The organism is Acinetobacter sp. ACNIH1, from assembly GCF_002934695.1.
GTDB lineage: Bacteria > Pseudomonadota > Gammaproteobacteria > Pseudomonadales > Moraxellaceae > Acinetobacter > Acinetobacter variabilis.
Genome location: NZ_CP026426.1, coordinates 115343 through 230095, shown reverse-complemented (window position 1 = coordinate 230095; position 114753 = coordinate 115343). Strand labels below are relative to the sequence as shown.

Genomic DNA, 114753 nt, shown 5'->3' with positions numbered 1-114753 from the left:
CGGTACAGGGTTGATGAAACTATTTGGTCGTCCCAAAACACCTTCTTTGACTTGATAAGACCAGAACTGTTTTGCAACTTCAAATTGTTCAGCCACTTTTACAGCTTTGGTAATGTCCATTTTCCCATCTTTTTCAGAGGTGTAGTTCATTTCCATAAAGCCAGAGTGACCTGTGCCAGCATTATTGAAGCCGTTAGAGCTTTCTTGTGCAACTTTGTCTAGGCGTTCATACATGCGAATTTGCCAGTTTGGCTCAAGTTCACTAAGATATGTGCCTAGGGTTGCACTCATGATGCCACCACCAACTAAGACTGCGTCAACGACAGGCTCATTGCTGGTGTTTTGAATTTTCTTAGACGCGATAGGTCTAAATAAAAAGATTAGTGCTGCAATAATAAGCAGAACGATGAATACCAATAGGTATTTTAAAAATTTGTTCATGCGATTATGACCATGGAGGGCAGGTTTGGATCGCTTTATAGCGAAGACAAGAATAACAATTATGGTGATAGGAACACTTGTAAAGAATTAGCTTAGAGAATTGAAGTAATACTCAAAATTACAAGTATGCAAAGATTAACGTTCGAAGCTATCACACATTTTTGATTGATGGATATTTTAGACTAAATATGTATTGACTTAGTAATTTTTATTGTAAATGAACATAATTAAAATATAAATACCAATGATGTTTATTCTTGTTTATTGGTTTTTATTTTAATTCAATATCTGGTTTAAAAAAAATCAGATGTTGAATATTTATACAAATACTCAGTAATTTATTAAAAAGAAGCTTATAACTTGTTTCAAGGTTACTTTCCAACGGCTTTATTGCACAAATATTTGAAAGGCAAAGCGCCCCTAATTGAGCCAAATTTAAGGCGTAACTTGGGTAAGTGGTCGACCTAATTCCGTAAATCTATTAAGGACTGCTACACGTGCATGAAGCTCATTGACTTGGCTATCAAAACTTCTTGTACTGAGTTTATCTCCTAATAATTTAATGCAGCGCATCTTAGTTTCAACTAAACTTCGCCGATGATAGCCTGACCATTTTTCCATAGTGTCTACCTGAGATACCGTCTTGGTAGTCAATCAGGTTTTGAGATTATTCGACCACTAAATAATCTCTTTGATAGGCAGTCTGATGTTTTAAAACGCCATAACACAGATGTATAAGCTTGCGCATTGCAGCACCTAAAGCACACATTTTATTTTTACCCTGGCTTAATAATCGTTGATATAAAGCTTCAATGTGTGGATTATATTTAATCGCTGTTAATGCCGACATATACAATACTGAGCGTATTTTACTGTCACCTGCTTTTGATAAGTGACTTTGCTTGTTGACTGAACTGCCAGACAACTGATGTACTGGAACCAAACCTACATATGCAGCAGCTCGACTTGCTTTTTCAAACTTGTGCGAATGAAATAACCCCAACAGTAATAAGTCTGATCGTTCACCGATTGACGGAATAGTTTGCAGTAATTTCAAATCCTGTTTCAATGTTGGATCTTGATCTATGTGATTATTTATTAACTTATCAATATTTTCAAGTTGCTGATTTAAATACTCAATATTCTCTTCAAGTAATTTGATCACAACAACGGAGGTATGAGTGGACTGCGCCTTTTCAAGTCGATTCTTTTCCTGCAATAGACTACCTAGATAGACATCTCGTCTGCCTAGTAAAGCTTTTAATAATCTGACATTTTCAGGTTCAGGCTGCCATATGATTAACTTTGCGGTGTAACCATAACGTGAAAGAGCTTCACTATCAGCTTTATCCGTTTTATTTAGCATGGACATGGCTTTGGCAAAGGCTCTTACTCGTGAAGGATTAGCCACACAAACCTTTACACCTGCATCATATAGATAATATCCCAAATTCTCATGATAAACCGAAGTCGCTTCCATGATTGCTGTCACTTGATCAGGTTCAATTTTAAGAGTGATGAGCCATTTGAGCAGACTGCCAAAGCCACTTTCTGTATTGGTAAATATTTTATTTTTTCTTTTTCCAGTCAAACCTTGAGGGAAAATGCAACAATCTATTTTGGTTTTACTGACATCAATACCTAGCATAATCATGGTGATATTCCTTGAGTTTAAGCTATGATTTTTATCCCATTAACCATCATCTTACCTTGTGAATACAGCATCAAAGTGCTTAGTTACCGTTCAGAGTTGTATGAGGGATAAGGGCAAATTGTAGGTTTTATCTCAGATTCAAATTTAAGATTTTAGCAGCACTCCAAACTCTACAATTTGCGTATAGTGGTAGCTAATCACTATATCAATCAAGATACAAGAAGCACTGCTTCGCTAGATTAACTGTTCGGAGTAATTCATTTCGCTCTAGCGAGCTACTCTTTGTATCTTTCCATGGTTTCGCATTTTTCTAGGTGGAATCACCGCATGCGCTTGCCGATCTGCAATGACCTGATGGCATTGCTTGGTGTCATAAGAGCCTTCAGTATAAACAGAGTCAATCCGCTCATCTTGTGGAATTTGATCAAGTAAATCACCAAGAACCTGTGAGTCACTGACATTATTTGTTGTAAGCTGAACTGCACGTATTTGCAGTGTTTCAGCATCTATACCTATGTGCAGTTTACGCCATTGTCGTCGATATTCAGGCTGATGCTTCTTACGTTTCCATTCACTTTTACCTAAAAAACTCAAGCCAGTAGAGTCAACGAGTAGATATAGTGCATCACAAGTTTTTTGATAGCTAATCGCAATATCAATATGCTTTTGTCTTCTGCATATGGTCGAATAATCTGGGCCGTCCCATTTAAGCCAGAGAGTTTAATCAGACTTTGCACAAAGCCTGTGACCATACGTAAAGACAGATTAAAAAGTGATTTGATTATTAAACAGCATTGGATGGCTGCGTCGGAGTAGATTTAATTTCGCCCGTGTTTACCGATACGGAGCATACCATTCGGTGGCTGAATCAAACCAAATGGCAATGTTTCCGCGATGAATGCGTGCTCGGTTATATGAAGACCAATTGGTTGTACGATAAATTTTAGGTGTAGGCTTATTCATTTGAAAATTATATTGTGGAATAAGCCTTAGAGATAGGTTTGTGCAACAAAGCCAGTAGCAACTATAAAGAGCTCATCGAATGATTTATGTAAAGTATCATTATTTTCAATAAAAAATTACTTTGATTACATTCATCATTAAAACTAAATAAATAAAACTCAAGCAAAAATGGCAACAGTTTGAGTTCCAGATAAAACCAACTCCCCTTTTTCATTCCACGCATGCATCATTTGATAAGAATATCCTTGATCAGAAATCAAGCTAAATGACTTCAAAAGATACCATTCGCTATGTTTAGCAGATTGTGCAAAATCGACAGCCCAATTCATTGAGCTAATAGGTGCTGGAGTCTTGAAACAAGCCATTGATGCTGGTGGGAGACAATCTCCGATAAGTAGTAATGCAATTTCAGGTGATATAGAAGTTGCGTCCTTTAGATGTACCCAAGCCAGTAATTCTGGCGTTTCGGAGTTAGATACCGGTGTAGATTGACTGACAAACCGTACACCAAAATTATCGAAAAAATCTGGAACAAACATTTCCTCAGGTGGAGGTAAATATGCTTCAGGACGGTCTACCTGTGGCATTTTAATATGATTGTGCTGAATTGTACTTTTTCTGGGCGCAGCAAAAATAAAACCTGTTCTGAGCACGAGTGCATCATGAACACGCGCATCAACAGCAATCTGTGTCGCGGACTTTCCTTGACGTAAAATTTCAGCATGAAATGTCACATTTTCAGTGACCGGGCCAATAAACGCAATTTGCGCACTTTTTAGTGGAGGAAGCCCCTCTGGAAATTCCTTTAATGCAATCTGCAAAGCCAATGCTGCTGAAAAACCACCATAGGCAGTTCTTCCCTGTAACCAATGTTTTGGCGGTGTATACGGTGTTTCAATGGTGAGACCGTCAAATATATCAGCTAATTTCGGCATGTACATGCGAGTATCCTTACTTATAAATCAAACTTATGTCGACGGATTTTTTTTAAGACAACATATATGGGTTTGAGTTGCATACACAATAGAAAATCACAGACTATTCTCTAAAAAATAATCTATGATTTTGTTATATAAAATCATTTTTTTAATGCTGCAAGCCGAATCGCTTCAATGACGTCCTCGTTTTTAAACCCAACTCGTTCTATAAATCCACGGAAAAGCCCAGGTGTACGAGCAACAAATCCATTTTTCTTCGGAACTACGACAAATTCACGGCGATTTTCTACAGCATCAACAATTGCATTGACCACTTCTTCAAGTGCAACCATTTTCCATAAGCCTGTTTGGTTACCGCCCCAAAGTTTCAGACCGGCCGGATCATCAAAAGTTTGATCCATCAACGGCGTATGAAAGAAAGTAGGATGGACACTGCCAACTCCGACATTAAGATGTTTAAGCTCCATACGAATACTGTTGCTTAAAGCCCAAACACCAGCTTTGCTTGCACAATAAGATGACTGTAACGGTGAATGGAAAAAGGCAGCCAATGAAGAGATTGCTAGTAAATAACCTTGCTGCTTTTGCACGTAAGGCAAACCTGCTTTAAATGTTCGCCATACACCATTTAAATTAATATCCATTACTCGATCAAACCGTTCTGGACTTGCACTTTCAATTGGTTCAAAACAGGTAATACCAGCATTGGCAATCACTACATCAATCCGGCCAAAATGTACTGCAGCGCTATTAATAGCATTCTGAAGACTTTCCATTGAACAAACATCGGCTTGCCATGCCTTGGCAATGGTATCTCCGCCAAGTGATGTAGCCTGTTTGTCTGCTGCTTCTAAATTAATATCCAATAAGGCCAATTTAGCTCCTTTCGCTGCAAAAGCAGTTGCCAAAGCTGAACCTAAACCACCTGTAGAGCCAGTAATTAAAATTACCAATCCATCTAAGTCATATTTTGCCATAATCAATTCCTTTTTTAATTTGCTGAAACAGTCCGGTTAAGAAAATCAATTTGATCGTGAATGACTTTTTCAAAGCCTTGATTCACATAGATATCAAAATGACCTTCTGAATAGATTTTGATTTCTTTTTGTGGTGTTTTTTGAGCATGTTTTAAGGTGGTTTTTGCTGGAGCAACGCTATCTGTTTCACACACACAAAATAGCACTGGGCATTGAATTTTTGAGGTGAATTTACCCGGAAAATATGTCAGTAGATCGAGCGCAAATCGAGCTGCTACATAATTTCGAAATTCTGAATTTTCAGGTACAAGCTGTAGATATCCATCCTCACAATCTTTGGCTGTCATTAATGCCGCACTGTGCGGTTTCCCAGCCGATGCAACCATAATAGGTTTTGCACCAAAAATAGCACCTATTCGATCTGTTAAAGCAAGTGCAGTAACTTTAATTGAGCTGATTGGACTGGTTGCTAAGCTAGAAGCTAAACCATCTGTAAATGGGCATTGAGATATTACTGCTACAATTGAATGATCATTTGCAGCAGTAGTAAGAACATGCCCACCACCAAATGATGTCCCCCAAATCACAATTTTAGATTGAACAACATCTTTCTGAGTACGAACAAAACTCAAGGCTGAACGCCAGTCCTCCAATTGCTTATTGATATCCAATAACTGGCGAGGTTCACCACCACTTGTACCAAAGTGACGATAATCAAAAAGCAAGCATCCATATCCTGCCTCAACAAATCTTTCAGCATAAGCAGGCAAGCGCATCACACGGACTGAGCCTAGGCCATGTCCCATCACAATGATCGGATATGGTCCATTTGTAGTGGGTTTATAAAGCGTTCCACTGCAATAAGAGTTTCCAGATTTAAATTGTATTTCATTGATTTCTGGCTTCTTAGTATTTTTTACTGCCATTTTGCACTCCATTGAAACAACAGATACCGTTCATTACTGCAACGAATGATGCAAAAGATATTGAATGAAAATGAAGCTTTTAGCTTGACTCTTAATGACAGCCTACTTGATACTTCACGCCATAAAGCTAGAAACTCAGGTTAATTAATGAGCAAACCAATCTATAGAAAAATGATTCCTGAAACATACGTGCATGTACTCTATGACTATCTTGAAGCAAAAAAAATAATCCCAGACGAAATCTTAAAATATCCTCGCCCACAACCTCTTACAAACGCTTTAAAAGGTATTTCTATTGAATTATGGGAACAATTACTTTCACGTGCTGCAATCGCCCTAGCTGATCCAATGTTAGGTTTACATCTTGGACAAAAGATTACTCCAAGGCATCTTGGCGTTTTGGGCTATGTATTATTAGCTTGCGACAATCTTGCTTCGGCTTTAGAAAAACTGGAAAAATATCAAAGGTTAATATTCGATGTGATTCCAATGATTACACGAGAAGGTCCAGATTGGGTGGAATTAGTTTGGGACACCACCTTATACAAACCAGATTTATTGGTTGATGAAACAGGTATTACTGTCATTATGCAGTTCTGTAGAAGTTCCGTTCAGAAAAATATTACACCTATATTTGTACAATTTATGCATGATTGTCCTGATGATTTGATGCAGTACGAGCAATATTTTGGTTGTCCAGTTTTATTTAATCAATCTGAAACTGTGATACGAATTAGTAAAGAAACTCTAGAGCTCCCAATAAAGACCTTAGACCCAAGTCTATTAACAATTATAGAACAGCATGCAAACCAGCTATTGGAGCAATTGCCCAAGGAAGAGCCAATAATTGAGGCAGTGCGTAAAGCTATCGCACATCAATTGCCACATGGTGAACCAACAATAGAACTTATTGCAGAAAAACTTTGTCGTTCACCTCGTACACTTCAACGAAAGCTTCAAAATGCCAATACAAATTTTCGCAATGAACTTAATATAGTCCGCCAAGAACTGGCAGACTCATATTTAAAAAATACAGATATACAAATTGCTGATATTGCATTAATGCTTGGATATTCTGAACATAGTGCTTTTACTCGGGCATATAAAGCCATGACAGGTGTTTCACCGCAACAAAGCAGAGATCAAGTTTATTAATAGGGAAAAATGAGAAGCATCTCCTACTTATTTTTATTTATGCAATTGAATAGTTACAGCTATATCAAACTGAACCGTACCGGGTTTGTCGGAGAGTCAATATTCTGAGTGAGAAGCACTGCTTCGCAAGGTTCGATGACAAAATTAAAATATACCCCTGAAATCAGAGAAAGAGCGGTTCAATTATTGATTGAATCCGAAAAAGATTATCCATCGAATTGGGCTGCAATCACAGCAATTGCGCCTAAGATTGGTTGTACTCCTGAAACACTTCGTGCCTGGCATCAAAAGCATTTAGATCAGCAAAATCCTATTAAAGTACAACAGATATCTGATCAAGAAAAAATGAAGCAAATGGAACGTGAAATTAAAGAATTAAAGCGTGCTAATGAAATTCTACGTAAAGCAGCCGCTTTTTTCGCCCAGGCGGAGCTCGACCGCCCACACAAATAATGGTGGATTTTATCCATAACAATAAAGATCGATATGGTGTTGATGCGATTTGTAGGATTTTACCGATCGCAGCTTCAACCTATTACCGAACTTTAGATCTCGCTGACAATCCAGAACATCGAGCGAAACGTGCTCTGCATGATTTACATCATGCTGAACAAATTAAACGAATTTGGAAAGAAAGTTCAGGTCGATATGGTGTGCGTAAGGCCTGGCAACAATTGAAACGTGAAGGTTATGTTATTGCACGTTGTACAGTTGCTCGATTGATGCAGAAGCTAGGTATACAAGGTGTTTGGCGTGGTAAGAATAAACAAACCACCCGTAGCCGAGATGACCAAAAACGAGCAGATGATTTAGTGAAACGTAATTTTAATGCTGATCATCCTGACCCTTGCGAAGCAGTGCTCAGGTCGATGACTTCACGTATATTCAAACTCATTCAGGTTGGGTCTATACCGCCTTTATTATTGATGTGTTCTCACGAGCAATTGTTGGATGGAAAGTATCAACACGTATGAATATAGATATGGTGCTCGATGCACTGGAGCAAGCATTGCACGATTGAGGTATGCCAAGGAATGTGGTTCATCATTCCGACAGAGGGGTTCAATACCTTTCCATTCGCTATACCAATCGTTTAGGAGCAGAAAATTTACGAGCATCAATCGGTACAACGGGGATTCATACAATAATGCTTTGGCTGAAACAGTGAATGGCTTATACAAAACAGAGATGATTGAATATTTAAAAGCAGATTGGCAAGGTTTAGCAGATGTACAACTTGCGACACTAAACTGGGTAGATTGGTTCAATAAAAAGCGTGTACACAGTGCACTGGGTTATGTATCACCTTTTGAGTTTGAAGCAATGTACTATGATAAGATTAACCCGTTAGATCAGGTGGCCTAACTTAAATAAAAAAATCTCTGATAAATCCGGTGAGGTTCAAAATGCGATTTATGGCTTTTTTATGTAAAAAAAAGTAATATCTGTTTTATTATTAAATTATAACAATTAGTATAAATATACCTATGATTTACAGATGAAAAAGGTATTTAAATGAAATATTTTTTAAGTTTAACTTTGTTAGTTTTAGCAATGACTGGGTGTACTTCGAGTTCAAAGACTGAAACTTTACAAGATAAGGCTACAAGAAATACTTCAGCTGATACGCAGGTCCTTAAATTTTCTGGTCCAAATGGTTTATTAATTTTTCTGAAATCATCGGATAACTTTGAAACTGCTTTAATGACTGATAACTCAGGCATGGTATATCGTTTAAAGCAAACAGTTGCTGGTAGTGGTATTCGTTTAGCTAATAATAATGGAGTTTCAATTCACTTTAAACGTGGTGAAGGGGTTGTTGAATTTGTAAAAGACCAGCCAATCAGCATTACTGAAGTAAAATAATAAGGTTTAAACTTTAAGAGAACCCTACACCATAATCTGCATACCGAAAGTTGGACACTATTCCTTGAAATGTGGTCAAACATAATCAAGGACTAATTCGCACTCTGTTAATGGGTGAATTCAAACATGAGGTGCGACAGTTGCAAAAGTCTTATGATAATCTGTGTGATTCATAGACATCACTTCAATATAATGGGTGTCTATGACCAGAGAAATTCAACAAAGACTCGTATGGGTTAAATTATTTGAAGAGACCAATAATGCTGGCCTGGTTTGTCGGAGATGTGGCATTTCTAGACCAACTTTACGCAAGTGGTGGAAACGATATTCTGAACAAGGTATTGATGGATTAAGTAGTCATAGTAGATGGATTAAGTAGTCATAGTAAATGTCCCTTAAAATCGCCAAATACTAAAATCAATGCTGAGCTAGAAGCTTTAATATTGGAAATGCGCTCAGCTAGAAATCTTGGTGCTCGACGTTTGCAAACCGAATTAATGAGCTGCACGGAGTCTCGTTGTCCTTGGCGACTATCCATAAAGTACTATCCACCCATTAAGTCAAACCGATTAAAAAATTCCGTCGTAAAGTAGATTACATTTGTTATGAACGTCCATTACCAGGCGATAGAATTCAAATGGATACCTGTAAACTGGGTGCTGGATATATCAGTACACATCTATCGATGACTGCACACGATATCGCGTTTTAAGGATATATAAACGCCGAACAGCTGCGAATACACTCGACTTTTTAACTGTGTAATTGAAGAAATGCCTTTTCCCATACAGCGAATACGGACCGATCGTGGACGAGAATTTTTTGCTGAAAAAGTACAGAAAAAATGATGCAGTATGGGATCAAATTTAGGCCGAATAAACCGGGTTCACCTTATCTGAATGGCAAGGTAGCGCTCACAAAAGACTGATGAATCTGAGTTCTACGCTACTGTAGATATCGATTCAGAGGAAATTCAGAGCAAACTGGCAGAATGGCAGCATTACTATAACTGGATGAGACCACATTCAGCTTTGAAAGATAAAACACCGATGGAAAGGTACTTTGAATTATGTGAAGAAACTCCTTTCTTAGGTGAAGTCCAGAAGCAATACGACCCCTCAAATGAACGGATTCAACATGCCAATGACAAAATGTATTTAGAAATTGCTAAATTGAAACGATCTCCATGAATTACGTATCTATATCATTTTTACTAATATAAAAACATATGAATAAAAATCACGCCCCGTTTAACTGGCAATAGTTTTTGAACCCTGGTATAAAAGCTTAAAAAAATCTAGCAAGTCTTTATTTAATGTCAATACTCATCCAGTATTGAGGTTTTTTATCTTTTCTTGCCTGTGATCTAGGTTGTAATACTCTAATTTCATACTCACCTGAAGCAGGTAAAATATAAATACCATTATCATCAAGCTCTGGAGAATATTCTCCAAGATTGATGGAGTCTTTTAATTGATTACCCCATAAGTAAGCTTCAACATTTCCTCCAGTCAACTTCACTTTTAACTTTTGCCCTTTTTTAGCATAAAATTTGTAGGAATCATACTTGTATCCATCTATCCTTCCATAATAATTTGCAGAGTAAGCTTTTTTAGCAAACTTAACTACAATAGTCTTTCGTATATCATTGTTATCATTTGCAAGTACGACAGGGCTAACTATAGTTAAAGTTAGGGCTATCAAAGCGCCAGCTAGTAATTTCGTATTCGCTATTTCCATAATAAGGTTACCCTAATTCTTGTATCGCTCCTGACATAATAACATTACTAATAAGTAACCAGGAATCATGGAGCAGAAATGTGAATAGTCATAACATGGGGTTGCACTTCAAATGCCAATTTAAGACTTGCAAAATTAATGGTTAATTAATTGGTTACTAGGGAATAACCAATCTAAATATAAATTTTATTTAACAATTACTTATAAAAATATGTGATGCGTATGATACGCATCATATGAATATCGCTTAAATTTGCTATAATTGAATTGAGCAGTGCCATTTGTGGTTAGGTTAAAAATTCATGAGTCTTACTGAAATTAAGGTACGTCAAGCTAAACCAAAGGAAAAAATCTATTTTCTGGCAGATGATGACGGCTTAAGTTTGAAGGTAGAACCAAATGGACGTAAATCTTGGAGTTACCGCTATTCACTTGCAGGGACAAATAAACGTCCTCGCATCAAGTTGGGTGAATATCCTGTAATATCCTTGAAAGAGGCTAGATCAGTCCGGGATGAATATAAATTTAATAATTATGAAAATAAACCACCGCATAAAAAATACATCAAAACTTTTCAGGATATTTGTGAAGAGTGGTTAGAATTTAAAATTAAAAATTCCTTTGAAGATGAACCACGATGCGGTGTAATTCAGCTCGCAAAAAAATGTTTAGATCAGGATGTTTATCCAAATATTGGACTAATGCCATTTATTGAAATTAAAAGATATGATCTAGTTAAGATTATTAAAAATATAGAATCTAGAAATGTAAAAGAACCTGTAAAGAAAGCCTATAGTTATTTAAATCAGATTTATGATTATGCTGTAGCAATGGGTTATTGTGAATATAATATTGCCCATGGTCTTCATAAAATATTAATCAATAATAAAATTAAAAAAAATTATCCGTATTTAAACTCAGATGAACTATCTAGCTTTTTAGCTAGATTAAAGCAGGTTAATACAGATCCTATTATTAAAAAAGCCCTATTATTTAAGTTATATACAGGCGTACGAGGTGGAGAATTACTGCTTTGTGAACCGCATCATTTCGATCTGGATAAAAAAATATGGAAAATACCAGCCTTACATATTAAACAATATAGAAGAAAAGTTATTTTAGGTCATGATATTCCTGAATTTTTAGTTCCACTATCTGATCAAGCACTTGAAGTTGTAAAATCAGCACTCGTTTGGTCTCATGGCGAAAAATATGTGTTTTCTAGCCCCCGAAACAATAATAAACCTATTCATTTTAATACCCTGAACTTAATTATTAGAAAGATGGGATATACTAAAAATGAACTATCATCTCATGGTTTGCGCTCAACATTTAGTACCATATTAAATGAATCCGGTTTATTTCAATCAAATTGGATTGAAGCACAGCTATCTCATACTGATAAAAATAAAACCCGTGCAAGTTATAATCATGCAGAATATTTTAATCAGCGTATGGAAATGATGCAATGGTGGGGCGATTTTATTGATAGTTGTACTGTAAATTAATGGTTATGAAATCCAAGTTTTAATTAGAATAGGCTTTGTTGCACAAACCTATTCACCGCCATAAATCATTATCTAAAATTGCATCTCGTGGTAAAAGCTCAATGGGCCGGTTCTATGGCTATAAATTACATGTTGTGATGAATCAACTTAGAGAAATAGTCTGTTCACAATGATGATTTCTCTTAACTCGTAAAGTTTATGAAGGTGTTGAACGTGTTCAATTGAATCTTAAGCAAGGTAAATGGATAGAAGAGAACTTCATTAAGTCGTATCAAAATATTCTTGAAAAATAGGCATTTCATTTCACATTAGAGCGAGAATCTAATGAGAAAGTTGCCTGATTGAATGTAGTGAATAGATTCATTGCATAATTATTGACTAAAATTTTCTATATCAGCCTATTTAAGATTAATCGGGCTGATTCTATTAGGTCGAATATAATTGCGACCTGCTTTAATCATTTTTATTTGAACTTTATTTTATGTCACAGCTTGCTTCCCATTTTAAGCACAATCAGTTTTGTATTTTGTTGGAATATTTAAGTTCTGCTAAGGGCATTGCCGTACCAATGTCTTTAGCAGAATTTCCATGTGCGATCACTTTGGCAGATCGAGTGCATGCCGATAGTGATTTGCCACCACTTGAATGTGCGAAGACATTTCCTTCATCAGTGGAAAAAATCATCCATTATTCAGGGAAAGGTCGGGATATTACTGATTTTGAGACCTTCTTAAAATTAACTCAAGCTTCGGGACAAAGAAATTTACTGCTTCTCACAGGTGATAAGTTAAAAGGGCATACAAATGGTCAAGATGGAACGAATCGCACCCGATATTTAGAGTCTGTAAATGCGGTCATGGCCGCAAAGTGTTATGGTGGATTTCATATTGGTGTAGCTTTTAATCCCTTTAAATATGCTGAAGCTGAACGTGATGCACAATATTTAAAACTTCACAAAAAGATTAAAGCAGGAGCAGACTTTATCGTTACCCAGTTGGGTTACGATATGGAGGCTTTAAAACAAGCCAAGGCTTTTTTAAATCGTCATCGATACCCACAAAATATACTTGCTTGTGTTATGCCACTTAGTTTGGCACGTGCCAATTTTATGGTGAAACATAAGATCGCAGGAATTGTGATTACACCACACATGTTACGAGTGTTGGCTCAGGAAGAACAGGATGGACGAACTGAGAATGCTTATAAACGTTGTGCTATACAAATATTGATGTGTAAGTATTTGGGTTTTGCAGGTGTGCATCTTTCAGCATGCCATAAGCCTGAAGAGCAAAAGCTTTTAGAAAAATATATTGAACAATATCGACATTATGGTTTACAGGAACTCGAAGCACTCTGGAATGCACTGTGGCAAGTGGAGACTAAAAAGGAACTCGTGCCACAATTAGCTTATTATTCCCGCCAACCATCCTCTAGCCAGCTTATTAAATATCAGCAATTGCATTTCATGCACAAGGCTCTATTTGAGTCCAAAATTGCCAAAGGTGTGGGGCATTTTATTTTTAAAGCCTCACTCTGGGAAAATACGCCTGCAGCAAAAGCATTGTTAAAAACTGAATTTATCTCTAAGCAAGGGGTCGTGGGTTGTGAAAGTTGTGGTCAATGTAGGTTAGGAGATACTTTATATATTTGCCCTGAAACTTGCCCCAAAGGATTGGCGAATGGTCCTTGTGGTGGTACGACATTGGATCGCTGTGAGTTTGGAGATCGTGAATGCATTCATTCTGTGAAAGCCCGACTTGCCAAAGCCGTGGGACAGACTGACGTTCTAAAAGAAAAACTGATTCCAACTGTACCCATTGAAGTCCGTGGAACCAGTTCCTGGAAAAATTGGTATCTGGCGACCGAAGCTTAGCTTTCATCATCCATGGCATTCGAATAAAATTTCACGCCCAATTTGATGCGATCACGACCTTGGCTCATACGCCAACGGTTGGTATCACGTAAGGAGTATACACAGCCACAATATTCTTGTTGGTAGAATTCTTCCTTTTTGCTGATTTCAAGCATACGAACAGCACCACCATTTTTACGCCAGTTGTAGTCCCAATAGGTGATACCTTCATAATGTGAAGCAGAACGATGCCCACAATCATTGATCTGCTTCATATCTTTCCAACGAGAAATACCCAATGAGCTACTAATTAGGCTGAAGCCATTTTCAGCTGCATAAAGGGCAGTCCGTTCAAAGCGCATATCAAAACACATGGTACAGCGAATACCTTTCTCTGGCTCATTTTCCATGCCTTTGGCACGTGCAAACCAATTGTCTGTATCGTAATCACAGTCAATAAAAGGAATATTATGTTTTTCTGCAAAGCGAATATTTTCTTCCTTACGGATTTCATATTCCTTGACAGGGTGAATATTGGGATTATAAAAAAAGATCGAAAAGTCGATGCCTGATTCAATTAGGGTTTCCATCACTTCACCCGAGCATGGTGCACAGCAGGAGTGAAGCAGAAGCTTGTCGTGACCTGCTGGGAGAGTCAATTTCTGACGTTCAAGTTTGTTTGACATAGTTATATGGGTTTAAATCTAAACCCTATATTTTAACGATTTAATTAGATAGTAAGGATTTGATATACTGATATTTTCTAAGGTTAAGATGAAAGAAATTCACTAATTGAAATTTAATAAGAACTAAAGTATATAAGAGAATAACTACAATAATGCTTTGGAATCAGAACATTGCAAGTTAATCAAGAGTCATTGAATGAAGCTTTAAAATTAAGTGAAGAAATTATTAGTAATATTGAGTTAAGTACCTCTTCTTTATCTAATTGCGCATTAAAGGCGAGTAGATTGGCAAGATTGCTAAATGAATTCGATTACCAAAGTACCATTATCAGCACAAAAATTTGCATCTGTTTATGAGAATTTAACGTCCGAAAATTCAGAGGATTGGTCAAATGCCGTTCATAGTTGTAGGCGAATATTACAAGATACTGCTGATGTGATTTATCCTGCTAGAGAGGATAAGACTATTAATTTAGATAATGGTAAAACTAAAATTATTAAATTAGGTGTGGATAATTATTTAAATCGAATTATTACATATGTTGATGAGCAGTCAGACTCTAAAAGATTTGAGGAAATCGTTGGTTCACAGATGAAATATTTGGGTGAACGGTTAGATGCTATTTTCAAAGCTGCTCAGAAAGGTTCTCATAATATTATTATTTCTAGGCAAAAAGCTGATCGTTATGTTATTTACACATACTTGATAGTTGGAGATTTATTATCTTTGGTAGAGTTGCAAAAAACATTACCAATTTCAGATAAAGATTTTAGATATAGCCAAATACTTAAAAATATAGAACAATAGAAACATGGGATATTCAAAAGATTTTAAAGACAAAGTCATAGAAATTATGACTAGAGATAAAATGTCTGTGCGAAAAGCAGCACAGCATTTTAACGTCTGTATACAGACGATTCAGAATTGGAAAAAGTCCACTGTAACTAAACCTATTCCTGGTCGCCCAGCTAAAATTAGCAAAGAGCAAATATTGAATGATGTTGAACAATATCCCGATGATTACATCAGTGAACGGGCAGAACGTTTTGGTGTCAGTACACATGCAGTATTTAATGCGCTACATGCTGCAGGAATATCGCGTAAAAAAAGACGTTAAAGCACCCTAAAGCAGATCAAAATCAACGTCGGCAATTTCAGAACTTGATTGAATGTTTAGAACAACAATTACCACTGGTTTATATCGATGAAAGTGGTTTTCAAAGCGAAAGTACGAGATCGCATAGTTATAGCTATAAAGGAGCGCGAGCTGAAGCTGAATTTAACTGGCAGTTAAAAAATTGTAGCAATGCGATTGGCGCATTAATCGAAAATAGATTGCTTACAGTTGGAGTATTTGATTGTTCAGTGAATACCGAGGTATTTGAATGCTGGATTGAACAGGATTTATTGCCAAAGCTGAAAAAAACCAGTGTATTGATTATGGATAATGCCACCTTTCACAAAGGAACAAGGCTTCAGGAGTTGATACGTTGTGCAGGCCATTACATTGTGTGGCTTCCTAAATATAGCCCGGACTTAAATCCTATAGAAAAAATGTGGTCACGAGTAAAAATGATTCGCAATAAATTTAGAGTTAAAGATATTGATAAATTGTTTAAAGATTACTGTAATGATTTATTTAGTATTTAGCTATAGCCGCTTAGCTTGCAAAATCAATAAGTATTTGGACACCCATTCTTCTTTAACTTGGACATTTTAATAAATCGTTAATTTTTGCAATGTTCCTCAGTTGGCAATATGAAGACCATGCCACTCACCAATGAGCTAATACGATTACTTTCAGCCTTGCGCTGCTTAGTATTCACCGACAGAGCATAGATGATCATTGTGTCCCGATACATTTTTTCAGGCTCAACTTCATAGTCAATTTTCGAAGCACAAATCATTTGCCTGCTGACTTTGTGTGATGCTCGACTATAGGCTTCACGATCATCACTAGCCAACGTCAGCTTTGTTCGTAATTCTTTTGCATACTGCATATATACGCTAACAAATTTGGGTTATTTCCATATTTGAGATTTATGTATCCCTCAATATCATCTCGAACACCATTACTGTTTGCATCAATCCCACCAATGGTTTTTGTTTTATCTTCATTTTTTAGGAAGTTCGATGTTCTCACTTCTTTTAGTGAATTGTGAATACTTGGATTAAGAAGCGAGGAACAGCCTGTCATAAATATACTTAAGCAACTCAGTGCAATAACTGCTTTTTTCATAGGACTTATTTTACTTTTTCATTTAAATTTCGTTTTAGATACAAAGAGTATCTGAAAATCAGAGTATCCAATTAAAAGAAGAATCTATGTCCAGTACGATATACTATTAAGTGTCCAATTGGACCAGAATATGCTCTTAGCTTACTGAATAACTAAAAATCCTCAGCATCTTTAATTTATTAAGATGAGTATTTCTCATCTTAAGCTGAATTTATATCGTTTTACTCACTTTCTTATTCACGTTTAAATACAGCCATTCAGAAATTTAGCTTTTTATAAAATTTTTAGGTGGTAATCTCCATGAGTACAGCATTTGAGTGTTCAATTAAACGTATCCGTTTTGATGAAAACTACACGCCAGCAGAAAGCACACGTTTAACCACAAATTTTGCCAATTTGGCACGTGGAGAAAGCCGTGAAGAAAACTTGCGTCGTACCCTTGCGATGATCAACAACCGTTTTAATAGCTTGGCGACCGTTGATAACCCGAAAGGTGATCGCTACTCACTTGAGATCGACATCATTTCTGCTGAAATTGATATCGAAGGCAATGGCCAAACCTTTCCATTTATTGAAACACTGAAAAGTGTAGTGATTGACCATAAAACAGGGGAGCGTATTGAAGGCATGATCGGCAATAGCTTCTCATCTTATGTGCGTGATTACGACTTCAGCGTAGTATTGCCTCAATTGGGTTGTGGTGTAGGTGAAAAACCTGAAGATTTTGGAGATCTACATGGTAAATTGTATCAACATTTGGTGAATTCAGATGTATTTAAGGCAGAATTTACCAAGCCACCTGTGATTTGTTTAAGTGTTTCAACCTCTAAAACCTATTACCGTACGGCAAACGTACATCCTATTTTAGGTGAGGAATATACCAATGATGAATATTCACGTACCGATGAATATTTCGCCAAAATGGGCTTACGTGTACGTTACTTCAAACCAGAAGGTGGTAATGCACCATTAGCATTCTATTTCGCTGGCGACTTAGTTCGTGATTATACTGATTTTGAATTGATCAGCGCGATTGCAACCATGGAAAGCTTCCAAAAAATTTATCGTCCTGAAATTTACAACACCAACTCTCCGGCAGGTGTGGAGTATCAACCAAGCTTGAGCTATGGCGATTACTCACTGACACGTATCGTTTATGACCGTGTTGAACGTGGTGAGTTAGCGGTTAAGCAAGGTAAATGGACAGAAGAAAACTTCATCAAACCATATCAAGATATTTTAAATGAATGGGCAGCAAACTTTAAGGTCGAAACAGCTGCTTAAGACATCGAATTGACACACAGACTGACGAATTTTAGAGAAAGAAGATTAGACATGGCGCTTACACAACCGAAACTTTTACTCCCAACTTCAACTGCGGGTAGCTTGCCAAAACCGTCTTGGTTAGCTGAACCTGAAAAATTATGGTCTGCATGGAAGCTTGAAGGCGAAGAATTATTAGAAGCTAAACGTGATGCTTTGAAATTATCATTACATGAGCAAGTCACTGCAGGTATCGATATCGTGAGTGATGGTGAGCAAACCCGTCAGCACTTTGTAACCACGTTTATTGAACATCTTGAAGGTGTAGATTTCGAAAAGCGTGAAACCATGCGTATTCGTAATCGTTATGATGCAAGTGTACCTTCAGTTGTGGGTGAAGTTTCTCGTAAAAAAGCAGTGTTTGTAGACGATGCGAAATTTTTACGCAGCCAAACCAGTCAGCCAATTAAATGGGCGTTGCCTGGTCCAATGACCATGATTGATACACTTTTTGACGGACACTACAAGAGCCGTGAAAAACTGGCTTGGGAATTTGCCAAAATTTTGAACCAAGAAGCTTTAGAACTTGAAGCAGCAGGCGTAGACATTATTCAATTTGATGAACCTGCGTTTAACGTATTCTTTGATGAAGTGAATGACTGGGGTGTACCAACCTTAGAACGTGCACTTGAAGGTCTAAAATGTGAAACTGCAGTTCATATTTGCTATGGTTACGGCATTAAAGCCAATACAGATTGGAAACAAACTTTAGGTAATGAATGGCGTCAATACGAAGAGTCATTCCCGAAACTACAACAATCTAAGCTCGATATTATTTCACTTGAATGCCAAAACTCACGTGTACCAATGGATTTAATCGAATTGATCCGTGGTAAGAAAGTGATGGTGGGTGCCATTGATGTGGCAACCACTCAAGTGGAAACTGCAGAGGAAGTAGCAAATACGCTACGCAAAGCATTGCAATTTGTTGATGCAGATAAACTGTATCCTTCAACTAACTGTGGTATGACACCGCTATCTCGCCAAGTGGCACGTGGCAAACTTGAAGCTTTAAGCGCAGGTGCTGCCATTGTTCGTAAAGAGCTAGAAGCTTAATCAAACGTAGTCTCGTGCGAAGCAGAACAAATCATCGCAAGGTCATTTGTCCAGCTTTATGCACGAGCACGTGATATGTACATTTGAGATGAAAGAGATGATTGAAGCAACAGACTTTAGAAATGCAATGTCTTTACTCACCACAGCAGTGAATGTTATTACGACTTTGGGTGAAACAGGTATGCATGGATTTACTGCATCTGCCGTATGTAGCGTGACGGATACACCGCCAATGTTATTAGTCTGTATGAATCAATCCTCCCGTTCACATGCCCATTTTGTTGAAAATAAAGTCTTGGCTGTAAACGTACTAAGTACTCAGCATGAACAGCTTTCAAATGCTTTTGCTTCAAGTAAATTCAGCTCAGAAGATCGTTTCAAACTCGGTGATTGGAGTACGATGGAAACTGGTTCACCTATTTTGAAAGATGCCTTGGTCAGTTTTGACTGTGAGATTCAAGATATTCAGCAAGTCGGTACACACAGTGTTTTCATGTGTCGTGTTCTTAAAGTTCAACAAAGCGATCAAGAAGAAAGTCTGGTGTATTTTAACCGTGCTTATCATCAAGTGGGTCAATTGGAACACGTTTAACCCAATGCCTTAATTCCTTCATCTTTTTAAAAGTTAGTCTATTGTGGAACTTATAACCTTTTTAATCATCGGTGCTTTTGCTGGTTTTGCGGCAGGGCTGTTTGGCGTCGGCGGTGGTACGATTATTGTACCACTGCTTTTTATTGTCTTTACCCAAATGGGCTATGACCCCGATGTGGTTATGCACCTCGCATTAGGCACATCTTTGGCAACCATTGTTGTAACCTCGATTAGCTCATTGATTGCGCATCATAAAACTGGTGCTGTGATTTGGCCTGTTTTTAAAAATCTAGCGCCACCTATGGCAATTGGTTGTTTTTTTGGGGCAGGTATTGCTGGTTTGATATCAGGATTACATCTACAAATCATTGTTGGCTTATTTCTGATTTGGGTCGCATATACGATGTTTACAGGTGCCAAAAAAGCAATTGACCCAACGAAAACGTTACCCTCATCAGGTCAACAAGTTGCTGCAGGTAGTATGATTGGGGTTGCATCAGCAATCTTTGGTATTGGTGGTGGAAGTCTGACAGTTCCATATCTGAATCGCTATGGTGTGGTCATGCAGAAGGCTGTTGGAACATCTGCGGCGTGTGGGTTACCGATTGCGGTTGCAGGTGCATTAGGATTTATGATTTTTGGCATGAATGCTGAAATCAATGTGCCGAATACTATTGGTTATGTTCATATTTATGCCTTCATTGGCATCAGTATCATGAGTTTCATCACTGCAAAATTTGGTGCGAAGGCTGCACATGCCTTATCGCCAGTAATGTTGAAGAAATGCTTTGCCGTTTTATTGGTCATTGTTGGATGCTTTTTCCTTGTGAAAGGATTCATTTGATATTACGCAATGATCATTCATCATGTTAAATAGCCTGCTTCATGTGGGCTTTTAATCTTTGCTTTTAATGTATCCTTACAAGGACAATGATTTGAGTTTCTCCCAAGATGATCGAATTAAAACACTTAAGAATGCTTTCAGCTTTAAGAGAACATGGTTCTTTAGTCGCAGCTGCGAGCGATCTTTGCATTACACCTTCAGCGGTATCTCATCAGCTACGTGAGCTTGATCAGTGGATGGGTGTTGAGGTCGTGAACCGCAAGACTCGACCTATTACTTTTTCTAATGTTGGTCAACGTCTACTAAAACTAGCAGATGAGATTTTGCCACAAGTACAAATCGCACAAGCTGATATCAGTAGAATTCTACATGGTCAAACAGGTCGAATCACATTTTCTTCTGAATGCCATAGTTGTTTCGATTGGCTTATGCCACTATTAAATCAGTATCGTATTCAATATCCAGATGTCGATTTAGACTTCGCATCAGGATTTGAAGCGAATCCACATGAGTTATTGCAAAATGGCGAATTTGACTTACTGATTACAGCAGATCCAATCGCTTTAAAAGGTGTTGAATACTTTCCGGTATTTGAATATGAATCGCGACTTGTTTTATCAACAACCCATCCATTGGTACGTGTAGAGCAAATTACCGCTAAAGAGTTAGCTGAAGAAACACTGATTACTTATCCAGTGGATAAACATCGTTTAGATATCATGTCGAAACTATTTATTCCTGCAAATATTCAACCTAAAAACATTCGAACCACTGACTTAACCCAAATGCTGATTCAGCTTGTGGCGAGCGGACGTGGTATTGCAGCGCTACCTGATTGGGTAGTGAATGAATATGAAGCGAAAGGCTGGGTCACGTCACGACGTCTAGAATGTGTTTCACCTGAAGGATTACGCCGAACCTTATATGCAGGTTTTAGAACGGATGAAAAACAGAGAGACTATTTTGAAGGGTTCTTAAAGCAGCTTGAACGATTTTCTAAGAAACGAAATAGCTATTATGCTTAAATCTAGGCTTTTTTCCTTTACTTCAGGGTCAAAGGAGTGCTAAAAAAGTGTACAGTAGATTTGTATGTTATTCACCAATTAAAATGTCCTGTTTTTTACCCCACAAGAGTCAAGCACAGGATTCAGATTTCTTTGTTCAATAACAGCTTTCTGAGATTTACGACTCGGCATACTTTTCTTGAAACGAGAACGTTTATTTTGTTTTTCTAATTCTTCATGTTGATGTTAAATATGCGCCAGGACTGAACCTAACCGTTTATTCTCAACAATCTCTCACTGATTCAGCTGACTTAATTTATCGAAGAGGCTGTAGTTGAGCTTTCGACCATCACACATGATGGCTACAGTACCTCCGGGTATTCCAGAAACTCAAGATATTTACTGATCAGCCTCTGATTTTCTTCTTTCTTCTCTAGGAGATATACGCATTTATCATAAGTAATGGTCAGGCTATTCGTGACTCTACGGGGTTCACGCCAAGTAAAAATATCATCCAGTTCAAGATCAGATTCGGTTAATGGCTGATGCAGGTTCTTTGAGTTTCGCGCACATTTGGCAAACTTCTCTGATTAAACTGCTCAATGAAGCAGGGTAGCCAGGCATTCGCTTTGGCAATCGAACTGATGCCTTCCCAGACGTATCTCCTTTATCAAACGGTTTTGAAGGGTTCTATTCGCGCGTTCTACGCGACCTTTAGCCTGTGGTGAGTTGCCAAAGATAATATCAATGTTTAACTCATTCAGAATCCGGTTAAATTGCGTGATCTGGCTGTCCTGCTTGGATTTCTGCTTAACTCTGAATACCAAATGTTTGTCGCTATAAAAGTCCAGAGGTTTGCCGTATTGTTCAATGTAGGCTCGGGTTGAAAGCATGTAATCAAAGGTCGTTTCAGCCTCACAAAAGCACAGATGCAACAGCTTTCCAGCGGCATCATCGATATAAACCAGCAAGCAGCATTTTACAGCTCGACCTTCAAACCAGTCATGGTATGAGCCATCAATCTAGATCAGCTCACCGAAGCAATCACGGTTATAGCGTGGCTGGTACGGACGTTTCATGCGCTGATCTCGATCCACAGGTCATTGGGCGTCATCCAGCGCCGAACGAACTGTTTCTACCGGGATATTCAGGTCAAATATGCTGCTGAGCTTCTCATGTGCCAATTTAGGTCCAAAGCCCAGCAGATGTTCAGAAATAATGGAAAGACATTTCGATTTTAACAGGACGTCATGGCGACGATGGCCAGGTTGACCACGACTGGCATGCGCCAGACCTGAAACCCCATCTTGATTAAGCTTCTGCAATAACCGGGCAATTTGACGGGTAGAAAGATTCAGGATTTCAGCAGCACGGACCTGGGTAATACGATGATCTCAAACGTCTTACAGAACTGCAAGACTTTGAATCTCTTTATCAGACATAGTAGACTTCTTGCGTTAGTCAAAATTTAAACAGCCCAAAGCTACATTTTATAAGGTTTTAGCCAATTCAAAAATTAGGTAAAACGATACTTTCGCAAGAGGTCTAATATGTCTGAGTTTTTGTAGTTCTCAGATTATTTTAAGTCATTTTTAAGATTCAAATTTTAGGCTAAAGCATATTAAAGTCTTCGAAATTAAAAAATGCTTAAACTGACTTCTTTTCCAAGCCTTCTTCAAATCAAACCAATTCCTTTAGCAAGATTTAATCTGATGCTCGCTATTTGGTTGGGATTAGTTTTGAATTTTTCTTTTTATCAAAAAATTCATCAACTGACGCCCCATAGCAATTTCAAAGCATGGGCACTATTAGCTACGACAGTCTTGGTTGTTATTGGCTTTTATTATCTGGTATTACAATGGCTTATCTGGAAGTGGAATGCCAAAATACTAGCCAGTATTCTGATCATTCTGGGTGGCTTTAGTGCTTATTTTGTTAATAGTCTAGGTGTAGTCATTACCCCAGACCAGATCCAGAATATGTTACAAACTGATGTTCGTGAAATTCGGGATCTTTGGTCAATACGATTAATTATCTGGACATTGGTATTTGTCATTTTCCCACTCTTTATCGTGTGGATACTTAAAATTCAGCCTGTATCATTGGGGCGTCAATTGTTGCATAAAAGTTTGAGCAGTGTACTTTCACTCGGATTAATACTCAGCTTATTATTCTGTTTTTATGTCGATTATGCTGCCATCTTTCGTGAGCATCGTGACCTGAAAGGGATGATCTCCCCACAAAACAGTATTGCATCTACATTATCCTATTATAAGAAAAAAGCCCCTAAAGCAAATTTGCCATTGGTGACCTTTGGTGAAGATGCACATCTACTTCAGCAGACTCAAATGCAAAGCAAACCTAAATTGATGGTGCTGGTAGTAGGGGAAACTGCACGTGCTGAGAGCTTTGCTCTAAATGGCTATGCACGTAATACAAATCCTGAACTGAGCAAACTGCAGGTGATAAATTTTAATCAAGTCAGTTCTTGCGGAACTGCCACAGCTGTTTCAGTACCTTGTATGTTTTCAGGGATGACACGTCAAAACTATGATGAACAGTTGGCTAGCCATCGTGAAGGATTACTAGATATTGCTCAGCGTGCTGGTTATCAAGTGACTTGGATTGATAATAATTCTGGCTGTAAAGGTGCCTGTAACCGGATTCAAAATTATCAAATTCCCACTCAACTAAAACAAAAGTGGTGTGATGCTGAAGGTGAATGTTTTGATGAAATATTGGTAGATAGTCTGAAAGATTATTTGTCACATCTCGATAAAAATAATCAAAAACCACAGTTGATCGTTCTGCACCAAATGGGCAGCCACGGTCCGGCTTATTTCAAACGCTCCAAATCACCATACCAACCTTTCCAACCAACCTGTAATACCAATGCCATTCAGGGCTGTAGCGCCGATGAGCTAAAAAATAGCTATGATAATTCTATTGTCTATACAGATTATGTCCTTGCTCAGATGATCAAAACATTGCAGGATCAAAAACAATATCAAACTGGTTTCTGGTATCTGTCTGATCATGGTGAATCTACCGGAGAACATGGTCTATATCTGCACGGTGCCCCTTATAGCATAGCACCAACGCAACAGACCCATGTTCCAATGTTGATGTGGTTTTCAGAGTATTGGCAACAGTACAATACCCAGCAGGTCAACTGTCTCAAAGCACAAACCGGTAAGATGCACAGTCAGGATAATCTGTTCCCGAGTTTATTGAGTTTGCTGGGTATAAAAACGCAAGTGATTGAAGCTAAAAATGATATGCTTGCACAATGCTCATCATCATTAAAGAACAGAGCTTGAGATGCATAAAATATTGATTATTGAAGATGACTTCATGATTGCCGAGTCAACTAAAACATTGCTCAAGCTCCATCAATTTGATGTGCACTGGGTCAACAATGGCATTGATGGCTTAAAACAGCTACAACAGCAAAATTATAATATTGTCCTGCTAGATCTGGGTTTGCCAATGATGGATGGTATGCTGGTACTTAAAAATATCCGTCAAAAGTTCCCAAGTTTACCTGTCCTGATTATTTCTGCTCAAGATCAGCTACAAAACCGGGTAGATGGACTGAATGATGGGGCAGATGATTACTTAATTAAACCTTATGAATTTGACGAGCTACTGGCACGTATTCACGCTTTAATGCGTCGAAGTGGAAGTATAAATATTGAGAAAGATACTAATAAGAAGTTATTACACAGTGGTTTGGAATTGGATATTGAGCAACACATCGCATTATTTAACGGACAGGCTATAGAATTATCTAATCGAGAATGGTCTATTCTCACCGCACTATTAACGTATCCAAACAAAATTTTTTCTAAAAATGATTTAGAAGACAAACTTTATGATTTCGATAGTGATGTAAGTAGTAATACTGTGGAAGTCTATATTCATCATCTGCGGGCCAAATTAGGGAAAGACTTTATCCGGACGATTCGTGGACTAGGATATCGCTTAGGGTAAAGCATGATAAAAAAACGCTATTCCTTGCAAAAACGTCTAATTATTTATATTTCATTGTTTAGCGTAGTATTAGGCTGTGTACTAATCTTTGCGGCATACCGGATTGCACTTGAAGAAATTAATGAAGTCTTGGACAAACAGATGCAAAGTCTCGCAGAGCGCATTGCAGAAAATCATCCTGAACCGCTACAAAGCGAGATTGATTTAGGAAAACAGTATAGTGAAGAAGATTTATTTGTAGATATTTGGTCTTATACAGATACTACATTACATCCACAGGATGTTTTGGTTGCATCGGTCAAGAAAGCAGGATTCTATACACATCAAACCCCATACGGGACCTGGCTAACTTATATCATTCCTGGAGACCAATTACAGATCCAAGTAAGCCAGCAAAAAAATGTCCGGCAAGATCTAGCATTGGAGCTCGCAGTGAATATGTTTCTCCCTTATGTACTATTTCTTCCTTTTGCTATATTCGGTTTAAGCTGGGTAATTCGGAGAAGTTTTCAGCCTCTTATTGATTTTAAAACAGAATTGGCCAGCCGTAAGGCTCAAGAATTAAAACCAATTGAAATGAAAGAATATCCTTTGGAGCTAGAACCGACCATTGAGGAAATGAATTACCTATTTGGCCGTATTTCCTTAGCCCAACAAGAGCAGCGTCAATTTGTAGCAGACTCTGCACATGAACTACGTACACCATTGACAGCTTTGAATTTACAGTTACAGATCTTATTACAGCAATTTCCACAAAGTGATGCCTTGCACAATTTGAGTCTGGGCATCTTAAGGATGCAACATCTGGTAAATCAACTGTTAAGTTTGGCTAAACAGGATGTCACAGAAGGTTTAACTGAGCCTGTACAATCCCTGTCTCTGAATCAAATGACAGTCGCCTGCATTGAGCAGTTGATCCAGCTGGCACTACAAAAAGAAATTGATTTAGGAGTAGAACAACAGCAAGAATTGTTGATTCAGGGCCAGGCTTCAGCCCTACACTCGATTATTTATAACCTGATTGATAATGCAATTAAATACAGCCCAGAGCATGGCGTGATCAATGTATCGATATTGCAGCAAGGTCAACAGGCGATTCTACAGATAGAAGATAGTGGAGTAGGGATTGATCCAGCGCAATTTAACCAAATTCGTCAGAGATTCTATCGGGTTCATAACCATGCTGAAATTGGTAGTGGCTTAGGTCTATCAATTGTGGATAAAGCAACTGAACGTTTGGGCGGTACTTTAGAATTTTCAAAAAGTAGCAGCTTAGGTGGTCTGTGTGTACAAGTGAAATTTGCCTTGGTCGAAGCCTAAATAGATAGACTTTTGTCTTTTAGGTATTAAGGCTGTTTGATGCTAGCGAGCAAGGAAGCGTTTTTTTCAACTGGCATTTTGTGGCTAAATAAAACATAACCAATGATATTAATGCACCAAATCACCCAGCCAGTCCACAGGTTGTGACTCAGGAAATGTGCCCCCCGCATCATTTGTGCCCAGCCCATAGCGAAGCCTAAGATCGCTGCAGCGATTAGAAAAAAATAAGCCCGCTGACGGTTTACAGTGCGATAAACAAAATAGCCTGTCATTAATGCAAAACCACTAGATGCATGTCCACCAGGAAAACAATGTCCAGCGGTAGCACTGAAATCCCATAAAAACCCATTAGATGTAGGTGTTACCATATCCCAAGGACAGGCATGAACTGACTGGGATTTGATAATTCCGATTATCCCAGTTGTAAGCACTACCATTATAAAGAAATAACCTAATTCCCAACGTCTCTTATGCCAAGATTGCCATTTTAGTGCGACCATCCAACCAATGAATAGCACTATATAAACTAGAATTAACAGATCTTTGATATAACGATGATTTAACTCTGCCAGTGCCCAATCTTGCCGGAGGGGAAATTGTCCCTGACCATCGATAAATGGATAGATTAGTTTTAAATCAATGACTCCACCCACATCAAAAAAATTCCAGAGAAGCAAAAAACTGAAACTCAGTAGCAATATTTGATTCAGTAAAAAACGAGATCGTTCGGACGACATTTTAAATATTCCATTCTTGTCGTTGTAGCAGAAATGAGATCAAAACGAATGACCGATTAAAATGATGCCCCAAGTTACGGTAATTAAAATGAGTGCGACAAACTGGGCGGCACTGCCCATATCCTTAGCATTTTTGGATAACTCATGCTGTTCTATGGAAATACGATCCACTACTGCCTCAATTGCTGAGTTAATCAGTTCAACAATCAGTGCTAGCAGGCACACAGCCACCATGAGTGCTTGCTCAGCTAGACTCTGTGATATCCAAAAACTAAGAGGAATCAAAATCAGGTTAATCAGCACGATCTGCCGAAAGGCTGCTTCAGTTCGGAAGGCTGTTTTAAGGCCGGTCGCGGAATAACGAGTAGCATTGAAAATACGTTGTGTTCCGGAAGTACCTTTGTAGAGTGAACGATCGGGGGACATAGAAGTGATTCAGTTAAGATGAGATTTGATTAATTTAAATTTTTAACCTTAAAACTCCCTTAAAAATGGATGTTTATTTGATTGTTTTGGCGCAAAAAATGGCTTAACCCACTTCAATAGTTTTTAATGTCTTGAAATGCTCTAAGGTATCCCACATTACACATCTTCTTAAAAATCATCAAAAGTAGTAACTAATATCATGATTAGACTTCTTGCGTTAGTCAAAATTTAAACAGCCCAAAGCTGCATTTTATAAGGTTTTAGCCAATTCAAAAATTAGGTAAAACGATACTTTCGCAAGAGGCCTATTGTTCAAGGAGTAGGTCAGCTATTTGGTTAAGGTACTCGAGTATTTTTGTCATTCAGAATCGACTCATTAATCCTTTGTTTTTTCCTGTCATTTTCTATCTTAATGGCTAAAGCTAATATAATTATTATTATGATAAGAATGCTTATTTTGCCCTTCATTTGTATACTTCTATTAGAAATAACTTAATAAATATTAGCATCTCAGCTCGAGATCTTAAAGTAGGATTCAAACCATATTTTAAAATAGAGTCACTTTGCACTTAATGTAATACGATTCTTGAAAAATTCTAATAATTAAAAATTTAATCAAACGAGTGATTTGAAAGTCAAAAGATTTAAAAATTCTAAAGCATAGACTTAAATAATGCGATGATCTCGAACGTCTTGCAGAACTGCAAGACATTGAATTTCTTTGTCAGACATAGTGATCAGCATCTATATTTCATATCCAGTTCATGATGTTTAAATCACCATAAACTAGACATTTTTATTGGTGAGAATATAGACACTTTAAATGGGTTCTAACAAACTCTCATTTCGTATAATATTGATTATGTTAAATTGAGTACATGATACTTTAAGTTCATAGACCTCTTGCGAAAGTATCGTTTTACCTAATTTTTGAATTGGCTAAAACCTTATAAAATGTAGCTTTGGGCTGTTTAAATTTTGACTAACGCAAGAAGTCTAATTAAGTTCATGAAAATTGATATAGGTTAAATTTAATTAATCCTCGTTGTCAAACTTTACTAATTTAAAATGACTTTTAAAACTGTATGTAATTGTTTAATTTATTATAATCGCATATGAATCGTATCGTAATTTTTTAGCCATTCACGTTTAATCACTTCGTACCCCTGTAACTGCCAAAACTGCTCCGCTGCTGGTAAGAATGGATGTGTATGTAAATACAGCGTTTCAATTTTCTGCTGTTTTGCGTGCTTAAACAACATCTTGCATAACTTGGTGGCAATGCCTTGACGACGATACTCAGGTAACACAAATAGCTTCACCACTTCCACTGCATTCTGTGGAATATCCAAATCAAAGCGATAGTCATAAGTACGATATGCCACAGTGCCAATAATTCGATTTCGATCCTTCACCACAATAAAACAACCCAAAGCACTCTCGATATAATATTTCTCAAAATGCTTAATATCTTGGGGAATTTTTGCCTGATATAGCCAAATACTTAAAAATATAGAACAATAGAAACATGGGATATTCAAAAGATTTTAAAGACAAAGTCATAGAAATTATGACTAGAGATAAAATGTCTGTGCGAAAAGCAGCACAGCATTTTAACGTCTGTATACAGACGATTCAGAATTGGAAAAAGTCCACTGTAACTAAACCTATTCCTGGTCGCCCAGCTAAAATTAGCAAAGAGCAAATATTGAATGATGTTGAACAATATCCCGATGATTACATCAGTGAACGGGCAGAACGTTTTGGTGTCAGTACACATGCAGTATTTAATGCGCTACATGCTGCAGGAATATCGCGTAAAAAAAGACGTTAAAGCACCCTAAAGCAGATCAAAATCAACGTCGGCAATTTCAGAACTTGATTGAATGTTTAGAACAACAATTACCACTGGTTTATATCGATGAAAGTGGTTTTCAAAGCGAAAGTACGAGATCGCATAGTTATAGCTATAAAGGAGCGCGAGCTGAAGCTGAATTTAACTGGCAGTTAAAAAATTGTAGCAATGCGATTGGCGCATTAATCGAAAATAGATTGCTTACAGTTGGAGTATTTGATTGTTCAGTGAATACCGAGGTATTTGAATGCTGGATTGAACAGGATTTATTGCCAAAGCTGAAAAAAACCAGTGTATTGATTATGGATAATGCCACCTTTCACAAAGGAACAAGGCTTCAGGAGTTGATACGTTGTGCAGGCCATTACATTGTGTGGCTTCCTAAATATAGCCCGGACTTAAATCCTATAGAAAAAATGTGGTCACGAGTAAAAATGATTCGCAATAAATTTAGAGTTAAAGATATTGATAAATTGTTTAAAGATTACTGTAATGATTTATTTAGTATTTAGCTATAGAGCTCTGGAAATAAGAGTTGACGGCTGTACAGCGCAAACTCAATCGCCTGTTGATGATCTTGTGGTTGCAACAATTGATAATCTAAATTCATGTTCATAGCCAAGAATGATCCGGAATAACAATGGTTTTGTCTTTGATCATGGCTTCATGGAATTCCACATCGTAGACACTTTTTAAAAATTTGGGATCAGTGATTCGTGCTTTGTTATCCGGTCGAATCACTTGATGCTCTCGCATAAAGAACAATTCATCGGCAAATAAAAATGCCAAATTCGGATCATGCATAATCGCAATCACAGTGAAATTCTGTCGTGACAATTGGCGTAATTTTTTCATCAAATAGCTTTGATAATAGACATCTAAATGATTGGTCGGTTCATCCAATAAAATCACTTGTGGTGCTTGCACCAAAATCCGCGCAATCATCACTAATTGCCGTTCACCACCTGACAGTTCGGTATATGGACGCTCTTTCAAGTGCTCAATATCCAAATCAATTAAGGCTTGATCAACGCGTGCCCAATCTTCAGCACTCGGTCGAAAACGACTAAAGGCTGCCCGACCCGTGATCACTACATCTTTCACCAAAAATGGAAATACGGTTTTATGAAATTGTGGTAAAAACCCGAGTAAGGCTGCACGTTCTTTACCTTTAAAGCTTGCAAGTGATCGACCGGCATAACAGACACACCCCTGCTCGATTGGCTCTAAACCTGCCATTAATTTAAACAGTGTCGATTTACCACAGCCATTGCGTCCTAAAATCACTGAAAACTGGTTTTTGGGAAATGCTAAGTCAATATTTTTTAACACCTGTTTATGCCCATAGGCATAGTTCAATTGTTCAATGCGAATCATGCCCAAGCCGTCCGTTGTGTTTTCATTAATAATAGGAAAAATGGTGCTCCCAATAGCATGGTGAAAATTCCAATTGGAATTTCAAAGGTCAACAGTACCCGTGAAAAGTTATCAATCAACAGTAAGAAACTACCGCCCAACAGCATATTGGCCGGAATGCTATAACGATGATCAGGGCCAACTAACATCCGCACGATATGCGGCATAAACAGGCCATACAGACTAATAATGCCTGCGGCCGCTACAGAAGTTGAGGTACATAAGGTCACAAACACAATCAAACACAGTTGTTCCCAACGTGGATTCACCCCCACTGCCTGTGCCTCTTCTGCACCCAAAGCCATTAGGTTTAAACGCCAGCGCATGGCGTATAAACCAGCTAAAGCGATACAAATCGGAATGATTGCATATTGCACTTTTTGCCACGAGGCTTGATGTAGATTACCCATGGTCCATTGCACAATGGCTTGTAGTTTAAATGGATCACTGAGGTACTGAATAATGGTTAAACCTGCCAAAAATAGACCCGATACGATCATCCCTGATAAAATCACCATCACCAGCGAAGTTTGGCTTTCATGTTTTTGTTGGGCAAATAAGTAGGTCAATGCCACAGCACAGACACCAAAAATAAATGCGGATAAATTCGGCGAAAGCCAACTTAAAGTCAGTGCTAAGGCGGCACCAAAAGCTGCACCTGAGGAAATCCCTAAAACATACGAATCGACTAATGGATTTCTAAATAAAGCTTGTAAACCATTCCCCGCAGTGGCTAAGGCTGCACCGACCATAAAGGTCAGTAAAATACGTGGCATACGGACATTGACTAGAATGTTTTGCATCAATAGAAATTGTTCCGCATCGTAATAAGGTGTACCAAATAAAAATTGCACACACCACAGCACATAATCCCATGCATTTAGACTTTGGCTCGGTCCAATTAAGAGCGATAAAAAAATCAGGAGCAATGGCACTGGATAAAACCAGGTATATTTTAAGGATTGCAGTGTCATTACATCAGCTCCTTTGCCAAACTTGCGCCATACAGCTTGCTTAATATTCTCAGTTTCAATGTATCTACAGGTAAGTCCGATTGTTCTGGATAAATACTGTGATTAAGATGAATAGCGGTCACAATAATTTTGATGGTATGTGGGTTATAAATAAATGCAGGCGTTAAATTAAAAACCTTTTGTTGTTTGACTGCGTTTAAACCTTTTAATTCTTCACGCTGATAAATCAGTTCTGGATTAGTATTCCACAGCACAATATTGTCCGGATTCCATTCAATCAGCGTTTCTGGATTCACATTCGGTTGATTGGTCTCAGTTTCAACAATGTTGTATGCCCCTGCCAATTCAATAAAATCATTGGTGATGGATTTACGCCCCGAAGTGGAATAAACCCGCCCCCCTGACCAAGCATAGTAAATCGATTGTCGCTCAGGCTGTCTTGAGGTTTTCTCAGCCACTTCTGCCACAATATTATCGGCAAACTGTAAAATCTCCTGCGACCGTTGTTCTGCACCGGTCAGTACGGCAATTTCAGCAAGTTCTTCTTTAACTTGTTTAAATGTTCCCGATTCCATTACATACACCGCAATGCTAAACTGCCTCAATAATTCAATGGTTTGGGTTTGCCCACTGACCAAGACTACCAAGTCAGGCTTCAGTGCCATTAAGCTTTCAATATTGGTGGCATTAGAGCCTTGTGAGGGTGTCGCAAGTTGTTTCTGGGCAATGCGGGCATCCATTTTGGAATAGGCATCAAACAACAAAGGTTGAAGATAAATTTCTGCAGGAATACCGACCACTTTCGGTCCTTGTCCCAACATATATAAACCATCTAAGCCCGACTCAAATAGCGAAACAATACGCTGTGCAGGTTGATCAACACAGACCTTTGTCGCTGAACTGTCTACAACGCAACGTTGATTGGCTGAGGCGGATACAACATTATCTTGTGGTGTTTTTGGAGACTGACAACCCATCAATACACTTGTCACCATCCCCAAAATAAAGATATGGCTGCGCATTAGAATGCCCATTGCACAGACATTGATGCCTTGATTGGCTCACCCGTCTGCACCCATAAATGGCTGTAACTCGAACGGTAATAGTGTTCATTAAATAGGTTGTGAATATTCAACTGATAACGCAGTTGTGGATTGGCTTGGTAATAAGCGCCAACATCCACCACCTGATAGGCTGGTAAACGGAAACCATTCATGACATTGCTTGGACTGTCGCCACTGCGTGAGCCGACATAACTGAGATTCGCCATCAGGCCTGCATTTTGCCAAGGGTCATACGCTACATTTAGATTGGCAGAATGTTCTGGTACATTAGTCAGAGGCGCACCACTCGAAATCAGCTCATCCTTACTTACCTCAGCATTGACCCATGCGTAATTAGCAGAAAGCTTAAGTTGATCATGCAATTGAACGCTCAGATCGAATTCAATCCCACGGCTTGAAATTTCACCTACCGCCGCCTCATAGTTAGGATCGATGGCATCGGTCATCAACACATTGTTTTTACGCATATCAAACCACGCCAAGCTCAAAGCATCGGTATCTGAGCATTGCCATTTGGCACCCACTTCATAGCTTTTGGCTGTTTCAGGTTCAAAGGTTTCTAAAGTTCGACTCATGCCATTGTTCATGGAAAAGGCTTCGCCATAATTGGCATAGAGAGACCATGTTGCACTTGGACGGTAGTTAATCCCGATGCGTGGGCTCAATTGCGCATGCGTGGTTTGATCCTCTAAGCCTTTCATGTGATTCTGAAAATCTTGCTCAACACGATCCCAACGTAATCCCATGAGTATAGCTAAATACTAAATAAATCATTACAGTAATCTTTAAACAATTTATCAATATCTTTAACTCTAAATTTATTGCGAATCATTTTTACTCGTGACCACATTTTTTCTATAGGATTTAAGTCCGGGCTATATTTAGGAAGCCACACAATGTAATGGCCTGCACAACGTATCAACTCCTGAAGCCTTGTTCCTTTGTGAAAGGTGGCATTATCCATAATCAATACACTGGTTTTTTTCAGCTTTGGCAATAAATCCTGTTCAATCCAGCATTCAAATACCTCGGTATTCACTGAACAATCAAATACTCCAACTGTAAGCAATCTATTTTCGATTAATGCGCCAATCGCATTGCTACAATTTTTTAACTGCCAGTTAAATTCAGCTTCAGCTCGCGCTCCTTTATAGCTATAACTATGCGATCTCGTACTTTCGCTTTGAAAACCACTTTCATCGATATAAACCAGTGGTAATTGTTGTTCTAAACATTCAATCAAGTTCTGAAATTGCCGACGTTGATTTTGATCTGCTTTAGGGTGCTTTAACGTCTTTTTTTACGCGATATTCCTGCAGCATGTAGCGCATTAAATACTGCATGTGTACTGACACCAAAACGTTCTGCCCGTTCACTGATGTAATCATCGGGATATTGTTCAACATCATTCAATATTTGCTCTTTGCTAATTTTAGCTGGGCGACCAGGAATAGGTTTAGTTACAGTGGACTTTTTCCAATTCTGAATCGTCTGTATACAGACGTTAAAATGCTGTGCTGCTTTTCGCACAGACATTTTATCTCTAGTCATAATTTCTATGACTTTGTCTTTAAAATCTTTTGAATATCCCATGTTTCTATTGTTCTATATTTTTAAGTATTTGGCTATAGATTCCATTGATCATTGAAGAACATTTGGTCTTGAACATTTACCGCAACATAACGCTGGTTCTCATCACTGTTGGTATGCAGTGGCATATCAGGACTAAACTGCCCATAGACTGGACGATAAATATCGATCCAATTCGGGTTGCTCGCAGAATGATTCAGACGGTACTGCTGTTGCATAAAGTGAAAACGACCCGCTTCAAGACCAAGGACCAACTCATGTACCAAAGCTTGCGTTTCGAACTGTCCTAAAGCCTCGACCTGCGCCATCACATCTTCGGTCTGATAGTCACGATAGCGACGTTGGCGTTCTAAAGTGCGTAAATCGGCTTGAATCTTACGTGGTTCAGTGGAAAAACCGACCATTTGTGCATCTTTATAACTGAGTGCACCATTCATTTTCCAAGTATCATTGAAGCGATGTGCTAAACGCAGTTGATATAAATTGTCTTTGACACGCATATCACCATCATGCGGTTCACCGGTAAAGGTGTGCTTGTCCATGGTGATTTGATTATTGACCGCAGTCAGCCCACGATCAAAGGTGCCAAGATGCTGACTAAATTCAGTATCCAGATCAAGTTGTGTGTCTGGTGAGATTTTCCAAGTGAGTTGTGGTGCAACAAATAACCGTTCTGAGCTAACATGATCACGGAAGGATTGATTATCCTCTACGGCAATTCCTAAGCGATACGCCACTTGTTCAGTAATCGGTGCAGTATGTTCAGCACTAATGCGATATTCTTCTTGACTTGAAGCACGTAGATTAAGTGCTGTCGCACTTTGCCAGCTTGGTTTTTTTGTGGTGACGTTTAATGCACCGCCAATTTCACCCCTTCCATACAGAGCCGCATTTGGCCCCTTTAAAAAATCCAAAGATGCAATATTGACCATATCACGTGGTGCAGATATGCCACGGTTCACACTTAGGCCATTGCGGATATATTCCACGCCTGTATTTGGATTACCTTCAAAACCACGGAATGAATAATTATCCCAAAAACCACCGCCATAGCTATTATTGTTCGATACCCCACTGACCAAATTCAATGCTTGATCAATCCGTTGAATATCCTGCTGTTTTAAAATGTCTTCAGCTAAATGTGTTTTATTAAATGGGACATCCAATAATTCATGCTGAAATTTAGTGATTGATTTGGATGAGGATTCTGATTCGGTTGTGCCCGTTGCAGTCACGGTGATGGTATCTAAACGATTCACCTCATCAGCCATCACTAACGTACTCACGCCAACACCACTCATCAATACAACTAAACGCAAACTCACTACAACCACCCTCGGCTTTATGCACAAAAAAAATGCATAAATAAAATTAGAATACTTTTGGTGCATTATTCATTTGATTTGTGCACCAAATATAAGCATATATATTCAAATAAGCATCAGCTTAGAGTTGAATACACTCTTGTATACAAGATGGTGGTATTACAGGCAAAAAAAATGCCAACTTCGGGAATTGGCATTCAAATTCATCTATTTATAAGTTTTAATTAAAGATTAGAAATCATATGCAAGGTAATATTTTTTACATCTTCGATACTATGCAGGACATGATGTTCAGCGAGATGAATTGCACCCTCAGCATCACGATTTAGAATACGTCGTAAAATTGCCCCGTGATCTTCATAGGCATGTTGAATATCAAATTCACGCATGGCACCCAAACTCAGTACAATTCGAATCTTCTCGCTGATCTCGTGATGGATCTTCGCAATTTGGTTGTTCCCTGCAGCCCGCACTAAAGCACAGTGAAAATCTTCACTTTGTAATACCAATTCTTTAATGTTCTGATTATAGGCTCTTGGTTCGACCAACCAGAGTTGTTTGAGCTTTTGTAGTTCTAACGACTGTTCATGATCCAGCATACATAAGCGTTTGACTGCCTCTTTTTCCAAGATCATGCGTAAATCAAACAACTCTTGATAGAAATTAAAGTCTAAGGGTTTAATTTCCCAACCACTGCGAAAATGCACATTCACATAACCTTCTTGCTCTAAACGATAGAGGACTTGACGAATAGGCGTGCGACTCACTTGATATTTTTCAGCAATATCCGTTTCAGTGAAGCGTTGTCCTGGTTTAAGTTGAAAACTAAAAATATCGTCTTTGATTTGTTGGTAAATGATATTGGCTAAGTTTGTGGAGCCTGATTTTGCGATCGTTGTCGCCATCCGTGATTCTCTTCGTATATCTTTTTAATACAGAAATTATAAGGGTATAAAGAGTATTTTAGTGAAGTTGCATAAATAAAATAGATTCTGTAGACATTTCCTATTCGTAAATAAACCGGCTTTGTTGCATAAAGACTTAAAATAGAATTTTCGTAAATTACTTAAATTTAAGTGACAACTTGGGTGTGAGGTCGGCCTAATTCTGTAAACTTATTTAAGACATGAGTAGTACTACTGCGCAAGGTGCATAAATCTATTGGGCTTGACTATAAAATTTCTAGCATTGAGTTTATCTACCAATAGGAATCGTTTAGCTATATGTATTCTAAAATGGTCAAAATTCACAAGTTCATGAATCAAGTTTTTTACATTCAAATAAATTATCTTGTAATTCATTGGTTATTAATGAAATATTAACTATTTAATTGATGAACTAGACTTTAGGTAAACATAAGTTAAGTAGACGAATTTCGGTATTAAATTCATTAATATTGATATAAATTAAATTATACATTATGTGTTGTCAATTTCTTCTTAAAAAATAGAGTTTTCCAATCACTATTATGAGAATGAGTTTGTAAATACAGACTCATTTCCTATCGCTATAAATATTAAAAATAGCTACATAGAGTTTATCTCTAGCTTATTCAAATTTGTCTTTGAAATTAGGCGTTACTACGGATGAACAATAATTTTTACAGCAGACTCATTATTATGAATCAATGTTTCAAAGCCTTTAGAAACAAGATCATCTAATGCAATACGTTGGGTAATAAAAGGTTCCAGATTAATCTTACCTTGCTCGACTAAACGGATGGTTTCCTGATGGTCATTGACATAAGCAATCGTGCCACGAATATCGAGCTCTTTCATGACCACACTATGCACATTAATTGTGGCAGGATGGCTCCAAATAGAAACAATGACGACTACCCCTGTTGGTTTTATCGCCGTCACCAGTGTATCCATGACTTTATTAACACTACTACATTCAAAAGCGACATCAACACCGTGGTCTTCCGTAATTTTCATTACTTCGGCAACTACATCAACTTGTGATGGGTCTAGTACATAACCTGCAACGCCCGCTTCTATCGCTTTTTCTTTACGTTTTGCACTCAGTTCAGTGATGATCACCGTGAGACCTTTAGCCTTTAAAATGGCTGATAAGAGTAAACCTATTGGGCCTGCTCCACCAACCAGTGCGATATCACCAGCTTTTGCACCACTTCGTACATAGGCATGATGACCAACGGACAAAGGTTCTATCAATGCTGCTTGGTCTAAGGGAATATCATTTGAGATAGGATGTACCCAACGGCGCTGAACCGCAATTTTTTCAGAAAGACCGCCGCCGCGTCCGCCTAAACCAATAAAGTTCATATTTTTTGATAAATGATATTTATCATTCGGCCCAGTCGGTACATCATCCGCAATAATGTAGGGTTCAACTACGACATGTTGCCCAATTTGAATATCATCTACTCCCTCACCAACTGCATAAACTACGCCTGAAAATTCATGTCCCATTGTTACAGGTGCAGATTCTCCTGAAATTGGATGTGGATGACCACAAGGTGGAATAAAAATAGGGCCTTCCATGAATTCATGTAAATCTGTACCGCAAATACCGCACCATGCAACTTGAATTCCAACTGTGCCTGGAACTACTTTCGGTTCAGGAATATCTTCAATCCGAATATCCCCTCGGTCATAAAAGCGAGCTGCTTTCATTATGTATTCCTTATGTTGATATTAACGGTACACCATTCCACCATCTGTCAAAATAGACTGCCCTGTAATGTAGTTTGCATCCTCGCTGGCTAAAAATGCAACTAATGCAGCCACGTCATCTGGTGTTTCAGCACGTCCTAAAGCAATGCCATCTACATATTTTTTATACGTTTGACCAACTGGTGCGCCTGTAATTTCAGAGAAACGCTGATCTATTTCGACCCACATATCTGTACCAACAACACCCGGACAATAACTATTTACAGTAATGTCAGCACTGGCATATTCTTTAGCTGCAGCTTGTGTCAATGCACGAACTGCAAATTTAGTTGCTGAATAAACACCGAGGAGAGCAAAACCCTCATGACCTGCGATTGAGCAGGCATTAATAATTTTTCCAGCCTGTTGGCGTTGTTTAAATTTATTTGCTGCGGCTTGAATCCCCCAAAGTACACCACCGACATTGATGTTCATGATTTTGTTAAATTCACTCGGCGTTACTTCTGCCAACGCTTTAACTTGTGCAATCCCTGCATTATTGATCATGATATCAAAGCCATTAAGTGTCGATTCTGCATGATCAATTGCATGACTGACTTGTATTGGATCTGAAATATCTGCAATAAATGTGGTGGCTTTTACGCCAAAGGCTTCGATCTCTTGTTGAACAGTATTTAACTTTTCTTGATGAAGATCGACCAATGCAATATGAACACCTTCTTGTGCCAAACGTAAGGCAATACCACGTCCAATTCCTTGTGCTGCACCCGTAATTAATGCAACTTTATTGTTTAAACCTCTAGGCATGTTGCGATTCCTTAAATATGAATTGCACGTTGCATTGCCGACAATACCGACTCATGCATCGCCTCAGATAAAGTAGGATGAGGGAAAATGACCTGTGCTAAGCTTTCATCCGTAGCTTCTAGGTATTTTGCTATAGCAAAACCTTGAATGTGTTCGGTGACTTCATGTCCAACCATGTGAGCACCCAACAATTCACCCGTTTCCTGACTAAAAATGGTTTTAACAAATCCTGCGCTATTGCCCAAAGCTAATGCTTTACCATTGGCTTGTAAGGGAAACTTACCCACATTGATATTCAAGCCCGCAGCTTTCGCTTTCTGTTCTGTCAAACCAATACTGGCCACTTGCGGATGGGTAAAGATACAGCCCGGAATTTGTGTACGATCTAAAGCATGTACATGACTTAGGCCTGCAATTTTCTCCACACAAAGAATGGCTTCATGACTGGCTTTGTGTGCCAAACACGGTGCGCCTGCGACATCACCAATTGCATAAATGCCCACGACATTGGTTTTACACCATGAGTCAACTTTGATAAAACCATTTTCAAATTCAACACCCAAATCGTCTAGGCCAAGATTTTCCGCATTCGGTTTCACGCCAATAGCTGAAAGCACCTTTTCAACAGTAATGATTTGTACACCTGTGGCAGTTTCAATATGACAATGTACTTGAGCCTGATCAGTTTCTATTTTTTTTACCGTTGCTTCAGTTAAAACCTGCATACCCTGCTGTTCAAATTGCTTTTGTACATACTTCGCAACTTCAATGTCTTCGCTAGGAAGAATCTGCTTTGCAATATCAACCAAGGTGACTTGGCAGCCTAAGTCTTGGTATAGGCTTGCAAACTCACTGCCTATAGCACCCGAACCAATGACCAGTAAAGATTTTGGTAGTTGTTCTGGAACTAAAGCCTCTTTATAACTCCAGACCTGATGGCCATCTACAGGAATATGAGGCAAATTGGCCGCACGTGCACCTGTTGCGACAATAATATGCGGTGCAGAAATCTGCTGTTTTTGACCATTCGCATCTGTAAGCTCTAATTGCTCTTTGGCAATAAACTGGGCTGCTGCGTTAAAAACAGTGATTTGATTTTTTTTCCTCTGTACACGACAAAAATAGATAACTCATTGAAATAATGTCATAATAATTGTTTTCTAACGACGAATACTATGACACATCTCAATGAGTTATATCTTATCTTAAACAAATATCTAAAATGGAACAAGTCACATTTAAAGTGCTTTGCGCTCATCATGCTTGTGATTATTTTAAAGCAAACATGTAATCTTTCTTCTGCATCTAAAGCCTTGCCCATCAAGTGCTTACCACAATCATTTTATCGACGTATGCAGCGCTTCTTTGCAGGTCAGTATTTTGATTATCGTCAAATTTCTCAGTTGATTTTCAATATGTTTTCATTCGACCAAGTGCAACTGACTTTAGATAGAACCAATTGGAAATGGGGAAAACGAAATATTAATATCCTGATGCTCGCAATCGTTTATCGTGGAATAGCGATACCTATCCTTTGGACATTGCTTAATAAACGTGGAAATTCAGATACGAAAGAGCGTATTGCTTTGATTCAACGCTTTATAGCCATTTTTGGTAAAGACCGTATTGTGAATGTGTTCGCAGACAGAGAGTTTATCGGTGAGCAGTGGTTTACATGGTTAATTGAACAAGACATCAACTTCTGCATTCGTGTTAAAAAAACTTCATTGTCACCAATCATTTAGGAAAGAATCATAAAATTAGTGATTTATTTCGCCATCTTAAAGTTGGTCAAATTGAATGTCGTAAACGACGGATTTTGGTTGGTCGGGTGAAACTATATATAAGTGCACTACAGTTAGAAAATGGAGAGCTTTTACTCGTCGTTTCTCCTCAGTTTAATGCCAATGCTATTCAGGATTATGCATTACGCTGGGAAATTGAAACCTTATTCAGTTGTCTCAAAGGACGCGGGTTTAATCTTGAAAATACGCGCTTGACAGACCCTAGACGAGTGAAAAAATTGATTGCGGTGTTAGCTATAAGCTTCTGTTGGTGTTACTTAACGGGTGAATGGCAACATGATCAAAAAAAAGCGATAAAAATAAAGAAGCATGGACGACTCTCAATGAGTTTATTTCGCTATGGTTTAGACTATGTTCAAATGGCGATTCAGCGTTTAATTGGTTTTGGGAAAAAAGAAGAGTTTAAGGAAATTTTGGCAATTTTAAGAAGGCAGAACCCTGATAGGATAAGGGTTCTGTGAAATTTGTCGTGTACAGAGTTTTTTTTCAATAATTGACCGATACCTTGCACCAGTTGCTCAGAAACCTTTCTGCTATGATGGACCAGTGTTTGAATATCAAAACCAATCGCGTTAAGCGTAAAGCCAAACTGCCCTGCATGTTTGAACTGCTGCGCAAGCACAGCCCCGCTCAATAATGCCTTGGTTGGAATACATCCCCAATTAAGACATACTCCACCTAAGTGTTGTTTTTCAACGATTGCCGTTTTTAATCCCAGTTGCGCTGCGCGAATCGCAGCGACATATCCTCCAGGACCAGCACCAATAACCACAAGATCAAATTGTGTATCTGACATGACTATTCCTCCTACACCAAAATTAATGCAGGATTTTCGACAAACTGCTTCAATACCGATAGGAATTGAGCACCCAACGCACCATCAATGACACGATGATCACAAGACAATGTTGCGGTCACCATTTCACGAACAACAATCTCATCATTTTCAACGACAGCACGTTTCTCTGCTATACCTAAGGCCAGAATTGCACCTTGAGGTGGGTTAATAATGGCATCAAATTGTTGAATACCCAGCATTCCCAAATTGGAAATACTGAAACTACCGCCTTGAAACTCATCAGGTGCTAATTTTCCAGTTTTGGCACGTGTTGCCAGATCACGCATATCATTGGAAATTTGCGCCAAAGATTTACGGTTCGCTGCTTTAATGATTGGTGTGATCAGTCCATTTTCGATGGCCACAGCAACCGAAATATCAGCTTGTTCAAACTGTAAAATCTGCTGATTCTCTTCATCAAACTGAACATTAACTTGTGGAACTTTAATCAGTGCAGCAGCAGCAGCTTTAATCAGCATATCGTTAATGGACAGTTTGACTTGCGGTACAGTACTGTTAATTTGCTGACGCAAAGCCTGAACCGACTCAACATTTAAGTCTATCGTTAAGCGAAAATGTGGTGCATTGCGTTTTGCCGCTTGTAGGCGTGCAGCGATTGCTTTACGCATACCATTCATAGCTACGGTGGTGAATTTTGCTGACTCTGTTGGATGCGCGTACTCAGTATGTTGAGCTTGTACAGGGTTTTCACGTTGATATACAGCTTCAACATCTTCCTTACAGACTCGTCCACGTGAACCCGATGCACGACAATCATGCAAATTAATACCCCATTGTTTTGCCAAACGGCGAGCAACAGGTGTTGCTAGAACATCACTATCATCTGCTTTAGATTTTGCGGCTTTCGTGCTGGCTTGATGACGTACATCTGGCCAAGAACCACCAGCAGCTTGAACTGCGGCCTGAATATCTTGAACACTGATACGGCCTTCACGTCCAGAACCTGTAATCTGAGCCAAGTTTACATTATGCTTTTCAGCCAATTTCAAGGCATGTGGCGTTGCAAAAATATCATCGCTTTGTTGGTAGCCTTGTAACTCATCAGGAATAGAATATCCGCCCTGAGTCACCGCTTTTGATCCATTACCAACACTGTTCTGTTTAGGAGCAGCTTGTACTTTGGTTTCAACTTGAGCCACATCGACTTTTTCAGGAACCGCTGCTACCGCTTTATTTTCAGTTACAGCAGGTGTTCCACCTAAAGACTGTGCAAATGCTTCAACTTCTGCATCAGAAACTTGAGCGTCTGCACAGATTGCAATGATTCCACCTACGACCAGTGTGTCACCATCGTTAGCAATAATTTTTCGTAGCAGGCCATCAAAAGGTGCTTCCAATACATTGACGATTTTTGTGGTTTCAATTTCACAAATTTCCTGTCCTTTACTAAATTGGGTACCTTCCTGAATCAGCCATTGGGCAATCGTACCCTCTTCCATGGACAAACCCCATTTTGGGATTTCTAAAGTTTTAATTTCGCTCATCCTAAGCCTCCAACGTCTTGCGTACAGCCTGTTCGATGCGTTCTACACTAGGTAACCATTCTTTTTCTAGTACTGGTGAAAATGGTACGGGTGAGTGTGGTGGAGTGACTAACTCGATTGGTGCTTTAAGATAATGAAAGCCCTTCTGTGCAATGAGGGCAGCCACATCATGTCCGAAACCACAACGCGCTGCTGATTCATCCACAATAACTACGCGACCTGTTGAAGCCACTGACTCTAAAATGCCATCTTCGTCTAATGGAGAAATGGTTCGAGGGTCAACCACTTCAACCGAAATGCCTTCTTTTGCGAGCTTGTCAGCAACTTCATTGGCACGATGCACCATCAGGCTTAAGGCAATAATGGTGATATCAGTACCTTCACGTGTGTAATTTGCGACACCAAAAGGAATAGTGTAGGCCTCATCTGGTACTTCGCCCTTAATGTCGTACAATAACTTGTGTTCACAAAAGACTACTGGGTCATCATCTCGAATGGCTTGAATCAATAACCCTTTCACATCATAGGCGCTCGAAGGCACCACCACTTTTAAGCCAGGTACTGAGGCAAACACGTTATATGGCGACTGAGAATGCTGTGCTGCGGCAGAAAAACCTGCACCGATCATGCCTCGTACAACGAGTGGCGCTTTGGCTTTGCCGCCAAACATGTAGCGAAATTTAGCTGCTTGGTTATACAGCATGTCATAACACACGCCGTAAAAATCCATAAACATTAAATCTGCCACAGGTCTTAAACCCGTTGCAGCAGCACCTGCCGCCATACCAATAATCGCTGATTCTGTAATTGGAGTATCAATGACTCGTTCAGAACCAAATTCAGTCCATAAGCCTTTGGTTACACCAAGTACACCGCCAAAACCTTCCAGTTTATTGTCATCGGTATTTTTGCCACCATGCCCACCACGAACATCTTCACCGACCACAATGACACTTGGGTCTCGGTGCATTTCTAATTCAATTGCTTCTTTAATTGCGTTTCGATAACTTTTATTTGGCATTGTTCTACTATTCCTTTAGTAAGAGACGTAAACATCAGTAAGTAACTGAGAGGCTTCTGGGTACTTAGCTGCGCGTGCTTTTGCAACAGCATCGTCTACATTGGCTTTAGACTGAGCGTCAATCGCATCGAGCTTGGCTTCGTCAATTTTGTCTTTGACTTTTTCGCGGAATATTTTCAATGGATCCTTATGTTCTTTGACATAATCCAGTTCTTCTTTAGAACGGATAAGCCCTGGATCACCTTCAAAATGTCCATAAAATCGGTTGGTTACCGTTTCAATCACACTCGGACCTTCACCACGGCGGGCACGTTCAATAGCCTTTTGTGCAACTTCATACACAGCAAAAAAATCTGTTCCATCTACTTTTTCAGCGGGTAAGCCAAAACCTGCTGCTCGGCCTGCAATATCTTTACTGCCTACGGCATAATCATGTGCAGTACCTTCACCAAAACCGTTATTTTCAAAAACAAAAATGACAGGAAGCTTTAAAACAACAGCCATATTAATGGCTTCAAAAGTTAAGCCCTGATTTGAACCGCCATCACCGGTAAAAGATAGACCAATCCCACCATTTTTGAGTGTTTTAGCACTTAAAGCTGCCCCAATAGCCAAAGGTGGACCACCACCCACAATACCGTTTGCACCGAGCATGCCTTTATCTAAGTCCGCAATGTGCATTGAGCCACCTTTACCACGACACAAACCATCATCTTTGCCAAAAATTTCTAGCATCATGGCGTGAATGTCACAGCCCTTTGCAATACAATGTCCGTGACCACGATGTGTTGAGGTAATGAAGTCCTTATCTGTTAAATTTTCACAGATCCCTACGGCAACAGCTTCCTCACCGCTATAAAGATGGATGAAACCTGGGATATCACCTGTATTGTTTTCATCGTGAAGTCGATCCTCAAATTCACGAATGTCGCGCATTCTTTTGTATGCTGCTAGCAATTGCTCTTCCGTTAATTGCATATATTTATTCCTTATTAACTACGCTTAAAAGAAAATCCCAAATTGAATAACTGGATTTTTAAATCGTATATTTATATAAGAATATTTTTATTTAATTTCATATTAGACTAAAAAAATATAATGCATAAAAAAGAGGTGGTCCCACTTGTTTGAACAACTAAAAGCGTATTTATAAGTGATATTCCGCTCTAGTTAAGCCACCTTGTTTTGTTGGGGTAGCTGATCATAGTAAAACTCATTTGGTGTCATTTTGTCTAGACTCGAATGAGGTCGTTTCAAATTATAAAACTCAAAATATGCACTTAATTGCTTTTTCGCATCTGTGACACTGCTATAAGCTTTGAGATACACCTCTTCATATTTAACGCTCCGCCATAATCGTTCAACCATCACATTATCTACCCATCGACCTTTACCATCCATACTGATTTGAATGCCATTTGATTTCAATACATCAATAAATGCATCACTGGTGAACTGACTGCCTTGGTCTGTATTCAATATTTCAGGTGATCCATATTTTTCAATCGCTTCATTTAAAACCGAAATACAAAAATCCACCTCCATACTAATCGATACCCTATGCGCAAGTACCTTGCGGCTATGCCAATCAATCACAGCACATAAATAAACAAAGCCTTTTGCCATAGGGATATACGTTATATCCGTAGACCACACTTGATTACTGCGCTGAATAGCCAACCCTTTGAGCAGATATGGATATTTACGGTGAGCTTGATTAGCCTGGCTTAAATTTGGTTTGCAATATAACGCCTGAATACCCATTTTCTTCATTAAAGTACGTGTATGACGTCGTCCTATATGATGCCCTTGACGATTCAACAAATCACGCATCATACGACTGCCTGCAAAAGGATATTGCATATGTAATTCATCAATACATCGCATCAGCTTCAGATCTGATGAGCTAACAGGTTTTGGGCGATAATAATAACAACCACGGGAGACTTTCAGCAGCTTAGCTTGCTTAGATACTGAAATCTGAAGTGAGTCGTCGATTAACTTTTGTGGTTGAAGCGGCCCAGTTTCTTCAACACACCTTCTAAAAAATCAATTTCTAATGCCTGCTCACCGATTTTTGCATGTAACTTTTTAAGATCAATGGGGGGTTCTGATGGAGCTTTTGATTGATCGAAAGCTTGCGAGGAAGCTGAGATCAATTGATTTTTCCAGTCAATAATTTGGTTTTGATGAACATCAAATTCAGCACTCAATTCAGCAAGTGTTTTTTCTGCTTTAATCGCAGCAAGTGCTACCTTAGCTTTAAAATCATTTGAATGATTTCTTCTTGGTCTACGTGCCATAAAATACTCCATATATTGATGTTTATAACATCATTTGAGGAGCAGAATATCACTTATAGGAGTTGTTCAAATTTACGGATCCATCTCTAAACATAAGATAAACATTAAAAACAGTGGTTTATAATATTAAAAAATTTGTAAATTTTTTAATATTATTCAGCTATATACAAAAACAAACCTTTAACCAACCTTTGTTTTATATGATAAGTTTTTTGCCCTGTTTTAATATTATTAACGCATTTAAATCAGCTTATTTAATATCAGGCTCAATATTAATTATTTTAAACGACGGAGTGTTTGAAATGGATTTAAATAACCCAGTATTAACTGGAAAGAAGCTACGTGGCGCTAAAAAAATGGCGCGTATTCCAATTAAAGTTGTTCCAACGGAAACGATACCGAAAAAGCCAGAATGGATCCGGACTAAAATTAGTCAACCTGAGGAAGTCCAAATCATTAAGGATTTATTAAGACAACAAAAACTACATACCGTTTGCGAAGAAGCGGCTTGTCCTAACTTGCCGCAATGTTTCGGTAGTGGAACAGCAACATTCATGATTATGGGTGATATCTGTACTCGACGCTGTCCATTCTGTGATGTCTCGCATGGCCGTCCTAATGCCTTAGATATCAACGAGCCACTGCATTTGGCTGAAACAGTGAAGAATCTAAACTTAAAGTATGTTGTGATTACTTCCGTTGACCGAGATGATTTAAAAGATGGCGGTGCACAGCATTTTGCAGATTGCATTCGAGAAATTCGTCAAACTAGTCCAGGCACTTTGATTGAAGTTTTGGTTCCTGATTTTCGTGGTCGCGCAGATATTGCACTTAAAATTTTGAGCAAAAATCCACCTGATGTCTTTAATCACAATATTGAAACCGTGCCACGCCTGTATAAAGCCATGCGACCAGGCGCTGACTATCAGCATTCATTGAATTTACTTAAGAAATTTAAACACTACTGCCCTGATATCCCAACGAAATGTGGTTTGATGGTGGGTTTAGGAGAGATTGAAGCTGAGGTTATTGCGTTATTAAATGATTTGAAAGATTATCAAATTGATTATGTCACAATCGGCCAATACCTACAGCCATCCAAATCACATGCGCCAATTCATCGTTTTGTTACATTGCAAGAGTTTAAACATTATCAAACTCATGGAGGGCACTTAGAGTTTAAGAATATTTGGAGTGCACCATTAGTGCGATCGAGTTATTTTGCTGACCGCCAGTATTATGGTGAGGCTGTACCTGTGCCCTACGTGCGTGAATGACATTTTCATGATTTAAAGGATCCTATTTATCAACATAATGGTTACTTTTATTAACACTTCAGATAAAAATAGTCATTTCCAGTCCATAACAACACTTTTAAAGTAGCTAAAAGGCTGGTAAAACCCAAAAAAGGTTATTTAACGAATCCAAGAAAAATGATTTGGTACACGTAAGAAAAGATTGAATGAGTATAGATCTGGAAATTGATTTCTGAAGTTTAAAGATATTACAGTCTAATCATAAAGGAATATGATATGAACCTGTTCAATACAGCACTAGCAAAAAAGCTGCAAACAACACATTTAATTAATCAGCATATTGTTCAGGCTGCACCCGTTTTGGCTTTGCCTCAAGAAGATCAGACTTCCCTATTCCGCCGCTCTATTCAGCATAATTATGCCGATTTATTAAGAATTGCTAATGATTCCGATATGGCAATTGGTCTTACAGATCACCATGGTACTCTGTTATGGACCTGGAGTAGTTCCGCGATGCTTTCTTCTGCTGAACAGGTACATTTTATTGAAGGTGGCCATTGGTCAACGCAGGCGGTTGGGACCAATGCGATTGGTATGACATTAAATAGTCAAACATCAAGTTGTGTATATTCTCATGAAAACCAAATGGACAGCGTTCGTGATTGGGTCTGTTATGCAGCACCTATCTGGGATCCGACTTCAGGTCAATTTCATGGCATTATCAATCTTTCCACAAAATATAAAAAACATACCCCTCTAGGCATTCTTGCTGTGGAACGCTGTGCAGACTTAATACAGCGAGCAATAAAATTTGAACAGAAAAATTTTTTATACATTAAAGCGCTAGGTTCGCCCTGGGTTCAATTTAATGGGCATACTTTGAACTTGACTCACCGTCAAATTGAAATACTTTGCATTTTAGCTTTGTATCCTTACGGCATTGGTTTAGAAGAGTTACACTATGCCCTTTATGGTGAGCGTAATGTCAGCCTAAAAACCTTAAAGGCTGAGCTTTCACAACTTCGTAGCCTATTACCTCATTCAATTGAGGCTCGCATTTATAGGCTTACCTGTGAAGTCCAATGTGATTTTTTACGTGCTGAACAATCATTAAATGCAAATCTTATTTCGAGTACATTCTCGCTATATAAAGGTAGCTTTTTATCTAAATCAGAAAGCCCTTTACTCAGTACTTGGAGACATTGTTTTGATGCCCGTTTAAGCCAGTTGATTTATCAAATAAAGGATACCGATCAATTATTACGGATTATTGGGCAAACACATGATCGTATTGATGCTGTACAGCGTTTATTAGAATTATTACCACAGGACAGCAACTACCGTAATTATTTTTCAAATCTGATTTAAATTTGATTTGTTACTTCAACTCTAAAGGGCTTTGTTGCATAAACCTAGCCTAGAAAGATTATTCAGTCCTATAATTTCAATATGAATAAACCTGCTCCTAAAATCTATCGTACAACTAACTGGTCTTTCTACAATCGTGCCCTTATTAACCGAGGTAATATTTCCATTTGGTTTGATCCAAACACTCAGTGGTATGCACAACCACAAGGAAGGCAAGCAAGGTCGAAATCAAACTTACTCCGATACCGCTATTCAATGCTGTTTAATGATCAAATCTCTATTCAGACTCTCTTTACGCATGGTCACAGGTTTTGTTCAAAGTTTGATTAAACTGTGTAAATGAGCTGCTCCGAATATCAGCGATATTCGTACAGCACGCTTTGTCGAAGACAAAAACATATTGATATTGCGATTAGCTATCAAAAAAGTAGCGATGGGCTACATCTACTCGTAGACTCAACTGGTTTGAAGTTTCTAGGTGAAGGTGAATGGAAACGTAAGAAACATGGACCTGAATATCGTCGCCAATGGCGTAAGCTCTATATTGCTATAGATGCTGAAACCCTTCAAATACGTGCTGTACAGCTTACTACAAATAATGTGAGCGATTCACAAGTACTCGATGATTTACTTGCTCAAATTCCTTTAGACGAACGAATTGATTCGGTCTATACCGACGGTGCTTATGATACGAAGTACTGCAGACAAGTCATTTTAGATCGAGATGCACATGCGGTCATTCCACCAAGAAAAAATGCAAAACCATGGAAAGATCGGAAATTGAGATCTTTAGAGCGGAATGAATTATTAAAAACAGTGAAACGTTTAGGAAGAATGCTTTGGAAAAAATGGTCTGGTTATCATCGTCGAAGTTTGGTCGAAACCAAGATGCATTGCATCAAATGATTAGGCGATAAATTAACAGCAAGGAGTTTTCCTAGTCAGGTCAATGAGATTCATGCACGCATAGCAGTATTAAACAGATTTACAGAATTAGGTCGTCCTCATAACCAAGTTGTCACTTGAGTTCTGTTCAGATAAGCAGGTGCTGTCTTTTAAATCTTTGTGCAACAAAGCCCTTTTGCATAGAAAATATTCTGGATAGGTTCTAAGTGATCATCTTTAAATTTATGAAAAGCAATTACACAAAATTATTTACAGGCTCTGCAGTTGCATTAGCTTGAAGCCTGTATATATATATTTGGCTACCTTTATCGGGTAAATTCTATACTTGCAATGTCAACAGCCCCAATACAAAATCTGAGAAATATATGAGTGCAGAAGCCACATCTATCAGCCTTTTATCCCCTGTCATATTGCTCACGGCTGCAGTGATCGCAGTCCCCTTAATCAAGCGCCTAGGATTAAGCTCGGTATTGGGATATTTAATTGCAGGATTAATTATTGGTCCATTTGGACTGGCATTTTTCTACGATTCTGTGTCTATTTTGCATATCGCTGAGCTTGGTATTGTGATGTATCTGTTTGTGATTGGACTAGAAATGCGTCCATTGTATTTATGGAATTTAAGAAAAGAAATTTTTGGATTAGGTACATTACAAATTAGTGCCTGTTCATTAGGGCTAACGGCTGTAGGCTTGGTCTATGGCTATTCTTGGCAAGTGAGTTTTGTGTGTGCTGCAGGCTTTGTACTCACCTCAACTGCAATTGTAATGCAACTTTTGGGAGATCGTGGAGACATTGCTCAACCACGAGGACAAAAAATTGTCTCGATTCTGCTGTTTGAAGACTTGTTGATTGTACCTTTATTGGCCATTGTCGCTTTTATCGCACCGAATCATGTTGTTGAAAGTACTTCTACGCGTTTGCAGAGCATCGGAATTGGTTTAATTTCAATTGCAGGTTTAATCGCTGCAGGCTATTGGTTGCTTAATCCTTTATTTCGCTTATTAGCTGCAGCCAAAGCCCGTGAAGTCATGACTGCAGCAGCACTCTTGGTGGTGCTCGGCGCAGCATTACTGATGCAAGTCACTGGCTTATCGATGGCAATGGGGGCATTCCTTGCAGGGGTATTACTCTCCGAATCCACTTTTCGCCATCAGATTGAAGCAGATATTGAACCGTTTCGTGGCATATTGCTCGGATTATTTTTTCTAGGTGTAGGCATGTCACTAGACCTTAACGTCGTAAAAAATAACTGGGTGTTAATCTTAAGTGCTGTACTTCTGCTGATGTTTGTCAAAGCATCCATGATTTACCTGATTGCACGCATGACCAAAAGTTCACACTCCGAAGCACTCGATCGCGCATTACTGATGGCTCAAGGGGGTGAGTTTGCTTTTGTACTCTTTACTGCCGCCATGAGTGCTCAAGTCATTAGTGCTGTTGAACACTCAAACCTGACTGCGATTGTAGTCTTATCGATGATTTTGACCCCGATTATTGGCTTTTTATTTAAACGTTTTACCCAAACTACAGAACAAACTTCTTTAGAAAATATCCGTATTGCCGAAGGACTTTCTGGAAAAGTATTGATGATTGGTTTCGGTCGTTTTGGACAAGTTTCCAGTCAATTACTGCTTGCTCGAGGGATTGATGTGACCATCATTGATAATGATATCGACATGATTCAAAACGCTGAAAGATTTGGATTTAAAATTTACTATGGCGATGGTTCTCGTTTAGATATTTTACATGCCTCGGGAGCAGATACGGCTGAGGCAATTGTTGTTTGCGTAGACCACAAAGAAACGACGAATAAGATTGTAGAGTTGGTGCAACATGAATTTCCTTTAACCAAGTTACTGGTTCGCTCTTATGACCGTGAGCATGCGCTGCATTTAGCAAAACAAAATGTGGATTACATGATTCGAGAAACCTTCGAGTCGGCAATGCTATTTGGCGGTGCCATTTTAGAAGAATTGGGTGTTGACCAGAGTAATGTTGAAGAAATTAGCCAAGAAATCCGAGAACGAGATAAGGAACGTTTTGAAACCGAAGTTGCAGCAGATGATGTCTATGCGGGTATCGGTTTGCAATACACAGGACCGCGTCCGACTGCACCTTTAATCACACCAAAGCACACAGGGCAAATTCTGAATGAAGATGACACTCAGCAATAATTTCACGTATTAAGCCCAAATAAAAAAGAGGTCTGTGTAGACATCTTTTTTGTAAGCATCCGCTGAACCCCATACCTATTTTTTAATTCCGTTCAAGTTTCCAGCGGTGTGGCAGTAATTCTTCTATTTGGGGCACTTTTTGTGTCGGCTATTGAATATAATTGATGATTCTCGTCGAGAAGGTTTAGCGATTGAAGCAGAATTCTCATTACCAACAATTCGGGTTATTCGTACGTTGAATCAGTTGCTAGAGTGGCGAGAAAATCCGTTAGTTATTCGGTTTGAGAATAGTCCGGAGTTTATCAATCATGAATGTGGGCGCTGGGGAACTGAATAAGGTATTCGTATTGAATATATTCAACCAGGTAAGCTACAGCAGAATGCGTATATTGAACATTATAATCCAACTATACGCTATAGCTGTCTAAGTACGCATTTATTTGAAACACTGGAAGAAGTGCAAGATTATGCAACGAGTTGGCTGTGGCATTACAACCATGAAAGACCACACCAAGCAAACAGACGAAGGCTACCTCTAATTAATGGCTGCTTGATCTCTATTTTTAACTTCGGTTATTTATGGGCGGATTACCCTTGTCATTATATTGACATCAAATCTTCATAGCTCTGTCATTTGTTAGTGTTGATATAAGCCAATAAATTTAAAAAGATTAAATGAGGATAAAATATGGCAGGGTTATCCATCTGGCATGTACTAATTTTTGCAATTGTAGTGATCTTACTGTTTGGTACTTCTAAACTAAAAAATCTAGGAAAAGATGTAGGGGGTGCAATCAAGGACTTTAAGAAATCTGTCCGTGAAGAAGAAGCTGAGGCAGCTCAACTTCAGTACCCTCGAACGATTGATGCGAAAGTTAAAGCCAGTGAGAGTTCAATCAAGAATTGAGGTATTGCTATGCTCAATATTGGAATGACTGAGCTGTTGGTCTTTGGGGCAATTGCCTTGCTCATTCTTGGACCAGATAAACTCCCTGAAGCGATACGTTTTATAGGTAAATGGTCAGCCAAAATCAAAAGGATCGCCGGCAATATACAAAATGATCTTGACCGTGAATTGCGACTATCGGAACTACGGGAACAAATGCAAAGCGAGCTGAAACGTATTCAGGAATTAGAAATTAAAATGCAGGCACAAATGGATAATATAAATGTAATCCATCAGCCCATCATTAGAAATCCGGAACAACATCTTTTGAACTATGAGCTGACTTACCAATTAATTAATGAATCAGTTTCACCTGTTCATTTACCGCCAATCCAGCTGAATAAAGTGACAAAACAAGAAAAAATTTATGCTGATATAAAGGTGGCCGTATGAGTATTTTGCCTTCGACTCAAACCAACAACGATACCCGGCAAATCCCGTTAGAAGAAATGCCAATTACCAGGCATCTAGTGATTCTGCGAAAGCACCTTTTCAAAATTGTGGGCGTATTATTAGGACTATTCTTATGTTTACTGCCTTTTGCAAGCCAAACTTATCAGCTTTTATCAAAGCCTTTACGCGCTCAGTTACCTGAAAGCTCTAGCATGATTGCAACAGATGTGACTGCGACTTTCATGGCTCCATTTAAGTTGAACTTCTTTATTGCTTTACTTATCGCCATGCCTTTTATTTTGTATCAACTTTGGGCCTTCATTAGACCAGCATTGTACCTAAAAGAAAAAAAGTTAGCTTTACCACTATTAATCAGCAGTATTGTACTGTTTTATGCAGGTATTGCTTTTGCCTATTTAATCGCTTTACCTTCTATCCTTCATTTTTTTATCAGCGTATCACCTGACACTGTTGCACCGATGACCGATATCAATAGTTATCTGGCTTTTTGTTTAAAACTATTTTTAGTTTTCGGATTTACTTTTGAAATCCCTATTATCACGCTCCTGCTTATTATAATTGGTGTTGTCAGCACACAGACCTTGGTGGAAAAAAGACGATTTATTGTGGTGGGATGTTTTTTTATTGCCATGTTTGTGACACCACCCGATGCCCTATCAATGATTATGTTAGCTGTTCCAATGTGGCTGTTATTTGAATTAGGCTTAGCGGCAGGAAAATGGATAGAAAAATGATGACCGGACATAACTGAATAATAATAAAAAGAACATAAAAGAAGAAAATACTCTATGAGCAGCTTAAGCTGCTTTTATTTTTAATATATAAATCAATATTATATTTAATAAATCCGCAATATTAGCTTCACCTGACTGTCATATTCAACCGCTAATTTATTCCTGACTTTAAAACAACCAGACCTTAGTTATGGGAATAAAATAATGACAGATTACTTACCTTATGATGAAAATCAGGAATTGGATAATAATACATCAGATAATCATCATTTTCGGGATATTTTAGAACAATCCATTTCTCGTCGTGCTTTAATTGCCAAAACTGCAAGTGGGGCTGCAGCATTGGCCCTTGCATCCTCTCTGGCCGGATGTGGGGACAGCGATAATAGCTCTTCTCTGCCGCCAACCGAGACTGTACCAAACCCGCCTGCTATTGACCCAAATGCAAAACCAGAGCAACTGAACTTTACACCAGTTGCTAAAAACTTGAATGATATCGTCACTGTACCAGACGGTTATGAAGCCAATGTCCTGTATGCACTTGGAGATTCTATTAATCCTGCATATTCAGACTGGGATGACAACAATATCCCGAATGGGCCAAGCTTTCAGTTTCGCTCTGGCGACTGCCATGATGGAATGAGTTTTTTTGGCTTAAATATCACTTCTGGCCGGTATGACCCGACTGTGTCTGAGCACGGTCTACTCGTTATGAACCATGAATATATCAATCCGACTTTTTTACATCCTCAAGGTCCAACCAAAGTTGATGGTCGCCGCCCTGAAGATGAAGTCATTCGTGAGACAAATGCACATGGTGTTTCAATCATTCATATCAAAAAAGACAATTCCAATCAAAAAATAGAAATTGTCAAAAATTCGATTTATAACCGTCGAATTACTGCCTCAACTGTCATGAGCTTTTCAGGCCCTGCGAGTGGATCTACTCTTCTATCTACACGCTTTTCACCAGGTGGAAAACTAACACGCGGTACGCATAACAACTGCGGCAACGGCTATACCCCATGGGGTACTTATCTCACCACTGAAGAAAACTTTATTGGTTACTTTGTCCGTAGCAAAACTGATGATGCTCATCGCTTACCGCAAGAAACGGTCGCTTTGGAGCGTTATGGTTTAAAAGCAGGTTCAAGCTCACGTTATGGCTGGGAATCTGCAATAGGTACAATTGAACCTCAGGATCTTTATGATCGATGGAGTGCAGATATTACTGCCGGTGATGCTAGCAAAGATTATCGTAATGGCCCCAATACTTTTGGCTGGATTGTAGAAATTGATCCATTTGATAGCCGACAAAATCCAGTTAAGCGTACAGCCTTAGGACGTTTTGCGCATGAAGACTGTCGTGCCAGTCGTGCTCGTGAAGATGATAACCTGGCTTTCTATATGGGCGATGACTCACGTGGAGAATATATATATAAGTTTGTTTCTGACTATAAATGGAGTGAAAACGACCGTAATGGTGGTTATGCAGTCGGAGATAAATATATGGATCATGGCAAGCTTTATGTTGCTAAATTCAATGCAGACGGGAGTGGTCAATGGATTGAGCTGAGTTATGGTATTAATGGTTTGAATGAGCTGAACAATATCTATCCTTTTAATTCCCAAGCAGATGTCGTGACCTTTGCTCGTCTAGCAGCAGATAGCGTAGGCGCTACTAAAATGGATCGTCCAGAATGGGTTGCAGTTAATCCTGAGAATGGAGAAGTCTATGTTACGCTCACTAATAACTCTAACCGCGGCACTACACATGCCTTAGATGCAGCCAATCCACGTAACTATAGCGATCCTGAGGGTGGCAAAGGTAATGTAAATGGTCATATTATCCGCTTACATGAAGATAAGGATACGACCACAGCCATCACATTCAGATGGGATATTTACCTATTTGGTGCTGAAGCTAAAATGGCACAAAATATTAATCTATCAGGTTTGAATGATAATAATGATCTGTCTTCACCAGATGGGATGTGGTTTGACCCTCGTGGTGTACTCTGGATTCAGACTGATGATGGTGCTTATACAGATACGACCAACTGTATGATGTTGGCTGCTTTACCTGGTAAGGTTGGAGATGGTACTCGAACAATCACATCTTCTGGTCAGGAAACTATTGTCGGTGCTCAAGTCTCAGATCAAACTTTACGTCGTTTCCTGACAGGTCCGAAAGGCTGCGAGATTACGGGGGTAACCATGACACCAGACTATAAAGCGATTTTCATTAATGTACAGCATCCTGGAGAAGATTCTCGAAGTTATGATAAGCCCACTAGTCATTGGCCTGCATCACAGACTAACTCGTCTGCCACTTCCCGGCCACGCTCTGCAACTGTAGTAATCACTCGTAAAGATGGTGGAACTATAGCTGGATAAATAACTGACTTATCTCAAAATGCTGGCTTGATGCTGGCATTTTTGTTTTTTTCAATCTTTTAAATTTTAAATTTTTTTAGATTTAAGAATGAACTAGTCAATAATAAGCATCTTGAGCAGTATCCTAAAAGTTATTAATTTTTTCTCTGTACACGACAAATTTCACAGAACCCTTATCCTATCAGGCTTCTGCCTTCTTAAAATTGCCAAAATTTCCTTAAACTCTTCTTTTTTCCCAAAACCAATTAAACGCTGAATCGCCATTTGAACATAGTCTAAACCATAGCGAAATAAACTCATTGAGAGTCGTCCATGCTTCTTTATTTTTATCACTTTTTTTTGATCATGTTGCCATTCACCTGTTAAATAGCACCAACAGAAACCGATAGCTAGCACTGCTATCAATTTCTTGACTCGTCTAGGGTCTGTTAAACGAGTATTTTCAAGATTAAACCCGCGTCCTTTGAGACAACTGAATAAGGTTTCAATTTCCCAGCGTAATGCATAATCCTGAATAGAATTGGCATTAAACTGAGGAGAAACGACGAGTAAAAGTTCTCCATTTTCTAACTGTAGTGCACTTATATATAGTTTCACTCGACCAACCAAAATCCGTCGTTTACGACATTCAATTTGACCAACTTGAAGATGGCGAAATAAATCACTGATTTTATGATTCTTTCCTAAATGATTGGTGACAATAAAGTTTTTTTAACACGAATGCAGAAGTTGATGTCTTGTTCAATTAACCATGTAAACCACTGCTCACCGATAAACTCTCTGTCTGCGAACACATTCACAATACGGTCTTTACCAAAAATGGAGATAAAGCGTTGAATCAAAGCAATACGCTCTTTTGTATCTGAATTTCCACGTTTATTAAGTAATGTCCAAACGATAGGTATCGCTATTCCACGATAAACGATCGCGAGCATCAGGATATTAATATTTCGTTTTCCCCATTTCCAATTGGTTCTATCTAAAGTCAGTTGCACTTTGTCGAATGAAAATATATTGAAAATCAACTGAGAAATTTGACGATAATCGAAATACTGACCTGCAAAGAAGCGCTGCATACGTCGATAAAATGATTGTGGTAAGCACTTGATGGGCAAGGCTTTAGATGCAGAAGAAAGATTACATGTTTGCTTTAAAATAATCACAAGCATGATGAGCGCAAAGCACTTTAAATGTGACTTGTTCCATTTTAGATATTTGTTTAAGATAAGATATAACTCATTGAGATGTGTCATAGTATTCGTCGTTAGAAAACAATTATTGTGACATTATTTCAATGAGTTATCTATTTTTGTCGTGTACAGAGCTAAAATTTCACTGAGAACATCCATATATAGCTCCTACGTAAACTGTCCAATAGGTCATGTTATACGAACTATTGAACATATTATATCTATTTTACATGCTGTAAAGTCAGTCTAATCAGTAAGTGGATGAAAACTAAGGAGGCTTTATGAAACTAGATTATGTGATCGTTGCCGGAGGGTGTTTTTGGGGTCTCGAAGACCTCCTTAGGAGTCTGGACGGTGTGACGTCAACGAAGGTGGGCTACTCTGGCGGAGATTTTGATGATCCTACCTACGCCGATATTATAACAGGGAAAACGGGGCACGCCGAAGCGGTTCGCGTGGAATACGACCAAGACGAAATATCTCTCGAAGAGATTCTACATTACTTTTTCAAAATCCATGATCCGACTACGAAGAATCGCCAAGGAAATGATGTTGGCACTTCGTATCGCTCGGCAGCGTTCTATCGTGACGATGCACAGAAAGCGATTATCGAAAACGTGATTGATGAGGTCAATGAGATCGGTCGCTTCGAGAATCCCGTGGTCACGACGGTAGCCTTGGAAAAAGAGTTTTATGACGCTGAGGAGTATCACCAAAACTATTTGAAGAAGAATCCCCACGGGTACACGTGCCATTTTGAGAGAGATTAAACCATGAATCAAACGAAAGAGGAAAAAATGAAAGAACTTAAGAACGTTGTCATCTACACAAAAGACCATTGTCCGTTTAGTAAACGCGTGAAGGAGTACTTAACTTCTGAAAAAGTTGATTTTAAACAAATTCGCGTGGATGACGATCCCAAGACTTATGATGAGTTGAAGAAAAAAACCAACCTTCAAACTGTTCCGCAAGTTTTTGTGGATGGAAAATTCATTGGTAGCGCGACTGACTTCTTCGCGTGGATTGATAGCTAAAGAACAAACCCAAAAATAAAGGAGCAAATTTATGTTCAACTGGGAAAGCATTAACAACTATCTCGATAACGGCACTCCCGCTCCTCCTAGAAAAGTAGAAAAGAGCGAGGAAGAGTGGAAAAAAATTCTGACGCCCGCTCAATTTAATGTCATGCGGAAGAAAGGCACCGAGCGCCCTCACACTGGGGAACTCTGTTCATTTTATGAGGCAGGACGGTATGCCTGCGCGGGCTGCGACACTGAACTGTTTGATTCGAACGTTAAGTTTGATTCGGGAACAGGTTGGCCGAGTTTTTCTGAGCCCGTCGCCGACAACGTAATTCAATATGAACTGGACACGACTTACGGACGAAGAATCGAAGTGCTATGCAATGTGTGCGAAGCCCACTTAGGGCACGTTTTTCCAGATGGTCCTGAGCCCTCTGGGGCTCGATTCTGCATCAACTCGGAGTCATTGAAGTTTGTAGAATAATTTTTAAATCGAGGGGGTTTATGAAAGTGAACCTTTTGAAAAAAGGAGCCGTTCGTGTTGATTAAGCTGTTCGGTCATAAAGACTGCCATAAAACCAAGATTTACCAGTCGTACTTGAAAGAAAAAGGAATCGAGTTTGATTTTTTAGATGTTCACGAAGACGACGCGGCAGCTGATGAACTGCGATCCCTTTATACTACTGGAAAGTTAAATTTCCCGACAATACTGGTTGGGACAAAGAAGCTGAGAAACCCCAAGTTCAAGGATCTCGACAAGTGGTTGGAAGCTTCGATGAAATAACGAGATCTTTTTTTTGAGGATTGTAATTAGCTTAGTAAGGAGTCAGATCAATGATTATAGCAGTTGTCCGCAGTCGTGTTGCCAAGGAGCACGGTGGGGAGTTTGAAAGAAGATACGCCGAGATGTCCGCGCTTGTCGAAGCCATTCCTGGTTACGGAAGCCATGAGCGGTTTTCTTCTCCTAACGGTGAAGATGTTCTAATTGTCGAGTTCCTTACCAGAGAAGCTTTCGATGCTTGGGATAAGCATCCCGAACACAAAAAAGCCAAGATGCTTGGCAAAGACTACATTTTTGAATCGTACGACGTGAAGGTCGGAGAAGTTTTTGAACGGCACACAAAGCCGGAGGTGAAATTATGAAAACGAGAAACGTTTATATCGTAGGTGGAGCTCGGATTCCATTTATGAAATCTATGACCGCATATCGAGACGTCTCAAGTGAAGAACTAATGACGGCGAGCCTAAAGAGTTTAGTTGATAGATATAACTTGGAAGGAAAAACTGTGGGCGATGTAGCCTTAGGAGCTGTCATGCACAGCTCGGCTAACTGGAATTTGGCTCGTGAAGTCGTTCAATCCTCCGGTTTGCATCCAAACACTCCGGCATATAACGTGCAACGTGCTTGCGGAACGAGCTTGGAAAATACGATTCAGATTGCTCACAAAATTTCTAGCCACCAAATTGAAAGTGGCATTGCGGGCGGTGTTGATAGCAACAGCGATTTGCCCATTATGGTTAGTCGAACTTTCGCAAGAAAATTGATTGCGTTGAATTCTGCCAGAACGCTTGGTGAGAAAGTAAAAATCATTTTAGGAATTAAACCTAGCGATCTAAAGCCAGTGTTGCCCGCAGTGGTTGAGCCACGCACCGGAAAATCAATGGGTGAGCATTGCGAACTCATGGTTAAAGAGTGGAATATTTCTCGCCAAGAGCAAGATGAGTTAGCGCTGGCAAGTCACAGAAATGCAGCTCAAGCATATAAAGATGGGTTTTATGATGATCTCGTCTTTCCATTCCAAGGAAATAAGACCGATGGAATTTTGCGTGCTGATACAACTTTGGAAAAATTGTCGAAGTTAAAACCTGTTTTTGATAAATCAGAAAAAGGGACTTTGACGGCGGGAAATTCAAGCTCGCTCACAGATGGCTCATCCACCGTTCTTTTAGCATCAGAAGAAGAGGCAAAAAAGAATAATTGGCCCCTGTTGGCTAAGATTGTGGATTCTCATACTTCCGCCGTGGATTATGTCGCTGGCGAAGGTTTGCTTATGGCCCCAACTGTGGCGGTCAGTGAATTATTGAAGCGAAACGGCTTAAAGCTTCAGGATTTTGATTTTTACGAAATTCACGAGGCGTTCGCTGGACAAGTGCTCTGCACGATGAAGGCGTGGGAGTCTGCTGAATACTGCAAAACACGTTTGGGACGATCAGAGCCTCTCGGAAAAATTGACCGCTCGAAGCTAAATGTCCGTGGAAGTAGCATTGCCCTTGGGCATCCGTTTGCGGCTACTGGCGCTAAGATCGTCGGAGTTTTAGCAAAGATACTGCACTCAGCTGGTCCTGGAAAACGTGGCCTTATCGTCGTTTGCACGGCGGGAGGAATGGGAGTGGCTACAATTCTTGAAAGTTAGGAGAAAAATATGTCGGATCTAAAAATGAATAAAGAAGACGGTGTTGAAAGCTATGAATTTGCAACCCCTGAAGCAATCGAAGAAGCATTGAAAATCGGGAAGCTTAGTCAAACGGTTTTCGGCATGGGTTGCTTTTGGGGACCGGATTCTAATTTTGGAGGGACGCAGGGAGTAGTGCAAACACGTGTTGGCTACGCTGGAGCATCAACTCTGGATCCGAGTTACCGCAACATCAACGGACACGCCGAAGTCGTCAGAGTGATCTACGATAAAGACCAAATCAGCTACAGGGAACTTCTTGGAAGTTTTGAATCATGGTCTGTTCATGGTAGAAAGCAGGGCCAGTATCGCCAGATACTTTTTGTTTTTGATCTGGAGCAAAAACAAGTAGCTGAAGAACTGATTCAAGCGATTGGAAAGGAGAAATCTCCCGAGGTGATTGAGGCCGGAGAACAAAATGGTTATTTTTGGCCCGCCGAAGATTACCATCAAAAGCATCGTCTTCGCAGAAACAAACAGCTTGTAAGTCTTGCAGAAGTAGATTTCGGTCCTCGCTGGGATGAACATCTGTATTTTACTAAATTAAATAGTACCGATAGAAAAGGCTTCAGTCTCTCAAGCTGGCTAAAAAAGTTGTCTCCGGAAATGCAGAAAGCTTACCGAATCGGTTAATCTGAAATTGCAGCTGGCTAAAGAACTCTATTTTCTATATGTAAAGAATGTGACGATCTCCTTCACATGGAGTCCAAGAGAGCATAAAAAATCTGTGTAAGTCGCATTACCCATGTATTTGAAAGGAATAAATAATGCCAATATCAGACCAGCTTATCGACCGAAGCAAGACCTCAGTTTTTATGAGGTCTTGAGATCAGCGCAGCATGAACAGATCTCTTACAGTGTGGCGAACACACTGGTTTGATTGCGGCCTTGGGTTTTAGCTTTGTATAACATCTGATCGGCGACTTCGAGCAACTGCTTTTTGTCGTCAAATAAATCAGCGCTGGCCAAACCTATGCTGACCGTTAATTGTCGTAATAACCACTCATGGTTAGCCACTACCAGCCTTAACTTTTCCAGTGTTTTATTTGCGGACGCTGTGTCTGTGCCTGGCAGGATCAGCACAAACTCTTCACCACCATAACGGGCGAAAAAGTCATAGTTCCTGCTATGGCGCTGAAACAGAGCCGCGACTTGACTCAGTGCCTCATCTCCTGCGGCATGACCATAGCTGTCGTTAAAACTCTTAAAGTGATCAATATCAATCAATGCCAGTACAAAAGATTGTCCTGTTCTTTGCCAGCGAGCAAATTCAGCTTCAAACTTGAGGTCAAAAGCTCTTCTGTTGTTCACCCCTGTCAGCGCATCCGTCATGCTGGTATTATGTAATTGTTCGCCGACTTTTTTCAGCTCCAGTATGGCGATCACTTGTCTGGACAGAGCCTGCAAAGAGCTTATCTGCCGCTGGTTCAGCTGCTTAGGAACATGATCATAGACACAAATAGTACCAATCACTGCACCTTCGGGATCAATCAGCGGCGAGCCAGCATAAAATCGGTAGCCAGGTCCTGAAATCACCATAGCATTGGTACTGAATCTGTGATCTAAAGTAGCGTCAGGGACCACCATTACCGCATCAGGTGTTTCCATTGCATACACGCAAAAGGACTCTTTAATTAATACAGAGGTACGCGAAATACCAACTTTTGCAATTAGATTCAGCTTTGTGTCATCGGTTCGCGTCACCATAGCCACTGGTGCATCACAGATATAACACGCCAGTTCAGTGATATCCCGCAGGTTCTGATCTGCTTCAGCAGGTGCTTTTAGTGTGGTTTCTGCACTAGCTGTTTGAGCTAAACTAAAGGTCATGTACTTCTCCGTTTTTCTACTGCATTTTTCAAAGATCCTGCATAGAAAAATGAATTAAATCGTTGATTTAACTCTAGCATAGATCTGTCAGACTTGAAGTTATCTCTGTAGCAATGGTATTGTTTTGTACAATATTCGCCTGCTTGATTTGAGTTTTAGCTGTATTTATAAACTTTTGGCTTTTCCGGTCGCAGGCTCTATAATTTGCTCGTTTAAATCCAACTCTTCGTCTAACGTCATCTATTTAGTGTGCATGCGGCCTCCGGAGCATTTTCCGTGGCTTATTTTACCGAAGCATCGGGATTGCTAAATAGAGCTGAACGCTGTAATGCGCTTTCGAACTGAGCTTTCCGTAACTTCGGCATTAGTTCATGTACCTTGCTTACTGGATGTTGGTTGACGCGCAGCAGCACGTCCGTCAGATAATCGTAAACGTTAATAGCAGTGTTGACCTTGCTTTGAATGACGCCAACATGCTTAGCACCAAGCTCCGTTCAGCAGAATCACAGCCAGTTTTTCAGTTATCCCAAGTGTCACTCTCAGATTAAAGGCCGCCATACCGGATGTAGTGCCAACAAGAAAACTAAAACACAACTTCGCTGATCATCGCTGAGTGTTTATAAATCGTCTCCCATCACCGGTATCGATAAGCAGATAAGCCTGGTTATGCCATTAGCAGTTCTTGAAGCATTCCTGCTTTCAATGTCGTCAACGTGATCACGATTTGAGTTGAGATAACGACTCTGTTGCTGAAGACTCTCAGTTAATTGCCACTCACCAGATTCAAGAACAGCACCCGCTAACTCGGCACATACTGTTGCAAAACCATAAAGCGCTTGATTATCGCGGGTAAAACGCAGCGGCATCGTCTGGCCTTTTACAAGAAGGGACCATTCCAAAACTCTGTACTTACCTTTTAATCGGTTACTGACAAAAATAGTTATACTTGTACCGCTGGCGCCAACAACTAAAAAGCTCGTGATAGCTAGTCCTATCAGAGACCATAACTCTGGTTTCCCACTTAGTAACAGTGGATTAGGCAAATGACTCCTCAAAACGAGATCAGCACCAAGGGTCAGCGCTGTTTTATACACTGCTTGTTCTAATAATGGAGTTGCATTGACCAGTGACGCAACAGCATCACAACTATAAGGTTCTAGAACTGCCGTAGCTCTCAACCATTCTGTTTCATGGGCAATCGCCAACAAATTTGACCAAATTCGAACCAGTGCCGCTATATGAATGGAGTTTTCATCAGTCAGGACGGTTTGATTAAGCTGCTTATCCAGTTCCTGATGCCAGTATTGGTATTGGCTTGTCAAAAGTACAAACAACTCAGATTGAAGCAACTTATTATTAGTTACCGGTCTTATCCTATTTGACATCTCATTGAATAGTTGTATAAATTTTTTGTCTGCTTGTTGCTCACGCTTTAGCAGATCTTGCTGTTGTTGAAGCATCTGTAAATCGTATTCAATGGCCTGCTTAAAAAGTGTGAGTAAGGAACAGTGTTGTGATGCCCGATCTGGGCTTGAAAAGTCCAACATACACAAAGTACCGAAAGTTTTTCCGCTAGGCCAAAGCAATGGCAGGCCATAGTAATAACTAAAGCCTGCTGCAAATGTTGGGTTATTGTTTTCATATCGGGTACCGATTGCATTTTCAACTAGTAATGGCTGGTTACTGGAAATGACTTGGGAACAATAAGTGTTAAGTGCCAATGGAACAGGTTCACCGCAATAAAAAGTTGGTACTGACACACTGCCAACAGCCTGACAAATTTCGTTTTTATCTAATCGATTAATCAGCACACAAGGCACTTCCGCGACTTGAGCCATCGAGTTTACAATGCCTTGCCAGCGCTCTAGGAGCAGAGCGGTTTCTATGCTCAAATCTACTGCCATTTGTTCCCTCAGTATTTAAATAGTCCCCTTTTGCATCATTCGATCTTGTTTATCTCAGAGTATCAAACAGGAAACAAAGTGATTGATGTCAATCAGGGAATTAGCAGCATTGATGCATTAAGCGGCGCACATACACTCTAAGTAAAGTGCTTAAGTCTGATTATGGCAAGAAATTGTTACTTTGTCAGGGATAGTCAACACTTTATTAGCGAGAGACTTGCTTGGCTGACATTTAAGACAAATCGCGAGATTCCAAATCTGCCACCAACAGTCGGAACTGAGTAACTCACTTGAGCTTTAAAAAGTAAAGCATTGAAATATTTATGGTATTTATACATCCTACCTAGCTCACAGCAGAGTTTAGCATCGTGCATTAATATGACCTTACACTAAAAATACGTACTAGTTGACGTCTATCAAACTCGTTTACGAGATAGTGTAGTGGTCGACAAATTTTGGCCACATCGTTATTGCCTAATAACCGATGCTCTCTTTAAATGCGAAATGAGTAGTGCACGCATTTTTAGCCTTTTGGCAAAACGTTGATGTCTCGAAATTTTCAAGCGCTGTGCCTTGTTTATTTTCAGAAACGTCTGCTTTCAGTGAGTTCCTGATGCTCGGGCGCTCTAAATTATGGGTATAGACAATCTGATTTGCCCTATATTTGCAGTTTTTCGTGAACCCTTAATTTCACAACTCTTTTAATCTGATATCCAAAGTCTGCATCCATACATAGCCCCTACGTAAACTGTCTAATAAGTCACATTATACGAACTATTGAGCATGTTATATCTATTTTACATGCTGTAAATTCAGTTCCATTAGTAAATAGATAAAAACCAAGGAGGCTTTATGAAAAATAAATAATGTGATCGTTGCCGGAGGGTGTTTTTGGAGTCTCGAAGACCTCCTTAGAAATCAGGACGGCGTGACGTCAACGAAGGTGTGTAGTGGCACTGAAATGGCGACTGCGCAAGACGTGAAGATGAGCTGTCTGATAGCAACGGATTATCAAGCAGAACCTTCTTAAATACAATTTATTCCACGCCAATACAGCGTGCTGTCTTTCAAATCACTAGGAGAAATTTATGTCACGTTTGAACACCCCTACCACAATCGACGCCGCGCCTACTGCTACCCATACCTCACTCAAGGCTGTGGAAAAACAACTGGGCCGCGTTCCTAACATGTTCCGCGTCGTTGCCAACAGCCCTGCTGCGCTGACTGGCTACCTGCAATTGAGCGCAGCATCAGCACAGGGCGGCTTGGGTACAGCGACTCTTGAGCGTATTGCCCTAGCCGTCGCTGAGATCAACGGCTGCGATTATTGCCTTGCTGCCCATTCCTTCCTAGGCCGTAAGGTGGCCAAGCTTGATGATGCTGAACTCACTGCCAACCGCAGCGGTGCATCAAATGACCCTAAGGCCGACGCAGCCGTGCGTTTTGCTGCCGCCGTAGTCCGCCAGCGCGGGCAAGTCAGCAATGACCAGGTCCAAGCGGTGCTGAACGCTGGCTACAGTGATGCACATGTAGTGGATATTCTGTTGGCTGTTGCCCTGAACACTTTCACTAACTACGTTAACGAAGTGACACAGACCGAGGTCGACTTCCCGGCCGTTCAACCACTAGGCATTGATGTCTAATCCATTGGTGCTCAACTACAGCAATTACCTAAGTTAGGTTCGACTCGAGTAAACATATAGTTTTTCTCAAGAGTCATATCATTTTAGTGGGCTACATAGAGTGAGTCCACATGGCTAAAAATAATTGGAGATATAAGATGACTATTCCCGAAATTGAAAATGGTGTCCAGACTACCAATACCCTTAGTAATAATCTCGGTGCAAAAATCACTAAGTTTGGTATAGGTGGCATCTACGTTGCCATGACGATAATATATTTGTGGTTTGGTGGCATGAAATTCACTAGCTACGAAGCAAACGGTATATATGGTTTTGTTAGTAATAGCCCTCTGCTTTCGTGGATGTATAGCTTCCTCAGCATTCAAGGATTCTCAAATTTTCTGGGTGTGCTTGAAATTTCAGTTGGCCTGTTAATCGCTGCACGAGTTTTCTCCCCTAAGCTCGCAATCTTGGGCGGTGTACTTTCAACCGGACTCTTTTTTACGACATTGTCGTTCATGCTGACTACACCCGGTGTTTTTGAGGCATCTCTTGGGTTTCCTGCGATCTCTGTGGTTCCTGGCCAGTTTTTGCTAAAAGATTTAGGCTTGTTTGTCGTGTCTATATTTATCGTAGGTACATCACTTACAGCACTGGAGCACAAAAACAAATAAGCCTCACCCGAAACAACTATAAGTTAGATGGCTCCTAAACACATTAGAGAGCCTTTATTTTTATCTTTTAAGTGCTTCAAGTACGTGCCTTACTAGAGGCTGTTGATCTTTGAGTGAAAAATGAACGGCATAGCAACAAGGTATAATGGTTTCGCCAAAAATCAAAAATACCACCGAGAACGGACGTTGCTATGCCAAGGACAATGCTAACAGATAACGCCTAGGAAGCCCTAAAGCAAATACTTAAAGAGACAGGGCGTGTTTACAATAAATATGAACACCGAAATACACTGGAAGGCATACTTTATCGTATGCGCACAGGCATTCAGTGGCGAGATTTGCCTGAAAGTTCTACTGGGGATAAATGAAAATCCTCTATCTTTTTAATATCCTTAGGAGCAAACCAATATCTTATTGCGGTATTACAGGTTCGCGTACCTTCCGCTACTGGGCATTTTTCCCATACGTTAATTTTCTTTTTTTTATTATTTTCTTTTTCCACCTTTTTGATTGAATCTAAATCAGTAACTACCAAAGTCTTAAGTTCAAGAAAGTCGAGGAGTGGATAAAAAAGATGAGCATGAGCTCCTCCAGCTTCAATACAAGTTACATACTGGCTTGCTAATTTTTGATGTTCTGGTAAGGATTTATCAACTAATTCTCTGAGGCGAGGCATTAATAACCGTTCAGTTGTCCCCTCAACCATAATCACTTTATCTGCAAAAGGCTTTGTTGCACAAACCTATCTGTAAAGGGTTTTTCAGCGATATAATTTTCAAATGAAGAAGCCTACACACAAAATCTACCGCACAACCAATTGGCCCGCATATAACCGAGCACTCATGAGTCGCGGAAATATTGCCATTTGGTTTGATCCTGCTACGCAATGGTATGCGCCATCAAAAGGCAAACAAGGGCGAAATCAAACCTACTCCGACGCAGCCATCCAATGCTGCTTAATGATTAAATCCTTATTCCGTCTGTCTTTACGTATGGTCACTGGCTTTGTGCAAAGTCTGATTAAACTTTGCGGATTAAATTGGATAGCTCCAGATTACACCACGCTTTGTAGAAGACAAAAGCATATTGATATTGTAATCAGCTACCAAAAAAGTAGCGATGGGCTGCATCTACTCATGGACTCTACAGGCATGAAGTTTCTAGGTGAGGGCGAATGGAAACGCAAGAAACATGGACCTGAATATCGTCGCCAATGGCGTAAACTTCATATTGGTATAGATGCTAAAACCCTGCAAATACGAGCAGTTCAGCTTACAACCAATAATGTCAGTGATTCACAGGTGCTTGGTGATTTACTTAATCAGATTCCACAAGATGAGCGGATTAACTCTGTTTATACCGATGGAGCTTATGACACCAAGCAATGCCGTCAGGTCATTGCAGATCGGCAAGCGCATGCGGTGATTCCACCTAGAAAAAATGCGAAACCATGGAAAGATACAAAGAGTAGCTCGCTAGAGCGAAATGAATTACTTCGAACAATTAAACGTTTAGGCAGGACACTATGGAAAAAATGGTCAGGCTATCATCGGCGAAGTTTGGTTGAAACTAAGATGCATTGCATCAAATTATTAGGAGATAAACTCAGTGCAAGGAGTTTTGATAGCCAAGTGAATGAGATCCATGCACGTGTAGCAGTCCTTAACAGATTTACGGAATTAGGTCGACCACTTACCCAAGTTACGCCTTAAATTTGGCTCAATTAGGGGCGCTTTGCATTTCAAATCTTTGTGCAACAAAGCCGAGCATGTGCTGTTTGTGATAAATTGAGATTATGTTGAGTGAGTTCTCTAATAATTCTAAGTTGTTGAAAGTTCATAATTTGGATATAGAATATAAAAATAAGAGCAAATATATAAATAAATGCTCTTTTAGATGATCAATGATTAACGCATTGTGACGAATTCTTCAGCAGAAGTCGGATGAATTGCTAAAGTGTTATCGAAGTCTTTTTTAGTTGCTCCCATTTTTAAAGCAACAGCAAAGCCTTGCAGAATTTCATCCATACCGTATCCAATACCATGAATTCCGACCACTTTCTCATCAGTTCCTACACAAATTAATTTCATTTTTGTGAGTTGTCGATGTTCTGTTATCGCTGTATACATGGATGTAAAGGAAGAACTATAAATTTTGATGGCATCTTTACCAAATTTTTCTATGGCTTGATCTTCGGTTAATCCAACTGTTCCAATAGGTGGGTGACTAAACACCACAGTCGGAATATTTTCATAATCTAAATGTTCATTTGGCTTATTGTTAAATAAACGTTCAGACAGTCTTCGACCCGCTGCCACAGCAACAGGTGTTAACTCGACTTTACCTGTAATATCACCCACTGCATAAATGCCAGACTGTGTTGTATTTTGATATGCATCAACATGAATAAAGCGATTCTCGTTCAATTGAACTTGAGTCTTATTAAGATTGATCGCTTCAGTTGCAGGTTTTCTACCAATTGCCCAAATCAAGCAATCTACACTATGTTCTGTACCATCTTCTAGGTGTAATACAAGTGAGTTATCTTGAACTTTAGTCACTTTGTTAATCTGACTATGAGTATGCACGTTAATATTTTCACTGCGCATATTCTCTAATAGTGTTTTACCAAGGAAATGATCTAATCCACGCAAAGGCTGATGTTTACGAATAAATAATTGTACATTCGAACCCAATGCATTAAGAACACCTGCCAATTCCACAGCAATATAGCCAGAACCAACAATAGCAGTCCGCTTCGGTAAGTGTTCTAATCCGAAGAAACCATTGGAATCAATACCATATTCAGCACCTTCAATTTCAGGTTTGAATGCTTGAGTCCCCGTAGCAATTAAAATATGGTCAGCTGTGTACGTTTCACCATTTACTTCAATTGTTTGAGCATCTAAAAATTTTGCAAAACCTCGAATGACATCAACATTATTTTTAGCTAGTCCTGTGTCATACGATGTATGTATTCGGCTGATATAGGCTTGTCTGTTTTCAACTAATTTCTTCCAGTTAAAGGATTTCAATTCTGTATTAAAGCCATAGTCAGGACCATATTTATGAATCGCATCGGCAATTTGAGCTGAATACCACATCACTTTTTTAGGAACACATCCTACGTTGACACAGGTTCCACCAATATCACCCATTTCTATCAGTGCACATTTCTTACCATACATGGCAGCACGATTGACTGATGCAATACCGCCACTGCCTCCGCCAATCGCAATATAATCATAGTGTTTAGACATAAATGAAATTCCTGTTTTTTAGATTTAAAAAGTTAATGATATACGCTGAATTATCAGGAGACTTTCCCTTGGGAGATTCTAGGCAGCCAACTTATAAAAGTCTTCGGCCATTTGATTTGGTGTCTTAAAACCCAAACCCTTTTGAATTCTTCGATGATTATAAAATAATTCAATGTATTTTATAATATCTGCTTTGGCTTCTTCTCTGGTTTGATAGTTGTAATGATGCACTAACTCATTTTTCAGTATTCCCCAAAAGCTTTCAATCGGTGCATTATCGTAACAGTCTCCGCGCTTGCTCATTGAACCTTGAAAACCATATTGCTCAAGTATATTTCGATATTCATGGCTGCAATATTGACTTCCTCTGTCTGAATGCACAATCAGTTCTTTGGTTGGTTTTTGATTGTGAATAGCCATATTTAGCGCATTACAAACAAGCTGTGCTGTCATGCGCTCATTTAAGCTATAGCCAACCACTTGTTTCGTGTAAAGGTCTTTTACCGCTGCTAAGTACAGCCATCCTTCAACAGTCCATATGTACGTAATATCACTTGACCATGCTTGATTTGGTCTAGTCATTGAGAATTGTTGCTCCAGCAGGTTTTCATAGATCGCTCGATTATGGTCACTATTCGTAGTCCTTTTAAAACGCTTGTGTCGCTTACAATACAGGTGGTTCAGCGCTTTTATCTGACGTACAGCGTACATACTCATTTTTATGCCCTGAGCTTGTAAGTATTTGGTTAATCGAATATAACCATAGCTCTGCCTTGTCTCCTCATGGGCTATTTTCACCAATATCGTCTGTTGATTTCGTTGAATCGTTCTTTTGCTCACGCCTCTCTTGAGCCAATCATAAAAACATGAAACTGAAACATGAAGTAATCGAGCCATTAAGGTAATTGGAAAAGAATATCTTTTTTGTTTCATATAGGCGTACCTTACTGACTTTCTTTGGCAAAGTACGCTGCTGCCTTTTTTAAAAATTCACGTTCCATTTCAGCTATTTTGAGCTGTTGTTTGAGTTTTTTATTTTCTTCGAGTAGAGCGTTTAGATCAGGTGAATACTGTTTTGTACCTGCTAAAGTTCCAGCCTTTGCTTTGGTATTCCAATTTGAAAGAGTTTGCATTGAAATGCTAAGTTGTCTAGCTGTTTCCGAGACATTGCCTTGATTGGCTTCAATTAATTTGATGGCTTCAGCTTTAAATTCTGTGGTGTAAGTCTTGTGTTTCTTGCTCATGGTAAACTCCTGATGAGTGTGTTTAGTTTACCAAGTTAAAACCTCCTGTTTTTTCAGCACACATCACTCAAGGAGCTGCGCCTGCACGGCATGGCCACGGCCTGGGCGGAGTTGACTGCGCAGGGTGAGTCGAACACAGCCTCGTCCAAGTGGCTGCTCGAACACCTGCTGGAACAAGAGCACACAGATCGCGCCATGCGCTCGGTGAGCCACCAGATGAACATGGCCAAGCTGCCGATGCACCGCGACCTGGCCGGCTTCGACTTCAGCGCCTCCAGCGCAGACGCTCGTTTGATCAGCGAACTGGCCAGTCTGGCCTTTACCGACACCGCGCAGAACGTGGTGCTGATCGGTGGGCCTGGCACCGGTAAAACCCACCTGGCCACTGCGCTGGCCGTGTCCGGCATCACCCGGCACGGCAAGCGCGTGCGCTTCTACTCCACGGTCGATCTGGTCAATCTGCTGGAGCGCGAAAAGCACGACGGCAAAGCCGGGCGGATCGCCCAAGCTCTGCTGCGCATGGATCTGGTCATCCTCGACGAACTGGGTTATCTGCCCTTCAGCCAGGCCGGCGGTGCGTTGCTGTTTCACCTGCTATCCAAGCTGTACGAACACACCAGCGTGGTGATCACCACCAACCTGAGCTTCGCCGAATGGTCGAGCGTGTTCGGCGACGCCAAGATGACCACCGCCCTGCTGGATCGGCTGACCCACCACTGCCACATCGTCGAAACCGGTAACGAGTCCTATCGCCTGCAACACAGTAGCTTGGCGGCCCAGGCCAAGATCAAATCACGGGAGCGAAAGCGTAAGGGCGGCCAGGAACCGGAGGACGATGAGCCGTTCTGATTTCATGGCGACGACGGCCTGCTACATGGCTGCGTGTGGCAGGTCTTAAACAACTGAACTGGGCTAGCGAAGGAGTGGGGGCAACAGCAGCTGCGCTGGTAGACTTATCCACAGTTGCTGGTAACAAAATCAGCAATCCGCCCTGGGTCAAATTTCAATCGGCAGGGTGGGTCAATTTTCCATCAGCGCCAACACACTAAGCAACCATCAGAAAATTTTGACTGTACGCCAAAAAATTCGCATCTACCAGCATCTAAACAGGCGTTGTTGATTATCATAAAACACTGACACTGTATTATATAATCGTGCTTTTGTGTTATTTTTTTAATATTTACTGATTACGTACTTGCTTAACCACTCAGTTGCGCTAGAATTAATAGACGCGAAATTTAAATCTCTAATTTTCCAACACTTAGTAAAACCTCGTTTGCCATCCCACTACCATTGTAGGAGCAAATCAGGAGACATAAAAAATTAGCGGTAGCGTGCCTGGCCCTCTAGATAAGTATTGGAGACTGTAATGAAGTTTGAAAAGTCACAGACAGCAATCGACCACCTGACTCCCGAGCAACACCGAATTACCCAGGAGGCGGGCACCGAAAGGCCCTTCACGGGCGAGTACAACGACAACAAGGAGCCTGGCATCTACGTCGACATAGTGTCGGGAGAGCCACTGTTCGCTTCGACGGACAAGTTCGATTCGGGTACTGGCTGGCCCAGCTTCACCAAGCCGATCGTTTCGGCAAACGTGAACGAGGTGCGGGACAGCGCACACGGCATGGTCCGGACGGAGGTCAGGTCAGTACACGCAGACAGTCATCTCGGCCATGTGTTCCCCGATGGTCCTTCCGACCGCGGCGGTCTGCGGTACTGCATCAACTCAGCGTCCCTTCGCTTCATCCCGCGCGACGAGATGGAGTCCGAGGGATACGGTGAATATCTCGATCAAGTAGAGGAGGCTTAACATGCATCAGCGCGCTGTTCTCGCAGGAGGATGTTTCTGGGGCATGCAGGATCTGATCCGCAAGCGGCCCGGCATCATCTCGACCCGTGTGGGTTACACGGGCGGCGATATTCCGAACGCCACGTATCGTAATCACGGCACGCATGCCGAGGGGATCGAGATTGTCTTCGACCCGACAGTGACGAGCTACCGGAACATCCTGGAATTCTTCTTCCAGATCCACGATCCGACGACGCTGAACCGCCAGGGCAATGATCGTGGGCTCTCCTACCGGTCGGGCATCTATTATGTCGACGAGGAGCAGAAGCGCGTCGCCGAGGATACGATCGCCGATGTGGATGCCTCGGGGCTGTGGGATGGCAAAGTGGTGACCGAGGTCCAGCCGGTCGGCGAGTTCTGGGAGGCCGAGCCCGATCACCAGGATTATCTGGAGAAGCGCCCGGGCGGCTACACCTGCCACTTCGTCCGTCCCGGCTGGGTGCTTCCGAAGCGCCAAAAGGTTGACGACGTACAGCCAGCGGCCGGGACCGCGGCGGAATAGGCTTCACTGCCGTTGCCACTGCGCCGGTCCGGTCCGCAATCTTCGTGACCGCGTCGTTCAGCGACGCGGTCATCGAACCCTACTTCAGAGTGACGGCTCGTTCCAGTCAGTCGCCATCGCAACACCAGGATCGCAGATTTATGCCAGACCTCTCGTCCTTTCCGATCACGCAGCGCTGGCCGGCATCTCATCCCGATCGCCTGCAACTCTACGCAGCCCCTACGCCCAATGGCGTCAAGGTCTCGATCATGCTTGAGGAGACTGGCCTGGCGTACGAGCCCCACCTGATCGACATCTCGAACAACGAGTCGAAGGATCCGGCGTTCGTGTCGCTGAACCCGAACGGACGCATACCGGCGATCATCGATCCGGCTGGCCCTGACGGTAGACCCATCGCCTTATGGGAATCCGGTGCGATCCTCCTCTATCTGGCCGACAAGACGGGTCAGTTCATCTCCACCGAACCAGGCCAGCGTTACGAGACCCTAGCGTGGGTGTTCTTTCAGATGTCGGCCATCGGGCCGATGTTCGGACAGCTAGGCTTTTTCCTGCGATTTGCCGGCAAGGACTATGAGGACAAGCGACCTCGGCAGCGCTTTGTTGATGAATCCAGGCGTCTTCTCGGGGTCCTGGATCACCGGCTGGAGGGCCGCGAATGGATTGTCGATGATTACTCGATCGCGGACATTGCGACGTTTGGCTGGGTGAATGCGCTGGTCGAATTCTACGCAGCGGGCGACATCCTCGGCCTAAGCAGCTATTCGAACGTGCAGGCATGGCTCGAACGCGGGCTGGCGCGACCGGCTGTACAGCGTGGCCTGCGAATTCCTGCGAGGCCTGCATGACCATTATCGCCGCATATTATTACAACGAAGGTAAGCGAGTCCGTGAAATCAGGCTCGATGAGCACGTCGAACTAAACGAGAATCGCTCGGGCTTCTGCTGGATCGCGCTTAGCGAGCCCACCGCAGACGAACTCAGCGCGATCCAGACGACGTATAACCTCCATCCTTTGGCGATCGACAACGCCATGCACCCGCTGTGCCCGCCCAAGCTCGAGGTCTACAACGATGAGTTGTACGTCGTCGCCCAGACCGCCGAGCTGGTCGGCGACCGGATCAGCTACGGCAAGATGGCGATCTTCACCGGTCACAATCACCTTATCACCGTGCGGCACGGCAATGCCGGAGCGCTGGGCAAACTTCGGGAGCAACTCGAGGCATCGCCGACGCAGTTCGGCAAGGGTGTCGACTATGTGCTGCACGCGATCTTGCACCGAGTGGTCGACCAGTATCTGCCCATCTTCGAAATGATCGAGGACGACGTCCTGGCGATGGAGCGACGGTCGCTGCACGATTTCCTCGGGCCAGAAGAGGTGGCGCGAATCTTCGAACTAAGGTCCGAACTCACGCGGTTCCAGCGCACGCTCGGGGCTATGGCCGAGCTGGTGCGAAAGCTCGTTCGCGGCCACTTTCCCTGCATCAGCGCCGAAATGACACCATATTTCCACGACGTCGCGGACCATGTCCACCGCGTGCAGTCCATGGTCGACGGCCTCCTGCTTGTCCTGTCCACGGTCTTCGAGGCCAGCAGCCTTCTGGAAGCGCAAAGGATCGGTGTGGTCACTCGCCAGCTCGCGGCCTGGGCGGCGATCTTGACGGTCCCGACGGCGATCGCCGGAATATATGGCATGAACTTCAAGCACATGCCGGAACTGGACACGCCATATGGCTACTTCGTCGTGCTCGGAGTGATAGCGGTGTTCTGCCTTCTCCTGTTCATGCGCTTCAAGAAGGCCAAGTGGCTATGAGTAACGCACTTCGCGAGCTTCTCCGTCCGCCGAGTCACAGCGCGCTTTGTGCGCGAGCGTGTCCAATCCAGTTCAAGATGAAGGTGCTTCCATGACCTCCCAGGTGACCGACGTTCTAGAAGCAGTCCAGTCATTCATCGCCAACGGCTATGACCGCGAATACCGCGTCAAGGACGGCAATCTCGTCGATCTCGAACTAGGGTCAACCCTCGATGCATGCAGCATTCGCGTCGATGCGGCGTTGCGCCTCGAGAGCGGGGACGACGGCGAAGATGCCTCCAACATCTACGCGATCACCGATCCGGCGACAGAGCATAAAGGCCTGTTGATCGACGTGTTCGATGAAATCTGCTACCGCGACCCAGTTCAAGAGTCGGGACCTCAATGTAGAAGAAGTTGACTAACGAGCATTCGCGTCATCCGATCAAGCAAGCTGGAGACATTTATGAAAGCCATTGGTTACAAGGTTCCGGGACCCATCGCCGCGGATGCCGCGCTGGTCGACATCAATCTGCCTCGGCCTGTCGCTGCAGGATACGATATCCTGGTTGAGGTGAAGGCCGTCTCGGTCAACCCGGTCGACTACAAGGTCCGCAACAGCACGCCGCCGGCAGATGGCGATTGGAAGGTGCTGGGATGGGATGCCGCCGGGATTGTGCGCGAGGTCGGCCCCGACGTCACGCAGTTCGAGTTAGGCGACGAGGTCTATTATGCCGGATCGATCACACGGCCCGGTACCAATGCGGAGTTCCATCTCGTCGACGCCCGGATTGTCGGTCACAAACCTGCGTCGCTCTCCTGGGCGGAAGCGGCGGCGCTGCCGCTGACGACGTTGACGGCCTGGGAGGCGATGTTCGACCGCCTGGACGTGGCGAAGCCCGTACCCGGTGCGGCGGAGGCGATCCTCATCATCGGTGGCGCGGGCGGGGTTGGGTCGATCGCCGTCCAGATCGCGCGACAGCGCACGGACCTCACCGTCATCGCCACAGCCTCTCGACCGGAAACCCAAGAGTGGGTAAGAGGGCTTGGAGCTCACCACGTCATCGACCATTCTCGTCCGCTCGCGCCACAGATCGCCGAACTCGGCATCGGTGCTCCCGCTTTCGTCTTTTCGACCACACATACCGAGCAACATGTCGCCGACATCGCCGAACTGATCGCCCCACAAGGACGGTTCGGACTGATCGACGATCCCAAGGCATTCGATATCATGGTTTTCAAGCGCAAGGCGGTGTCGATCCACCACGAGCTGATGTTCACGCGGTCGATCTACGGCACGCCCGACATGAATGAGCAGGGCGAGATTCTGGATGCGATGGCAGCGCTGGTTGACGACGGCAAAATCCGCACGACGCTGACCCGGCGACTGTCGCCGATCAATGCCGCCAATCTGAAGACGGTGCATGCACTGATCGAAAGTGGCGCGGCTAAAGGCAAGATCGTCCTCGAAGGCTTCTAACGACCGCGATCGCCAAACATCTTGTCCAACCTCAAAAAGCCGAACGGGTTATGCCCCAGCGATGAGAATCCCATGACCAAATCTATTGCCACCGCCTCGATCAACCGCGAAACCGCAGTCGCCCTCATCGACGCGGCGCTCGCTGCGGCCCGTGCCATCGGCATCCCGGCTGCCGTCGCCGTCGTCGACGCCACCGGTAACCTGCGCGCGTTCGAGCGCACCGACGATGCGCCGTTCCTTACCGTCGATGTTGCCATCGACAAGGCCTGGAGTTCCGCCTCGTTTGGGTTCCCGACCCATGTCTGGAACGACTATGTGACCAACGATCCAAAAGTGGCGCCGCTAGCCTATCGCCCTCGGATGGTCGCTGTCGGCGGCGGTTATCCGATTCTGGAGGATGGGAAGTTGATCGGCGGCATAGGCATCTCCGGAGGCAACTATCAGCAGGATCAGGATGCGTGCGTCGAGGCACTCATGAAAATCGGGTTCCAGTTGCCAGCCTGACGACTGTGAGGCCATCACCGGTGGTAATGGCCAACAGATCCAACCTTTGAGAGGCCTAATGATGGAAGCGTTCGTCGTCTTTACGCGGGAAGAAACCAGCGACCCACATGCACTCGCAACCTATTCTGCAGGCGTCGGACCATCGTTCGATGGTCACGACGTTACCTTTCTCGCCGCTTATGGCGCGATCCAGCATTTGGAGGGGCCGCCCATCGAAGGGGCCGTAATCTTGCGTTTCCCGACGATGCAGGCCGCTCGCGACTGGTATGACAGTCCCGCCTACCAAACCATCGCTGCTCAACGCTTTGCCGGTTCCCGTTACCGCGCCTTTATCATTGAAGGGCGGCGGTGACATACCGACAGAAGCACTTCGGCGCTGACCACGAGGTATCGGCGTGTGAACTCGCATCTTGGGAATCTGTGGGGGGGACCAAGACAGCGGCGCTAGGGGCTCATATCGTCGATCGGATCAGAGAGTTGCTCGGCGAGAATGGGTTATCTATTGCCGAGCTGACGGAGCGGAGCCGCCCTCTCCCAACGGATTGATTCAATCGTTGACGCTCCTCCTATCCGGATCCGGGTTTTCGCACGCTGATCAACAGAGTTACAGCGCGCAACGCCTGTAGTGGGCATCAGGGGATGGGTGGCAATCAGGATGATTGCCCACCTTCCAACGATTAACCTTGCTCAAGTTGCTTCACTAGTCGCTCCGCGTCGAGATGGAAGTCCGAGAAAACAATGCTACCGCCAGCGTCGATAACCGTAAACCACGGAGTTCCTCGTGTGCGGTAGTCTTCCATGAAGGTTGGAAACGGCGAGCCGGTCGGTTGCTCGTCGTGACCGAAAACGATAGGAAGCTCATACTTGAGCTGGTTCACGCGCAACTTCTCGAAGGTATTCTCATGCGTTCCTTCGAAGACGGTCTGGATCACTGCGAACCCCACGTCTTTTGAGCTCAACGCTGCATGCAACTTTTGTAGCGTCGGAAACCCATGCAAATGGCAACCTTGGCACCAATGCTGGAAGGCAAACAAGATTTTCGGGCCGGGCCCGATATCTGACAGTTTGAACGGCGCGATACTTTCCCCATCTTTGCCAATCCATTTTTGCACCCGCAGCTCAGGCGCTTGTCGTTCGATCTCGTTCATCTGATCCTCCAACCCCGATACAGAAGCTTAGTGGATGATCGCGCGTCGCGACGGTGCGCGAACGTCCGACCTTATTTTCCCTATTTCCTGAAGCCAGAATAGATCAGATCGACATTTCGTCCTTAATATACTCAAGCTGCCGGCGAGCGCGAACTGGGCAACCATGCGCTGGTGAGCCTTGAGCTTTGCACGCTGCCCATCCGTTTGAGAGCGAACCTGCAACTTCCGCTCCGCATACCGCAGATCAGCGTACGCAGCCTTGGGGTTATCTACCCTATAGCCATTGGGTATTGGGAATCATGCTGGCCTGACGCTATGTTCGATACGCGATTTTTTACGATGATAGAGCATCTGTATCTGATTTTTAGTCGATTGGCTTATTCGGCGGATGTGCGGGCAAATGCTTTACGCAGAGTACTGAAATGAAGGCCGGCTTCGGTCTGCCGTATCGAGCAAGAGGGGTCACTATGGTCACCAGAGGTTTCACCGGTCGCGGTTCAGGCGACCAGTCCGATCGGATTCCGCCAGGTCAGCATCTGGTGGAGGATTTCCCTGTTCTGTCGGCCGGCCCTACGCCGAGGGTAGAGCCCTCCGACTGGAAATTCACAGTCAAAATTGGTCCGAAGCCCGTCAAAACGTGGAATTGGGGCGAATTCAACACTCTACCAAAGACCCAGGTGACAAAGGATATTCACTGCGTCACCTCTTGGTCCAAACTGGATACCGTTTGGGAGGGTGTACTCATTGAAGACATCCTTGCAGATGCAGAGCTTGATCGGCCTACCGATTTCGTCTTGGCGCACTGCTACGATAATTATTCGACAAACGTCCCTCTGACGGATCTGCTTTCCGGGAAAGCGATGGTCGCCCTCAGTTATGCGGGCAAGCCACTTTCCCGCGATCATGGGGGGCCGGCGCGTCTTCTAGTGCCGCACCTTTACTTCTGGAAATCCGCCAAATGGGTGAATGCGCTGCAATTCACGACGCGTGACGAGGCCGGCTTTTGGGAGCTGCACGGCTATCACATCTACGGCGATCCGTGGCGCGAACAACGATACACCCATGACTGAAAACGAAGCGCAAGTCCGTTCGTGGCAATCATGCGTGATCGACGACATCATCCAGCAAACACCGAGTATCAAGAGCTTCTTCCTTCGGTTGAGCAAGCCGTTCGCGCACACCGCAGGTCAGCACGTCGATATCCGGCTGACCGCGCCCGACGGCTACAGTGCAATGCGCAGCTACTCGATCGCGTCATCGGCAGTTTCGACCCCGATCGTCGAGATAGCTATCGAGCGCATGCCGGATGCCGAAGTTTCGCCGTTTTTTCACGACATCGCGGCGATTGGTGACGAAATCGAAGTTCGCGGTCCGCTCGGTGGCCATTTCCTTTGGCCTGAGCCTGCCATAGATCCGGTTCTGTTGATCGGGGGAGGCTCCGGCCTCGTGCCGTTGATGGCAATGATCCGGCAGCGCCGCGCATTGGCCCAAGCCGTTCCGACAGCGTTGCTCCTGTCCGCACGAACCGCCGAGGACGTTCTCTTCTCAGAAGAACTTCATTGCATCGAAATCAGCGATCCGGCGTTCGTCCTGGCGCTCGCGATTACGCGCGAGAAACCGGTTCGCGCATCGGACTTTGCGCGACGGATCGACGGCATGATGGTCCAAGAAATTCTAACCAGGCTTCAGGGAAAGCCGACGCAAGTGTTCGTCTGCGGGTCTAATGGATTCGTCAACATCGCAACCGATAGCGCGCTGCTGGCGGGCTTGGACGCCTCCATCATCAAGACGGAGCGCTACGGGGGCTAGCGGCGCGAGCTATCTCACGTCGCGCCGATCGTAGACGTGCGCCCTGGGAAGCTTTGGCGATCAACGTGAACCGTTTTGCCGAACACAGTCTTCGTACCCCCCGGCCTCTAGAACGCCTTCGCTCGCGATACCTGGCTCGACATCAAGCTCAATTTGAAAGTTCCTGCACTATCCGTCGTCCTGATATGCTCGACCAGCATGATGGGCGATTCGAGCGGGACCGCTTCCGTCCCAATCGAGGCTCGGTTACCTTAGAGCATCGGCTCGGCGCTACAGGAGGCGCGTGCGGCCTCTGCCTGGCGGTGAAAGCACTTTGGGCCATGTCGCCTGGATAGCGGCCAATCGTCAGCATCTGCTCCGATGTCGGCCAAGGTGCAGTCGCCATCTTTGAACGCCGCGAATTGGAGATCAACGCCATGACAGCGATCCGCGTGCAACTGCCGGAGATGCAATATGACAACTGATGTATTGCTGTACACCACGAATTGGTGCCCGTTCTGCCGCCGAGCGAAGGCGCTCCTCAAGGAAAAGGGCGTGCGATGGAAGGAGCTCGATATTGAGGCGGATCCGGCTCACCGGCAGGCCATGGCGGAAGCGTCGGGGCGAAGCTCCGTGCCGCAGATCTTCATCAATGGCACCCTTATCGGTGGCTCCGATGAGCTATTCGCGCTCGATGTCAGAGGCGAGCTCGACAAACTTCTCGGGCGCAACCCGCCTGCCACCTGAGGAGGTGCGGCTTGGGGCAGCCAGCCCGCGAGCCTTCGCCGGTTGATGAATACAAAAGGAGAGTCCGTTGGTCTCAGCCATCTGGAAAGACACTACTATCGCCACAAGCGACGAAACAGTCATCGTCGAGGGAAATCACTACTTCCCACCGTCAGGAGTCGACCTGAGCCTGCTTGAGATGAGCCCGCACACATCTGTCTGTCCGATCAAAGGCGCCGCGCGCTTCTTTCATGTTCGCGCGGGTGACGCGCTCAACGTGAACGCCGCTTGGACCTATCCCGCCCCCACTCCGGATGCCGAGGGTATCCGGGATTACATCGCTTTCTGGAAAGGCGTGGACGTTGCCTAGCAGACTGGACGGACGACTTCGCTGATAGCCATGCGGGCGCCGACATCTCAATTATCCTGCCCACCCCGGGCCTCGTCGGCTGCAGGAATCTGCCCGGCACCTTAGCGCGACCCGGCACTGGCGGTCTCGCACCCGCCGCGCCTCTGTTCTATCAATAAGGATGGATGACATGGAGCATTCCGAGTTCGATGCCGCTTTCGCGAAGCTTGCGGAGGGATACAGAGAAGGGACTTATGAAGGCCGGCGTTTCAGCTTGATCGTCCGGCGATCTGGGGACGGACGTCGCAACAGTCTGTTCGCCAGGGAGTTGGACGGGACTGACATTGTCAGCTTCAACCTCTTCCGCGTTACATCAGATAGGACATTGTTGAAGCCGTGCGAAATGTCCGCCGAAAAGGTCGTAGCGTTCGTGCTGGAGTTCCGACCGGACACCTGACGGGCAGAAGAAGATCCCGGCCAACCGGCGCGCCTGCGACGGCCGGCTATCTAAGGCTGCGCAAGCCTATAGCCGCAGCTCATTGCACTTCGTCTGGCGAGGAATTCAACATCGATACGTCGCCATCCGCGGGGATATCGGTACAGGCGCCCGTGTAAGCCAGATTGAGAAATCCTAAGCGATGACTAACACCAATGACGCCACCCTTCCGACACATTCTATTCTTGAGGAATGCACAGCGATGGCTGTCGTCAACGCTCTGAAGATTATTCTGAAGAACAGCTACGCGATCTACCTTAAGACAAAAAATGCCACTCGGGCGCATCCCGCCCCTACTTCAGGGACTTTCACTTGCTTCTCGCTCTGTCACTCACAGCATCGGCACGCCCATGACGCATGGTATCCAGGCCTCATAATTTTCCCATATAACCTTCTTGTCTTTTGCGCACCCAGAAAGACTCGAGGCTTTAACTGGACAGATGAGCCCTCGAGGGTAGTGTTCACCTGATTGGCTTTCTCATATCTGATGTTGATTCGCACAGTGTGCCAACCAGGTGATAGTTTCAAAAAACCTGCGCTTCAGAGCGAATTAGACGATCTTCGATAAGAGCGATCCGCCTCAAAATCCAAAACATCTAACATTGTCCTAGAGCCATATTTGTACCTAGTACTATGGCGCTCCCATTAACACATTTGATGATGCACAGAAAACTTAGCTCATGATAGCTTTCAGCTAACAGCTATTCGGAAGCCCGAAAGGATTCAACCGTTTAAGCGTGAACCGTCGATTATAAATACTTTCGTAAGTTAGCTTTAAAGGACGCTTTTAGTCCTTGTAAATACGCATTACGACTCCACAGCTACCAAATCCATACGGCGCCAGCAACCATTAAAACACCCGACACTACTAAAACAATAGTAGAGGCGCGATTGCTGCCTTTCAAAGTATGACCAACACCCACATCCATAACTAGGTGTCGAATTCCGGCTACGAGATGATAAATAAATGAAGAGTATACCAACCAGAAACTAACTTTGCCGAAAGGTGAAGAAAAAATCTCCTTGACTTCATTAAAACCCTTTTCTGACTCCAACGATTTGCTCAGCATATACAGTATCAGTCCCAGAAAAATAAAGAGCATAATTCCTGAAATCCGGTGCAGAATCGATGTAAGCGCCGTGAGAGGAAGCTGAATGGTTCGAATATCAAGATTAACCGGCCGCTTTTTATTCATTTTGACTCCAGTCAACAATTCTAGTGGGGGATTTCAGTTTTCGATCTCATTCATCATAGCAGCTGTAACAAAAATAAAGAAGCATGGACGACTCTCAATGAGTTTATTTCGCTATGGTTTAGACTATGTTCAAATGGCGATTCAGCGTTTAATTGGTTTTGGGAAAAAAGAAGAGTTTAAGGAAATTTTGGCAATTTTAAGAAGGCAGAATCCTGATAGGATAAGGGTTCTGTGAAATTTGTCGTGTACAGAGTAATTTTTTATAGGGAGGTTAATGAACCTATAAATTCTAATTTATAAAAAAGCAATAAGTTAATGTAATAAGTGATGATTATCTAATCGTTAATTAATGAAGTAGACTTCAGGTGAACATAAGTTAAACGAAGTATACTAAACAATAACTTTATATATGTCTTACATTCATCTGATTTTTAGTTAAATAAGATCCTGTTACAAAAACTTACCACTGGGGGGCTTTTTATTTATCAAAAAAATCTTGATGGTCTCCATCTACTGGTTTGAAGTTTCTAGGCGAAAGGAATGGGAGCGTAAGAAGCATCAGCTTGAATATCGACAAAAATAGCGTGAACTCCATATAGGTATAATAGATGCTGAAGCGCTGCAAATACGTGCAGTTCAGCTTATAACAAATGATGTAAATGATTAATAAGCACTCGAAGATTTACTTGATTAAATCTCATTGGATGAGCAAATTGATCCTATCTGTACAGATGAAGCTTATGACACCAAGCACTGCCGACAAGTCATTTTAGATCAAGATACACATGCAGTTATTCCTCTAAAAAATACAAAATTTTGGAAACATCAAAAAACAGGATATTTAGAGAGAAACGAATTATAAAAACAGTCAAACATCTAGCTAGAGCTATTTGGAAAAAGTGGTCAGGTTAACATTGGCGAAGCTTGATAGAAACCCAGATAGCCTGTATCAAGCTATTAGGCGATAAATTAACGGCAAAGTGCTTTGATAGCCAGGTGAATGAAATTCATGCACGTGTAGCCGTGTTAAATAAACTCACGAAATTAAGTCAGCCGATATGCATATTTTAATTTTAATTTCAGTGACTTAGAATAGATAAACCTCTGAAGCTCTTATGTAATAAAGTCAGTACCTGGGACAGTGTTTCAGGTGTAAATCTGTCCAGGAAAATGGGCACGGACTAGACTTTTCTCTGGTAAAAAAGGTGTTAAACAAATATGGCTATCAGATTCAATTTATAGCGGCGCAACCTCAATATTTAAGTGTATTCGTTCAGACTTGATCGTACATTCTTCTTGAAAAAGAGAAATTTACCCGTTTTGATAAAGGTGTCGAAATCTTAATCAAACAAAGGTAACTTTCTTATGTTGCATACTAACAATCAAATCATTAAACACAAAGTAGGTCTGCTCAATTTAGCTAAAGAGCTTCAGAATGTATCCAGAGCATGCAAAGTGATGGGCGTTTCAAGAGATACATTTTATCGCTATCAAGAATTAGTGAAGTCTGGTGATATTGACGCACTGATTAATAAGTCCCGTCGAGTACCAAATTCAAAAAACCGTGTAGATGATGCTATTGAACAGGCTGTTATTGATTTCGCAATTCAATATCCCGCATATGGTCAGCACCGTACTAGTAATGAATTACGCAAGAAGGGTGTATTCGTTTCAAGGAGTGGGGTTCGCTCTATATGGCTTCGTCACGATTTAGAGAACTTTAAGAAGCGTTTAAAAGCACTTGAGGCTAAAGTGGCACAGGATGGTATTGAATTAAATGATCAGCAGATTGCGGCACTTGAACGTAAGCATGAGGATGACGTTGCTTGTGGTGAAATCGAAACAGCTCATCCAGGCTATTTAGGCGCGCAAGACACCTTTTATGTCGGGAATCTCAAAGGTGTTGGACGAATCTACCAACAAACATTCATCGACACTTATAGCAAGGTCGCTCATTGCAAGCTCTATACAACAAAAACACCGATTACAGCGGCTGATTTACTCAATGATCGTGTGTTGCCATTCTATCAATCTCAGGACTTATCAATGCTTCGCATCCTCACACTTGCGTAGCAGTGCTTCTTGTATCTTGATTGATATAGTGATTAGCTACCACTATACGCAAATTGTAGAGTTTGGAGTGCTGCTAAAATCTTAAATTTGAATCTGAGATAAAACCTACAATTTGCCCTTATCCCTCATACAACTCTGAACGGTAACTAAGCACTTTGATGCTGTATTCACAAGGTAAGATGATGGTTAATGGGATAAAAATCATAGCTTAAACTCAAGGAATATCACCATGATTATGCTAGGTATTGATGTCAGTAAAACCAAAATAGATTGTTGCATTTTCCCTCAAGGTTTGACTGGAAAAAGAAAAAATAAAATATTTACCAATACAGAAAGTGGCTTTGGCAGTCTGCTCAAATGGCTCATCACTCTTAAAATTGAACCTGATCAAGTGACAGCAATCATGGAAGCGACTTCGGTTTATCATGAGAATTTGGGATATTATCTATATGATGCAGGTGTAAAGGTTTGTGTGGCTAATCCTTCACGAGTAAGAGCCTTTGCCAAAGCCATGTCCATGCTAAATAAAACGGATAAAGCTGATAGTGAAGCTCTTTCACGTTATGGTTACACCGCAAAGTTAATCATATGGCAGCCTGAACCTGAAAATGTCAGATTATTAAAAGCTTTACTAGGCAGACGAGATGTCTATCTAGGTAGTCTATTGCAGGAAAAGAATCGACTTGAAAAGGCGCAGTCCACTCATACCTCCGTTGTTGTGATCAAATTACTTGAAGAGAATATTGAGTATTTAAATCAGCAACTTGAAAATATTGATAAGTTAATAAATAATCACATAGATCAAGATCCAACATTGAAACAGGATTTGAAATTACTGCAAACTATTCCGTCAATCGGTGAACGATCAGGCTTATTACTGTTGGGGTTATTTCATTCGCACAAGTTTGAAAAAGCAAGTCGAGCTGCTGCATATGTAGGTTTGGTTCCAGTACATCAGTTGTCTGGCAGTTCAGTCAACAAGCAAAGTCACTTATCAAAAGCAGGTGACAGTAAAATACGCTCAGTATTGTATATGTCGGCATTAACAGCGATTAAATATAATCCACACATTGAAGCTTTATATCAACGATTATTAAGCCAGGGTAAAAATAAAATGTGTGCTTTAGGTGCTGCAATGCGCAAGCTTATACATCTGTGTTATGGCGTTTTAAAACATCAGACTGCCTATCAAAGAGATTATTTAGTGGTCGAATAATCTCAAAACCTGATTGACTACCAAGACGGTATCTCAGGTACTGAGGATGCGCTAAGGTAGAACAACATGACTATGAGTTGTATCTGGCAGTCAATGATAATGATATTGATCACACGAAGACAAAAGCAGCTTCCCCGCAAACAAATGGTATATGTGAGCGTTTCCATAAGACGATTTTGCAGGAGTTCTATCAAATTACGTTCAGGAAGAAGTTTTATAGCTCATTGGAAGAATTACAGGTTGATCTAGACGATTGGCTGAAATTCTATAATACTGAACGGACTCATCAAGGAAAGATGTGCTGTGGTCGTACACCACTTGAAACTTTACTTGATGGAAAACGGATTTGGGCTGAGAAAAATTTAGCTCAAATTTAACCTGACAGGCACAATAAAAAATGGGTAACTGTCAGATCAGGTTTGAGCTAGTACACCAGCGCAATTCTCGCTACTTTCAGTAAGCGACTCTGGCTCAATCATGATGGTCTGACTCAATCGAATCGAGGTAAATCGATCCATCACAATTGGAGCAGAAATTATGCTTGAATACATTCTTGGATGATGCTGAAAAGTCTTTGAGTTTTAATCAATAAACAAGAGTATCCATGTCTACCCTCAACTTTACTTATTTTCAGATAGCAACCAATCGAGAGCACTCATTTTTACAATACCATTATAATTTGCTTCAGCCCCTATCGTGTCTAAGGTAAGTAAATATTTGGGATACGAATCAGAAATTTTCTGTAATGGACGTAACTCTCGGCTGAGTGTCTCCTCATTGAGCGTTTCTAACGCCACTTGATAATAAGTTAAATTCTGTAAAGTATCGACAGCAACAAAATCAATTTCATATTCATCAACCCGCCCTACATAGACCGTATAACCTCGTCTGATAAGCTCAAGATAAATTACATTTTCTAAGATATGACCTTGATCAGCATTAGCATCAGGCAACATAATCCGGCGCAATCCGACATCAACTAAATAGTATTTTTCAGAGGATTGTAATAACTCACGCCCGCGTACTTTAAATTGGGCAGCACTATAAAATAACAAACTGTCCTGTAAGCCTTGAATATAGCGTTTTACTGTTTCAAATGAAATTTTAACCCCACTTGAAACAAAGGTATTTTTAATTTTATTGATGGAAATAGGTGAGCCTGTCACGCTTGCCAAATATCTTGCGACACGCTCGAGAGAGTTAATATCGGCAGTATTCAAACGGGGAATAACATCTTTAAACATTACACTGGCATAGACCGCTTGCAAGTAATCATAAGTTTCTTGCTGGCTAGTCATGGCAAGCGTATAAGGGAAACTACTGCTCGTATACATGGCATACAAATCACGATTGGATAATTGTTGGATGATCGGATTATTTTCAATATGCCACTGTTTAAATTCTTGGAATGACAAAGGTAGAACATGTTGCTCGATATAGCGTCCTGTAAGTAAAGTTGCAAGTTCTCCACTTAGAAAGAATGCGTTTGAGCCTGTAATATATAAATCGATATAATCCCGAACATATAAAGAGTCGACCACTTTCTCAAAATTGTTAACATGTTGTATTTCATCTAAAAAAACATAGTTTTTTTTACTTTTATCAACTTTGGACAATACATAATCATGTAGTTTACGGTAATCGGTGAGTTCTTCAAATTCCATAAATTCGAAGTTGATGGCAATGATGTTTTCGGCTTGTACACCCTGTGCTTTTAGGTCTTGTTGAAACATCGCCAATAAGGTGGATTTTCCAGAGCGACGTACACCTGAAAGTACTTTAATGACATCACGGTTTTGCCATGTATTCAGAAATTTTAAGTAACCATCACGTCGAATATTAGCGCTTCTCATTATTTACACTTAGAATCTAAATTTTTAATAAATTATATCAAATTTTAGAACTCATATGTAAATACATTTAACTTTTAAAAAAGTTTAAAGGTTAAGTGAAATATTCAAAGCTGCTGTTGAAGCATGCGGATAGTAAATGTAATAAAAATCTAGATTCTATCTTTTTTGATTATTTTCCATGTCATGTTATGTCATTGATGCTACGACTTAACTGCTATATAAATTAAGTGAAAAGTAAATGAAACTAAGATGTTAACTAGAGTGGAACTCATTTTTGTGTTGCTGATGGTCTCAGCCTTAATACTCATTGCTTATGAAATGCTAAAGAATTTATTTTAGGGTATCTATATCAAAAAAATGCCCATAGAGGGAATCTATTGGCCAAACTAAGAGCCTATCCAGTATTAATTTCATTCTTTTTTAGCAATTGAAAAAATAATTTGTTAAATTCCCTTCATGAGAAAACCATATCCCTGCAACATTAGTCGAGAAGCTTTTAAAGAAATTGAACTGCTACGATTGAGCGGAAGAAAACAAACACGTCCAAGAGTCATTGATGTCTATGAAGTATTTTGCGCATTGCTCTATATTCTAATAAGTTTCTAATAAGTGGATGCCAAAGAAGTATGCTTCCTTGAGACTTCCCACCTTAGAACCTATCCAGAATATTTTCTATGCAAAAGTAGCTTTAAAAAGGCTAAATTAATGAACTGAAGGTTCGTATTTAGGTACTTTTCACAGTTTTTCCAGAGCCTTCTACATTTTTCTAACCAGGCAAATGATCTTTCCACAACCCAGCGTTGTGGAATGGCTGCAAATTTATGCAATTCACTTCTTTTAGCTACATCAACTCGGGATCCGATTAAATTATTAACAGCCAAAGAAAAGGGTTCACCTGTATAACCGCCATCAACAAGTACAACCTCTACATTTTGTAAGCTATCTTTATGCAAAGTTATAGTATCTAACGCACCTTGACGATCTGTTTTATCTGCTGTCGTAACCAATATTCCATGCGGGAGACCTTCAGTATCAACAATAATATGTCTTTTAATGCCTGAAACTTTTTTACCAACATTATACCCTTTATCACGTGCAGTATCTGTGTTTTTTACACTTTGTGAATCAATCATGATAAAGCCAGTTTGTTCTTTCCATCCCTTGCTGATACGAGCCTCGCCAACCACATTACCCCTCGCATTCTAGATATTGAGGGGTTTTTTCTTTTCTTATGGGTAAATATCCTGGAAGATAGAGTACAAGCTAAAAAGATTTGCAGTTCTGTTGTGATTTGTTTGATATTATCTATATCTAGCTATGATTTATTGAGTTTACTATTTCATCATTAAAGAATAGAGGTATATATGTGTTCTAAGCATAGACTTGAAGATGTTACTGCCATGAATAATGAAGGTGATGAGGTTATTGTAAAAAGAGTTTATGAGCCTAAATCTAGTAGTAATTTGACTTCAAATATTGGAGGAAATATATATCAACCTTCTAATCAAATTATTGTTGATGGGCAAGTCATAAGATTAACTTTAGATAATTGTTTTATTCACCCCAAAAATAAAAAAATATATTCGATCTGATCTAAAAAATATTGTTTAAACCTCCTCCGGGAGGTTTATTAATAGCTAAGCTTTTCTTGACAGATTATAGCGCACGAAACCCGCTATAAATATTCTATTAGCAGGTCTTTTATTTCCCAGAAATATAAAGAATAGAATCCCGTATATCTTCACCAAAAGATATACGGGCTTAAAAAAACCTATGAAACTACGAAGTAGAGTCACACCGAATGGTGTGCCAATCTTGGTTAAACACTTGGACGGCCGGAATCCTGACCTAGCTCACCGATTTGCGGAACGACGTAAGCGTCCGCTGAGCCCCACTTTTTCTAACTCATTAATACCGCGATAGTGTCCACTAAAATTTAAGTGGACACCTATTTATGGATTTAAAGACAGTTATAGACACTGCACCAACGCTAAAAAAGCCCCGTCGAACGTAAGCGTCCGCTGAATCCCATGCCTATTTTTTAATTTTGGTCGGATTTCCAGCGGTGTGGCAGTAATTCTGTAAGCGTCCGCTGAACCCCATGCCTATTTTTTAATTTGAGTTGGATTTCCAGCGATGTGGTAGTAATTCTTCTATTTGGGTCGCTTTATGCGTCGGCAGCCTTTTCAGCACATCACTGAGATAGGCATACGGATCCAACCCATTCAGCTTTGCTGACTGGATTAAAGTCATGATATTTGCCGCTCGCTGTCCACTGCGCAGCGAACCTGCAAACAACCAGTTCTTACGGCCCAATGCCCAGGGACGCATTGAGTTCTCTGCCCAGTTATTGTCAATGGGTAGATTGCCATCATCCAGATAGCGGCTTAAGGCTGGCCAACGCTTCAGACTGTAATTGATGGCCTTGGCGGTTGGAGAACTCGATGGCACCGTCAGATAATGTTGGTTGAGCCATTCATACAGTTGTTGCATCACCGGTTGGCTGTGCTGTTGTCGGTATTCGCGGCGGTGTTCTGCTGTACTATCGGTCTTTTTCCTGAGTTCTGCTTCTATCGCATACAGTTTCTGAATCATCAGTAATGCCTGTTCAGCGATCTGACTTTTCCCAGTCACATGTAGCTCATGGAATTTACGACGTGCATGCGCCATGCAGCCCACCTCAATGACATCGCCTGATTTAAAGCGTGCTTTATAACCACTGTAATCATCACAGACCAGATGGCCCTGCCAGCCATTCAGGAACTCTTCTGCATGCTGACCTGAACGGCTATCCTGAAAGTCATAGATCACCGCTTGAACTGGATTGTACTGTGTAGTGGCATAGGCCCAGACATAACCTTTCTTCGGTTTTTTCTCATCATCACCCATCCGCATGATGGTGACCGGCGTTTCATCGGCATGGATCACCCGCTGTTGCAGCACCACCTCTTTTAAGGCATTGGCCAGAGGCTCCAGTTCTACACCGCAGCGACCTATCCAGTCAGATAAAGTAGATCTGGACAGATCAATGCCCGCCCGCTGATAGATCAGGCGCTGACGGTACAGCGGCAAATGATCGGCATACTTCGATACCAGCACATGGCTGAGCAGTTCAGGTGAAGCAATGCCTTTATCAATCACATAGGCGGGCATCGCTTGCTGAGTCAGGGTGTCACACTGATCACAGACCCATTTGCCACGCACATGCTGTTCCTTATAGAACTGTGCCGGTCTGAAATGCAGTTTTTCACTGATATCTTCGCCGATACGACGTAACTGGCAGCCACAACTGCATTGGGTTGATGCAGGTTCATGCTCAATACGGATGGTGTGTAGATGATCCGGCAGCAGTCGACGTTTAGGTTTGTTGACTGTGGCTTTCTCTGTCGCTGCATCGGTTTTATCTGCATTCAGCCGTTCCAGTTCCAGATCAACGGCTGCAATATCTTCTTCAACCGCTTCGTCCCACAGATGGATTTGTTTTGCGGTGAGATGTTCGTTTTTACTGCCAAATTTGTGCTGTTTAAATAGTGCGAGCTCATGCTCGTATTTTTGCGTGAGAATGGAAAGATGTTGAACTTTGGCATCCAATTGCTGGTTTGATTTTTCTAATTCTTGATTTGATTGTGCCAGAGACTGATGCTGCATTGCCAACTGTCTGGTAAATTCCAGCAGTTGTTCATGGGTCAGTTGGCTTAAGTCTGGCAGCGTATTCATGACCGCAGTATGCCTGAGGTCATGACGCAGAGGAAATAGAACGTTTGGAGAATAGCAGAATGGACCAGCCTAGTTTAGAGCATCGTCACCACCTGCTGTCGTCCAATGCGCTGCCAAGGTAAACCCTGGATCAGTGCATGTAACTGTTCCGGACTGATCGCCATGCTTTCACCCTGGTGAACCTGCGCCCAGTGGAATTTTCCCTGTTCCAGCCGCCGGGCACACAGCCAGATGCCCAGTCCATCATGTACCAGCACTTTCATGCGATGGCCACGTTTATTACAGAACAGGTAAGCACAATGCGGTTTGATGTAGCCAAAGGCTCTCACCACCTGAGCCATGGCCGTATCCATCCCTGCTCGCATATCCAGAGGTTGGGTAGAAAGCCAGATTTCATCAATGCGGATCATGTTGCAAGTGCCTTGAGTAATTCTGCTAAAGCAGATATTTCTGATACTTGCCATTTCAAGCCAATTTCTGCTTTTGAGTGGGGTAAAGTAATTTGAACCGTTAACATGTCAGTAGGAGTAGGATCTAATGGTGTAGAGCAAGATAAGGCAATAAATGCAGGTTTATTCGGTAGTGGTGAGCGATCATTCCCTGGCTTAGCATCAATTAAGCGAATCCATTTGGATACGAGATTTGTATTCAATCCATGTTGCAAAGCGACCGAAGCAATTGAAACGTCCGGTGCTTTACAAGCCTGAACGATCTGCTGTTTAAATTCAGCACTGTATGTTCTTCGTTTTTTCGCAAGAGATGCGATGGATGTCTGGTGATTTGTAGTCATAAATTTTAGTCCCCACTTGTTTTTAAGTGGGGACTAAATTAAGGCTTATAGGACGAATTCATAAGGTGTGTTCAGCGGACGCTTACGTAATTCTTCTATTTGGGTCACTTTATGTGTCGGCAACCTTTTCAGCACATCACTGAGATAGGCATACGGATCCAACCCATTCAGCTTTGCTGACTGGATTAAAGTCATGATATTTGCCGCTCGCTGTCCACTGCGCAGCGAACCTGCAAACAACCAGTTCTTACGGCCCAATGCCCAGGGACGCATTGAGTTCTCTGCCCAGTTATTGTCAATGGGTAGATTGCCATCATCCAGATAGCGGCTTAAGGCTGGCCAACGCTTCAGACTGTAATTGATGGCCTTGGCGGTTGGAGAACTCGATGGCACCGTCAGATAATGTTGGTTGAGCCATTCATACAGTTGTTGCATCACCGGTTGGCTGTGCTGTTGTCGGTATTCGCGGCGGTCTTCCGCTGTACCATCGGTCTTTTTCCTGAGTTCTGCTTCTATCGCATACAGTTTCTGAATCAGCACTAAGGCCTGTTCAGCGACCTGACTTTTCCCGGTCACATGCAGTTCATGGAATTTACGACGTGCATGGGCCATGCAGCCCACCTCAATGACCTGGCCTGATTTAAAGCGTGCTTTATAACCACTGTAATCATCACAGACTAGATTGCCCTGCCAGCCTTTCAAGAACTCTGCAGCATGCTGGCCTGAACGACTATCCTGAAAGTCATAGATCACCGCCTGAACTGGATTGTACTGTGTAGTGGCATAGGCCCAGACATAACCTTTCTTCGGTTTTTTCTCATTCTCACCCATCCGCATGATGGTGACCGGTGTTTCATCTGCATGCAGCACCTGCTGTTGTAGTACCACCTCTTTTAAGGCATTGGCCAGAGGCTCCAGTTCTACACCGCAGCGACCTATCCAGTCAGATAACGTTGATCTAGAAAGCTCGATTCCCGCCCGCTGATAGATCAGGCGCTGACGGTACAGCGGCAAATGATCGGCATACTTCGATACCAGCACATGGCTGAGCAGTTCAGGTGAAGCAATGCCTTTATCAATCACATAGGCAGGCATCGCTTGCTGAGTCAGGGTGTCACACTGATCACAGACCCATTTGCCACGCACATGCTGTTCCTTATAGAACTGTGCCGGTCTGAAATGCAGTTTTTCACTGATATCTTCGCCGATACGACGTAACTGGCAGCCACAACTGCATTGGGTTGATGCAGGTTCATGCTCAATACGGATGGTGTGTAGATGATCCGGCAGCAGTCGACGTTTAGGTTTGTTGACTGTGGCTTTCTCTGTCGCTGCATCGGTTTTATCTGCATTCAGCCGTTCCAGTTCCAGATCAACGGCTGCAATATCTTCTTCGACCGCTTCATCCCAGAGATGGATTTGTTTTGCAGTGAGATGTTCGTTTTTACTGCCGAATTTGTGCTGTTTAAATAGTGCGAGTTCATGCTCGTATTTTTGATTGAGAATAGAAAGATGTTGAACTTTAGAATCTAATTGCTGATTGGTGACTTCAAGATGTTGAACTCTGGCATCTAATTGCTGGTTTGATTGTGCTAGAGACTGATGCTGCAGCGCCAACTGCCTGGTGAATTCCAGCAGTTGTTCATGGGTCAGTTGGCTTAAGTCAGGCAGCGTATTCATGACCTCAGTATGCCTGAGGTCATGACGCAGAGGAAATAGAACGTTTGGAGAATAGCAGAATGCACCAACCTGGTTTAGAGCATCGTCACTACCTGCTGTTGTCCAATGCGCTGCCAGGGCAAACCCTGGATCAGTGCCTGTAACTGTTCCGGGCTGAGGGCTACGCTTTCACCCTGGTGAACTTTAGCCCAGTGAAATTTGCCCTGTTCCAGCCGCCGGGCACACAGCCAGATCCCCAGTCCATCATGCACCAGTACTTTCATGCGATGGCCACGTTTATTACAGAACAGGTAAGCACAATGCGGTTTGATGTAGCCAAAGGCTCTCACCACCTGAGCCATGGCCGTATCCATTCCTGCTCGCATGTCCATGGGCTGGGTAGACAACCAGATTTCATCGATACGGATCATGTTGCCAGTGCCTTGAGTAATTCTGCTAAAGCAGATATTTTTGATACTTGCCATTTCAAGCCAATTTCTGCTTTTGAGTGGGGTAAAGTAATTTGAACCGTTAACATGTCAGTAGGAGTAGGATCTAATGGTGCAGAGCAGGATAAGGCAATAAATGCAGGTTTATTCGGTAGTGGTGAGCGATCATTCCCTGGCTTAGCATCAATTAAGCGAATCCATTTGGATACGAGATTTGTATTCAATCCATGTTGCAAAGCGACCGAAGCAATTGAAACGTCCGGTGCTTTACAAGCCTGAACGATCTGCTGTTTAAATTCAGCACTGTATGTTCTTCGTTTTTTCGCAAGAGATGCGATGGATGTCTGGTGATTTGTAGTCATAAATTTTAGTCCCCACTTGTTTTTAAGTGGGGACTAAATTAAGGCTTATAGGACGAATTCATAAGGTGTGTTCAGCGGACGCTTACCGTCGAACCTTCACGGCTGAATTTAAACATCAACTTATTCAGCAATGCCAGCAGCCAGATACATCGGTGGCTAAGGTCGCAATGCAACATCAGATCAATGCCAATCTGTTGCATAAATGGATTCGTCAGTCCAGATCAATGGTTCCATCATTAACAATCTCATCCATTCCACAGACCGACTTCCTTCCCGTCATTCTTCACCCGACGCCAGTCAAACAAGAAGCACCTCCGCCACCTGTGCCAGAGAAGAAAGCTACCGCTCATATTAGGATTCCATTACATGATGAACAAGGTTCAGTAAGGGATCAGATGATCGAAATCGAATGGCCGGTGGGGTCTGCAACTGAATTACTGCTTTTACTTCAGGGCTTGATCAAATGATCCGTATCGATGAAATCTGGTTGTCTACCCAGCCCATGGACATGCGTGCGGGTATGGATACGGCCATGGCGCAGATTATGAAAGCCTTTGGCTCAATCAAACCGCATTGCGCCTACCTGTTCTGTAATAAACGTGGCCATCGTATGAAAGTGCTGGTACATGATGGACTAGGCATCTGGCTGTGTGCCAGGCGGCTGGAACAGGGAAAATTCCACTGGGCTAAAGTTCACCAGGGTGAAAACGTAGCTCTCAGTCCAGAACAGTTACAGGCACTAATTCAGGGTTTGCCCTGGCAGCGCATTGGACGACAGCAAGTGGTAACAATGCTCTAAACCAGGCTGCTACATTCTGCTATTCTCCAAACGTTCTATTTCCTCTGCGTCATGACCTCAGGCATACTGCAGTCATGAAAATGCTGCCTGATTTAAGCCAACTGACCCATGAACAACTGCTGGAATTTACCCGGCAGTTGGCGATGCAGCATCAGTCTCTGGCACAATCAAATCAAGAATTAGAAAAATCAAACCAGCAATTGGATGCCAAAGTTCAGCATCTTTCTATTCTCAATCAAAAATACGAGCATGAACTCGCACTATTTAAACAGCACAAATTCGGCATTAAAAACGAACATCTCACCGCAAAACAAATCCATCTATGGGACGAAGCGGTCGAAGAAGATATCGCAGCCGTTGATCTGGAATTAGAACGATTAAATGCAGATAAAACCGATGCAGCGACACAGAAAGCCACAGTCAACAAACCTAAACGTCGACTGCTGCCAGATCATCTACACACCATCCGTATTGAGCATGAACCTGCATCAACCCAATGCAGTTGTGGCTGCCAGTTACGTCGTATCGGCGAAGATATCAGTGAAAAACTGCATTTCAGACCGGCACAGTTCTACAAGGAACAGCATGTCCGTGGCAAATGGGTCTGTGATCAGTGCGACACTCTGACTCAGCAAGCGATGCCCGCCTATGTGATTGATAAAGGCATTGCTTCACCTGAATTGCTCAGCCATGTGCTGGTATCGAAGTATGCCGATCATTTGCCGCTGTACCGTCAGCGCCTGATCTATCAGCGGGCTGGCATTGATCTGTCCAGATCCACTTTATCTGACTGGATTGGTCGCTGCGGTGTGGAACTGGAACCTCTGGCTAATGCCTTAAAACAGGTGGTGTTGCAACAGCGGGTGATCCATGCCGATGAAACGCCGGTCACCATCATGCGGATGGGTGAGAATGAGAAAAAACCGAAGAAAGGTTATGTCTGGGCCTATGCCACCACACAGTACAATCCAGTTCAAGCGGTGATCTATGACTTTCAGGATAGCCGTTCAGGTCAGCATGCTGAAGAGTTCCTGAATGGCTGGCAGGGCCATCTGGTCTGTGATGATTACAGTGGTTATAAAGCACGCTTTAAATCAGGCCAGGTCATTGAGGTGGGCTGCATGGCACATGCACGTCGTAAATTCCATGAACTGCATGTGACCGGGAAAAGTCAGATCGCTGAACAGGCATTAGTGCTGATTCAGAAACTGTATGCCATAGAAGCAGAACTCAGGAAAAAGACCGATGGTACAGCAGAACATCGCCGCGAATACCGGCAACAGCATAGCCAACCGGTGATGCAACAACTGTATGAATGGCTCAACCAACATTATCTGGCGGTGCCATCGAGTTCTCCAACTGCCAAGGCGATCAATTACAGCCTAAAACGTTGGCAGGCACTCTGCCACTATCTGGATGATGGCAATTTGCCTATAGATAATAACTGGATTGAAGTGCGACACGAAGTCGCTTAATGAAGTTGTTCCCCCTGCGGGAACCACCCGTGTCACCGGGTGAATCTAGAAGGCTGAATAAAGAGCGCCTTCGACAATGTAACGAGGCACCGCAAGGTGCGGGGTATCAATCGTGAGAGGCGTACCCTTCTGGCAGCCATAGCCGGACAAGGGCTAGATAATCGGTATGGTGAACACATGTGAATCTGCGTAACGATCGTTAAGTTGAACGAGCGGAAATGGCTGATACGCTCGAACCAAAACGGTAATGGAGGTGGGAATTGCGTCTTTCGACTACGCATTCGTGACCCATACGCCTCCCGGTCGATAGCAGGCACCTAAGCCGATGTACTTCAGTAAGCGGAACGTGGAAATCCCGTATTACTCCCATTGGGAAAGCAGTTTGCAAAAACTGCCCATGGTGATGCGGGCGAAGGAACGAGGAAAAAGCGAATGCCAGTCTGTAATGGGTTGGATAGAGGTTGAAACATTACCCCACGCGAAAGCGGGCTGACGTCCTTATGGTCTCTCATCACAAGAGAGTGTGTAGAACCCTTTTAATGGAGGGAGAGCAAATGAATGCAGCAGTATCAGCGTGTGCACCTTCCAGCACATCGTGGGACAGCATCGATTGGATTGCTGTACAGCGTCATGTCAGAGGGCTGCAAGCGCGTATTGTGAAGGCGGTACAAGACGGCAGGCATAACAAGGCGAAAGCTTTGCAATGGCTGCTGACTCACTCGTTTAGTGGCAAAGCATTGGCCGTCAAACGAGTGTCTGAAAACAAAGGCAAAAACACGGCTGGGGTCGACAAGGTGACTTGGAATACACCCAAGGCCAAGACCGGTGCGATGATGTCGTTGAAGAGGCGAGGTTACACGCCCCTTCCGCTTCGGAGAGTCCTTATTCCGAAGAAAAATGGCAAGATGAGACCTCTCGGGATACCCACGATGAAATGCCGGGCCATGCAGGCGCTCCATCTGCTGGCTTTGGAACCCATCGCGGAGACCATCGCTGATCGGAACTCTTATGGGTTCAGACCGCAACGCTCAACCGCGGATGCTGCAGCACAGTGCTTTGGTGTGCTGTCAAGAAAAGTAAGTGCGGAGTGGGTGCTAGAGGGTGACATTCAAGGCTGTTTCGACAATATCAGCCATGACTGGATGATCGCCAACCTCCCAATGGACAAGGTGATTCTACGGAAATGGCTCAAAGCCGGTTACGTCTACCAAAGCAAGCTGTTTCCCAGTCGTTCCGGAACACCGCAAGGAGGTATTATCTCCCCGGTGCTGGCCAACATGACCTTGGACGGACTGGAAACGATGCTGGCGAAGAGGTTCTCTAACGCCAAATGGACAGGCAAAAAGCTGCAACTGGTACGGTATGCGGATGATTTCATCATCACGGGGTATTCTAAAGAGTGGCTCGAAAATGAAGTTCGTCCTGCCGTGGTTGAATTTCTGGCGCAGCGCGGTCTCGTGCTCTCTCAGGAAAAGACCAAAATCACGCACATAGGGAACGGGTTCGATTTTCTTGGCTGGAACGTACGTAAGTACAACGGCAAGCTACTGATCAAGCCGTCAAAGGCAAACATCAGCGCTCATCTTGACAAGCTGCGAGCATTAATCAATGCAAACAAAGCGACACGACAGGCCACTTTGATCGGTTTGCTCAACCCGATTCTAAGGGGTTGGGCCAACTATCATAGTCATGTCGTTGCCAAGAAGGTTTTCAACCAGGTAGACAACGCAGTGTGGGAAATGCTCTGGCGATGGGCTGTACGTCGCCACCCTCGCAAGACACTCCGATGGGTCAAAGATCGGTATTTCAAAGTACAAGGAGCGCGTCGATGGGTGTTCTCATGTGATGAACAGTCCGCCGATGGTCGGAAGCGACAATACACATTAGTGTCTGCCTCGGACACGCCAATTGTGCGACATATCAAGATCAAGGCTGCTGCTAACCCTCATGACCCCGCATGGGATGAGTACTTCGAATCCCGATGGGGTAAAAGAATGCTGGTCTCCGCAAAGGGGCGAGCCAAGCTGTATCGGGTGTGGCTAAAACAAGGTGGTCGCTGCTGCGCCTGTCTTAAACCAGTCACCAAAGATACACCATGGCACAGCCGTCATATTGTGAAGCTAAGTCATGGTGGAACGGATGCAGTTGCTAATCTTGAGATTTACCATCTGTATTGTCCGAGGAGTGTTCAGTTTGCCAATGTCAACGATGTATAACCGGGTGCCGAATGGCGCCTTAGCAGAGGCTTGAGCCGTGTGCTGGGAAACTCGCATGCACGGTTCTTAGGGGGTTGGACGTAGGTAACTGCGTCTGACTACCCGACAATCAGATGCGCCCCTGGGCGTTGGGACGTAAGAACTGGCTGTTTGCTGGCTCGCTGCGCAGCGGCCAACGAGCTGCCAATATCATGACTTTAATCCAGTCAGCAAAGCTGAATGGACTGGATCCGTATGCCTATTTAAGTGATGTGCTGAAAAGGCTGCCGACGCATAAAGTCACCCAAATAGAAGAATTACTGCCACACCGCTGGAAATCCGACCAAAATTAAAAAATAGGCATGGGATTCAGCGGACGCTTACGGAACGACGAACTTTTAAAATTATAAAACGTAAAGTAAGCCAGGATTGAAGCTAACTGGGACTTGTATTCAAATTTCATATAAGAGATTTTATGTTAAATAATGGTTTTTATATGATCTAGTATTTCTAAATATAAGTGCAATTTTACTAAGGTTGCTTAGATGCTATGGAATCTAAATATCTAAATTGTTCATCCCCCTTTACTTCATTTTCATGTTTAATCACCGCTATTAGTAAAACTATGGTCATAGCCCCAGCTAGATAGGTAATCTTTTTTCTCATGATTTCCTTATAATGAAATTCTTTTTGCTTATTTTATATAAATCATATAAATAATAAAATTGTGATATATACCAATCTGTTAGGCAACTTAGTCCTATTCCAAATAACCAAAAAAAGCCGATATCTTTGTAAGCTCTAACCCACAAAAATTGAGGGATAGCTTTCGAAATAGAGTCTTTGATAAAATAGTAAAAATCAATAAATACCTACTTTTTAAACCATTATCATTTAGAGAATATTACAAAGTTGTTTAAAAAAGCCGACTTGTTTCCAAGTCGGCTTTTCGACATCGTCGAGCACATTTTTTATATCATAAATTTCCGATTTTTATAATTTTCAAAGTCTATCTTTCAGCTCTTTATACAACAAAGCCGAATTGAAATTAAAAATAGAAATGTAGTTGAGCTGATGCTTGCTCATTTCTTTATTTTTAGTAATTGAGGTGAACATACTGTCAGTACATGGTAGTTATAAGTAACGTGTAACTTTGTTTGCACAAAGATTTGAGTTATGCCAAGTGATGGATTAATTTGTACCTAAAATTTTAAGCTTATCCACTTGCTTTGCAAGCCACTACATTTTATTTACAATCCTATGTTGTGGAAGTAAGGGATCTTGTACTCGCCCAGTATGTTCAACTTGATTATATCTAAAGGACTATTAGGCTTCAATCAAATCAATTTTCCAATTATTCGACTGAATTAACACGTTTAAATCACGTAATTTAAGACTAATATCATCAGCTTGTTTTTGTAATGATGAAACTGGAATAACTTTATGCCACTTTATTTCCCGCGTACTATAACGATCAGATTCACGAGATGTATTACTTATTGCTGCAGTTAGGGTTTTGTGCTGTTCTACAAATTCATCACGTAAAGTCAATAAAGCAAGTAGAGAACGGCCATCATTTAATTTTGTTAAAGCATTAGTTTCATGAATTGCATAACTTAATTTTTGAAATTCTTGAATTAAGGAAAATACTTGTTTTAGTAGTTCATTTGGATCTTCAGATGGTTGATCACCATCTTGTACCAATACATTTGCATTGATACGTTGTTTTAGTGAAATAATTTTTTTTTGTTGATCACTTCGAAGTAAGAGAGCTTCTGCTAATTTCATTTTTCACCTATTAAGCAATTAGAATTAAGTTTTAAACAGCTTATATCCTCATTCTTTAAAGATCAAAAAAATTGCTTTTTTATCTAACTAAAAGGTGTCTACAAAATCGGTGGCTATTCACACAGAACTTGAATTGCCGAATATTAAAGAAGTACGAGAAAAGACTGGCTTAAGCCAAAGTGAATTTGCAGCACGTTTGCATATCAGCGCGAAAACCCTACAAAACTGGGAACAAGGCCGTCGCTATCCAACTGGCCCAGCAGCAACGCTGATCCGCATTCTGGATGCTCATCCAACCTTGATTTAAAAAATTAGATAATAAAAAACCCCGGCATCCTGCCAGGGTTTCTCATATTGGGTTGCTAGGTATGACTCCTGTCTTACCTCACACTCCTGGTGCGATCTTTCTTATTCTTGTTGTTTGGAACATCCTGTTCCCGATGAGTTCATCATAGGAAAATTCCAGTATTCCGGATAGCAGCAAAGAGCCGAGATTGATGTGAGCCAAAGCGTACAAAATAGCCTAAATTTTATCCACAGCAATTGGGGATAGTTTCACAACTTGGATCCGCATGAAATGGGCACTGATTGCCAAATTGATCGTTTTTTAGCCAATTTTACTGGTAAAATGTTACAGATATGCTTAAAAACTCACCAACTTATTACAAAAGCCGATTTTTTGCCTTTTCTTCGTCATGAATAAATTTTTAAGTCATTGATATTTAAATTAATATACAGGTGTACTTCGTATAATCTGTATTATGTTAAATAGGCTAAAAATATACTGTAATTTTAGAGTTTTCTTTTGGATATGATATAAAAATGTACAGACCTAACAGTTTAATTTAAAAGTTAAAAATTGAATAAATTAACAAATATTTTTATGGCTTTAGGAGTATGCCTTTCAATGGAAACATTTGCCGAACCTGTTTTTTCTAATGATTTATTAGCGAAAGCTGAAAATGGAGATACTTCTGCCCAGTTAGAATTAGCTGAGATTTATCTATATGGCCATGGTGTTGATTCAGATGAAAATCAAGCTGAAATTTGGGCTATTAAATCAGCTGAAAATGGAAATATAGCAGCAATGTTTTGGTTAGCCGATGGTTATGTTACATATGCTAAATTAATGGAAGAAGATGACAAAAACGATTCCTTAGAACATTTCCAAAAAGCTTTTAAGTGGTTTCAGAAAGCCTCAGAAAATGGCCATGCTGAATCAATGATTGAATTAGCTGATTTATATACTCGCGAAGATAGCGGAATAGACGTTAATTTTAATAAAGCTTTGGAGCTTCGTGAAAAGGCTGCGAAGTTAGGTAACAAGCAAGCAATGCGAAGTCTTTCCGTTATGTATCGTGATGGTATAGGTATCCCTAAAAATACTGATTTAGCTCAAAGTTGGTGGGATAAATCTGAAAATTAGTTTTAAGATTTCCTAAAATTAACATAATACACGTTATGCCAAGTTAAAACGTTGAGCTTTAAGATACTATTTTTACTATATTTTTAAAAAATTTCGTATAAGCAGTATTATGCTAAGAAGTTAAATTATCTTTAAACAGTTGCTTAGATTCAGTTGAGAGATATCCATGATTGTAAATTTCTTTAAATATTTTTAAAGCAATTTCTATGTCCTGATTAACGTATCGTGCACTCCACTCATCATCAAAAGGTGCAAAGGTATATATTTTTTCAGATAGTACTTCATTTTTATTTATTAAACGAAGGTAGCTCCCTTCTGGATATTCATCATTCTCAAAAATACTACATCCAAGTAGATACCCATATCTTTCATCACACACTAGGCTGTAACTATCTAAATCATTATAAGTAAGGGTTGAATATGCTTCATTATACTGTGTACTGGCTTTAGTAATATTAATCTCCCCCCCATGAAAAAAAACTTTATTAATTAAGATAGATAGTTCTTCCCAACTAATCTTTTTTAAATCAATTCTAGTTTCACTATGGAAAGGATTTCTAACTACATAGCTGTATATATATAAAATCATTGAAAGAATATCCAAAGAGATTGTAATTTTTAAGACTTTATAAAATTAACATAATAGTAAGCGTCCGCTGAATCCCATACCTATTTTTTAATTCGATTTAGGTTTCCAGCAGTGCGGCAGCAATTCTTCAATTTGGGTCACTTTGTGTGTCGGTAACCTTTTCAGCACATCACTTAAATAGGCATACGGATCCAAGCCATTCAGCTTTGCTGACTGGATTAAAGTCATGATGTTTGCCGCTCGCTGACCACTGCGCAGCGAACCTGCAAACAGCCAGTTCTTGCGTCCCAACGCCCAGGGACGCATCTGATTCTCTACCCAATTGTTGCATATCGGTAGATTGCCATCATCCAGATAGCGGCTTAAGGCTGGCCAACGCTTCAGAGTGTAATTGATAGCCTTGGCGGTGGGAGAACTCGATGGCACTGTCAGATGATGTTGGTTGAGCCATTCATATAGTTGTTGCATCACTGGTTGACTATGCTGTTGTCGGTATTCGCGGCGGTCTTCCGCTGTACCATCGGTCTTTTTCCTGAGTTCTGCTTCTATCGCATACAGTTTCTGAATCAGCACTAAGGCCTGTTCAGCAACCTGACTTTTCCCAGTTACATGCAGTTCATGGAATTTACGACGTGCATGGGCCATGCACCCCACCTCAATCACCTGGCCTGATTTAAAACGTGCTTTATAACCACTGTAATCATCACAGACTAGATAGCCCTGCCAGCCTTTCAAGAACTCTTCAGCATGCTGGCCTGAACGACTATCCTGAAAGTCATAGATCACCGCCTGAACTGGATTATACTGTGTGGTGGCATAGGCCCAGACATAACCTTTCTTCGGTTTTTTATTATTCTCACCCATCCGCATGATGGTGACCGGTGTTTCATCTGCATGCAGCACCCGCTGTTGCAGCACCACCTCTTTTAAGGCATTGGCCAGAGGTTCCAGTTCTACACCGCAGCGACCTATCCAGTCAGATAAAGTGGATCTGGACAGATCAATGCCAGCCCGCTGATAGATCAGGCGCTGACGGTACAGCGGCAAATGATCGGCATACTTCGATACCAGCACATGGCTGAGCAATTCAGGTGAAGCAATGCCTTTATCAATCACATAGGCGGGCATCGCTTGCTGAGTTAGAGTGTCACACTGATCACAGACCCATTTACCACGCACATGCTGTTCCTTATAGAACTGTGCCGGTCTGAAATGCAGTTTTTCACTGACATCTTCGCCGATACGACGGAGTTGGCAGCCACAAGCACATTGGGTTGATGCAGGTTCATGCTCAATACGGATGGTGTGTAGATGATCTGGCAGTGGTCGACGTTTAGGTTTATTGGTTTTGGCTTTCTGTGTCGCTGCATTGGTTTTATCTGCATTTAGCCGTTCCAGTTCTAGATCAACCGCGGCAATATCTTCTTCAACCGCTTCATCCCAGAGATGGATTTGTTTTGCCGTTAAGTGTTCATTCTTTTGGGCGAATTTGTGCTTTTTAAACAGCGCCAGTTCATGCTCGTATTTTTGATTGAGAATAGAAAGATGTTGAACTTTGGCATCCAATTGTTGGTTTGATTGTGCTAGAGACTGATGCTGCAGCGCCAACTGCCTGGTGAATTCCAGCAGTTGTTCATGGGTCAGTTGGCTTAAGTCAGGCAGCGTATTCATGACCGCAGTATGCCTGAGGTCATGAGAAGAATGAAATAGAACGTTTGGAGAATAGCAGAATGGTCGAGCCTGGTTTAAAGCATCGTCACCACCTGCTGTCGTCCAATGCGCTGCCAGGGCAAACCTTGGATCAGTGCCTGTAACTGTTCCGGGCTGAGGGCCACGGTTTCACCTTGGTGAACTTGAGCCCAGTGAAATTTGCCCTGTTCCAGCCGCCGGGCACACAGCCAGATGCCCAATCCATCATGTACCAGCACTTTCATGCGATGGCCACGTTTATTACAGAACAGGTAAGCACAATGCGGTTTGATGTAGCCAAAGGCTCTCACCACCTGAGCCATGGTCGTATCCATACCTGCACGCATGTCCATGGGCTGAGTAGACAACCAGATTTCATCAATGCGGATCATGTTGCAAGTGCCTTGAGTAATTCTGCCAAGGCAGGTATTTCTGATGTCTGCCATTTTAGCTGAATATCATTATTCGTATGAGGCACGGTGATACACAACGTGATCCTCTCATCAATAGGTTGGCTGATTGCAGCAGTGTAAGGCAAAGCAATAAATGCTGGATTCACATGAGTAGGATCCTGCACGGCACCCTCATGATGGCTGAAGATCCTGATCCAACGACTGACAAGGTTGGCATTAATACTATGTTGCAGTGCGACCGAAGCGATCGAGGTATTAGGATTTTTGCAGGCATTGACAATACTGAGTTTGAATTCTTTGCTGTATTTTCGGCGTTTTTTAGCAACAGGAGGTGTTGCTGAATATATATCCATGTTCATGGATTAAGTCCCCACTTGTTTTTAGGTGGGAACTAAATTAAGGCTTATAGGATCGCTTGGTAAGGCTGTGTTAGCCGGATGCTTACACATAATACATCTTATGCGAAGTCAAAAATGGGAGCTTTAAGCTCCCATTTTTACTGTATTTTTTTGAAAATTTCGTATAACGGCCATTATGTTAAATGAGGGGATAAAATACGATCATGTATTTATAATCCGGTTCTTTTTTGATAGAAAGAATTATCCTGTTTTTCAAATCCATTTCTTATCCTCGATATCGGGTTATTATAAAACTCGTTAGCTAGGCTTTTAATATTAGTAAATTTCGGATTCCAGTATCCTAGACATGAGACAGCCTCATTTTGAAGCTGCCTCAAAGACTTCTGGACTTATCCTGTCGAGAGGCATTAACGCCTGATTCGATTGTAAAATACCTCGATATAATCAAACACGTTTGTACAGGAAATTTCTCGAGTTTTATACATTCTTTTTAATTCTTTCCCTCTTTAAGTTACTAAAAAAAGAATTATCTTTCTCTTAGAGCCTCTTTAGCCTTATTAAACGGCTTGATCAGATAATCCATCACGGTTTTTGAACCTGTGCGAATATCCACGGTGGCCACCATTCCCGGCGTAATATTGAACTCCTGCCCGGCGGCATTTCTCAATTTGTCACTATCGGTACGGATATACACACGATAGTAGAACTGATCCTGTTTGACTTCATCCCGCAAGGTATCTGGTGAAATCACGGTCACTTTACCTTTTAGGCCACCATAGATCGAATAATCATAAGCTGTAATTTTAACCAATGCTTCCTGATCAGGGCGAATAAAGGCAATATCACGCGGCGAGATTCGTGCTTCAACTAGTAATTTTTCATCCAGTGGCACGATGGTCATCAACTTGCCATTTTGTGGAATCACCCCGCCCAGCGTCATCACATCAATCTCTTTGACCACACCACGAACCGGTGATTTAAAAACAGTCCGGCTCAAAGTATCCGACTTGCCACGTACCACCTGTTGCTGAGTTTCCACATCGGTATTGGCTTTGGACAGCTCTTCCCGCGCTTGGACATAATATTGATTCCGGATATCATTCATCTGATTACGCAGGTCATTGGCTTCACGTTTTAGACGCAACACTTCAACTTCACTGGCTGCCCCTTTGGCGACCAATGGTGCGGTCATTTCCAGTTCTTGCTGCACCAGTAACAAAGCCTGTTCCAGGCCTGCAACGGATTCTTGTAAATTGGCACGACGCGACTGATACAGGGCCGTTTCTTCTTTAACCAGTTTTGGATATTTCAACACTTCTTCAGGAAAGACCAACGGTGCGCCGGTGACTTCCGCACGTAAACGGGCTGAAGTGGCACGTGACGAAACCAGTAAGGATTCTGATTCACCGACGTTGGATTCAAAGCGGGTCGGATCAAGCTGGGCCAATACTTGCCCACGTTCTACAATCTCACCTTCTTTGACGTTGAGTGTGGTCAGAATACCGCCATCCAGAGACTGAATCACCTGCTCTTTGGATGATGGAATTATTTTTCCAGTACCGGTAGATACTTCTTCCAATTTGAATAACCAGGCCCAGGTCAGTAATACCAGTAGGCCAATGCCGATAATCCAGATGATGACACTTGATTTGGGTAAGGGCGGTTCCTGAAAGCTGACCTTGCTGGAACGTTTTAATTGCTGTAGTTCACTCATGCACTTGCTCCCACAACCCGATTATTACCGCCTTGCGACTGATTCAGGATCTGATCCCGTGGCCCATCCATGACAATCTTGCCATCATTGACCACCAGAATACGATCCACCAGTTCCAATACCGCACGGCGATGAGTCGCAACGATCATCGTACGATGGGTTAAATACCCTTTGAGATGATCAATCAACTGCTTTTCTGACACATCATCAATAGCAGCAGTCGGTTCATCCAGCAGTAAAATTTTTGGCTGACGGATCAATAGCCGCGCCAATAACAAGGCTTGACGCTGTCCACCAGAAAAGCCGACACCGCCTTCCAAAATGATATGATCCAGCCCTTCTTTTTTCTCCTGTACAAATCCCAGTGCGCCGGTAATCTGTAAGGCTTCCAGAATTTGCTGATCGGTGGCCAAGGGTGCACCCAAAGTCAGGTTTTCACGAATTGAACCATAAAATAACTGTGAGTTCTGATTCAGCAAGCCCATATCACGCCGCACATCTGACGGGTCAATCAGGGTTAGATCAATCCCATCCAGCTTGACCTTGCCCTGTAGCGGTGTCTGCATCCCAGACAAGAGCTGCAATAAGGTCGATTTTCCTGCACCATTACGGCCCAGAATCGCAATTTTCTCCCCGGGCTTGATTTCCAGCCTAGGAATCATCAAACTCGGTTTGGGATCATCATCAGGCACTGTTGCAAATAGAGATTTGAGTCGATGAAGTTCCTTTTTAAAAGTGCTTAGAGACCGAAAACCCTGTTGATTAGACACACTTCACCTTGAGGCTGACCATAATAAAATGACGATGCTTGTCCTTTACGTAGTGCACGCATGACTTCAATACCTTTGATTGTGGCATAAGCCGTCTTCATAGATTTGAATCCTAATGTGGCCCTGATGATCCGCTTTAACTTACCATGATCACATTCAATGACATTATTTTTATACTTAATCTGCCTGTGCTCAATATCTACTGGACATTTTCCTTCTCGCTTTAACCGTGATAAAGCATGGCCATAGGTCGCTGCTTTATCTGTATTGATGACCCGTGGAATTTGCCATTTTTTCACCGTATTGAAGATTTTTCCTAAAAAACAATAGGCTGATTTACTGTTCCGTCTAGCGGAAAGGTAAAAGTCAATCGTATGACCACGTTGATCAACTGCACGATACAGGTAAGTCCATCGCCCCTTCACTTTGATATAAGTCTCATCCATATGCCATGAATGTAAATCTGTAGGATTACGCCAATACCAGCGTAAGCGTTTTTCCATTTCTGGAGCATAACGCTGAACCCAACGATAAATTGTGGTGTGGTCAACATTCACACCCCGTTCAGCGAGCATTTCTTGAAGTTCACGATAGCTGATGCCATATTTACAATACCAACGAACAGCCCAAAGAATGATTTCACCTTGAAAGTGCCGACCATGGAAGGGATTCATCTGCTGTATCTCGAAATAAATAAGATATTTAGCTTATCATATCAGCCTATTTGCAACAGTGCCTGAATACATGAGCAGCTAAATCACTCAAAGCCAGCATCTAAAACCATTTAACAAAATCTATGACTATTTTACTTTCCCTTACCTAATCGTCCTAGTGTATATCTTTTTTTTTGATTAGCTTATTCCTAAATCAAGTGACTTTAGGTAAGTATGATGAACGATATCCAATTTTCAGATTGCGCAAAGGCATGTATGAGCTGTTACCTTACCTGTGCCAGTTGTGCAAATGCCTGTCTAAAAGAAGAAAATCTGGAGATGATGCGAGAATGTATTCAGCGTTGTCTAGATTGTGCAGATATTTGTCAGCTCTGTGCTCGTATGCAGCAAAATGAATCTCCTTTTATGAAAGAAATTTGTGAGCTTTGTGCCAAGGCTTGTGAATACTGTGCAGATGAATGTAGCCAACATGAGCATCAACACTGCCAGCAATGTGCTGATGCTTGCCGTGAATGTGCCGTCGAATGTCGAAAAATGGTTGTCTGATAAATAAAAGAATTAGTTGAGTTTAGGATTTACTCAATGAATAGCCAACGTGTTAGTTGTTAGTGGGTCAAACCACTAACAACGGCACTGTTGCAAATAGGGATCTGAGTCGATGATTTTCCCTTCAAAAAAGCTTAGAGACCGAAAACTCTATTTACTAGCCAAACTTCTCCTAGAATATTACCGTTATAAAATAATGAAGCTTGTCCTTTGCGTAGAGCACGCATAACCTCAATTCCTTTAATTGTGGCATAAGCCGTTTTCATAGACTTGAATCCCAACGTAGCCTTGATGATCCGTTTGAGCTTGCCATGATCACATTCAATCACGTTATTCTTGTATTTAATCTGTCGATGGTCCAAGTCTTCAGGACACTTTCCTTCCTGTTTTAGTCGCGACAAAGCACGGCCATAGGTATGAGCCTTATCAGTGTTTATGACTCGTGGAATCTGCCATTTTTTGACATGATTCAAAATTTTACCAAGAAAACAATAAGCTGAATGGGTATTTCGTCTAGCAGAAAGATAGAAATCAAGAGTATGGCCACGTTGGTCAACTGCACAGTATAGATATGCCCATTTGCCATTCACTTTTACGTAAGTTTCATCCAGATGCCATAAATGTCGATCTGTAGGATTACGCCAATACCAACGTAAACGTTTTTCCATTTCTGGAGCATAACGCTGAACCCAGCGATAAATTGTGGTGTGATCAACATTCACTCCACGTTCAGCGAGCATTTCCTGAAGTTCACGATAGCTGATGCCATATTTACAATACCAACGAACAGCCCAAAGAATGATTTCACCTTGAAAGTGCCGACCGTGGAAGGGATTCATCTGCTGTATCTCGAAATAAATAAGATATTTAGCTTATCATGTCAGCCTATTTGCAACAGTGCCGTTTCTGGTTCAAAGCCTTCACCTTTTCCTTATTTATCTCTGACTTCTTTAATGTAAAAACCCAATCATGAAGAGTGGGTTTTTACAATATTCATTGTACCTTTAACAGCACTTCATCGGTACAGCATAAAAGTGTTACTGACCTGGCAATGAGGCGCAGTATTTAATACCATCCAGCATTTATAAACTGCGCTGATTTACACGCTTGGACAACTCTTCAGCCGATTCCTTGCGTTCAGAATAACGATCAGTCAGGTATTTGCTTTGACCACGAGTCAGTAGAGTGAACTTAAATAACTCTTCCATGACATCCACAATCCGGTCATAGAAAGCTGAAGGCTTCATTCGTCCATCTTCTTCAAATTCCAAGAAAGCTTTCGGAATTGAAGACTGATTTGGAATGGTGATCATCCGCATCCACCGCCCCAAAATACGCATCTGGTTCAGGCTGTTAAATGACTGTGATCCACCACTGACTTGCATCAAGGCAAGGGTTTTAACTTGGGTAGCACGGATTGCTCCTCCTGCAAGTGGAATCCAGTCTATTTGTGATTTAAAAATGGAACTCATAGAACCATGACGTTCAGGTGAACACCAGACCATACCTTCAGACCATGCAAGAAGCTCATGCAGTTCTTTTACTTTTGGATGCTCAGTATCCGCATCTTCTGGCAAAGGAAGGCCCCACAAGTGATAGATACAGATAAAGCACACATATGGAGGTGCTTTGTCACGGTTAAAATGGGAAAGAAAATGTCCACCAGATCTTGAGCACAGGCAGGTTAAGTATAAAAATAACGTGATCGAATGTAATCATGGCAAGCTAAAGCGGATCATTAGGGCCACTTTAGGATTCAAATCGATGAAGACGGCTATGCCACATGCATCTATTCAGATGGCATTAAACACCGATGATGTACAGACGAAGTAGTAGCAGCCGATCCTACTAAAAGAATAGCAAACGATAAAAACAGCGATAAGCATGTTTTTAACCACTGCATAAAAATAGACCAAAAATTAAGCTTTTTTAGTTTTACAGATTCGAAAATAAATAGTAATAATTCATGAATAGTAGCCGAAGCTACCATTCATGATTCCAAGTCATATTATTTTAAAAAACTAATTCGATACCTGCACCATATTTCCATCCCTTTTCAGACTCTGTTGCCTCTTGCATAGAAGTGGCTTTCTGTCCTTTTTCATATTGGTAAGCAACATCAATGAAAGGTTTAATTCGCTTAGTAATCTCATATCGGGTTTTGATACCAGTTTTAAGTTCTGATAAACCTGATTTTGCAGCATAGTTAGAATCATCGCTAAATATTACATCTGCTTCGATATAAGGTTGAGTAATAAGTTTCTGAGTTAAAAGCAAATCACGTTCTAATTCAAAACTTGCTCCCCAAAAATTATTCTCACCGCCATAAAGATATGCTTGTGTTTCAAAGAAATAAGGAGCTAGACCTAATATACCAATAACCCCATCCACTCGATCGCTGCTGCTGTTATTTTTATCTTCACTATATCTTACCCCAGCTTGTACATCCCAAAATGGGGCTACGTTACGGCTATAAAGTGCTGATACAGCATATTTTGGATCATTACTTTCTGACTTTTCCGAATTGGCTTCAATAAATAGACGATTTTCATCTGTTCCAATTAAAGTTTCAAACTTTGTTCCTAGGTTGCCCTTACCGTCTTCATCAACCATCCATTCATTTTCAAATTTTGTCGTTTGATAAATTTGTCCACCATGTTCTTTAAGATGATTGTCATGAGGTGAGTTAGAGTTCTCAAGCGCAATCTGGACACTCTTATCCCCCATATTCGCATTTTCCATTGAATAATATTCTGGATAACGCTCTTGAAGGGAATACTTTAATCCTCCAGATTCCTGTAAAAGAATTTTCATATTTTTTGTAATATTACTGTCTTGTACAGGAGTTTCATTTTTAGCGAACGTTAGATTTGATAATCCAAATAGCGCAATCATCAAAGTTGTTTTTGAAAACAAATTATTAGTGATGTGCATGTGGATTTACTCCCTTCTCATTTACTTGGGACTGAGGAACAGTCTTTGTAGAATTACCATCTTCCACTTGAGCTACAATGAGTTTATTCATCATTCCTGCACTCATATGGTAAAGCAGGTGACAATGAATAGCCCACTCACCTAACTCATCAGCTGTGAGTAGAGTGGTTATCGTTTTCCCAGGTGGAACAATTACCGTATGTTTGTTTGGCATATTGCTTGGATCCTGACCATTCTCAAGCTGCATAAACATGCCATGTAAGTGCATTGGGTGAGCCATCATACTGTCATTGACAAATTTTAAGCGAATACGTTCACCATACTTCACCACTAGTGGGTCGGCTTCATTAAATTTTTTACCATTTATTGTCCAAATATAACGCTCCATGTTTCCACCAAGACGGATCTCTATTTCACGTTCAGCTGCACGAGTGTCTTTTTGAGGATCTAACGATTGCAAATCACTATATTGCAATGCTTTATTACCTTCAGGTGTTGAAGCATTTGCCCATCCAAATACGGTATTATCATTCTTGTCTGAAGCCGCCTTAACAGTAGCGCTATTCATCGGCATATCATGATCCATACCTTTCATAGAAGACATATCATGATCCATACCTTTCATAGAAGACATATCGTGATTCATATCTTTC

The 114753-nt window shown here is 41.7% G+C and carries 106 protein-coding genes, 30 pseudogenes and 1 other annotated feature (2 of these 137 only partly in view); of the genes and pseudogenes, 74 read left to right on the top strand and 62 right to left on the bottom strand.

What is annotated here, in order from left to right:
* The 7 genes and pseudogenes from mqo to C3F22_RS18010 form a co-directional block, all read right to left on the bottom strand.
* Window positions 1-441: the 5' end (the start) of a malate dehydrogenase (quinone) gene (mqo, locus tag C3F22_RS18040; RefSeq protein WP_004812147.1), read on the bottom strand. 1194 nt of this gene lie to the left of the window's left edge; 441 of the gene's 1635 nt are visible here — the first part of the coding sequence; its start codon is at window positions 439-441; its stop codon lies off the left edge, out of view.
* A 435-nt stretch (window positions 442-876) separates the two neighbouring features.
* Window positions 877-1059 (bottom strand): annotated as a pseudogene (locus tag C3F22_RS18035) (IS5/IS1182 family transposase); the annotation flags it as partial.
* Window positions 1060-1108: 49 nt separating this feature from the next.
* Window positions 1109-2095 carry an IS110 family transposase gene (locus tag C3F22_RS18030; RefSeq protein WP_004812148.1) on the bottom strand — a complete coding sequence of 329 codons (987 nt, stop codon included), beginning with the start codon at window positions 2093-2095 and terminating at the stop codon, window positions 1109-1111.
* Window positions 2096-2336: 241 nt separating this feature from the next.
* Window positions 2337-3058: pseudogene (locus C3F22_RS18025) on the bottom strand (IS5 family transposase); the annotation flags it as partial.
* 158 nt (window positions 3059-3216) lie between these two features.
* Window positions 3217-3999: a thioesterase family protein gene (locus C3F22_RS18020; protein WP_004780052.1), complete on the bottom strand. Its 783-nt coding sequence runs from the start codon at window positions 3997-3999 to the stop codon at window positions 3217-3219.
* Window positions 4000-4136: 137 nt separating this feature from the next.
* Window positions 4137-4973 (bottom strand): SDR family NAD(P)-dependent oxidoreductase, encoded by an 837-nt coding sequence (locus C3F22_RS18015; protein WP_004780050.1) that lies wholly within the window; start codon window positions 4971-4973, stop codon window positions 4137-4139.
* 14 nt (window positions 4974-4987) lie between these two features.
* A complete protein-coding gene (locus C3F22_RS18010) occupies window positions 4988-5899 on the bottom strand; it encodes an alpha/beta hydrolase (protein ID WP_004780048.1) in 912 nt (303 codons plus the stop codon).
* Window positions 5900-6046: 147 nt separating this feature from the next.
* Here C3F22_RS18010 and C3F22_RS18005 point away from each other — a divergent pair, with 147 nt between their 5' ends.
* From C3F22_RS18005 to C3F22_RS17985, 4 genes and pseudogenes are all read left to right on the top strand, one after another.
* The gene (locus C3F22_RS18005) at window positions 6047-7054 is read left to right on the top strand and encodes an AraC family transcriptional regulator (protein ID WP_004812151.1); all 1008 of its coding nucleotides are present in this window, start codon (window positions 6047-6049) and stop codon (window positions 7052-7054) included.
* Between the two features lie 135 nt (window positions 7055-7189).
* Window positions 7190-8419, top strand: a pseudogene (locus C3F22_RS17995) (IS3 family transposase).
* Window positions 7465-7581, top strand: a sequence feature (AL1L pseudoknot). It overlaps the preceding pseudogene by 117 nt.
* A 150-nt stretch (window positions 8420-8569) precedes the next feature.
* Window positions 8570-8920, top strand: a complete 351-nt coding sequence (locus C3F22_RS17990; protein ID WP_004780042.1) for a hypothetical protein — start codon at window positions 8570-8572, stop codon at window positions 8918-8920.
* Between the two features lie 202 nt (window positions 8921-9122).
* Window positions 9123-10110 (top strand): annotated as a pseudogene (locus C3F22_RS17985) (IS481 family transposase).
* Between the two features lie 118 nt (window positions 10111-10228).
* On the opposite strand, the gene C3F22_RS17980 reads toward C3F22_RS17985, so the two are convergent.
* The gene (locus C3F22_RS17980; RefSeq protein WP_004780041.1) at window positions 10229-10660 is read right to left on the bottom strand and encodes a PPC domain-containing protein; all 432 of its coding nucleotides are present in this window, start codon (window positions 10658-10660) and stop codon (window positions 10229-10231) included.
* A gap of 302 nt (window positions 10661-10962) precedes the next feature.
* Between C3F22_RS17980 and C3F22_RS17975 the strand changes: the two genes are divergently transcribed.
* From C3F22_RS17975 to C3F22_RS17960, 4 genes and pseudogenes are all read left to right on the top strand, one after another.
* Complete coding sequence (locus tag C3F22_RS17975; RefSeq protein ID WP_004812156.1) at window positions 10963-12168, top strand: tyrosine-type recombinase/integrase; 1206 nt, start codon at window positions 10963-10965, stop codon at window positions 12166-12168.
* A 50-nt stretch (window positions 12169-12218) separates the two neighbouring features.
* Window positions 12219-12335, top strand: a pseudogene (locus C3F22_RS17970) (transposase); the annotation flags it as partial.
* A 24-nt stretch (window positions 12336-12359) separates the two neighbouring features.
* Window positions 12360-12461, top strand: a pseudogene (locus C3F22_RS17965) (putative oxygenase MesX); the annotation flags it as partial.
* Window positions 12462-12649: 188 nt separating this feature from the next.
* The gene (locus C3F22_RS17960; protein WP_004780039.1) at window positions 12650-14041 is read left to right on the top strand and encodes a methylenetetrahydrofolate reductase C-terminal domain-containing protein; all 1392 of its coding nucleotides are present in this window, start codon (window positions 12650-12652) and stop codon (window positions 14039-14041) included.
* Here C3F22_RS17960 and C3F22_RS17955 read toward each other — a convergent pair.
* On the bottom strand, window positions 14038-14706 hold the full coding sequence (locus C3F22_RS17955; protein WP_004647714.1) for an epoxyqueuosine reductase QueH: 669 nt from the start codon (window positions 14704-14706) through the stop codon (window positions 14038-14040). The genes C3F22_RS17960 and C3F22_RS17955 overlap by 4 nt on opposite strands.
* A 301-nt stretch (window positions 14707-15007) precedes the next feature.
* Here C3F22_RS17955 and C3F22_RS17950 point away from each other — a divergent pair, with 301 nt between their 5' ends.
* Genes C3F22_RS17950 through C3F22_RS17940 form a run of 3 tightly spaced genes read left to right on the top strand, consistent with a single transcriptional unit; the run spans window position 15008 to window position 16357 of the window.
* Window positions 15008-15514, top strand: a complete 507-nt coding sequence (locus C3F22_RS17950; RefSeq protein ID WP_104427078.1) for a hypothetical protein — start codon at window positions 15008-15010, stop codon at window positions 15512-15514.
* A gap of 4 nt (window positions 15515-15518) precedes the next feature.
* Complete coding sequence (locus tag C3F22_RS17945; protein WP_004779997.1) at window positions 15519-15824, top strand: IS630 transposase-related protein; 306 nt, start codon at window positions 15519-15521, stop codon at window positions 15822-15824.
* Window positions 15825-15868: 44 nt separating this feature from the next.
* Window positions 15869-16357, top strand: coding sequence for a transposase (locus C3F22_RS17940; protein WP_158651686.1), 489 nt, complete (start codon window positions 15869-15871; stop codon window positions 16355-16357).
* A 77-nt stretch (window positions 16358-16434) separates the two neighbouring features.
* Here the strand turns inward: C3F22_RS17940 and C3F22_RS17935 are convergent, their stop codons facing one another.
* Window positions 16435-16707 carry a hypothetical protein gene (locus C3F22_RS17935; RefSeq protein ID WP_004780037.1) on the bottom strand — a complete coding sequence of 91 codons (273 nt, stop codon included), beginning with the start codon at window positions 16705-16707 and terminating at the stop codon, window positions 16435-16437.
* Between the two features lie 539 nt (window positions 16708-17246).
* On the opposite strand from C3F22_RS17935, the gene C3F22_RS17925 reads away from it, so the two are divergent.
* The 5 genes from C3F22_RS17925 (at window position 17247) to C3F22_RS17905 (ending at window position 21786) form a co-directional block, all read left to right on the top strand.
* Window positions 17247-18230 (top strand): putative oxygenase MesX, encoded by a 984-nt coding sequence (locus C3F22_RS17925; RefSeq protein WP_004647848.1) that lies wholly within the window; start codon window positions 17247-17249, stop codon window positions 18228-18230.
* 51 nt (window positions 18231-18281) lie between these two features.
* Window positions 18282-19325, top strand: a complete 1044-nt coding sequence (locus tag C3F22_RS17920) for a methionine synthase (RefSeq protein WP_004281804.1) — start codon at window positions 18282-18284, stop codon at window positions 19323-19325.
* A 97-nt stretch (window positions 19326-19422) separates the two neighbouring features.
* The gene (locus C3F22_RS17915) at window positions 19423-19917 is read left to right on the top strand and encodes a flavin reductase family protein (protein ID WP_004780032.1); all 495 of its coding nucleotides are present in this window, start codon (window positions 19423-19425) and stop codon (window positions 19915-19917) included.
* A 43-nt stretch (window positions 19918-19960) separates the two neighbouring features.
* Window positions 19961-20761 carry a sulfite exporter TauE/SafE family protein gene (locus C3F22_RS17910; protein ID WP_004780030.1) on the top strand — a complete coding sequence of 267 codons (801 nt, stop codon included), beginning with the start codon at window positions 19961-19963 and terminating at the stop codon, window positions 20759-20761.
* Window positions 20762-20868: 107 nt separating this feature from the next.
* Window positions 20869-21786 (top strand): LysR family transcriptional regulator, encoded by a 918-nt coding sequence (locus tag C3F22_RS17905; protein ID WP_004780028.1) that lies wholly within the window; start codon window positions 20869-20871, stop codon window positions 21784-21786.
* 78 nt (window positions 21787-21864) lie between these two features.
* Here C3F22_RS17905 and C3F22_RS17900 read toward each other — a convergent pair.
* Window positions 21865-23150, bottom strand: a pseudogene (locus C3F22_RS17900) (ISNCY family transposase).
* Between the two features lie 258 nt (window positions 23151-23408).
* Between C3F22_RS17900 and C3F22_RS17895 the strand changes: the two are divergent.
* The 3 genes from C3F22_RS17895 to C3F22_RS17885 are packed head-to-tail and all read left to right on the top strand — an operon-like array spanning window position 23409 to window position 27078.
* On the top strand, window positions 23409-25085 hold the full coding sequence (locus C3F22_RS17895; RefSeq protein ID WP_004812162.1) for a phosphoethanolamine transferase: 1677 nt from the start codon (window positions 23409-23411) through the stop codon (window positions 25083-25085).
* A gap of 1 nt (window position 25086) precedes the next feature.
* The gene (locus C3F22_RS17890) at window positions 25087-25758 is read left to right on the top strand and encodes a response regulator transcription factor (protein ID WP_104427077.1); all 672 of its coding nucleotides are present in this window, start codon (window positions 25087-25089) and stop codon (window positions 25756-25758) included.
* Window positions 25759-25761: 3 nt separating this feature from the next.
* The gene (locus C3F22_RS17885; protein WP_004812165.1) at window positions 25762-27078 is read left to right on the top strand and encodes an ATP-binding protein; all 1317 of its coding nucleotides are present in this window, start codon (window positions 25762-25764) and stop codon (window positions 27076-27078) included.
* Between the two features lie 26 nt (window positions 27079-27104).
* On the opposite strand, the gene C3F22_RS17880 is transcribed toward C3F22_RS17885, so the two are convergent.
* From C3F22_RS17880 to C3F22_RS17870, 4 genes and pseudogenes are all read right to left on the bottom strand, one after another.
* Entirely contained in the window at window positions 27105-27815 is a 711-nt protein-coding gene (locus tag C3F22_RS17880) for a phosphatase PAP2 family protein (protein WP_004780023.1), read from the bottom strand.
* A 39-nt stretch (window positions 27816-27854) separates the two neighbouring features.
* Complete coding sequence (locus C3F22_RS17875; RefSeq protein WP_004780021.1) at window positions 27855-28241, bottom strand: diacylglycerol kinase; 387 nt, start codon at window positions 28239-28241, stop codon at window positions 27855-27857.
* A 604-nt stretch (window positions 28242-28845) separates the two neighbouring features.
* Window positions 28846-28985, bottom strand: a pseudogene (locus tag C3F22_RS18860) (ISNCY family transposase); the annotation flags it as partial.
* Between the two features lie 359 nt (window positions 28986-29344).
* Window positions 29345-29719: pseudogene (locus C3F22_RS17870) on the bottom strand (GNAT family N-acetyltransferase); the annotation flags it as partial.
* A 50-nt stretch (window positions 29720-29769) separates the two neighbouring features.
* Here C3F22_RS17870 and C3F22_RS17865 point away from each other — a divergent pair.
* Both C3F22_RS17865 and C3F22_RS17860 read left to right on the top strand, forming a co-directional pair.
* A complete protein-coding gene (locus C3F22_RS17865) occupies window positions 29770-30075 on the top strand; it encodes an IS630 transposase-related protein (protein WP_004779997.1) in 306 nt (101 codons plus the stop codon).
* Window positions 30076-30119: 44 nt separating this feature from the next.
* The gene (locus C3F22_RS17860) at window positions 30120-30608 is read left to right on the top strand and encodes a transposase (RefSeq protein ID WP_158651686.1); all 489 of its coding nucleotides are present in this window, start codon (window positions 30120-30122) and stop codon (window positions 30606-30608) included.
* A 2-nt stretch (window positions 30609-30610) separates the two neighbouring features.
* Here C3F22_RS17860 and C3F22_RS18815 read toward each other — a convergent pair.
* The 12 genes and pseudogenes from C3F22_RS18815 to C3F22_RS17805 all read right to left on the bottom strand — a co-directional run.
* Window positions 30611-30712, bottom strand: a pseudogene (locus C3F22_RS18815) (GNAT family N-acetyltransferase); the annotation flags it as partial.
* Window positions 30709-31473, bottom strand: coding sequence for an ABC transporter ATP-binding protein (locus C3F22_RS17855; protein ID WP_004812169.1), 765 nt, complete (start codon window positions 31471-31473; stop codon window positions 30709-30711). The pseudogene C3F22_RS18815 and the gene C3F22_RS17855, both read right to left, overlap by 4 nt.
* Entirely contained in the window at window positions 31470-32480 is a 1011-nt protein-coding gene (locus C3F22_RS17850) for a FecCD family ABC transporter permease (protein WP_104427083.1), read from the bottom strand. Before C3F22_RS17850 ends, C3F22_RS17855 begins: the two co-directional genes overlap by 4 nt.
* Before the next feature lie 5 nt (window positions 32481-32485).
* Complete coding sequence (locus tag C3F22_RS17845; protein WP_376745115.1) at window positions 32486-33481, bottom strand: ABC transporter substrate-binding protein; 996 nt, start codon at window positions 33479-33481, stop codon at window positions 32486-32488.
* A gap of 26 nt (window positions 33482-33507) precedes the next feature.
* The gene (locus tag C3F22_RS17840; RefSeq protein WP_228203602.1) at window positions 33508-34296 is read right to left on the bottom strand and encodes a TonB-dependent siderophore receptor; all 789 of its coding nucleotides are present in this window, start codon (window positions 34294-34296) and stop codon (window positions 33508-33510) included.
* A gap of 8 nt (window positions 34297-34304) precedes the next feature.
* A complete protein-coding gene (locus C3F22_RS17835; protein ID WP_158651686.1) occupies window positions 34305-34793 on the bottom strand; it encodes a transposase in 489 nt (162 codons plus the stop codon).
* A gap of 44 nt (window positions 34794-34837) precedes the next feature.
* Window positions 34838-35143, bottom strand: a complete 306-nt coding sequence (locus C3F22_RS17830; RefSeq protein ID WP_004779997.1) for an IS630 transposase-related protein — start codon at window positions 35141-35143, stop codon at window positions 34838-34840.
* Between the two features lie 35 nt (window positions 35144-35178).
* Window positions 35179-36441, bottom strand: a pseudogene (locus C3F22_RS17825) (TonB-dependent receptor); the annotation flags it as partial.
* 248 nt (window positions 36442-36689) lie between these two features.
* Window positions 36690-37370, bottom strand: coding sequence for a GntR family transcriptional regulator (locus C3F22_RS17820; protein WP_004812178.1), 681 nt, complete (start codon window positions 37368-37370; stop codon window positions 36690-36692).
* 675 nt (window positions 37371-38045) lie between these two features.
* Complete coding sequence (locus C3F22_RS17815; RefSeq protein ID WP_004812180.1) at window positions 38046-39104, bottom strand: 2,3-butanediol dehydrogenase; 1059 nt, start codon at window positions 39102-39104, stop codon at window positions 38046-38048.
* 21 nt (window positions 39105-39125) lie between these two features.
* On the bottom strand, window positions 39126-39911 hold the full coding sequence (locus C3F22_RS17810; RefSeq protein ID WP_004812183.1) for an acetoin reductase: 786 nt from the start codon (window positions 39909-39911) through the stop codon (window positions 39126-39128).
* Between the two features lie 11 nt (window positions 39912-39922).
* Window positions 39923-41014, bottom strand: a pseudogene (locus tag C3F22_RS17805) (FAD-dependent oxidoreductase); the annotation flags it as partial.
* Window positions 41015-41086: 72 nt separating this feature from the next.
* On the opposite strand from C3F22_RS17805, the gene C3F22_RS17800 reads away from it, so the two are divergent.
* A protein-coding gene (locus C3F22_RS17800) for an IS4-like element ISAba1 family transposase (protein WP_085940413.1) occupies window positions 41087-42177 on the top strand; the annotation gives its coding sequence in 2 pieces (ribosomal slippage) (window positions 41087-41627 and window positions 41627-42177; 1092 coding nt in all).
* Window positions 42178-42188: 11 nt separating this feature from the next.
* Here the strand turns inward: C3F22_RS17800 and C3F22_RS17795 are convergent.
* The 5 genes and pseudogenes from C3F22_RS17795 to C3F22_RS17775 all read right to left on the bottom strand — a co-directional run.
* A pseudogene (locus C3F22_RS17795) lies at window positions 42189-42512 on the bottom strand (FAD-dependent oxidoreductase); the annotation flags it as partial.
* Window positions 42513-42523: 11 nt separating this feature from the next.
* Window positions 42524-44059, bottom strand: a complete 1536-nt coding sequence (locus C3F22_RS17790; RefSeq protein ID WP_004812185.1) for a 2-oxo acid dehydrogenase subunit E2 — start codon at window positions 44057-44059, stop codon at window positions 42524-42526.
* Between the two features lies 1 nt (window position 44060).
* On the bottom strand, window positions 44061-45080 hold the full coding sequence (locus C3F22_RS17785) for an alpha-ketoacid dehydrogenase subunit beta (protein WP_004812188.1): 1020 nt from the start codon (window positions 45078-45080) through the stop codon (window positions 44061-44063).
* Between the two features lie 15 nt (window positions 45081-45095).
* Complete coding sequence (locus C3F22_RS17780) at window positions 45096-46058, bottom strand: thiamine pyrophosphate-dependent dehydrogenase E1 component subunit alpha (RefSeq protein ID WP_004812189.1); 963 nt, start codon at window positions 46056-46058, stop codon at window positions 45096-45098.
* A gap of 192 nt (window positions 46059-46250) precedes the next feature.
* A protein-coding gene (locus tag C3F22_RS17775) for an IS3-like element ISAba14 family transposase (RefSeq protein ID WP_100834114.1) occupies window positions 46251-47395 on the bottom strand; the annotation gives its coding sequence in 2 pieces (ribosomal slippage) (window positions 46251-47131 and window positions 47131-47395; 1146 coding nt in all).
* 290 nt (window positions 47396-47685) lie between these two features.
* On the opposite strand from C3F22_RS17775, the gene lipA reads away from it, so the two are divergent.
* The 9 genes and pseudogenes from lipA (at window position 47686) to C3F22_RS17730 (ending at window position 57581) form a co-directional block, all read left to right on the top strand.
* The gene (gene lipA, locus C3F22_RS17770; RefSeq protein WP_004812191.1) at window positions 47686-48660 is read left to right on the top strand and encodes a lipoyl synthase; all 975 of its coding nucleotides are present in this window, start codon (window positions 47686-47688) and stop codon (window positions 48658-48660) included.
* 255 nt (window positions 48661-48915) lie between these two features.
* Entirely contained in the window at window positions 48916-50007 is a 1092-nt protein-coding gene (locus tag C3F22_RS17765; RefSeq protein WP_004812193.1) for a hypothetical protein, read from the top strand.
* A gap of 81 nt (window positions 50008-50088) precedes the next feature.
* Window positions 50089-51033 (top strand): annotated as a pseudogene (locus tag C3F22_RS17760) (IS5 family transposase).
* 245 nt (window positions 51034-51278) lie between these two features.
* Complete coding sequence (locus C3F22_RS17755) at window positions 51279-53090, top strand: monovalent cation:proton antiporter-2 (CPA2) family protein (RefSeq protein ID WP_004812195.1); 1812 nt, start codon at window positions 51279-51281, stop codon at window positions 53088-53090.
* 145 nt (window positions 53091-53235) lie between these two features.
* Window positions 53236-53631 (top strand): annotated as a pseudogene (locus C3F22_RS17750) (integrase core domain-containing protein); the annotation flags it as partial.
* 147 nt (window positions 53632-53778) lie between these two features.
* Complete coding sequence (locus tag C3F22_RS17745; protein ID WP_004812196.1) at window positions 53779-53997, top strand: Sec-independent protein translocase subunit TatA; 219 nt, start codon at window positions 53779-53781, stop codon at window positions 53995-53997.
* A 9-nt stretch (window positions 53998-54006) separates the two neighbouring features.
* A complete protein-coding gene (tatB, locus tag C3F22_RS17740) occupies window positions 54007-54429 on the top strand; it encodes a Sec-independent protein translocase protein TatB (RefSeq protein ID WP_004812198.1) in 423 nt (140 codons plus the stop codon).
* The gene (gene tatC, locus C3F22_RS17735) at window positions 54426-55184 is read left to right on the top strand and encodes a twin-arginine translocase subunit TatC (RefSeq protein WP_004812200.1); all 759 of its coding nucleotides are present in this window, start codon (window positions 54426-54428) and stop codon (window positions 55182-55184) included. Before tatB ends, tatC begins: the two co-directional genes overlap by 4 nt.
* A 204-nt stretch (window positions 55185-55388) precedes the next feature.
* Window positions 55389-57581: a PhoX family protein gene (locus C3F22_RS17730; protein ID WP_004812202.1), complete on the top strand. Its 2193-nt coding sequence runs from the start codon at window positions 55389-55391 to the stop codon at window positions 57579-57581.
* 162 nt (window positions 57582-57743) lie between these two features.
* On the opposite strand, the gene C3F22_RS17725 is transcribed toward C3F22_RS17730, so the two are convergent.
* Window positions 57744-58834, bottom strand: a protein-coding gene (locus C3F22_RS17725; protein WP_103800267.1) for an IS4 family transposase whose coding sequence is annotated in 2 segments (ribosomal slippage) — window positions 57744-58294 and window positions 58294-58834 — 1092 coding nt in all. Because the reading frame shifts where the segments join, the coding sequence is not laid out codon by codon here.
* Window positions 58835-59052: 218 nt separating this feature from the next.
* On the opposite strand from C3F22_RS17725, the gene msrA (C3F22_RS17720) reads away from it, so the two are divergent.
* Genes msrA (C3F22_RS17720) through C3F22_RS17690 form a run of 7 tightly spaced genes read left to right on the top strand, consistent with a single transcriptional unit; the run spans window position 59053 to window position 62879 of the window.
* The gene (msrA, locus tag C3F22_RS17720; RefSeq protein WP_000762837.1) at window positions 59053-59541 is read left to right on the top strand and encodes a peptide-methionine (S)-S-oxide reductase MsrA; all 489 of its coding nucleotides are present in this window, start codon (window positions 59053-59055) and stop codon (window positions 59539-59541) included.
* 3 nt (window positions 59542-59544) lie between these two features.
* Window positions 59545-59805, top strand: coding sequence for a glutaredoxin (locus C3F22_RS17715; protein ID WP_001076938.1), 261 nt, complete (start codon window positions 59545-59547; stop codon window positions 59803-59805).
* A 31-nt stretch (window positions 59806-59836) separates the two neighbouring features.
* Window positions 59837-60277: a peptide-methionine (R)-S-oxide reductase MsrB gene (msrB, locus tag C3F22_RS17710; RefSeq protein WP_000483554.1), complete on the top strand. Its 441-nt coding sequence runs from the start codon at window positions 59837-59839 to the stop codon at window positions 60275-60277.
* Between the two features lie 54 nt (window positions 60278-60331).
* Complete coding sequence (locus C3F22_RS17705; RefSeq protein WP_000905740.1) at window positions 60332-60577, top strand: glutaredoxin family protein; 246 nt, start codon at window positions 60332-60334, stop codon at window positions 60575-60577.
* 50 nt (window positions 60578-60627) lie between these two features.
* A complete protein-coding gene (locus tag C3F22_RS17700) occupies window positions 60628-60936 on the top strand; it encodes an antibiotic biosynthesis monooxygenase family protein (protein ID WP_000582514.1) in 309 nt (102 codons plus the stop codon).
* On the top strand, window positions 60933-62207 hold the full coding sequence (locus C3F22_RS17695; protein ID WP_000857678.1) for an acetyl-CoA C-acetyltransferase: 1275 nt from the start codon (window positions 60933-60935) through the stop codon (window positions 62205-62207). The genes C3F22_RS17700 and C3F22_RS17695 overlap by 4 nt, the downstream gene beginning before the upstream one ends.
* A 9-nt stretch (window positions 62208-62216) precedes the next feature.
* The gene (locus C3F22_RS17690; RefSeq protein WP_001281573.1) at window positions 62217-62879 is read left to right on the top strand and encodes a peptide-methionine (S)-S-oxide reductase MsrA; all 663 of its coding nucleotides are present in this window, start codon (window positions 62217-62219) and stop codon (window positions 62877-62879) included.
* Between the two features lie 219 nt (window positions 62880-63098).
* Here the strand turns inward: C3F22_RS17690 and C3F22_RS17685 are convergent, their stop codons facing one another.
* The gene (locus C3F22_RS17685; protein ID WP_002119794.1) at window positions 63099-64076 is read right to left on the bottom strand and encodes a sensor domain-containing diguanylate cyclase; all 978 of its coding nucleotides are present in this window, start codon (window positions 64074-64076) and stop codon (window positions 63099-63101) included.
* A 617-nt stretch (window positions 64077-64693) separates the two neighbouring features.
* Window positions 64694-65980, bottom strand: a complete 1287-nt coding sequence (locus C3F22_RS17680) for a GAF domain-containing protein (RefSeq protein WP_000257537.1) — start codon at window positions 65978-65980, stop codon at window positions 64694-64696.
* 868 nt (window positions 65981-66848) lie between these two features.
* On the opposite strand from C3F22_RS17680, the gene C3F22_RS18695 reads away from it, so the two are divergent.
* The 4 genes and pseudogenes from C3F22_RS18695 to C3F22_RS17660 form a co-directional block, all read left to right on the top strand.
* Entirely contained in the window at window positions 66849-67010 is a 162-nt protein-coding gene (locus C3F22_RS18695; protein ID WP_223290059.1) for a peptide-methionine (S)-S-oxide reductase, read from the top strand.
* Window positions 67011-67068: 58 nt separating this feature from the next.
* Window positions 67069-67623, top strand: a complete 555-nt coding sequence (locus tag C3F22_RS17670) for a carboxymuconolactone decarboxylase family protein (protein ID WP_000088799.1) — start codon at window positions 67069-67071, stop codon at window positions 67621-67623.
* 137 nt (window positions 67624-67760) lie between these two features.
* Window positions 67761-68276, top strand: a complete 516-nt coding sequence (locus tag C3F22_RS17665; RefSeq protein WP_104427076.1) for a YkgB family protein — start codon at window positions 67761-67763, stop codon at window positions 68274-68276.
* 239 nt (window positions 68277-68515) lie between these two features.
* A pseudogene (locus tag C3F22_RS17660) lies at window positions 68516-68623 on the top strand (transposase); the annotation flags it as partial.
* Here C3F22_RS17660 and C3F22_RS17655 read toward each other — a convergent pair.
* Window positions 68602-69000: pseudogene (locus tag C3F22_RS17655) on the bottom strand (ATP-dependent endonuclease); the annotation flags it as partial. The pseudogenes C3F22_RS17660 and C3F22_RS17655 overlap by 22 nt on opposite strands.
* A gap of 55 nt (window positions 69001-69055) precedes the next feature.
* Here C3F22_RS17655 and C3F22_RS17650 point away from each other — a divergent pair.
* Window positions 69056-69988 (top strand): IS5-like element ISAba12 family transposase, encoded by a 933-nt coding sequence (locus C3F22_RS17650; protein ID WP_002114401.1) that lies wholly within the window; start codon window positions 69056-69058, stop codon window positions 69986-69988.
* Window positions 69989-70183: 195 nt separating this feature from the next.
* Here C3F22_RS17650 and gorA read toward each other — a convergent pair whose 3' ends face one another.
* A complete protein-coding gene (gorA, locus tag C3F22_RS17645) occupies window positions 70184-71536 on the bottom strand; it encodes a glutathione-disulfide reductase (protein WP_002122354.1) in 1353 nt (450 codons plus the stop codon).
* Between the two features lie 78 nt (window positions 71537-71614).
* Window positions 71615-72780, bottom strand: a protein-coding gene (locus tag C3F22_RS17635) for an IS3-like element ISAba22 family transposase (protein ID WP_085944217.1) whose coding sequence is annotated in 2 segments (ribosomal slippage) — window positions 71615-72522 and window positions 72522-72780 — 1167 coding nt in all. Because the reading frame shifts where the segments join, the coding sequence is not laid out codon by codon here.
* Between the two features lie 90 nt (window positions 72781-72870).
* On the opposite strand from C3F22_RS17635, the gene istB reads away from it, so the two are divergent.
* The 9 genes from istB to C3F22_RS17590 all read left to right on the top strand — a co-directional run bounded on the left by istB (window position 72871) and on the right by C3F22_RS17590 (window position 79259).
* Complete coding sequence (istB, locus tag C3F22_RS17630; protein ID WP_074964445.1) at window positions 72871-73629, top strand: IS21-like element ISPst3 family helper ATPase IstB; 759 nt, start codon at window positions 72871-72873, stop codon at window positions 73627-73629.
* A 520-nt stretch (window positions 73630-74149) separates the two neighbouring features.
* On the top strand, window positions 74150-74593 hold the full coding sequence (gene msrB, locus C3F22_RS17625) for a peptide-methionine (R)-S-oxide reductase MsrB (RefSeq protein WP_003464965.1): 444 nt from the start codon (window positions 74150-74152) through the stop codon (window positions 74591-74593).
* A gap of 1 nt (window position 74594) precedes the next feature.
* Window positions 74595-75134, top strand: coding sequence for a peptide-methionine (S)-S-oxide reductase MsrA (msrA, locus tag C3F22_RS17620; RefSeq protein WP_003464967.1), 540 nt, complete (start codon window positions 74595-74597; stop codon window positions 75132-75134).
* Between the two features lie 140 nt (window positions 75135-75274).
* A complete protein-coding gene (locus C3F22_RS17615) occupies window positions 75275-75979 on the top strand; it encodes a glutathione S-transferase N-terminal domain-containing protein (protein WP_005006007.1) in 705 nt (234 codons plus the stop codon).
* The gene (locus tag C3F22_RS17610) at window positions 75976-76944 is read left to right on the top strand and encodes a magnesium and cobalt transport protein CorA (RefSeq protein WP_002118270.1); all 969 of its coding nucleotides are present in this window, start codon (window positions 75976-75978) and stop codon (window positions 76942-76944) included. The genes C3F22_RS17615 and C3F22_RS17610 overlap by 4 nt, the downstream gene beginning before the upstream one ends.
* Window positions 76945-77035: 91 nt before the next feature.
* Window positions 77036-77344 carry a hypothetical protein gene (locus C3F22_RS17605; RefSeq protein WP_005006003.1) on the top strand — a complete coding sequence of 103 codons (309 nt, stop codon included), beginning with the start codon at window positions 77036-77038 and terminating at the stop codon, window positions 77342-77344.
* 45 nt (window positions 77345-77389) lie between these two features.
* Entirely contained in the window at window positions 77390-78403 is a 1014-nt protein-coding gene (locus tag C3F22_RS17600) for a zinc-binding alcohol dehydrogenase family protein (protein WP_002118279.1), read from the top strand.
* 72 nt (window positions 78404-78475) lie between these two features.
* On the top strand, window positions 78476-78907 hold the full coding sequence (locus C3F22_RS17595) for a GlcG/HbpS family heme-binding protein (protein ID WP_005006001.1): 432 nt from the start codon (window positions 78476-78478) through the stop codon (window positions 78905-78907).
* A 58-nt stretch (window positions 78908-78965) separates the two neighbouring features.
* Window positions 78966-79259, top strand: coding sequence for a DUF1330 domain-containing protein (locus tag C3F22_RS17590; protein WP_010591688.1), 294 nt, complete (start codon window positions 78966-78968; stop codon window positions 79257-79259).
* A gap of 325 nt (window positions 79260-79584) precedes the next feature.
* Here C3F22_RS17590 and C3F22_RS17580 read toward each other — a convergent pair whose 3' ends face one another.
* Complete coding sequence (locus C3F22_RS17580) at window positions 79585-80055, bottom strand: TlpA family protein disulfide reductase (protein ID WP_003464979.1); 471 nt, start codon at window positions 80053-80055, stop codon at window positions 79585-79587.
* A 185-nt stretch (window positions 80056-80240) separates the two neighbouring features.
* Between C3F22_RS17580 and C3F22_RS18765 the strand changes: the two genes are divergently transcribed.
* The 6 genes from C3F22_RS18765 (at window position 80241) to C3F22_RS18690 (ending at window position 83375) form a co-directional block, all read left to right on the top strand.
* On the top strand, window positions 80241-80366 hold the full coding sequence (locus C3F22_RS18765) for a hypothetical protein (protein ID WP_256380712.1): 126 nt from the start codon (window positions 80241-80243) through the stop codon (window positions 80364-80366).
* A gap of 156 nt (window positions 80367-80522) precedes the next feature.
* Window positions 80523-81125 (top strand): sulfite oxidase-like oxidoreductase, encoded by a 603-nt coding sequence (locus C3F22_RS17575; RefSeq protein WP_003464980.1) that lies wholly within the window; start codon window positions 80523-80525, stop codon window positions 81123-81125.
* Window positions 81118-81864, top strand: coding sequence for a ferredoxin reductase (locus C3F22_RS17570; protein ID WP_002118292.1), 747 nt, complete (start codon window positions 81118-81120; stop codon window positions 81862-81864). Before C3F22_RS17575 ends, C3F22_RS17570 begins: the two co-directional genes overlap by 8 nt.
* A gap of 453 nt (window positions 81865-82317) precedes the next feature.
* Window positions 82318-82590 carry a glutaredoxin 3 gene (grxC, locus tag C3F22_RS17565; protein WP_005005995.1) on the top strand — a complete coding sequence of 91 codons (273 nt, stop codon included), beginning with the start codon at window positions 82318-82320 and terminating at the stop codon, window positions 82588-82590.
* 67 nt (window positions 82591-82657) lie between these two features.
* A complete protein-coding gene (locus tag C3F22_RS17560) occupies window positions 82658-82939 on the top strand; it encodes a DUF427 domain-containing protein (RefSeq protein WP_003464986.1) in 282 nt (93 codons plus the stop codon).
* 169 nt (window positions 82940-83108) lie between these two features.
* The gene (locus tag C3F22_RS18690; protein ID WP_003464988.1) at window positions 83109-83375 is read left to right on the top strand and encodes a hypothetical protein; all 267 of its coding nucleotides are present in this window, start codon (window positions 83109-83111) and stop codon (window positions 83373-83375) included.
* A gap of 860 nt (window positions 83376-84235) precedes the next feature.
* Here the strand turns inward: C3F22_RS18690 and sdhC are convergent.
* On the bottom strand, window positions 84236-84610 hold the full coding sequence (gene sdhC, locus C3F22_RS17545) for a succinate dehydrogenase, cytochrome b556 subunit (RefSeq protein WP_005005993.1): 375 nt from the start codon (window positions 84608-84610) through the stop codon (window positions 84236-84238).
* A 70-nt stretch (window positions 84611-84680) separates the two neighbouring features.
* Here sdhC and C3F22_RS17540 point away from each other — a divergent pair.
* The 5 genes and pseudogenes from C3F22_RS17540 to C3F22_RS17520 all read left to right on the top strand — a co-directional run.
* Window positions 84681-84845, top strand: a pseudogene (locus tag C3F22_RS17540) (IS4 family transposase); the annotation flags it as partial.
* 274 nt (window positions 84846-85119) lie between these two features.
* Window positions 85120-85681: pseudogene (locus C3F22_RS18685) on the top strand (IS5 family transposase); the annotation flags it as partial.
* Between the two features lie 294 nt (window positions 85682-85975).
* Window positions 85976-86674, top strand: a pseudogene (locus C3F22_RS17530) (helix-turn-helix domain-containing protein); the annotation flags it as partial.
* Window positions 86675-86912: 238 nt separating this feature from the next.
* A complete protein-coding gene (locus tag C3F22_RS17525; RefSeq protein ID WP_104427075.1) occupies window positions 86913-87899 on the top strand; it encodes an IS110 family transposase in 987 nt (328 codons plus the stop codon).
* Between the two features lie 47 nt (window positions 87900-87946).
* Window positions 87947-88276 (top strand): annotated as a pseudogene (locus tag C3F22_RS17520) (integrase core domain-containing protein); the annotation flags it as partial.
* Window positions 88277-88519: 243 nt separating this feature from the next.
* On the opposite strand, the gene C3F22_RS17515 reads toward C3F22_RS17520, so the two are convergent.
* Window positions 88520-89752 (bottom strand): ATP-binding protein, encoded by a 1233-nt coding sequence (locus C3F22_RS17515; RefSeq protein ID WP_004812206.1) that lies wholly within the window; start codon window positions 89750-89752, stop codon window positions 88520-88522.
* A gap of 456 nt (window positions 89753-90208) precedes the next feature.
* Between C3F22_RS17515 and C3F22_RS17510 the strand changes: the two are divergent.
* Window positions 90209-90387, top strand: a pseudogene (locus tag C3F22_RS17510) (transposase); the annotation flags it as partial.
* 21 nt (window positions 90388-90408) lie between these two features.
* On the opposite strand, the pseudogene C3F22_RS17505 reads toward C3F22_RS17510, so the two are convergent.
* Window positions 90409-90942, bottom strand: a pseudogene (locus C3F22_RS17505) (IS5 family transposase); the annotation flags it as partial.
* Between the two features lie 174 nt (window positions 90943-91116).
* On the opposite strand from C3F22_RS17505, the gene C3F22_RS17500 reads away from it, so the two are divergent.
* Window positions 91117-91344, top strand: coding sequence for a hypothetical protein (locus tag C3F22_RS17500; protein WP_004812210.1), 228 nt, complete (start codon window positions 91117-91119; stop codon window positions 91342-91344).
* 520 nt (window positions 91345-91864) lie between these two features.
* On the opposite strand, the gene tnpC (C3F22_RS17495) is transcribed toward C3F22_RS17500, so the two are convergent.
* From tnpC (C3F22_RS17495) to tnpA (C3F22_RS17470), 6 genes are all read right to left on the bottom strand, one after another.
* Window positions 91865-93469, bottom strand: coding sequence for an IS66 family transposase (gene tnpC, locus C3F22_RS17495; RefSeq protein ID WP_004733110.1), 1605 nt, complete (start codon window positions 93467-93469; stop codon window positions 91865-91867).
* Window positions 93470-93543: 74 nt separating this feature from the next.
* Window positions 93544-93879, bottom strand: coding sequence for an IS66 family insertion sequence element accessory protein TnpB (gene tnpB, locus C3F22_RS17490; protein WP_158651691.1), 336 nt, complete (start codon window positions 93877-93879; stop codon window positions 93544-93546).
* Window positions 93876-94259: an IS66-like element accessory protein TnpA gene (gene tnpA / locus C3F22_RS17485; RefSeq protein WP_005232272.1), complete on the bottom strand. Its 384-nt coding sequence runs from the start codon at window positions 94257-94259 to the stop codon at window positions 93876-93878. The genes tnpB (C3F22_RS17490) and tnpA (C3F22_RS17485) overlap by 4 nt, the downstream gene beginning before the upstream one ends.
* A 45-nt stretch (window positions 94260-94304) precedes the next feature.
* The gene (tnpC, locus tag C3F22_RS17480; protein WP_104427074.1) at window positions 94305-95939 is read right to left on the bottom strand and encodes an IS66 family transposase; all 1635 of its coding nucleotides are present in this window, start codon (window positions 95937-95939) and stop codon (window positions 94305-94307) included.
* Between the two features lie 74 nt (window positions 95940-96013).
* Complete coding sequence (gene tnpB / locus C3F22_RS17475; protein WP_004282310.1) at window positions 96014-96349, bottom strand: IS66 family insertion sequence element accessory protein TnpB; 336 nt, start codon at window positions 96347-96349, stop codon at window positions 96014-96016.
* Window positions 96346-96729 (bottom strand): IS66-like element accessory protein TnpA, encoded by a 384-nt coding sequence (gene tnpA, locus C3F22_RS17470; RefSeq protein WP_005094709.1) that lies wholly within the window; start codon window positions 96727-96729, stop codon window positions 96346-96348. Before tnpA (C3F22_RS17470) ends, tnpB (C3F22_RS17475) begins: the two co-directional genes overlap by 4 nt.
* Before the next feature lie 65 nt (window positions 96730-96794).
* Here tnpA (C3F22_RS17470) and tnpA (C3F22_RS17465) point away from each other — a divergent pair, with 65 nt between their 5' ends.
* The 5 genes and pseudogenes from tnpA (C3F22_RS17465) to C3F22_RS17445 form a co-directional block, all read left to right on the top strand.
* Window positions 96795-97196: an IS66-like element accessory protein TnpA gene (tnpA, locus tag C3F22_RS17465; protein WP_228203601.1), complete on the top strand. Its 402-nt coding sequence runs from the start codon at window positions 96795-96797 to the stop codon at window positions 97194-97196.
* Window positions 97193-97528, top strand: coding sequence for an IS66 family insertion sequence element accessory protein TnpB (gene tnpB, locus C3F22_RS17460; protein WP_004783682.1), 336 nt, complete (start codon window positions 97193-97195; stop codon window positions 97526-97528). The genes tnpA (C3F22_RS17465) and tnpB (C3F22_RS17460) overlap by 4 nt, the downstream gene beginning before the upstream one ends.
* Before the next feature lie 74 nt (window positions 97529-97602).
* A pseudogene (gene tnpC / locus C3F22_RS17455) lies at window positions 97603-98982 on the top strand (IS66 family transposase); the annotation flags it as partial.
* Window positions 98983-99557: 575 nt separating this feature from the next.
* Window positions 99558-101219, top strand: coding sequence for a group II intron reverse transcriptase/maturase (ltrA, locus tag C3F22_RS17450; RefSeq protein ID WP_005265392.1), 1662 nt, complete (start codon window positions 99558-99560; stop codon window positions 101217-101219).
* A gap of 104 nt (window positions 101220-101323) precedes the next feature.
* Window positions 101324-101551 (top strand): annotated as a pseudogene (locus C3F22_RS17445) (transposase domain-containing protein); the annotation flags it as partial.
* A gap of 973 nt (window positions 101552-102524) precedes the next feature.
* On the opposite strand, the gene C3F22_RS17440 reads toward C3F22_RS17445, so the two are convergent.
* A complete protein-coding gene (locus C3F22_RS17440) occupies window positions 102525-102986 on the bottom strand; it encodes a DIP1984 family protein (protein ID WP_000761345.1) in 462 nt (153 codons plus the stop codon).
* A 121-nt stretch (window positions 102987-103107) separates the two neighbouring features.
* Between C3F22_RS17440 and C3F22_RS17435 the strand changes: the two are divergent.
* Window positions 103108-103293 (top strand): annotated as a pseudogene (locus C3F22_RS17435) (helix-turn-helix domain-containing protein); the annotation flags it as partial.
* Between the two features lie 600 nt (window positions 103294-103893).
* Window positions 103894-104412, top strand: a complete 519-nt coding sequence (locus tag C3F22_RS17425; RefSeq protein ID WP_004812221.1) for a tetratricopeptide repeat protein — start codon at window positions 103894-103896, stop codon at window positions 104410-104412.
* Between the two features lie 112 nt (window positions 104413-104524).
* On the opposite strand, the gene C3F22_RS17420 is transcribed toward C3F22_RS17425, so the two are convergent.
* From C3F22_RS17420 to C3F22_RS17390, 8 genes and pseudogenes are all read right to left on the bottom strand, one after another.
* A complete protein-coding gene (locus C3F22_RS17420) occupies window positions 104525-105001 on the bottom strand; it encodes a hypothetical protein (RefSeq protein ID WP_004812225.1) in 477 nt (158 codons plus the stop codon).
* An 87-nt stretch (window positions 105002-105088) separates the two neighbouring features.
* A complete protein-coding gene (locus C3F22_RS17415) occupies window positions 105089-106672 on the bottom strand; it encodes an IS66-like element ISAba25 family transposase (RefSeq protein WP_005080957.1) in 1584 nt (527 codons plus the stop codon).
* A 74-nt stretch (window positions 106673-106746) separates the two neighbouring features.
* Window positions 106747-107082 (bottom strand): IS66 family insertion sequence element accessory protein TnpB, encoded by a 336-nt coding sequence (gene tnpB / locus C3F22_RS17410; protein WP_000618091.1) that lies wholly within the window; start codon window positions 107080-107082, stop codon window positions 106747-106749.
* Window positions 107079-107462 (bottom strand): transposase, encoded by a 384-nt coding sequence (locus C3F22_RS17405; RefSeq protein WP_001055585.1) that lies wholly within the window; start codon window positions 107460-107462, stop codon window positions 107079-107081. The genes tnpB (C3F22_RS17410) and C3F22_RS17405 overlap by 4 nt, the downstream gene beginning before the upstream one ends.
* A gap of 357 nt (window positions 107463-107819) precedes the next feature.
* A pseudogene (locus tag C3F22_RS18680) lies at window positions 107820-107987 on the bottom strand (IS3 family transposase); the annotation flags it as partial.
* A gap of 1 nt (window position 107988) precedes the next feature.
* Complete coding sequence (locus tag C3F22_RS17400; protein WP_104427073.1) at window positions 107989-109176, bottom strand: HlyD family efflux transporter periplasmic adaptor subunit; 1188 nt, start codon at window positions 109174-109176, stop codon at window positions 107989-107991.
* Window positions 109173-109859: pseudogene (locus C3F22_RS17395) on the bottom strand (ATP-binding cassette domain-containing protein); the annotation flags it as partial. The gene C3F22_RS17400 and the pseudogene C3F22_RS17395, both read right to left, overlap by 4 nt.
* A 56-nt stretch (window positions 109860-109915) precedes the next feature.
* Window positions 109916-110620 carry an IS6-like element IS1008 family transposase gene (locus tag C3F22_RS17390; protein WP_001067790.1) on the bottom strand — a complete coding sequence of 235 codons (705 nt, stop codon included), beginning with the start codon at window positions 110618-110620 and terminating at the stop codon, window positions 109916-109918.
* Window positions 110621-110836: 216 nt separating this feature from the next.
* Between C3F22_RS17390 and C3F22_RS17385 the strand changes: the two genes are divergently transcribed.
* Window positions 110837-111166 carry a four-helix bundle copper-binding protein gene (locus tag C3F22_RS17385; protein WP_026055492.1) on the top strand — a complete coding sequence of 110 codons (330 nt, stop codon included), beginning with the start codon at window positions 110837-110839 and terminating at the stop codon, window positions 111164-111166.
* Between the two features lie 134 nt (window positions 111167-111300).
* On the opposite strand, the gene C3F22_RS17380 is transcribed toward C3F22_RS17385, so the two are convergent.
* Entirely contained in the window at window positions 111301-112005 is a 705-nt protein-coding gene (locus C3F22_RS17380) for an IS6-like element IS1007 family transposase (protein WP_104427072.1), read from the bottom strand.
* Window positions 112006-112248: 243 nt separating this feature from the next.
* The gene (locus C3F22_RS17375; protein ID WP_392390339.1) at window positions 112249-112743 is read right to left on the bottom strand and encodes an NAD(P)H-dependent oxidoreductase; all 495 of its coding nucleotides are present in this window, start codon (window positions 112741-112743) and stop codon (window positions 112249-112251) included.
* A 9-nt stretch (window positions 112744-112752) separates the two neighbouring features.
* On the opposite strand from C3F22_RS17375, the pseudogene C3F22_RS17370 reads away from it, so the two are divergent.
* A pseudogene (locus C3F22_RS17370) lies at window positions 112753-112942 on the top strand (DDE-type integrase/transposase/recombinase); the annotation flags it as partial.
* A 16-nt stretch (window positions 112943-112958) separates the two neighbouring features.
* Here the strand turns inward: C3F22_RS17370 and C3F22_RS17365 are convergent.
* From C3F22_RS17365 to C3F22_RS17355, 3 genes and pseudogenes are all read right to left on the bottom strand, one after another.
* Window positions 112959-113156: pseudogene (locus C3F22_RS17365) on the bottom strand (hypothetical protein); the annotation flags it as partial.
* Window positions 113157-113179: 23 nt separating this feature from the next.
* Window positions 113180-114100, bottom strand: coding sequence for a copper resistance protein B (locus C3F22_RS17360; protein ID WP_005237511.1), 921 nt, complete (start codon window positions 114098-114100; stop codon window positions 113180-113182).
* On the bottom strand, window positions 114087-114753 hold the 3' end of the coding sequence (locus C3F22_RS17355) for a multicopper oxidase domain-containing protein (RefSeq protein WP_104427070.1). The gene runs 1337 nt beyond the window's last position; the window shows 667 of its 2004 coding nt (coding positions 1338-2004); the start codon falls outside the window, past its right edge — the gene reads right to left on this strand; its stop codon occupies window positions 114087-114089. The genes C3F22_RS17360 and C3F22_RS17355 overlap by 14 nt, the downstream gene beginning before the upstream one ends.

What these genes read in the sequence shown, in the direction of transcription:
- C3F22_RS17915 (WP_004780032.1), top strand. Translation starts at nt 19,423, where the DNA reads ATGATTGAAGCAACAGACTTTAGAAATGCAATGTCTTTACTCACCACA.
- msrB (WP_003464965.1), top strand. Translation starts at nt 74,150, where the DNA reads ATGAAGTTTGAAAAGTCACAGACAGCAATCGACCACCTGACTCCCGAG.
- C3F22_RS17875 (WP_004780021.1), bottom strand. Translation starts at nt 28,241, where the DNA reads ATGTCCCCCGATCGTTCACTCTACAAAGGTACTTCCGGAACACAACGT.
- C3F22_RS17570 (WP_002118292.1), top strand. Translation starts at nt 81,118, where the DNA reads ATGACTGAAAACGAAGCGCAAGTCCGTTCGTGGCAATCATGCGTGATC.
- C3F22_RS17715 (WP_001076938.1), top strand. Translation starts at nt 59,545, where the DNA reads ATGAATCAAACGAAAGAGGAAAAAATGAAAGAACTTAAGAACGTTGTC.
- tnpC (WP_004733110.1), bottom strand. Translation starts at nt 93,469, where the DNA reads ATGAATACGCTGCCAGACTTAAGCCAACTGACCCATGAACAACTGCTG.
- C3F22_RS17385 (WP_026055492.1), top strand. Translation starts at nt 110,837, where the DNA reads ATGAACGATATCCAATTTTCAGATTGCGCAAAGGCATGTATGAGCTGT.
- tatC (WP_004812200.1), top strand. Translation starts at nt 54,426, where the DNA reads ATGAGTATTTTGCCTTCGACTCAAACCAACAACGATACCCGGCAAATC.
- C3F22_RS17905 (WP_004780028.1), top strand. Translation starts at nt 20,869, where the DNA reads ATGATCGAATTAAAACACTTAAGAATGCTTTCAGCTTTAAGAGAACAT.
- C3F22_RS17830 (WP_004779997.1), bottom strand. Translation starts at nt 35,143, where the DNA reads ATGGGATATTCAAAAGATTTTAAAGACAAAGTCATAGAAATTATGACT.
- lipA (WP_004812191.1), top strand. Translation starts at nt 47,686, where the DNA reads ATGGATTTAAATAACCCAGTATTAACTGGAAAGAAGCTACGTGGCGCT.
- C3F22_RS17590 (WP_010591688.1), top strand. Translation starts at nt 78,966, where the DNA reads ATGATGGAAGCGTTCGTCGTCTTTACGCGGGAAGAAACCAGCGACCCA.
- tnpA (WP_005232272.1), bottom strand. Translation starts at nt 94,259, where the DNA reads ATGACTACAAATCACCAGACATCCATCGCATCTCTTGCGAAAAAACGA.
- tnpA (WP_005094709.1), bottom strand. Translation starts at nt 96,729, where the DNA reads ATGACTACAAATCACCAGACATCCATCGCATCTCTTGCGAAAAAACGA.
- C3F22_RS17785 (WP_004812188.1), bottom strand. Translation starts at nt 45,080, where the DNA reads ATGCCAAATAAAAGTTATCGAAACGCAATTAAAGAAGCAATTGAATTA.
- C3F22_RS17945 (WP_004779997.1), top strand. Translation starts at nt 15,519, where the DNA reads ATGGGATATTCAAAAGATTTTAAAGACAAAGTCATAGAAATTATGACT.
- C3F22_RS17755 (WP_004812195.1), top strand. Translation starts at nt 51,279, where the DNA reads ATGAGTGCAGAAGCCACATCTATCAGCCTTTTATCCCCTGTCATATTG.
- sdhC (WP_005005993.1), bottom strand. Translation starts at nt 84,610, where the DNA reads ATGAATAAAAAGCGGCCGGTTAATCTTGATATTCGAACCATTCAGCTT.
- C3F22_RS17815 (WP_004812180.1), bottom strand. Translation starts at nt 39,104, where the DNA reads ATGAAAGCAGCTCGCTTTTATGACCGAGGGGATATTCGGATTGAAGAT.
- C3F22_RS17990 (WP_004780042.1), top strand. Translation starts at nt 8,570, where the DNA reads ATGAAATATTTTTTAAGTTTAACTTTGTTAGTTTTAGCAATGACTGGG.
- C3F22_RS17885 (WP_004812165.1), top strand. Translation starts at nt 25,762, where the DNA reads ATGATAAAAAAACGCTATTCCTTGCAAAAACGTCTAATTATTTATATT.
- C3F22_RS17420 (WP_004812225.1), bottom strand. Translation starts at nt 105,001, where the DNA reads ATGATTTTATATATATACAGCTATGTAGTTAGAAATCCTTTCCATAGT.
- C3F22_RS17695 (WP_000857678.1), top strand. Translation starts at nt 60,933, where the DNA reads ATGAAAACGAGAAACGTTTATATCGTAGGTGGAGCTCGGATTCCATTT.
- C3F22_RS17880 (WP_004780023.1), bottom strand. Translation starts at nt 27,815, where the DNA reads ATGTCGTCCGAACGATCTCGTTTTTTACTGAATCAAATATTGCTACTG.
- C3F22_RS17845 (WP_376745115.1), bottom strand. Translation starts at nt 33,481, where the DNA reads ATGGTGACAAGTGTATTGATGGGTTGTCAGTCTCCAAAAACACCACAA.
- C3F22_RS17665 (WP_104427076.1), top strand. Translation starts at nt 67,761, where the DNA reads ATGACTATTCCCGAAATTGAAAATGGTGTCCAGACTACCAATACCCTT.
- C3F22_RS17975 (WP_004812156.1), top strand. Translation starts at nt 10,963, where the DNA reads ATGAGTCTTACTGAAATTAAGGTACGTCAAGCTAAACCAAAGGAAAAA.
- C3F22_RS17515 (WP_004812206.1), bottom strand. Translation starts at nt 89,752, where the DNA reads ATGAGAAGCGCTAATATTCGACGTGATGGTTACTTAAAATTTCTGAAT.
- gorA (WP_002122354.1), bottom strand. Translation starts at nt 71,536, where the DNA reads ATGTCTAAACACTATGATTATATTGCGATTGGCGGAGGCAGTGGCGGT.
- C3F22_RS17980 (WP_004780041.1), bottom strand. Translation starts at nt 10,660, where the DNA reads ATGGAAATAGCGAATACGAAATTACTAGCTGGCGCTTTGATAGCCCTA.
- C3F22_RS17950 (WP_104427078.1), top strand. Translation starts at nt 15,008, where the DNA reads ATGAATTCGATTACCAAAGTACCATTATCAGCACAAAAATTTGCATCT.
- C3F22_RS17440 (WP_000761345.1), bottom strand. Translation starts at nt 102,986, where the DNA reads ATGAAATTAGCAGAAGCTCTCTTACTTCGAAGTGATCAACAAAAAAAA.
- C3F22_RS17580 (WP_003464979.1), bottom strand. Translation starts at nt 80,055, where the DNA reads ATGAACGAGATCGAACGACAAGCGCCTGAGCTGCGGGTGCAAAAATGG.
- C3F22_RS18020 (WP_004780052.1), bottom strand. Translation starts at nt 3,999, where the DNA reads ATGTACATGCCGAAATTAGCTGATATATTTGACGGTCTCACCATTGAA.
- tatB (WP_004812198.1), top strand. Translation starts at nt 54,007, where the DNA reads ATGCTCAATATTGGAATGACTGAGCTGTTGGTCTTTGGGGCAATTGCC.
- C3F22_RS17425 (WP_004812221.1), top strand. Translation starts at nt 103,894, where the DNA reads ATGGAAACATTTGCCGAACCTGTTTTTTCTAATGATTTATTAGCGAAA.
- ltrA (WP_005265392.1), top strand. Translation starts at nt 99,558, where the DNA reads ATGAATGCAGCAGTATCAGCGTGTGCACCTTCCAGCACATCGTGGGAC.
- C3F22_RS17525 (WP_104427075.1), top strand. Translation starts at nt 86,913, where the DNA reads ATGATTATGCTAGGTATTGATGTCAGTAAAACCAAAATAGATTGTTGC.
- C3F22_RS17415 (WP_005080957.1), bottom strand. Translation starts at nt 106,672, where the DNA reads ATGAATACGCTGCCTGACTTAAGCCAACTGACCCATGAACAACTGCTG.
- tnpC (WP_104427074.1), bottom strand. Translation starts at nt 95,939, where the DNA reads ATGAATACGCTGCCTGACTTAAGCCAACTGACCCATGAACAACTGCTG.
- C3F22_RS17690 (WP_001281573.1), top strand. Translation starts at nt 62,217, where the DNA reads ATGTCGGATCTAAAAATGAATAAAGAAGACGGTGTTGAAAGCTATGAA.
- tnpB (WP_000618091.1), bottom strand. Translation starts at nt 107,082, where the DNA reads ATGATCCGCATTGATGAAATCTGGTTGTCTACTCAGCCCATGGACATG.
- C3F22_RS17935 (WP_004780037.1), bottom strand. Translation starts at nt 16,707, where the DNA reads ATGCAGTATGCAAAAGAATTACGAACAAAGCTGACGTTGGCTAGTGAT.
- C3F22_RS17670 (WP_000088799.1), top strand. Translation starts at nt 67,069, where the DNA reads ATGTCACGTTTGAACACCCCTACCACAATCGACGCCGCGCCTACTGCT.
- msrA (WP_003464967.1), top strand. Translation starts at nt 74,595, where the DNA reads ATGCATCAGCGCGCTGTTCTCGCAGGAGGATGTTTCTGGGGCATGCAG.
- msrB (WP_000483554.1), top strand. Translation starts at nt 59,837, where the DNA reads ATGTTCAACTGGGAAAGCATTAACAACTATCTCGATAACGGCACTCCC.
- C3F22_RS17730 (WP_004812202.1), top strand. Translation starts at nt 55,389, where the DNA reads ATGACAGATTACTTACCTTATGATGAAAATCAGGAATTGGATAATAAT.
- C3F22_RS18010 (WP_004780048.1), bottom strand. Translation starts at nt 5,899, where the DNA reads ATGGCAGTAAAAAATACTAAGAAGCCAGAAATCAATGAAATACAATTT.
- C3F22_RS17610 (WP_002118270.1), top strand. Translation starts at nt 75,976, where the DNA reads ATGACCATTATCGCCGCATATTATTACAACGAAGGTAAGCGAGTCCGT.
- grxC (WP_005005995.1), top strand. Translation starts at nt 82,318, where the DNA reads ATGACAACTGATGTATTGCTGTACACCACGAATTGGTGCCCGTTCTGC.
- C3F22_RS17865 (WP_004779997.1), top strand. Translation starts at nt 29,770, where the DNA reads ATGGGATATTCAAAAGATTTTAAAGACAAAGTCATAGAAATTATGACT.
- C3F22_RS17790 (WP_004812185.1), bottom strand. Translation starts at nt 44,059, where the DNA reads ATGAGCGAAATTAAAACTTTAGAAATCCCAAAATGGGGTTTGTCCATG.
- tnpB (WP_004783682.1), top strand. Translation starts at nt 97,193, where the DNA reads ATGATCCGTATCGATGAAATCTGGTTGTCTACCCAGCCCATGGACATG.
- C3F22_RS17380 (WP_104427072.1), bottom strand. Translation starts at nt 112,005, where the DNA reads ATGAATCCCTTCCACGGTCGGCACTTTCAAGGTGAAATCATTCTTTGG.
- C3F22_RS17615 (WP_005006007.1), top strand. Translation starts at nt 75,275, where the DNA reads ATGCCAGACCTCTCGTCCTTTCCGATCACGCAGCGCTGGCCGGCATCT.
- C3F22_RS17575 (WP_003464980.1), top strand. Translation starts at nt 80,523, where the DNA reads ATGGTCACCAGAGGTTTCACCGGTCGCGGTTCAGGCGACCAGTCCGAT.
- C3F22_RS17855 (WP_004812169.1), bottom strand. Translation starts at nt 31,473, where the DNA reads ATGATTCGCATTGAACAATTGAACTATGCCTATGGGCATAAACAGGTG.
- C3F22_RS17390 (WP_001067790.1), bottom strand. Translation starts at nt 110,620, where the DNA reads ATGAATCCCTTCCATGGTCGGCACTTTCAAGGTGAAATCATTCTTTGG.
- C3F22_RS17765 (WP_004812193.1), top strand. Translation starts at nt 48,916, where the DNA reads ATGAACCTGTTCAATACAGCACTAGCAAAAAAGCTGCAAACAACACAT.
- C3F22_RS17400 (WP_104427073.1), bottom strand. Translation starts at nt 109,176, where the DNA reads ATGAGTGAACTACAGCAATTAAAACGTTCCAGCAAGGTCAGCTTTCAG.
- C3F22_RS18005 (WP_004812151.1), top strand. Translation starts at nt 6,047, where the DNA reads ATGAGCAAACCAATCTATAGAAAAATGATTCCTGAAACATACGTGCAT.
- msrA (WP_000762837.1), top strand. Translation starts at nt 59,053, where the DNA reads ATGAAACTAGATTATGTGATCGTTGCCGGAGGGTGTTTTTGGGGTCTC.
- C3F22_RS17700 (WP_000582514.1), top strand. Translation starts at nt 60,628, where the DNA reads ATGATTATAGCAGTTGTCCGCAGTCGTGTTGCCAAGGAGCACGGTGGG.
- C3F22_RS17360 (WP_005237511.1), bottom strand. Translation starts at nt 114,100, where the DNA reads ATGCACATCACTAATAATTTGTTTTCAAAAACAACTTTGATGATTGCG.
- C3F22_RS17605 (WP_005006003.1), top strand. Translation starts at nt 77,036, where the DNA reads ATGACCTCCCAGGTGACCGACGTTCTAGAAGCAGTCCAGTCATTCATC.
- C3F22_RS17925 (WP_004647848.1), top strand. Translation starts at nt 17,247, where the DNA reads ATGAGTACAGCATTTGAGTGTTCAATTAAACGTATCCGTTTTGATGAA.
- C3F22_RS17920 (WP_004281804.1), top strand. Translation starts at nt 18,282, where the DNA reads ATGGCGCTTACACAACCGAAACTTTTACTCCCAACTTCAACTGCGGGT.
- C3F22_RS17680 (WP_000257537.1), bottom strand. Translation starts at nt 65,980, where the DNA reads ATGGCAGTAGATTTGAGCATAGAAACCGCTCTGCTCCTAGAGCGCTGG.
- C3F22_RS17955 (WP_004647714.1), bottom strand. Translation starts at nt 14,706, where the DNA reads ATGTCAAACAAACTTGAACGTCAGAAATTGACTCTCCCAGCAGGTCAC.
- C3F22_RS17960 (WP_004780039.1), top strand. Translation starts at nt 12,650, where the DNA reads ATGTCACAGCTTGCTTCCCATTTTAAGCACAATCAGTTTTGTATTTTG.
- C3F22_RS18690 (WP_003464988.1), top strand. Translation starts at nt 83,109, where the DNA reads ATGGAGCATTCCGAGTTCGATGCCGCTTTCGCGAAGCTTGCGGAGGGA.
- C3F22_RS18015 (WP_004780050.1), bottom strand. Translation starts at nt 4,973, where the DNA reads ATGGCAAAATATGACTTAGATGGATTGGTAATTTTAATTACTGGCTCT.
- C3F22_RS17840 (WP_228203602.1), bottom strand. Translation starts at nt 34,296, where the DNA reads ATGGGATTACGTTGGGATCGTGTTGAGCAAGATTTTCAGAATCACATG.
- C3F22_RS17405 (WP_001055585.1), bottom strand. Translation starts at nt 107,462, where the DNA reads ATGAACATGGATATATATTCAGCAACACCTCCTGTTGCTAAAAAACGC.
- C3F22_RS17685 (WP_002119794.1), bottom strand. Translation starts at nt 64,076, where the DNA reads ATGACCTTTAGTTTAGCTCAAACAGCTAGTGCAGAAACCACACTAAAA.
- C3F22_RS17780 (WP_004812189.1), bottom strand. Translation starts at nt 46,058, where the DNA reads ATGCAATTAACGGAAGAGCAATTGCTAGCAGCATACAAAAGAATGCGC.
- istB (WP_074964445.1), top strand. Translation starts at nt 72,871, where the DNA reads ATGGCCACGGCCTGGGCGGAGTTGACTGCGCAGGGTGAGTCGAACACA.
- C3F22_RS17745 (WP_004812196.1), top strand. Translation starts at nt 53,779, where the DNA reads ATGGCAGGGTTATCCATCTGGCATGTACTAATTTTTGCAATTGTAGTG.
- C3F22_RS17650 (WP_002114401.1), top strand. Translation starts at nt 69,056, where the DNA reads ATGAAGAAGCCTACACACAAAATCTACCGCACAACCAATTGGCCCGCA.
- C3F22_RS17810 (WP_004812183.1), bottom strand. Translation starts at nt 39,911, where the DNA reads ATGCCTAGAGGTTTAAACAATAAAGTTGCATTAATTACGGGTGCAGCA.
- C3F22_RS17895 (WP_004812162.1), top strand. Translation starts at nt 23,409, where the DNA reads ATGCTTAAACTGACTTCTTTTCCAAGCCTTCTTCAAATCAAACCAATT.
- C3F22_RS17600 (WP_002118279.1), top strand. Translation starts at nt 77,390, where the DNA reads ATGAAAGCCATTGGTTACAAGGTTCCGGGACCCATCGCCGCGGATGCC.
- C3F22_RS17890 (WP_104427077.1), top strand. Translation starts at nt 25,087, where the DNA reads ATGCATAAAATATTGATTATTGAAGATGACTTCATGATTGCCGAGTCA.
- C3F22_RS17820 (WP_004812178.1), bottom strand. Translation starts at nt 37,370, where the DNA reads ATGGCGACAACGATCGCAAAATCAGGCTCCACAAACTTAGCCAATATC.
- C3F22_RS17595 (WP_005006001.1), top strand. Translation starts at nt 78,476, where the DNA reads ATGACCAAATCTATTGCCACCGCCTCGATCAACCGCGAAACCGCAGTC.
- C3F22_RS18030 (WP_004812148.1), bottom strand. Translation starts at nt 2,095, where the DNA reads ATGATTATGCTAGGTATTGATGTCAGTAAAACCAAAATAGATTGTTGC.
- tnpB (WP_158651691.1), bottom strand. Translation starts at nt 93,879, where the DNA reads ATGATCCGCATTGATGAAATCTGGCTTTCTACCCAACCTCTGGATATG.
- tnpB (WP_004282310.1), bottom strand. Translation starts at nt 96,349, where the DNA reads ATGATCCGTATCGATGAAATCTGGTTGTCTACCCAGCCCATGGACATG.
- C3F22_RS17500 (WP_004812210.1), top strand. Translation starts at nt 91,117, where the DNA reads ATGTGTTCTAAGCATAGACTTGAAGATGTTACTGCCATGAATAATGAA.